Origin of the sequence: Odoribacter sp. N54.MGS-14 (genome assembly GCF_000980295.1) — a bacterium.
In the GTDB taxonomy this organism is placed as follows: Bacteria; Bacteroidota; Bacteroidia; order Bacteroidales; family Marinifilaceae; genus Odoribacter; species Odoribacter splanchnicus.
Window position 1 is genome coordinate 57,672 of sequence record NZ_LARL01000001.1, and the last position, 88,846, is coordinate 146,517.

The 88,846-nt window shown below is 44.3% G+C and carries 68 protein-coding genes (1 of these 68 running past the window's edge); 33 read left to right on the plus strand and 35 right to left on the minus strand.

Features of this window, described 5'->3' with window-relative positions; all coding sequences use genetic code 11:
• The 6 genes in view from bioC to WS42_RS00295 are tightly spaced (at most 54 nt apart) and all read right to left on the minus strand, a layout consistent with a single transcriptional unit that may run on beyond the window.
• Window positions 1–564 carry the 5' portion of a malonyl-ACP O-methyltransferase BioC gene (bioC, locus tag WS42_RS00270; protein WP_013611058.1) on the minus strand. It extends 189 nt beyond the left edge of the window, so 564 of the gene's 753 nt are visible here — the first part of the coding sequence; its start codon is at window positions 562–564; its stop codon lies beyond the left edge, outside the window.
• Between the two features lie 6 nt (window positions 565–570).
• Window positions 571–1,224, minus strand: coding sequence for a DUF452 family protein (locus tag WS42_RS00275; RefSeq protein WP_022160911.1), 654 nt, complete (start codon window positions 1,222–1,224; stop codon window positions 571–573).
• On the minus strand, window positions 1,215–2,378 hold the full coding sequence (locus tag WS42_RS00280) for an aminotransferase class I/II-fold pyridoxal phosphate-dependent enzyme (protein ID WP_022160912.1): 1,164 nt from the start codon (window positions 2,376–2,378) through the stop codon (window positions 1,215–1,217). The genes WS42_RS00275 and WS42_RS00280 overlap by 10 nt, the downstream gene beginning before the upstream one ends.
• A gap of 19 nt (window positions 2,379–2,397) precedes the next feature.
• Window positions 2,398–3,675 (minus strand): adenosylmethionine--8-amino-7-oxononanoate transaminase, encoded by a 1,278-nt coding sequence (gene bioA, locus WS42_RS00285; RefSeq protein ID WP_022160913.1) that lies wholly within the window; start codon window positions 3,673–3,675, stop codon window positions 2,398–2,400.
• Window positions 3,672–4,652, minus strand: coding sequence for a biotin synthase BioB (gene bioB / locus WS42_RS00290; protein ID WP_013611062.1), 981 nt, complete (start codon window positions 4,650–4,652; stop codon window positions 3,672–3,674). Before bioB ends, bioA begins: the two co-directional genes overlap by 4 nt.
• A gap of 54 nt (window positions 4,653–4,706) precedes the next feature.
• Window positions 4,707–4,997 (minus strand): hypothetical protein, encoded by a 291-nt coding sequence (locus tag WS42_RS00295; protein ID WP_140403402.1) that lies wholly within the window; start codon window positions 4,995–4,997, stop codon window positions 4,707–4,709.
• A 92-nt stretch (window positions 4,998–5,089) separates the two neighbouring features.
• Between WS42_RS00295 and queC the strand changes: the two genes are divergently transcribed.
• The 3 genes from queC to WS42_RS00310 are packed head-to-tail and all read left to right on the plus strand — an operon-like array spanning window position 5,090 to window position 7,103.
• Window positions 5,090–5,761 carry a 7-cyano-7-deazaguanine synthase QueC gene (gene queC, locus WS42_RS00300; protein WP_022160914.1) on the plus strand — a complete coding sequence of 224 codons (672 nt, stop codon included), beginning with the start codon at window positions 5,090–5,092 and terminating at the stop codon, window positions 5,759–5,761.
• Window positions 5,755–6,297 (plus strand): 6-pyruvoyl trahydropterin synthase family protein, encoded by a 543-nt coding sequence (locus tag WS42_RS00305; RefSeq protein WP_046450615.1) that lies wholly within the window; start codon window positions 5,755–5,757, stop codon window positions 6,295–6,297. Before queC ends, WS42_RS00305 begins: the two co-directional genes overlap by 7 nt.
• 2 nt (window positions 6,298–6,299) lie before the next feature.
• Complete coding sequence (locus WS42_RS00310; RefSeq protein WP_046450616.1) at window positions 6,300–7,103, plus strand: 7-carboxy-7-deazaguanine synthase QueE; 804 nt, start codon at window positions 6,300–6,302, stop codon at window positions 7,101–7,103.
• Here the strand turns inward: WS42_RS00310 and WS42_RS00315 are convergent, their stop codons facing one another.
• Window positions 7,104–9,005 carry a RecQ family ATP-dependent DNA helicase gene (locus WS42_RS00315; RefSeq protein ID WP_046450617.1) on the minus strand — a complete coding sequence of 634 codons (1,902 nt, stop codon included), beginning with the start codon at window positions 9,003–9,005 and terminating at the stop codon, window positions 7,104–7,106.
• 80 nt (window positions 9,006–9,085) lie between these two features.
• Here WS42_RS00315 and WS42_RS00320 point away from each other — a divergent pair, with 80 nt between their 5' ends.
• The 4 genes from WS42_RS00320 to WS42_RS00335 all read left to right on the plus strand — a co-directional run bounded on the left by WS42_RS00320 (window position 9,086) and on the right by WS42_RS00335 (window position 13,854).
• Entirely contained in the window at window positions 9,086–9,922 is an 837-nt protein-coding gene (locus tag WS42_RS00320) for a peptidylprolyl isomerase (protein WP_046450618.1), read from the plus strand.
• Window positions 9,923–10,007: 85 nt separating this feature from the next.
• Complete coding sequence (locus WS42_RS00325) at window positions 10,008–11,345, plus strand: peptidylprolyl isomerase (protein ID WP_046450619.1); 1,338 nt, start codon at window positions 10,008–10,010, stop codon at window positions 11,343–11,345.
• A gap of 41 nt (window positions 11,346–11,386) precedes the next feature.
• Entirely contained in the window at window positions 11,387–12,346 is a 960-nt protein-coding gene (locus WS42_RS00330) for an AAA family ATPase (protein WP_046450632.1), read from the plus strand.
• A gap of 14 nt (window positions 12,347–12,360) precedes the next feature.
• Entirely contained in the window at window positions 12,361–13,854 is a 1,494-nt protein-coding gene (locus WS42_RS00335; protein WP_046450620.1) for an OstA-like protein, read from the plus strand.
• 184 nt (window positions 13,855–14,038) lie between these two features.
• Here the strand turns inward: WS42_RS00335 and WS42_RS15175 are convergent, their stop codons facing one another.
• The gene (locus WS42_RS15175) at window positions 14,039–14,164 is read right to left on the minus strand and encodes a hypothetical protein (protein ID WP_286727970.1); all 126 of its coding nucleotides are present in this window, start codon (window positions 14,162–14,164) and stop codon (window positions 14,039–14,041) included.
• A 46-nt stretch (window positions 14,165–14,210) separates the two neighbouring features.
• Entirely contained in the window at window positions 14,211–15,386 is a 1,176-nt protein-coding gene (locus WS42_RS00340) for a carboxypeptidase-like regulatory domain-containing protein (RefSeq protein WP_046450633.1), read from the minus strand.
• 133 nt (window positions 15,387–15,519) lie between these two features.
• Between WS42_RS00340 and WS42_RS00345 the strand changes: the two genes are divergently transcribed.
• Window positions 15,520–16,170, plus strand: coding sequence for a hypothetical protein (locus WS42_RS00345; RefSeq protein WP_013611073.1), 651 nt, complete (start codon window positions 15,520–15,522; stop codon window positions 16,168–16,170).
• A gap of 12 nt (window positions 16,171–16,182) precedes the next feature.
• The gene (locus WS42_RS00350; protein WP_087382659.1) at window positions 16,183–16,557 is read left to right on the plus strand and encodes a hypothetical protein; all 375 of its coding nucleotides are present in this window, start codon (window positions 16,183–16,185) and stop codon (window positions 16,555–16,557) included.
• Window positions 16,558–16,569: 12 nt separating this feature from the next.
• Here the strand turns inward: WS42_RS00350 and WS42_RS00355 are convergent, their stop codons facing one another.
• On the minus strand, window positions 16,570–17,838 hold the full coding sequence (locus WS42_RS00355) for a DUF2851 family protein (RefSeq protein WP_046450621.1): 1,269 nt from the start codon (window positions 17,836–17,838) through the stop codon (window positions 16,570–16,572).
• Window positions 17,839–18,010: 172 nt separating this feature from the next.
• On the opposite strand from WS42_RS00355, the gene WS42_RS00360 reads away from it, so the two are divergent.
• The 4 genes from WS42_RS00360 (at window position 18,011) to WS42_RS00375 (ending at window position 23,834) form a co-directional block, all read left to right on the plus strand.
• Window positions 18,011–18,898, plus strand: a complete 888-nt coding sequence (locus WS42_RS00360; RefSeq protein WP_046450622.1) for a coiled-coil domain-containing protein — start codon at window positions 18,011–18,013, stop codon at window positions 18,896–18,898.
• Between the two features lie 37 nt (window positions 18,899–18,935).
• Window positions 18,936–20,603, plus strand: a complete 1,668-nt coding sequence (locus tag WS42_RS00365) for a formate--tetrahydrofolate ligase (protein WP_046450623.1) — start codon at window positions 18,936–18,938, stop codon at window positions 20,601–20,603.
• A 115-nt stretch (window positions 20,604–20,718) separates the two neighbouring features.
• Window positions 20,719–21,909, plus strand: coding sequence for a metallophosphoesterase (locus WS42_RS00370; RefSeq protein ID WP_013611078.1), 1,191 nt, complete (start codon window positions 20,719–20,721; stop codon window positions 21,907–21,909).
• Window positions 21,910–21,941: 32 nt separating this feature from the next.
• Window positions 21,942–23,834 (plus strand): SpoIIE family protein phosphatase, encoded by a 1,893-nt coding sequence (locus WS42_RS00375; protein WP_046450624.1) that lies wholly within the window; start codon window positions 21,942–21,944, stop codon window positions 23,832–23,834.
• 1 nt (window position 23,835) lies between these two features.
• Here WS42_RS00375 and WS42_RS00380 read toward each other — a convergent pair whose 3' ends face one another.
• The 7 genes from WS42_RS00380 to porD all read right to left on the minus strand — a co-directional run bounded on the left by WS42_RS00380 (window position 23,836) and on the right by porD (window position 32,737).
• On the minus strand, window positions 23,836–25,668 hold the full coding sequence (locus WS42_RS00380) for an LTA synthase family protein (RefSeq protein ID WP_013611081.1): 1,833 nt from the start codon (window positions 25,666–25,668) through the stop codon (window positions 23,836–23,838).
• 29 nt (window positions 25,669–25,697) lie between these two features.
• The gene (locus WS42_RS00385) at window positions 25,698–26,954 is read right to left on the minus strand and encodes a hypothetical protein (protein ID WP_013611082.1); all 1,257 of its coding nucleotides are present in this window, start codon (window positions 26,952–26,954) and stop codon (window positions 25,698–25,700) included.
• A gap of 8 nt (window positions 26,955–26,962) precedes the next feature.
• Window positions 26,963–28,492, minus strand: a complete 1,530-nt coding sequence (gene dnaB / locus WS42_RS00390) for a replicative DNA helicase (protein ID WP_013611083.1) — start codon at window positions 28,490–28,492, stop codon at window positions 26,963–26,965.
• A 58-nt stretch (window positions 28,493–28,550) separates the two neighbouring features.
• Window positions 28,551–29,123, minus strand: coding sequence for a 3'-5' exonuclease (locus WS42_RS00395; RefSeq protein ID WP_013611084.1), 573 nt, complete (start codon window positions 29,121–29,123; stop codon window positions 28,551–28,553).
• A 65-nt stretch (window positions 29,124–29,188) separates the two neighbouring features.
• Window positions 29,189–30,025 carry an enoyl-ACP reductase FabI gene (locus tag WS42_RS00400; RefSeq protein WP_013611085.1) on the minus strand — a complete coding sequence of 279 codons (837 nt, stop codon included), beginning with the start codon at window positions 30,023–30,025 and terminating at the stop codon, window positions 29,189–29,191.
• A 116-nt stretch (window positions 30,026–30,141) separates the two neighbouring features.
• Window positions 30,142–31,809, minus strand: a complete 1,668-nt coding sequence (gene recN / locus WS42_RS00405) for a DNA repair protein RecN (RefSeq protein WP_046402387.1) — start codon at window positions 31,807–31,809, stop codon at window positions 30,142–30,144.
• A gap of 16 nt (window positions 31,810–31,825) precedes the next feature.
• Window positions 31,826–32,737 carry a type IX secretion system protein PorD gene (porD, locus tag WS42_RS00410; protein WP_046402385.1) on the minus strand — a complete coding sequence of 304 codons (912 nt, stop codon included), beginning with the start codon at window positions 32,735–32,737 and terminating at the stop codon, window positions 31,826–31,828.
• 139 nt (window positions 32,738–32,876) lie between these two features.
• Between porD and WS42_RS00415 the strand changes: the two genes are divergently transcribed.
• Window positions 32,877–33,839 (plus strand): transcription antitermination protein NusB, encoded by a 963-nt coding sequence (locus tag WS42_RS00415; protein WP_013611088.1) that lies wholly within the window; start codon window positions 32,877–32,879, stop codon window positions 33,837–33,839.
• A 168-nt stretch (window positions 33,840–34,007) separates the two neighbouring features.
• Here the strand turns inward: WS42_RS00415 and WS42_RS00420 are convergent, their stop codons facing one another.
• From WS42_RS00420 to WS42_RS00445, 7 genes are all read right to left on the minus strand, one after another.
• Window positions 34,008–34,571 carry an LOG family protein gene (locus WS42_RS00420; protein WP_046450625.1) on the minus strand — a complete coding sequence of 188 codons (564 nt, stop codon included), beginning with the start codon at window positions 34,569–34,571 and terminating at the stop codon, window positions 34,008–34,010.
• Between the two features lie 134 nt (window positions 34,572–34,705).
• On the minus strand, window positions 34,706–36,670 hold the full coding sequence (gene gyrB, locus WS42_RS00425) for a DNA topoisomerase (ATP-hydrolyzing) subunit B (RefSeq protein ID WP_013611090.1): 1,965 nt from the start codon (window positions 36,668–36,670) through the stop codon (window positions 34,706–34,708).
• A 155-nt stretch (window positions 36,671–36,825) separates the two neighbouring features.
• Window positions 36,826–36,957 carry a hypothetical protein gene (locus WS42_RS15180; protein ID WP_013611091.1) on the minus strand — a complete coding sequence of 44 codons (132 nt, stop codon included), beginning with the start codon at window positions 36,955–36,957 and terminating at the stop codon, window positions 36,826–36,828.
• A 25-nt stretch (window positions 36,958–36,982) separates the two neighbouring features.
• A complete protein-coding gene (locus WS42_RS00430) occupies window positions 36,983–39,166 on the minus strand; it encodes a sodium-translocating pyrophosphatase (RefSeq protein WP_013611092.1) in 2,184 nt (727 codons plus the stop codon).
• Between the two features lie 97 nt (window positions 39,167–39,263).
• Entirely contained in the window at window positions 39,264–39,767 is a 504-nt protein-coding gene (locus WS42_RS00435) for a ferritin-like domain-containing protein (protein ID WP_022160927.1), read from the minus strand.
• 619 nt (window positions 39,768–40,386) lie between these two features.
• Window positions 40,387–41,028, minus strand: coding sequence for a hypothetical protein (locus WS42_RS00440; protein WP_046404078.1), 642 nt, complete (start codon window positions 41,026–41,028; stop codon window positions 40,387–40,389).
• A gap of 13 nt (window positions 41,029–41,041) precedes the next feature.
• Window positions 41,042–41,677: a hypothetical protein gene (locus WS42_RS00445; RefSeq protein WP_022159521.1), complete on the minus strand. Its 636-nt coding sequence runs from the start codon at window positions 41,675–41,677 to the stop codon at window positions 41,042–41,044.
• 428 nt (window positions 41,678–42,105) lie between these two features.
• Here WS42_RS00445 and WS42_RS00450 point away from each other — a divergent pair, with 428 nt between their 5' ends.
• From WS42_RS00450 to WS42_RS00460, 3 genes are read left to right on the plus strand one after another with little or no spacing between them, the layout of a single operon-like run.
• The gene (locus WS42_RS00450) at window positions 42,106–42,603 is read left to right on the plus strand and encodes a GFO_1088 family ECF-type sigma factor (RefSeq protein ID WP_228026157.1); all 498 of its coding nucleotides are present in this window, start codon (window positions 42,106–42,108) and stop codon (window positions 42,601–42,603) included.
• A gap of 12 nt (window positions 42,604–42,615) precedes the next feature.
• The gene (locus tag WS42_RS00455; protein ID WP_046403634.1) at window positions 42,616–43,038 is read left to right on the plus strand and encodes a PG0215 family putative anti-sigma factor; all 423 of its coding nucleotides are present in this window, start codon (window positions 42,616–42,618) and stop codon (window positions 43,036–43,038) included.
• A gap of 27 nt (window positions 43,039–43,065) precedes the next feature.
• The gene (locus tag WS42_RS00460) at window positions 43,066–44,346 is read left to right on the plus strand and encodes a DUF4252 domain-containing protein (protein WP_046404080.1); all 1,281 of its coding nucleotides are present in this window, start codon (window positions 43,066–43,068) and stop codon (window positions 44,344–44,346) included.
• Between the two features lie 140 nt (window positions 44,347–44,486).
• On the opposite strand, the gene WS42_RS00465 is transcribed toward WS42_RS00460, so the two are convergent.
• The 4 genes from WS42_RS00465 to WS42_RS00480 form a co-directional block, all read right to left on the minus strand.
• Window positions 44,487–46,064 (minus strand): M56 family metallopeptidase, encoded by a 1,578-nt coding sequence (locus tag WS42_RS00465; protein ID WP_022159517.1) that lies wholly within the window; start codon window positions 46,062–46,064, stop codon window positions 44,487–44,489.
• Between the two features lie 5 nt (window positions 46,065–46,069).
• Window positions 46,070–46,426: a BlaI/MecI/CopY family transcriptional regulator gene (locus WS42_RS00470; protein ID WP_041557342.1), complete on the minus strand. Its 357-nt coding sequence runs from the start codon at window positions 46,424–46,426 to the stop codon at window positions 46,070–46,072.
• A gap of 267 nt (window positions 46,427–46,693) precedes the next feature.
• The gene (locus WS42_RS00475) at window positions 46,694–47,716 is read right to left on the minus strand and encodes a branched-chain amino acid aminotransferase (protein WP_013612437.1); all 1,023 of its coding nucleotides are present in this window, start codon (window positions 47,714–47,716) and stop codon (window positions 46,694–46,696) included.
• 16 nt (window positions 47,717–47,732) lie between these two features.
• Window positions 47,733–49,895 carry a S46 family peptidase gene (locus WS42_RS00480; protein ID WP_046450626.1) on the minus strand — a complete coding sequence of 721 codons (2,163 nt, stop codon included), beginning with the start codon at window positions 49,893–49,895 and terminating at the stop codon, window positions 47,733–47,735.
• A gap of 304 nt (window positions 49,896–50,199) precedes the next feature.
• Between WS42_RS00480 and rlmN the strand changes: the two genes are divergently transcribed.
• Window positions 50,200–51,255, plus strand: a complete 1,056-nt coding sequence (gene rlmN, locus WS42_RS00485; protein WP_013612439.1) for a dual-specificity RNA methyltransferase RlmN — start codon at window positions 50,200–50,202, stop codon at window positions 51,253–51,255.
• 474 nt (window positions 51,256–51,729) lie between these two features.
• Window positions 51,730–52,575, plus strand: coding sequence for a hypothetical protein (locus tag WS42_RS00490; protein WP_140398589.1), 846 nt, complete (start codon window positions 51,730–51,732; stop codon window positions 52,573–52,575).
• Window positions 52,576–52,811: 236 nt separating this feature from the next.
• Here the strand turns inward: WS42_RS00490 and WS42_RS00495 are convergent, their stop codons facing one another.
• From WS42_RS00495 to WS42_RS00505, 3 genes are read right to left on the minus strand one after another with little or no spacing between them, the layout of a single operon-like run.
• Window positions 52,812–55,997, minus strand: a complete 3,186-nt coding sequence (locus tag WS42_RS00495) for an efflux RND transporter permease subunit (protein WP_046450628.1) — start codon at window positions 55,995–55,997, stop codon at window positions 52,812–52,814.
• A gap of 9 nt (window positions 55,998–56,006) precedes the next feature.
• Entirely contained in the window at window positions 56,007–57,137 is a 1,131-nt protein-coding gene (locus tag WS42_RS00500) for an efflux RND transporter periplasmic adaptor subunit (protein ID WP_013612426.1), read from the minus strand.
• A 37-nt stretch (window positions 57,138–57,174) separates the two neighbouring features.
• Window positions 57,175–58,524 (minus strand): efflux transporter outer membrane subunit, encoded by a 1,350-nt coding sequence (locus WS42_RS00505; protein WP_013612425.1) that lies wholly within the window; start codon window positions 58,522–58,524, stop codon window positions 57,175–57,177.
• Between the two features lie 236 nt (window positions 58,525–58,760).
• Between WS42_RS00505 and WS42_RS00510 the strand changes: the two genes are divergently transcribed.
• Genes WS42_RS00510 through WS42_RS00520 form a run of 3 tightly spaced genes read left to right on the plus strand, consistent with a single transcriptional unit; the run spans window position 58,761 to window position 64,383 of the window.
• A complete protein-coding gene (locus tag WS42_RS00510; protein ID WP_013612424.1) occupies window positions 58,761–59,918 on the plus strand; it encodes an efflux RND transporter periplasmic adaptor subunit in 1,158 nt (385 codons plus the stop codon).
• Window positions 59,915–63,031, plus strand: coding sequence for an efflux RND transporter permease subunit (locus WS42_RS00515; RefSeq protein ID WP_046403649.1), 3,117 nt, complete (start codon window positions 59,915–59,917; stop codon window positions 63,029–63,031). The genes WS42_RS00510 and WS42_RS00515 overlap by 4 nt, the downstream gene beginning before the upstream one ends.
• Entirely contained in the window at window positions 63,031–64,383 is a 1,353-nt protein-coding gene (locus tag WS42_RS00520; RefSeq protein ID WP_046404114.1) for an efflux transporter outer membrane subunit, read from the plus strand. Before WS42_RS00515 ends, WS42_RS00520 begins: the two co-directional genes overlap by 1 nt.
• A gap of 36 nt (window positions 64,384–64,419) precedes the next feature.
• Here WS42_RS00520 and WS42_RS00525 read toward each other — a convergent pair whose 3' ends face one another.
• The 3 genes from WS42_RS00525 to WS42_RS00535 all read right to left on the minus strand — a co-directional run bounded on the left by WS42_RS00525 (window position 64,420) and on the right by WS42_RS00535 (window position 68,800).
• Window positions 64,420–66,063: an ABC-F family ATP-binding cassette domain-containing protein gene (locus WS42_RS00525; protein WP_022159951.1), complete on the minus strand. Its 1,644-nt coding sequence runs from the start codon at window positions 66,061–66,063 to the stop codon at window positions 64,420–64,422.
• Between the two features lie 149 nt (window positions 66,064–66,212).
• Window positions 66,213–67,622, minus strand: a complete 1,410-nt coding sequence (locus WS42_RS00530) for a TIR domain-containing protein (protein ID WP_049782894.1) — start codon at window positions 67,620–67,622, stop codon at window positions 66,213–66,215.
• Complete coding sequence (locus WS42_RS00535) at window positions 67,622–68,800, minus strand: DUF4934 domain-containing protein (RefSeq protein ID WP_013612419.1); 1,179 nt, start codon at window positions 68,798–68,800, stop codon at window positions 67,622–67,624. The genes WS42_RS00530 and WS42_RS00535 overlap by 1 nt, the downstream gene beginning before the upstream one ends.
• Before the next feature lie 111 nt (window positions 68,801–68,911).
• On the opposite strand from WS42_RS00535, the gene WS42_RS00540 reads away from it, so the two are divergent.
• The 9 genes from WS42_RS00540 to WS42_RS15185 all read left to right on the plus strand — a co-directional run bounded on the left by WS42_RS00540 (window position 68,912) and on the right by WS42_RS15185 (window position 83,783).
• Entirely contained in the window at window positions 68,912–69,484 is a 573-nt protein-coding gene (locus WS42_RS00540) for an RNA polymerase sigma factor (RefSeq protein ID WP_013612418.1), read from the plus strand.
• A gap of 113 nt (window positions 69,485–69,597) precedes the next feature.
• Entirely contained in the window at window positions 69,598–70,308 is a 711-nt protein-coding gene (locus tag WS42_RS00545; RefSeq protein WP_013612417.1) for a tetratricopeptide repeat protein, read from the plus strand.
• A 134-nt stretch (window positions 70,309–70,442) separates the two neighbouring features.
• Window positions 70,443–72,629 (plus strand): TonB-dependent receptor, encoded by a 2,187-nt coding sequence (locus tag WS42_RS00550; protein WP_046450629.1) that lies wholly within the window; start codon window positions 70,443–70,445, stop codon window positions 72,627–72,629.
• A 401-nt stretch (window positions 72,630–73,030) separates the two neighbouring features.
• Entirely contained in the window at window positions 73,031–74,197 is a 1,167-nt protein-coding gene (locus tag WS42_RS00555) for a FecR family protein (RefSeq protein ID WP_022159381.1), read from the plus strand.
• A gap of 42 nt (window positions 74,198–74,239) precedes the next feature.
• Complete coding sequence (locus WS42_RS00560; protein ID WP_022159380.1) at window positions 74,240–77,578, plus strand: SusC/RagA family TonB-linked outer membrane protein; 3,339 nt, start codon at window positions 74,240–74,242, stop codon at window positions 77,576–77,578.
• A gap of 18 nt (window positions 77,579–77,596) precedes the next feature.
• Entirely contained in the window at window positions 77,597–79,117 is a 1,521-nt protein-coding gene (locus tag WS42_RS00565; RefSeq protein ID WP_013612413.1) for a RagB/SusD family nutrient uptake outer membrane protein, read from the plus strand.
• 3 nt (window positions 79,118–79,120) lie between these two features.
• Complete coding sequence (locus tag WS42_RS00570) at window positions 79,121–79,999, plus strand: DUF4843 domain-containing protein (protein ID WP_022159379.1); 879 nt, start codon at window positions 79,121–79,123, stop codon at window positions 79,997–79,999.
• A 31-nt stretch (window positions 80,000–80,030) separates the two neighbouring features.
• Window positions 80,031–81,605 carry a PKD-like family lipoprotein gene (locus tag WS42_RS00575; protein ID WP_022159378.1) on the plus strand — a complete coding sequence of 525 codons (1,575 nt, stop codon included), beginning with the start codon at window positions 80,031–80,033 and terminating at the stop codon, window positions 81,603–81,605.
• Window positions 81,606–81,620: 15 nt separating this feature from the next.
• Window positions 81,621–83,783, plus strand: coding sequence for a thioredoxin fold domain-containing protein (locus tag WS42_RS15185; protein WP_087394817.1), 2,163 nt, complete (start codon window positions 81,621–81,623; stop codon window positions 83,781–83,783).
• Between the two features lie 198 nt (window positions 83,784–83,981).
• On the opposite strand, the gene WS42_RS00585 is transcribed toward WS42_RS15185, so the two are convergent.
• The gene (locus tag WS42_RS00585; protein ID WP_022159376.1) at window positions 83,982–85,787 is read right to left on the minus strand and encodes a glycoside hydrolase family 2 protein; all 1,806 of its coding nucleotides are present in this window, start codon (window positions 85,785–85,787) and stop codon (window positions 83,982–83,984) included.
• 609 nt (window positions 85,788–86,396) lie between these two features.
• On the opposite strand from WS42_RS00585, the gene istA reads away from it, so the two are divergent.
• Window positions 86,397–87,929: an IS21 family transposase gene (istA, locus tag WS42_RS00595; RefSeq protein ID WP_046450635.1), complete on the plus strand. Its 1,533-nt coding sequence runs from the start codon at window positions 86,397–86,399 to the stop codon at window positions 87,927–87,929.
• On the plus strand, window positions 87,926–88,702 hold the full coding sequence (istB, locus tag WS42_RS00600; RefSeq protein ID WP_046450630.1) for an IS21-like element helper ATPase IstB: 777 nt from the start codon (window positions 87,926–87,928) through the stop codon (window positions 88,700–88,702). Before istA ends, istB begins: the two co-directional genes overlap by 4 nt.
• Window positions 88,703–88,846: the final 144 nt, after the last annotated feature.

Here is an 88,846-nt window from a genome sequence, read left to right on the forward strand (position 1 = left end):
TAGCGTATGTATCTGCTCTTCGGTATACAATATATCGTATTCTGAAGACAACCAGGCACTTAATTCCCCTATAGAACGATATTCCAGTCCTTGTCCGGTTACAGCTTTCAATTCTTTAAAATTATTCTTCCCGAAAGTACTGAAAATCAACCATCCGTTTGTATTAAGATGAGCTGCTAATTTAGCAAAAGTAGCCCGGGGATGAGCCAGCCATTGAAAAGTCGAAGCAGAAACGATCAAATCGAATTTCCCGGTCAAAGGTATTTGTTCGATATCCCCGTTCAGCCCGTGTGAGACAGGCAACTGGCATCTGTCTATCGTTTTCCGGCACATCTGCTCGACCAAATCATTCACCCAAAATTGCTGATCCTCCCAAAGCCGGTTGATTTTTTCGGATAAGAGTCCGGTGCCACACCCGATTTCCAAGGTCCGGGAAGAATAAGGTACATATTCCTGTAATAATTCTACCAGGCGCTGTACAATCCATTTTTGAACGGTTGCATTATCTTCATAGCTATCGACGCTCCGTCGGAAACGGCATTCTATTTCAGTCTTATCGATCATACTTTGCTATTTTCCCAAAATTTCTCTCCAACTCCGAAACCGATAAAACGGATAATGTCCGCCGGGTAAAGAAACGGCAGGAATCCCTTCTTTCCTACACCAGTTCAATTGATTCTGTGCAGGAAATACCGAGTCTTTTTCCGAAATGTAACTTTTATCCCAATTCAGGTTTCCTTTTACACCAGAGCATAACTCCCGTATACGACACAACTCTTCGCATACTTCTTCGATTCCACGATTCGGTTTTTGTCCGCTGAATTTCCGGCATTCGTCAGCCCCATCGAGCATCCTCAGAAAGAACTTTTCCCGTCCTCTCTCATTCATCCCTTTTTCTGTAAGCTCATAAATTTTGACCGGAATTCCATATTCATCGTCGACCGGACGTGTAGTTCCATTCAATGCGACACATCGCTCCGGTTTCATTTCAAGCCTGGAGATTACCCGATCTGCGGCCCATACTCCCATCGACCAGGCGACCACATAAATGCAGCGGTAATGCCCCAAATCCGGAAAATCAAAATCTAACGAACGGTAATCATAACACATCAGGACGTCATCTTCCATTTGCAGATGAGATACACCGGCAGCATCCATTCCCCAACCATGGAAGAAAACGATCACCCGACCGGAACCTTTTTTGTTCAACCACTCTATTCGCATACCAGACACTCTAAAAATTCAAATAAACAGCCATAGTCTTCAATTGGAATAGAAGCATTCAGGGAGAAACGGATACGGGCTTCATTTTTGGGTACGGTCGGATACCGCACCGGCAAAACAAAAAATCCGTTATCCCGAAGTAATTCCGACATTTCGACACTACTCTCATTAGAACCACATACCATAGGTACGATATGAGAGTCACCCCGGGTTTCGAATCCTTTTTCGACCAATACCTGCCGTAACTTCGAAGCAATTTCGGCCAATTTGATCCGAAGATCGTAAAAATCGGGCATCCGGTTGAGAATAAACCGCGTCCACGCCACATTTACAGGAGGCAAAGCCGTTGTAAAAATCAGGCTTCTTTGCGTATTGATCAAATAATCGCGAAATACTTGTTCACACACGACAAAAGCTCCCATCGAAGCAAAAGCTTTTCCAAAAGTACCGACGATAAAATCGATATCTTCCATACAAGCTTGCTCTTCACAACAACCTAACCCATTCGTTCCTCTTACTCCTACGGCATGTGCCTCGTCTACATACAAAAAGGCGTCGAATTCCTTCTTTATTTCACACAATTGTTGTAAATCCGCCGTATCTCCATCCATACTAAAAATAGACTCCGTAACGATGAATACATTGTCATATTCCTCCCGGTGATGGGTCAGTATACTTCGCAAATGTTCGTAATCCAAATGTTTGTATCTGATCATCTGAGCTTCACTCAACCGCAATCCGTCGATAATACTAGCATGCACTAATTTATCTGCAACGATCAGATCCCGCTTATTGGTTAAAGCAGGCAAAATTCCGATATTGGCATGATAACCCGAATTGAATACCAAGGCTGCCTCTTTATCGTAAAGATCGGCTAAATCGTCCTCGAGCATCTTGTAATAAGGATGATTCCCGGATAATAATCTGGAAGATACGGCACTGTATGGTAAAGCCATAACATCTGTCTCTTCACGGAATTCTTCAATCAGGCGTGGATTAGACGATAAGCCCAGATAATCGTTCGAAGACAGATTCAGCATCTCACGTCCATCGTCATGGATCAGAAAACCGTTGTGTTCGATTTCCCTCAGGATCCGGTAATTACCGGATTCTTTTATGGTTTCTAATTTGTGATAATAACGCTCTTTATTCATTTTGTATGCTTTTAACCGATTATTGAGCGATCACTTTCAATAAACCTTGAGTCAAACGGCTCAGTTCTTCGGGCCGGATGATGAATGGCGGCATAATGTATACCAGTTTACCGAACGGTCTCACCCATATACCTTCTTCAACGAACTTGGCTTGAAGGACAGCCATATTCACCGGTTCTTTCATTTCGATTACCCCGATGGCCCCCAATACCCGGACATCCGCCACATTCGGAAATAATGCAGCAGGCTGCAATTCCTGTTTCAATTGGCGTTCGATAGCCCCTACCGTCTTTTCCAGATCATACTCCTGAATCAATCCGACCGAAGCATTGGCGACAGCACAAGCCAGGGGATTTCCCATAAAGGTGGGCCCGTGCATAAATACAAAAGGATCCCGGGAGCAGATCCGAGTCGCTACCCGTTCGGTAGCCATCGTTGCGGCAAAGCTCATGTAACCTCCGGTAATCGCTTTTCCGATACACATAATATCCGGAGAAATCCCCGCATGTTCAACCGCCCATAACTTCCCGGTACGTCCGAATCCTGTTGCTATTTCATCACAGATCAACAACACTTCGTACCGATCACACAATTCCCTGACCTGTTTCAGGTAATCTGCTGAATAAAACCACATTCCACCTGCTCCCTGAACAATAGGTTCAAGAATAACAGCAGCTATACCGGCATGATGTTCTTCCAGGCAGTCTTTCAGTTCCCGGATATCTTCCTCCCGGCAAGGAGCTCCGAAACGACATTCCGGACGATGAATAAAATACTGTATAGGGAGGGTACCATGAAAAATACCGTGCATACCCGTTACCGGATCACATACAGACATGGCATTCCAGGTATCGCCGTGATATCCTTTGGTGATAGTCAGAAAATGTCTTTTTTCTGTGCGTTCAGCTGCATACCAGTATTGTAAAGCCATCTTCATAGCCACCTCTACAGATACCGATCCCGAATCACAAAAGAAAATTTTATCCAATCCCCCGGGAGCAATAGAAAGAAGCCGTTCTGCCAGTTCAACGGCAGGCCGATGGGTAAATCCCCCGAACATCACATGGGACATTTCTTTCATTTGTTTTTCAAGGGCGGCATTCAATACCGGATGATTATAACCGTGTACTTCACACCACCAGGAAGACATACCGTCGATCAATCTGCGTCCGTCTTCGAGTTCGATATATACCCCTTCCGCCCTCTTTACAGGATATACCGGCAGCGGATCTATCGTCGAAGTATAGGGATGCCAGATGTGCTCCCTGTCGTATTGAAGTAATTCTGCTGTATTCATATTTTTAGATTTTTAGATTTTCCTTCTGTTTCGAAACCCAGCGCCTTCACCTTTTCCATATCTTCTTTTACTTTCGATCCCAAAGTGGTCAATAAATCACCTACTATCGCAGCATTTATCCCGGCCTGGATCGCCTCTGTCTCTAAATGGGATATCAGCATTCTCCCTCCGGCAAAACGCAGGTAGGCATCGGGCTGAATAAAACGAAAGAGCGCAATGGTAGTCAGGATCTCTTCATCTTCCAACCGAGCTGTACCTTCGAGAGGAGTACCGGGGATCGGATTCAGAATATTTATCGGAATAGATTTTATTCCCAATTCCCTTAACATCAAGGCCAGATCGATCCGATCCTCCATGCTCTCTCCCATTCCGATAATTCCTCCGGAGCACACTTCCATACCGATTTCCTGAGCTGCACGGATAGTCTCTATTTTATCGGCAGGGGTATGCGAGGTACATAAGGTACCGAAGTAATCGGCCGAAGATTCCAGATTACAATGATAACGTGTAATACCGGCATCCATCAATTTTTGTAACTGCGCCTTTTTCAGTAATCCCATGGAAGCACACAATTGAAGGTCCGACTGGGATTTGATTTTAACGGCAAAAGTACAGATCCGGTCTATATTTTTATCGGACAAGGCCCTACCGCTGGTCACAAACGAAAATTTATCCACTCCATAATCGGCATTCGAACGGGCTAAATCGAGACAAGTCTTCTCATCTACCAGTTCGTACTCTTCTATATTCGTTTTAAACAAAGCCGATTGGGCACACCATTTACAATTCTCCGAACATCTTCCGGAACGGGCATTTATAATCGAGCAAGTATCGAACCGACGGCCCACCCGTTTATCTCTGATTTCGCCTGCGGCCCGGTATAAAGCTTGCTTATCCACCGCATTACTCAATAAAATCGCCTCTTCGCGGGTGATCTGTCCACCGTTCAACACTTTTTCTTTTAATTGTGTAATCATACTTCTCTTTATTCAAAATAAAAAGGGCATGCTTACAGCACACCCTTTCCTTATTTACTTTAACATCACTTTCAGACCGGGGCATACTTCTCCCTCATGTAAACAGACCCCTTCCATTTCCCGTTTCAATTGTTCCGCTATTTCTCCCTCATTTTCTTCCCAAGCTAAAACCCCACTTACAATTAAGCCTTTCCGGGCAGATTTGAGCATAGCACACAAACAAATATGCAAAGCTAATCCTGCAATCTGTACTTGCCGGCCCAAAGCAGCAAAAACAGCATATCCTTTCCCGCTCCACTGGGAAAAGTAAAGTACGGCTTCCGGTATACAGGTATTTATTTTCATATTCGGCCGCAAGGTAATCAAAATTCGGGATACCACACCCAATTTATGGGTAATAATTGTAACTTCGCACCCGAAAATAAGAATAAATAGTTATGAAAAAGGCCATTGTTTTATTATCCGGCGGGCTGGATTCTTCAACAGCTCTTTATCTGGCCAAAAGCCAGGGATTCGATGAGATTTATGCCATCACTTTCGAATACGGTCAGAAACACGACAAAGAATTAAAAAGTGCTATAGCCATTGCAAAAGCAGCCGGCGTAAAAGAACATAAAATAGTTAATTTACTTTTGAACCAATGGAGCGGATGCGCACTTACCGATCCGGAAATGGAGGTAGAAGACGGCCATATCGAACGCCAGGATATTCCTTCCACTTACGTACCTGCCCGGAATATGGTATTTCTGTCGGTAGCCGCTTCGTGGGCCGATGCATTAGATATCACGGACATCTTTATCGGAGTAAGTGAAGTCGACTATTCCGGTTATGTCGATTGCCGGGAAGAATTTATAAAAGCGATGGAAAACGCGATCAACCTGGGAACCGTATTGGGAGCCGAAAAGAAACAGAGAATTACCATCCACGCTCCTTTCATGCATCTGACCAAAGCCGAAGAGGTCAAATTAGGCGTCAGTCTGGGGGTCGATTTCGGACTGACCTGGACCTGTTACCGGGGAGGTGAACATCCGTGTGGCGTTTGTGACAGTTGTTTATTGAGAGCCAAGGCTTTTGCCGAAGCAAACGAAATAGATCCTTTAGTATGCTGATTAGAAAACAATTCAAATTCGAAGGGGCGCATATTGTCCGTAATTGTTCCTCTCAACGGTGCCGGGAAAATATCCACGGCCATTCCTATATCGTCGAAGTTTTTATCACCTCGGACAAACTCGACGACGGTTATATGGTTATGGATTTCTGCCGTTTGGATAAAGTGAAAGAATTTATCGAAAGTTTCGATCACTCTTACTCCCTGTGGCAAAAGGAACCGCCCGATTTAAAAACATTCGTATACCGTTATAACCGGAGAGTTGCAGAAATCCCGGTCTCTCCTTCTGCCGAAGGTTATGCCTTACTGTTTACCTATGTCATCGACAAAATCCTCCGGCATACGGAACGTGTCAACGGGGAAGGAAATATTCAGCTTCATGCTGTCCGGGTACATGAAACGGCTACAGGTTATGCCGAAGCTTTTCAGGAAGATTTAAAACTGGCCAGATTCCGACTGAAAGACATCCATTTCTCCGAAGGGATCGTTGCAGAGTGGAAATCTACCGACTGGTGGGATAAACTGTTAGAGGTGTAAATATGCGATTAGCCAAAGACGGAATCTTTCCGATCGTTAAAGATAAAGACGGACATTTGCTCCCGGATTTGCCGGCATCCGGCTTTCAGTTTGCAGGTACCGTTCAGGGCGAAGGAAAATTGTGCGGTATCCCTTCTCTATTTGTCAGATTGGCCGGATGTAATCTGCAATGTCACTGGCAGACCTCCGACGGTCTGTCGTCACCTTGTGATTCTGCTTATGCTGCATATCAATTAAAAGATACCCGGCAAGTATCTGTGGAAGCCATTTATACAACCCTCTTGCAAAATGCCGGTCCCATCCGGCATATCGTCCTTACCGGTGGTGAACCTTTACTTCAGGTAAAGGAATTAAAAGCCTTATGTCAAAAGTTAAAGTCCGACAATCGATTCCATTTGACTTTAGAAACCAATGCCACCTTATTCGATCCCGAATTGGTCCGATATATCGATTTATTCAGTTTATCTCCCAAGCTAAGCAGTTCCTATACCGGAGCGAGTCCGCTTTCCATTCAACGGTTGAATCCGGAATGCATACAGCAATATATATCCTCTGCCCGGCAATACCAGAAAGATTTCCAATTGAAATTCGTATATGCTTGTGATGAAGATATAGACGAAATCCAGCAACTTTTATCTGTTCTTCAAGCCTGGAAAAATGACGACATCCTGTTAATGCCTTTAGGAGGAGCGCCGGAAATCATGCGAAGAAATATGCGAAAGACTTTAGAGCATTGTATTCGGAATAATTGGCGATATTGTGACAGATTACATATCTCGTTATTCGGGGACAAAGCAGGAGTATGATTAATGACGTAAAGCCAGTAATGTCGGAGTTTTATAATAAATTTCACCTGCATCCAAAAGTTTGCGGATACAAGCCGTCGCTTGCTGTCGGGAATCCGCCGATTCATAGATCAGTTCCCTGATCTCATAATCTTTTTGTTTCAGCAGCTCAAGGATCTTCTCCTCGGTTTTCCGGTTGGTATTTCCCGGTCGTTTCTTCTGTTCGAGACAAAGGTCACAAATGCCGCAAGCCTCTTTTTCCCGTTGTCCGAAATAAGCCATCAAATACAATTGACGACAGGAATCGGTTAATTCGATGTATCCGGCCATATGCCCGACTTTTACAGCATAAGCTTGTTTCCTGTCCTCATAGGCCTCGGGACCGATATGCAGGTAATGAGCCGGAACCCGGGGCTGGTGATAAACGATATAAGGCCGGTCGTTACCGGGAATATAACCGATGATCCTGCGACGGGCTAATAACAACAGACTTTCATAGACCTGTTGTCTTTTCACCCCTAATTTCCCGGCCAGTATTTCTTCATCGATATAAGCATATTGCACAAAAATCCCCGGATAATTCCGAAGTATATATTCCACCAATCGTTCCAATAAAAGGTCCCCCAACTCTATTTTATACAATTGATCTCTCAAAACCAGGAAACTGATACGCGAACGGGCATGTACTTCGGTGGTACATTCCAAATAACCGGCTACCTGCAATACTTTTATCGCCGACAAAGTAGTGGTCAGCTCCAGCTTATAAGTCTTCACAAAATGTTCAGGATCGAACTCAAAAGCCAGTCCATGCCCTAACCCTTCCTCCAATCCGAAAAAATCCCCCAACAGGCGATACACCTGACGGATGTAATTTTTATCGGGAAATCCCTGGATGACTCTTTTTTTCAGGGCTGTCAAAGCAGCTTCGTTGTATAACAATACCGCATAAGCCTTCTTACCGTCCCGTCCTGCTCTCCCGGCTTCCTGGAAATAGGCCTCGGGACTATCCGGAATATCGAAATGAACGACAATCCGAACATCCGGTTTGTCGATTCCCATACCGAAAGCATTCGTTGCGACAATCACCGGGACTTCACCTTTTTTCCACGCCTCCTGTTTTTGTTCTCTTTGAAAAGAAGTCAGTCCGGCATGATAAAAATCAGCTTCTATTCCCTTCGCTTTCAAAAAACGGGCCAACTCTTCCGCTCCCGCTCTTTTGCGTACATACACGATTGCGCTGGCTTTCAGACTGGATAAAATATGCAATAATTCTCCCAACTTATCGTTCGCTTTCCGGACTACATAAGCGATATTATCCCTTCGGAAACTTTTCGATAAAACATGGGGGACCTCAAATTTTAACTGTTGCTGGATATCTTCGGCTACCCGGGGAGTAGCGGTAGCTGTCAATGCCAATACCGGAATCTGCCGGAAATTCTCCCGGATTTCAGCGATCCGCAGATATGAAGGCCGGAAATCATAACCCCATTGCGAAATACAATGGGCTTCGTCGACTGCCAGCATGGACAAATGCATTTGTTTCAGACGTGCGCGAAACCGTTCCGAAGCTAATCGTTCGGGAGAAACATACAGGAATTTGATTTTTCCGGCAATCGCTTTATTCAGGGTCGATTCTACCTGTTCTTTCCCCATACCGGTATAAATCGCCTCCGCCACAATTCCCCGCTTCTGCAATTCTTCGACCTGATCTTTCATTAAAGCGATCAAGGGCGTCACCACCAGGCATATCCCCTCCAACACCAAAGCAGGTACCTGGTAGGTAATCGACTTTCCTCCACCGGTCGGCATCAAAGCCAGCGTATCCTTCCCCTCCAATACCGAGAGAATAATCTCCTCCTGCAGACTACGGAATTCATCGTACCCCCAGTATTGTTTCAATATTTCGCGAATCCTGTTATGCATCTCTCTTCTTTCGGACAAAGATAGGGAAAATTGAAAATTATTTACTACTTTCGCCCGTGTCTTAAAACAAGAAGCTAAAAATGAGATTCACCCTATTGTTTATGCTGGTCCTGATCATTTGTTCCTGTGAGCCCCAAAGAACGCAGGAGCCGCCTGTGGCACAAGTGTTCGAGAGTACCTTATCCCGCTCCGAGATCATCGATTTTATTCCGAACGGTACCTCCAGTGAAGATAGTCTGCTCATGGCTCAGAACTATATCCGCAATTGGGTGACGCAAAAATTACTTTTACATAAAGCGATCGAGAACCTATCCAACGAAGAAATGAATATACAAAAACAAGTTGAAGATTACCGTACTTCTTTGTTGATTTACCAATACAAACAAAAACTGATCGCCCAACGCCTTATGGACGAGATCAGCGAAGAAGACATCGAAACCTATTATAATAAAAACGAAAAAAACTTTATTCTGCCCACTCCGATCATTAAAGCGGTATTCTTTATTCTTCCTAAAAATGCACCTAATTTAAAAGAAGTGAAGAAATGGTTCAAATCGGATAAAGCAAACGATCAGGAAAGTCTGGAAGATTATTGCCTGACCCATGCTAAAAAATACGATAAATTCAACAACAAATGGATTGAAGTGAAATATATATTAAATCTGATTCCCGGAGATTTCAACACATTAGAAAAAGAAATTCTGGTAGTTAAAAATATCGAAAAAAAAGATGACGACAACTACTATTTTCTAAAAATCAATGAGATGCGTCATGAACAAACGTTAGCTCCCTTAGATTATGTCAGAGATGAAATTACCCTTATTCTGAAAAATAAGAAGAAACTTCAATTCGAAAACGACCTGGAAAAACAGATCAATGAAGAAGGAGTTCGTAAAAAGTATGTAAAAATTTACTAAACTTTCTACTGTTCTTCGCTGTTTTGAATAAAAATAGTAGTTTAGAGGTCTCAAATTTTGACTATATAATAACAAATTGATACACATGAAAAAGGTTTTATTATTACTTGTTTTATCTTTCTCTTTCAGCTTTATTTTTGCACAAAAAAATGTTATAGATAAAATAGTTGCTATTGTAGGAGATGAAATAATTCTGCAATCCGATATTGAAAATGCCTTTTTACAACAACAGGGCCAGGGGATCATCTCCTCGTCACCTGATTATAAAGCAGAAATTCTGGAACAACAATTGGTACAGAAACTACTTATGGCCCAAGCTCAAATAGATAGTATCATCGTATCGGACGAAGAAGTTGAAAATGCCGTTTCCAGTCAGATCGAATTTTTTATCAGTAATATCGGTTCTCAGGAACGTCTGGAGAAATATTTCGGTAAATCCATCCAGGAAATCAAAGACGACATGAGAAATCCGATTAAGGAGCAATTGATTACGGAGCAAATGCAGCAAAAGATTGTTGAAAAAATACGTATTACTCCTTCGGAAGTAAGAAGTTATTTCAAAAAGATCCCCAAAGACAGCCTTCCGGATATGCCCGACCGTTACGAATTACAACAGATCGTTTTAAAACCGGATGTCAGTGAAGCCGAGAAAGAACGGATACGGGAACAATTGCGCTCTTTCCGGGATCAGATCCTGAAAGGGGAAAAGACGTTCAATACTTTAGCCGTATTGTATTCAGAAGATGCTTCTGCTCCCCGTGGCGGAGAACTGGGTTATAAATCCAAGAAAGAATTGGACCCGGCTTTTGCAGAAGCAGCTTTCAGCTTAAAACCCGGAAAAATTTCTAAAATCATAGAATCGGAATACGGTTTCCATATTATTCAGCTGATCGACCGTCAGGGGGAAAAAATCAATGTTCGTCACATTATCCTTCAACCGAAGGTTTCCGATACGGAAAAACAGGAAGCTTTAAATCGTCTGGATACCATCCGTCAATACATCACCGATGGGAAAATGACTTTCGAAGAAGCTGCCTATTATTTCTCTACCGATAAGAAAACCCGGAATAACGGTGGGTTGTTCGCCGATCCCCAAACTTCGGAAGCCCGCATTGCCCGTCCCGATATTCCCGGTGATATGGCACGGGAAGTAAATAAAATGAAACCCGGCGAAATCTCTCAGCCGTTCATCAGTCATACCAACGGCCAAGAAGAATACAAGATCGTGAAGATTAAAGAATTTTATCCCCGTCATAAAGCGAATTTGGATGATGACTGGCAAAATTTCGAATTGATGCTGAAACGGGAAAAACAAATGGAGAAATTGGAAAAATGGATCAAAGAAAAACAAGTGGATACCTATATTCATATCGATGAAAGTTTTAAAGATACCAAATTCCGGTACGACGGATGGATTAAATAAACAGAAACAGGGATTGAAAGTCGTGCTAAAAGCAAATGATCATGGAAGATTTGGTAAAAAGGATCGATCAGTTGAAGATTAAATATGAAACACTAAAAAAAGAGATCGCCCGCAAAATTGTCGGTCAGGAAGAAATCATCGATAAAATACTGGTAGCTATTTTCAGTAACGGACATTGCCTGCTCATCGGTGTCCCCGGTTTGGCCAAGACCTTGATGGTAACCGCTATATCCGAAACCTTAGACTTAAAATATAAGCGGATACAGTTTACGCCGGATTTGATGCCTTCCGATATTATCGGTACTGAAATCTTAAACAATCAGAAGGAATTCAGATTTATCGAGGGGCCCCTATTTGCCAATATTATCCTGGCTGACGAAATCAACCGTACTCCTCCCAAGACACAAAGTGCTTTACTGGAGGCGATGCAAGAGCAAGAAATCACTGCGGCCGGTACAACCCGGAAATTGGAACAGCCTTTTTTTGTTCTGGCTACTCAAAACCCGATAGAACAGGAAGGAACCTATCCGCTGCCGGAAGCTCAATTAGACCGGTTCATGTTCAGTTTGATACTCGATTATCCGACTCTGGAAGAAGAAATCGCTATCGTAGAAAGCACTACCGGACAGAAAACGGAAAAATTGAACCGTATCGTTACAGGGGAAGAAATTCTGAATTTCCAATCTGCAATCCGCCTGATGCCGGTATCGAAACATATCACAGAATATGCCGTAAAACTAGTTGCCCGGACTCGTCCCGGACGTTCTGAGGCACATCCGCTGGCAGAGCAATACCTCAACTGGGGCGCCGGGCCGCGAGCTTCTCAATTTTTAATTTCAGGAGCTAAAACACATGCAGCTTTACAAGGGAAATATGCTCCGGATATAGAAGACGTAAAATATGTAGCAGAAGCTATTTTGCGGCATCGGATCTTTAAAAACTATAAAGCAGAGGCTGAACATATCCGGGTCGAAGATCTGATCCGGGAATTTATAAAATAAACGGTCGATATAAAATGTACTTGAAAATCCTCCTATTGTCTATATGTTTTGCCGGCACAATATGTTCCTCATTTGCCCAGCAAAAAGATGTTATCGATATTCTTCATGCCGACACTTATGCCGTGAATATGAAGAGTAATATCGATAGCTTACTTGGAAATGTCAGGCTGAAGCATAAAAATATGCTGATGTTTTGCGATAAATTATACAACCATCGAGATAGTAATTATGTGGAAGCTTTCGGTAATGTCCACGTGATTCAGAACGATACTTTGAATCTGTGGGGAGATTTTATGCTATACAATGGCAATACGGAATTTGCCAAAGTCAGGGATAACGTGATCATGAAAGACCCGAAAATTACCCTGACCACCGATTTTCTGGATTACGATGCGGCCAACCGGGTCGGTTATTACTTCAATAAAGGGACGATAAAAGACAGTATCAACACCCTGATCAGCGACATCGGCTACTATTACCTCCCGATTAATGAAATGTTCTTTAAGGATAGTGTCAAGGTATACACTCCCGAATATACGATGTATTCGGATACTTTGAAATATCAAACGGAAACAAAAGTCATTACGATATTGGGACCGACCAATATCTATGGCGACAACCGAACCCTCTATTCGGAGAACGGCTGGTATAACTCACTGACTTCACATGCCGAATTATATAAAAACAATCACCTTACCTACAACGAATATTTAGGAAGGGCCGATACTTTAATTGTAGACAGCCTGTCCGGTAAGGCTATCATGCATCAAAACATCCATTTGTACGATACAGTAAATAATGTGATTGTAGAGGGAAACTATGGCGAGGTCACGAAAAACAACGATTATGCTTATGTAACCGAGCGTGCTCAATTGATTCTGGTCGGTAAAACCGATTCCCTCTTTGTCCATGGAGATACCCTTTCAAGTAGTAAAGATTCGTTAGGTAACAACGTCCTGAAGGCCTATTACAACACGAAATTTTTCAATCCCGATCTGCAAGGAATATGCGATTCAATGATTTTCCCGGTAGCGGATTCTACCGTATATCTTTTCGGTACTCCTATTGTCTGGGCCAGTGGTAATCAGCTAACGGGAACAACGATCGATATGCACCTCAAGAACAATGAAGTCGACCTGTTCCATTTAAATAACAAAGCATTTATCGTCAACCAGCTGGATACGGCCAAGTTCAATCAAATCAAAGGACGGAATATGACCGGTTATATCCGGCACAATGAACTTTATCTGGTGGAGGTCGATGGGAACGGCGAATCGGTATACTACCCGGATGACAAAGGAGTAATTATCGGTTTGAATAAGACCATCAGTTCCGCTATTAAAATTCATTTAAAAGAAAAAAGGGTAAACCGGATTGTTTTTATTACCAAACCTGAAGGAACTTTGAATCCGCTGATCATTGTCGATCCGAAAGATCGCTTTCTCAAAGATTTTGAATGGCATCAAGACAAACAACCCCGCAGCAAAGAAGATATCTTTAACAAATAAAGTTGTGGATCTGAATAAAAAATTCCGATTAAAAAGATCAGTCTGGTTTTAACGTAGGTTTTATTTTTTCTTTCTATTTCTATTCCGATTCCGGGTTTTGTGCCGTCAGACCGGTCCGGTAAGTTTTTCTTTCACTGACCGGCGGAACTCCTCGCAGCGTAAAAAACTTTACGTTACGTTTCCGTCAGACACCACCGGTCGGTCGTTCAGAAAAAGCCAGACGACCGACAGAAGTGACCGGATCCCCGAGCACGAATACCGGAGACGAACAAGTAAAAGTAACATGAACTTTAATACTCCATCTCTCCAAATTTATGGACCTGAATCAATCAGGCTCGTTTTATTTTCTCCCCATCTTATTCTTCAAAATAGACCGAATAGCGATTCCAAAATTCTTCGTTAGCCTCGATATCTTCGTAATAAATCCGGCCTTCAATAACTGTAGGAGAAGTTCTGTTTACACGGGTAGTGATATACTCCATCGTCCCTTTTACCTCTTTCCCCTCTTCTTTATAGGAATATTCCACCTGGACACCACTTAGAAAGTAAACCGATTTCAATTTCTTATAGGTTGTGGTGATTGTCATTTTCACATCACTTTTCGGTTTTTCATTGATCGTAACCAGATTCCGGCCTAATCCATTAAAATCGCGGGAAGTCAGGTTGACGACATTCTTTAAGACCGCCAGATCTTTCAGATTGATATAAATCTCTCCGCTATAGGTCTGCACCGCCGGATCACCGGTTGTTGAAATAGAAGGATGAGTAGCCTGATAGCTGATCACCTGAACCGAATCACCCTCATAGACCAGCTTACCTTTACTTTTCAGTTTATAATCACGGGAATTGACGATATCCAATACATTACGGGTATTCCTAACGATATCTGCTGTCAGAATATCATCGAAATAGGTCAGGCCGTCCCACACCGAAGTCACTTCGGAATTTCTACGGACCTGATTGAATTTATAATTCAATTCTTTAAAAGCCGAGGCAACATCTTCCCGATGGTATCCCTGAGCATCATAGATCGTTACCGTCGCCTCTTTCACTTTTTCCTGTCCGTCGACCTGCCGGCTATATTTAAAGTAACCTTCGTAATTATAAGGTTTAGAAATATAATTCTTGTTAATGTTGGAAACGACATTTTGCAGCATTTTCTTATAAATCAGCAATTGTCCGTATACATCTACCTCCCCGATCCCATAAGTTTTCGGCTGCAACAGGATTTTGAGGTCGGGTTTATTTTGTATTTCATATACTTTGATATCCTTTGAAGTATAACCGATAGCCGAGAGACGCAGGACATGGGTTGCATACCGATCCGGAATGACCAATTCGAATCGTCCGTCTACATCCGAAGCGACCCCTGCTACCGTTCCCAACAAACCGATGTTGACAAAAGGTATAGGTTCGTTAGTCCGGGCATCCTGTACCACTCCCTTCAATACAATTTTTCCATCTTCCTGAGCCTGCCCCATACACAAGCCTCCACATATCAATAGCAATAATAAAAGAAATTTCCTGGCCATAATCATCAGTACATTTAGTAATTCAAGCTTATTTTACGTTACGTTTCTATTTTATTTTATATATTTGCCCCAAAGTAAGCAATTATAATGCTTAAAACCAAAATGTGTCAATAAATAATTAGAGTCACTTCATATGAGAAAAACGATTTTATACCTGAGTGGATTTATGATTATTTCATCTTTATCCGTGTCTTGCGTTTCTAAGAAGAAATTCGAAGAATTAGCCAGAGCAAAAAGAGAAGTCGATCGGAATCTGCTCGATCTGAAGCGCGATAAAAAACAGTTGGAAGATCAATTGCAACTAGCAAAGGACGATTTCAATACCATCCGGTACAAACTGACTGAAAATAATGCTGTAAAAGATAAAACGATCGACCAACTATATACCAAATTACGCTCTTTGGAAAGTAAACAAGTGGAGTTGAAATCCGAATTGAGTAATGTTGCCGATCAGATCAAAACTACTACTCAATCTACCAGCGAGCAAATATCGTCATTGGAAAGCAGTCTGCAAAAAGTGAGCAATGAACGGGATCAGTTGCGTCGTCAGCTGACCGAAGTACAAACCAATCTGGAATTTGAGAATCAGAAAATCAAAGCACAGCTGGAAAGTGCTACCAATAACCTGCAAGCTCAAAACGGAGAAGTTGAAAAGCTGAAAGCAGACAACGAGGAAATGACAAAAAAACTGAATTGGATCAGAAAAACAAAAGCCGACGCCGACGCAGAAATCAAAAAACTGACCAATCAGGTGAACTTATTAAAAAAAGAACTATTAAAATAACAGATCTACACAATGATCTATATTCTATCGGGATTAACAGGGCTGCTGATTTTAGTCGCCCTGTTTACTTTTATTCATAAACACCGCCATAGTGAAGACCCGGAGACCATTGTCGCTCCTCCGGCAGATTGCTGCGGAGCTCATGCGATATGTGAAAAAGGATTGAAAAAAGCCAGTCCCCAAATAGATTACTTCGATGATGAAGAACTGGATGTTTACCGGCAAATTGCTCCGGAGGCCTATACCGACGAACAGATCGAAGTATTCAGGGATATTCTTTACACCCTTCGTCCGGAAGAAGTAGAAGAATGGCTGATCAGCCTGGAAAAAAGAGAAATCAATCTTCCTTTAATCCTGCGTCAGGAAGCGATCGAGTTAATCCCCTGACAGGATTTCAGATCAGCATATCTTTAAAATTTCCCGCCCTAATTTACATTGCAGACAACGATGGTACTCGCAATATTCCCGGGTTAGTTCTATAATGGCCTGTGTTTGTAAGGCTGAATCGAATCGAAATCCCAGTTCTTGCCAAGCCCTTACGATATAATTGTTTTCAGGAGAACATTCTTCCAGCCATCTCAGCGCTTTTTCGGTATATTTTCTTTCCTCTCTTTGTTTTCCATACCAAAAAACAAAAGGGATCACTGCATTAATAACCAGTGTTTTCCGCACCTGTTCTCCCAATTTTTTAGGTCGTTCGGGAGCGATAATACCCGGACGATAATGCCGGTTCCAGTAAGCAGAAACATTTACTTCGAATAGCCCCATCAGTTCCTTCAATGAAGCCGCATCTAAAATACGGGAGGCCAAAGTCCTGTAATCACGGACCAACGAAGCCAGCAAAGCTAAACGGACAGTCGGAAAAACATCCGGCCGGATCCGCATAAACCTCCATTGTCCGGGAAGCATGGATTGTAAATCGTGTTTATTCCGGTAATACCGGAATTCCTTTTTCAATACAACCACATATTCATCCTCGGCACCATCTTCCAACAGCCCGGCACATCCCAACAATAAAGCCTCTAAAACGGTTTGCTTATCCGCATACCTGAGTAATATCCGATAAGGCAAGCGAAGCGACAATTGATAAAAGGGCTCTGCATTGACATTACCGGTCCAATACTTACAGATCAGGCGAAAGAGGCATTCTTCCCAATCATTCCGGGTCAATTCAAGTATTCCCTCGATTTCCCGGCATTTTCTCATCAACCGCTCGATAGCCAGAGCCGGCAACATCAGATAAAAACTACTCTTGTCGATTTTTTCTATTTTCCGCCGGCAACCGGGTTTCAGTTGTCCGCCCAGCATATACAGATACTCCTCATACAATCGATTGGCATAATTCAGAACTATCGTATCGATTTCGCGTCCCTTGCTGTTATAAATACGGACATCGGCCTCCAGGACAACAGATAGAATCACGTTGTCGTAAGCTGCGTCCACTTGATGACCATGCCTGTTCCAATCGCTATTACGCAAATGTACCTCGACATTACCGCCCCACTCTACTCCATCCAACCGGATTCTGGCATTGAAAAAATCCGGCCCTGCATTCCGGTTCAACAGCCCGACTTTCAATACCTCCACAGCATGACCGGAAATCGTTACAAACTCATTACTTCTGAACAAAGCATTCGCCCAGAGATATTGTAAAAATTCTTCTCGCATATGCTGATGATTTAGGACTATACAATAATACGTTAAAAAATTGTAAAATCCAAATTTATGCTCCCCTTATCGTCATGCTTTTAGTTTTAACATTTCTCCTTTTACTTTTATTTTTCCTACCTTTGCGGAAGTCAGAAGATAAAAACGAATAAAAACAATAATGTATTAAATTATGGAAGAAAATTCTATCATCAAGGACAAGAAAGACAAAATGTTAATGATCGTTATCGGTTGTTTGTCGGTAGTTCTTATTTTATTATTCATTTTCTTTTTAGTTGAAAGATCCGAAAATAAAAAACATATCGCCGCCATTCATGAGGAAAAGCAATTATTGGAACAGGAGCTTACCGATCTGAGCCATAATTACGATGATCTGAAAACCAGTAACGATACCCTGAATGAAAAACTGCAATTAGAACAGGAAAAGATCCTTACCTTAATGGATCAGATGAAGAAATTCCGCGATAACTCTTATGCAGAAATCAATCGTTATAAAAAAGAAATCGGTACATTAAAAAATGTATTGAGGAGTTATGTGGTACAGATAGATTCTCTCAATCAGCTGAATCAAAAACTGGCAAAAGAAAATACGGAAGTACGCAAACAAATGAATTGGGTCAGGGAACGGAATCAGAAACTTGAAAATCAGCAAAAGGACATGAAAGAAGTGATTGCCCAGGCCAGTGCCCTCCGGACAGAAAACTTCGTCGTATATCCCGTAAATAAAAAAGATAAGGAAACGAACTGGAAAAAATGTTACAACCTGAAAGCGGAATTTGTGATCACGAAAAATGTAACGGCTAAACGGGGCGACCGGGTGATTTATCTGCGTCTGAAACGTCCGGATGACAAAGTGATCGCCTTTAGCGAAAAATCATTCTTTAAATATCAGAATGTTTCTCTGACCTACTCCGCCAAACGGGAAATCAATTATGAAGGTGACCGGCTCGAAATGGCGATATACTGGCCTAACGACGGAAGTCTGATCAAAGGAAAATACATTGCAGAATTATTCAGCGACAACGAACTGATAGGGAGTACAGAATTTACGCTCAACTAATATAAAACCAACCAATAACCAACAAACAATTAAAAACATGACAGACATAGAGATTGCAAGTACCGTAAAACTGAAACCGATCACGGAAATTGCCAAAAAATTAGGCATAGATCCGGAAGTGATAGAACTATATGGTAAATATAAAGCCAAACTCCCCCTCGACCTGATTCAGCCCGCCCGGATGCAAGGCAAGCATCTGATTTTGGTATCGGCCATCTCCCCGACTCCGGCCGGCGAGGGGAAAACGACCATATCGATCGGATTGACCGAAGGGCTGAACCGGATCGGTAAAAAGACAACGGTTGTTTTGCGTGAACCTTCTCTAGGACCTGTATTCGGTATCAAAGGTGGTGCAACAGGAGGCGGTTACTCACAGGTGTTACCGATGGAAGATATCAACCTCCATTTTACAGGTGACTTCAATGCCATCGAGAAAGCCCATAACTTGTTGGCAGCCCTGATCGATAATAACATCCAAAGTAAAACTTCTTCCCTGGGGTTAGATCCCCGGACTGTGACCTGGAAACGGGTAATGGATATGAACGATCGTTCTCTGCGGCACATTATCGTCGGTTTGGGAGGTACATCATCCGGTATTCCCCGGGAGACCGGTTTCGATATTACGGCAGCATCAGAGATTATGGCGATCCTTTGCCTATCGGAAAGTTTCATGGATCTGAAAGAACGGTTGGGAAATATTTTCATCGGTTATACCTATGATAAACATCCTTTATATGCCCGTGACCTGAAAGCTCATGGAGCGATGGCCGCTTTATTGAAAGACGCGATCAAACCCAATCTGGTGCAAACCATCGAAGGGAATCCCGCCATCATTCATGGAGGTCCGTTTGCCAATATTGCTCAGGGAACGAATTCCGTACTGGCAACGAAGATGGGACTTTCGCTTTCAGATTTTGTCGTCACGGAGGCTGGTTTCGGTTTTGACCTGGGTGCAGAAAAATTCTTCGATATCAAGTGTGTCAAAGCCGGTCTGAATCCGAGCGCCGTCGTTCTGGTCGCCACAATCCGGGCGCTGAAATACCATGGAGGCGTGAAAGTTGAAAATCTGAAAGAAGAGAATACGGCAGCATTGAGAAAAGGAATCGAAAATTTGGAAAAGCATGTTGAAAATATGAAGAAATTCAATATTTGCCCCATCGTTGCTTTGAACAAATTTGTCACCGATACAGATGCTGAGATACAAATTGTTGCAGACAAATGCAAAGAACTGGGCGTGCCCATGGAAGTAGCGGAAGTTTGGGCCAAGGGAGGTGAAGGAGCTGAGAAACTGGCAATCCTGGCAGCCAAAGTAGCCGAACAATGCGTATGCAAACTAAAACCGCTCTACGAATGGAGCTGGAATATCGAAAAGAAAATAGAAACCATCGCCAAAGAAATCTATGGAGCTGCAGCTATCGATTATACAGCACAAGCCAAAAGCGATTTGAAAAAAATCATCGCTCTGGGATTGGATAAACTCCCGGTTTGTATAGCCAAAACACAAAAATCACTGTCCGATAATCCTAAATTACTAGGTCGGCCGAAAGATTTTGTCGTTACCGTCCGCCAAATAGAAATTGCCGCCGGAGCAGGTTTTGTCATACCGATTACAGGGGAAATCATGCGAATGCCGGGACTTCCCGAGAAACCGGCTGCCGAGAATATCGATATCGACGAACAAGGTCATATCACCGGTTTATTTTAAAAACTTCTAAGGTTTACTATTTTGTCAGGAATGCGTATAATCATTCCTGACATAAATGTATGTCTTATCTATTAAACATTATATCATATTTATGATATTATAATTTAAAAATTATATGCGGAGTAGTAATTTAATATTTATAGCAGGCCTCATTTTTATTTTATTGACAGATACTATATTCTGGATTCAATTGAAACAATATTTGAATAAAAAATGGCAAATTCTATTATATGGATTACATACTCTCTTTTTCATCTGTACCTTAATTCTTTTTCAGTACAGCGTATCCCGCTTAAAAGGTCCCGACAGTTATTTTTGGATAGAAAAACTGATCGGTCTGTTATTTTTATTCTATACACCGAAACTCATTTATACCGTTTTCAACGGAATCGGTCTGTTATTACGGAGATGTTGTCAGAGAATATCCAAACTGATCCGTTTATTTTCGGGTATCCTGGCAGGAGCACTTTTCCTGATTCTACTATATAGTCTTACTCTAGGGCGTTATAATTATAAAATTGAAACCGTAAATCTGACTTTGGAAAATTTGCCGGCCGAATTCGATCATTTCAAGATTGTACAACTTTCGGATATCCACTTGGGAAGTTTTGGAGAAAGTTACCCCGGTATGCGGAAATTAGTCGGGGAAGTCAATCGTTTACAACCGGACATCATTGTATTTACAGGAGATATGGTCAATAATTTCGCAGCAGAAATGTCTCCCTGGATCACTCTATTTCAAGAAATGAAAGCTTCTTACGGTAAATATGCCATTACCGGGAATCATGATTACGGCGATTATACCCGTTGGCCCACTGAAACGGACAAACGGAACAACCTGAACCAATTTTTTGAAAATATGAAGTCGATGGGATTTCATATGTTGAACAATGACCGTATTCCCATCGTCGAAGGCAGGGACACGCTTTGGCTTGTGGGGGTCGAGAATTGGGGTAATCCCCCTTTTCCCCGTTACGGGAAATTGGATGTCGCTATAGATTCTCTCCCCGGGCAAGCTTGCATCATCCTTTTATCCCATGACCCGTCACACTGGAGAGGTGAAGTATTACAAGTACCCCGGATAGCCCTGACCCTTTCCGGTCATACCCATGCTATGCAATTCGGAATCAAGATCGGAAAAAACGAATGGAGTCCGGCACAATATATTTATCCGGAATACGACGGATTATACCGGCATCAAAATCAATATTTATATGTCAGTCGCGGACAAGGTTATCTTGGGTTTCCCGGTAGAATCGGTTTGAGACCTGTGATCACCGAATTCATCCTGCACCCAAACCGCTAGCTAACTTCTCCCTAAGTGCCTCTTTATCATCTATGAAAATAAGTCAGAACATCAGTTTTTCAAAACAATTGATTATTTACTTAATCCTTGTTTTATTCGTCGTATTTTTCTTAATCTCTCTGGCTCTGGTCAATTCACTGGAACAATTTATCAACAACAATGCTTACAGCCAGGCAAAAGCGATCGCCAATAATGCCTTGATCATCTTCGAACGTGAAATTGCAAGAATCGAAAGTATTCCGCAAAATGTAACCGATATGCAGGGAGAACTGAATTATAAAAATATCCCTGATTTACCCATCCGAATTCTGAGAAGTTATAAGACACTCATCGGAAGTTCGGTCCATTACGATCTGAAAAATCCGGAAGTAGCCGATTTCATTCATATCAATGCTTACCGTACTGCAGATGAGAAAATCCATTTCACTCAACCCGATCCTTCTTGCAACTATTGTCATCCGGACTCAGCTAAAATCATCAAGTCGGCACCCAATAACGGATATTGGATTTATTCCGAAGTAAACCACTGCAAGACCATCGCTTTATGCCATCTGATCCACAACAGCCAGCATCAGCCCTGTGGTATTTTGAAAGTAGACTTTCCCTTGAAGAATCTGAATGCTCTGATCGGCAGCTATAAGTTGTTCAGATCCGGAAATTTATTTGTCGTCGATCGGGAAGGAAATTACATTGCTCATCCGGCTCCATCGCCGAGTGGGAAACAAAATCTGATCAGCCACCTCACAGGTCCCAAAGCCAGCTTTATCCACCGGAGTATATCGAGAGGGGAAACCTGTGCGACCACCGTGGAATTGGACAAACAAAAACACTACCTCTATTACACCCCTTTTTCTCCTATGGATTGGCAAATAGGTATCATCTGTCCCTATAACGAGATCTTATATTCATCCGGTAAACTTTATTTCATGTTATTCCTTTCTATGGGGTTGGGATTACTCTGCCTGTTTATCGGTATCGTTAACATTGTCAAGCGTTTATCCTCTCCTTTACTCGAGTTGGCTTATTCCACCCGTCGTGTTGCGGAAGGACAGTTCGATATCGTACTTCCTACCCCGAAATCTTGTAAAGAAATTTATGACTTATACGATTCTTTTCATTATCTGCAACAAAACCTGGTGAACTATATAGAACGGCTGAAAATCACTACGGCCGAGAAAGAACAGTACAATTCTGAGATGCGTCTGGCCCGCCGTATTCAACAACGTTTTCTTCCCCGCCCTATCCTTCTTCCTCCTAATATCGAATTGGCAGCAGACTTACGGCAATGCCGTGAAGTAGGCGGAGACTTTTACGAATATTTTCAGCTGGGCAACCAACTTTACTTTGCCATCGGAGATGTAGCGGGCAAAGGCACTCCGGCCGCCTTATACATGGCCTCCATCAGTAAACTATTCCGCTATATCGCCAGCAATAATACTTCTACAGCACAAATCTGCAATCTGATCAACAAACATATGTGTGACGATGCCGACGACGATATATACACCACGATCTTTATCGGGATTATAGATATCAATACCGGAATCATGACATTTACCAATGCCGGTCATCCTTATCCATTGATCATACATCACAATGGACAGACCAGTTTTCTGAATAAATACCCCGATGTTCCGATCGGTGTACTCGAGGAACATGAATTTTCAGAACATATCTATACTTTCAATAAAAATACAACCTTGTTATTTTATACCGATGGCATCACCGATACGGAAAATCAGTCGGGACAGTTCTACGGTCAGGATAAAATGATCAGATGTGTGGAAGCACAAACAGTGAAAACACCTGCTTTTATCATTCAGGCACTTCTCGAAGATATCCATAGCCACATCGGTCAGGGCAATCAATCGGACGACCTCACCTTACTGGCGATCAAATACAAAGGGATTCCGGGAAGCAAATGATCTACTGGCGGTTAAAATCCTCATTGATCGCTTGCAGATAGGCTTTCAGCAAGCGGCCATCTTCTTTTACACTGTCTTTCTCGACAAAAGTCTGGCTCTGTAAACTGAAATAAGTAGACCCTTTTTCGGTCACTACACCGGCTCCATTGGGATAAGAAAAGAAAGCAAAAGGAATCACCTGATCGGCCAATAAATTACGGCTGAACTTGTATCCGGAATGATCCATACCCAATTGGGCCAAAACCGTAGCCACCATATCCGTTTGTGACCCGATGGTCGTCACCACGGTATCCTGCACATTCAATGCCCCTCCTGACAATATCAGGGGGATGTGATAAGCTGCCGGAGTAGAAGGATCCACATGCCGGATATGACGTGTCCCATGGTCTGCCATCAGGATGAAAAGCGTATTGTCCCATAACCCCGAAGCTTTACATTTCCGGATAAATTCTCCGATGCAAGCATCGCTATAATGAATGGCATTGAGGAATTTATGCTCTGTGTCGTCGCCGGGTATCGCAACTTCGCCGGGGACATTGAAAGGTTCGTGGCTGCTCATATTAAAAGCCATGTACATGAAAGGTTGCCGGGCCTTGGCAATATCCTCATAAAGTCGTTCGAACATATATTGATCGTGTACACCCCATTTGAAACGATTGGCCATAGCTTCACCGGAAAAGTCATCTTCGGTCACCATCCCCTGAAAGCTCATGGTGACTAAAGAACGGAAACTACCGAAATCGATATCCCCGGCATAATAATAACGGGTCGAATACCCGGCTTCTTCGAGATCTTTCGGAAACCTCGGACGTTCCATGATTTTATTGGGATACTTGATCATAGCAACGGCAGGATGTGAAGGAACGGCACTGATTGCAGCGACCATTCCGCGGTCGGAACGCGACCCCGTAGCATAAATATTCGTAAACAGTACTCCCTCTTTGGCCAGCTGATTCAAATTCGGCGTCACTCCGGGAATCCCCCCTAAAACTTCGACTGCATTCGCCGTAAAACTCTCCAAAAGTAAAAATACGATATTCGGACGTTCTGTTTTCAGCAAACGAGGATAATCGGTTCCTGTATGCATCAGGCTATCTACCACTTGTGCCACCTCCTGTTCCGGCAAATAATTATATTTTTTATCCAGATTTTTCATGTGCATCAGCTCGTAAATAAAATTCCAAACCGCATTTACAGCAGCCTGATTGGCATACATATTCTCAGCATGATAAAACACAGCACTACTATTCAACGGAGCCAGGTTCACTCCCCCTCTTACCGGTAAAATCATAGCACCACCGATCAGCAGAAATACGGGAATCCCCCAATAATTTCCCCTTTTATATCGCAACCCTTTCAAAACATAACGACGGAATACCCAAAAGGATAAAACGACACATCCCAGCATAAGCAAGGTAAGACATAAGTTCAGCCACAAAGGCGTAGAAGCCATCGCTTCTTTCGGGGTTTTCAGATACATCAGCGGAGTCGTATCGATGTGGAATCCCCAGTTCTTAAATAATTCCAGATCGACCACAACAACTCCCCAAAAAAAGAGAAGTAACGACAGCGTCAAACCGGCAAATACGGCCCGGATAATCTTTTCCCCGACGAAGACCGAACAAATCAGGATTACTGAAGAAAGCATCAGGATATAACCGCTCAAAGATAAATCCAAACGGATTCCTCCGGCTAAAATATGCCAAAAGTCAGCAGCGGACAAATGAGTCGTATCGGACCATTGATAGAATAAAAACATGATTTTTGCCACAATGGATATAACGACCCAAAACAAGTAATACTTCAGTAAAAAAATCAATTTTGCTTTCATCATCTCGTTATTTCTTAAACGGTTACCCGCTCTTATGTCTTATGTTGTTTTTTACGGGCAGCGGGAAACAATATATTATTCAAAATCAACCGATATCCGGCAGACTGTCGATGTAAATCCAATTCGGTTACAGGATCACCTACAAAGTGTTGATAATCTTCGGGATCATGTCCGCCCAAAAATGACCAGGTACCTTTCCCGTATTCCCCATGGATATACCTGACTTCTCCGGCAGCCTTATTTTCTCCCATAATCAGGACATTCGATTTGATCAGTTTCCGGTTATATGCGGTAGTCTGTCCCATAAACCCTTTAATCATGTTCATATGATTTTGGCACAACATCGTCGGCACAGGATCCCACTTGGCAGAAAATTCAAACAACAGGAAATAATCATCCCGTTCGGTTACTTTTCGGGTGTCTGTGACATCGATATCCGAGTATTCATAAATATTCGGATTCAACTGCAATTTAAAATCTTTGAAGGCAAATGTCTTCGAATAATCGAGCTTTTCCTGTGCGCCGGGCTCTACCGGATCACCGTCGAACATGACATCACAAATATCTACCTCCATCGCAGCCAAAGCAATATCGAAAGTATCGGTAGCCGAACACATCGCAAACATAAACCCTCCGGCAGACACATAATCGCGGATCGTCCGGACAACCGCTTTCTTCAATTCGGAAATTTTTGAAAAACCATATTTACGGGCCGTTTGTTTATTAGTTGTTTCTTCGGCTTTATACCAATCCATATGCCGATAATTCCGGTAGAATTTTCCCATCTGCCCTGTAAAATCTTCATGATGCAGGTGCAACCAATCGTACTCTTTCAGACATCCGTCCAGTATTTCCGAATCATAAACGACATCATAAGGAATTTCTGCATAGGTTAAAGCCAAAGTCACCGCATCATCCCAGGGTTTCTTTTCCTTCGGGGAGTAAACGGCAATCTTCGGCGCTTTCTCCAGTTTAACCGCATCTGCATTTACCTCCGGTGAAGCTATCTCAGCCAGGATCGCATTCAGCCTTGCCGGAGGAATCACTTCGAAGCCCACTCCTTTCAACAGACATTCCGTTCGTCCGTCCGCATCAAAAGGCAGTATAAAACTTCCTCCCCGGTAATTGAGCAACCACTGCACTTCCAATCCTTTTTTCAGCGTATGATAAACAACTCCATAAGCTTTCAAATGATTGCTCTGTGTATTATCCATCGGAATCAGAATATGATTCGCCAGACTGATCCATCCCATCAGGCAAAAACAACCGATAAGCAGCAGCCTCTTCATGATCCGATTTAAAAAGGAGCATTATTATCGAAACTATCCCTCATACCTTCGAATCCCTGATCCAATGCAGGCACAGGTTCATCGTTCATCTTCGAACTGAACGTTTGGGTAACGATCTCTCCGGTCGAAGTACTTGAAGCAAAAGGCGAAGTCGTATCGAGGTCACAGAATTGTGTCAATTCGGCCCGGAAACGCAAATTCACCTCGCCGACAGCACCACTACGGTGCTTGGCAATAATAATCGTCGCAATCCCCAACAGAGAGTTTCCTTCATTATCGACGGTTATCCCATATTTTTCAGGACGATGGATAAACATAACCATATCCGCATCCTGCTCGATAGATCCGGATTCACGCAGATCGGACAACATCGGTTTTTTATCCGGCCGGGATTCTACCCCACGGTTCAACTGGGACAAAGCCATAACAGGAATACTCAATTCCTTGGCAATAATTTTCAGCTGCCTTGAAATCAAACTCACTTCCTGTTCCCGGTTTCCCCGCATATCGGCACCGGCGGTCATCAACTGCAGATAGTCGATAATCAATACTTTTATTCCATATTTCTGTTTCAATCGCCGGCACTTGGCCCGCAATTCGAAGATAGACAAAGCCGGGGTATCGTCCACCAGGATGGGAGCCTCCACCAAAGCCTTGATCCGGCTGTGCAATTGCTGCCATTCTTCGTCGGTGAGACGCCCTGTTTTCAATTTCTCGGCACTCAATTCGGTCTCACTGGCGATCAAACGATTCACCAACTGCACGGCCGACATTTCCAAAGAGAAAATAGCGACAGCCTGGTGGTGTTTCACCGCCATATTCCGGGCCATAGAAAGCACAAAAGCCGTCTTACCCATAGCAGGACGGGCGGCAATGATCACTAAATCCGAAGGCTGCCAACCGGAAGTCACCGCATCCAAAGCATTAAAGCCCGAAGGAAGTCCACTGATCCCGTCCGGCTTTTCGGCAGCAGCCTGAATACCTTTTATCGCTTCGTCGATGATCGGAGCTATCTCGGCCGTATCTTTTTTAATATTACCGTCGGCAATATCGAATACAGCTTTCTGAGCCTTATCCATCAAATCAGAAACATCGGTCGCTTCATCATAGGCCATCTCCTGCAATTCTGTACAGACCCCGATCAGTTTACGCTGCAAATATTTCTGAACAATGATCTTTGCATGGAATTCGATGTGGGCGGCCGAAGCTACCCGGGTCGTCAGCTGGGACAAATAATAATACCCCCCGACCTGTTCCAGTTCCCCACTTTGCTTCAATGCCTCGCTCACCGTGAGCAAATCCACCGGGTCATCGTTCAGGAACAACTTATGAATGGCCCGGAATATCTTTTGATGCGCATCCTTATAAAAAGCATCCGGTTCCAATAAATCCCCGACGATAGAAAAAGCATCCCGTTCCAACATCAGGGCTCCCAATACTGCTTCTTCCAAATCGACGGCCTGTGGGGGCATTTTCCCATATTCCGCCTGCAAATCTTTTACGCTTCTACTCGTATTAAAATCCGATTTTTTTGCCATAATCAATAATTCAACCTCTATCTCCCTTTTACTGACCGCTTCATTTTTCCGGTTCTGTCTACTTGATGACTTTTCTATTTTTCAGTTCCCAAAAGCAACGGGCTGTAGCCTCCACATCTGCCAATGCATTATGCGCATTGTCAAAACCACTGCCGAACAATACTTGGTGTAATTCCGCCAACCGGGGAGATTTGAATCCTTTTTTCCCGGGAAGCTTACAATAATCTGTAGAAAGTTTCATCGTACAATATTTCGGCTTCAGGAACAGGGTCGTCATCATTCGCAAACGCTCGAATTCAGCCCCGACAATACATTCGTCGAAGCTGATATTATGCCCAACCAAAGCTGTCGCTTCATCGATCTTTCGGGCAAATTGCTCCATCACTTCTTGTAAAGGTTCCCCCTTTTCACGTGCCACCAAAGTCGTGATCCCATGCACCCGCGAAGCTTCCGGAGGAATAGTAAATCCTTCGGGCTTTACTATGACATCCCGGCTCTCGAGCATGTTTCCCCGGTCATCGTACATGATCCAGGCCAATTGTACTAATCTGGGCCAATTTTCCAAGTCTGTTACAGGTGCATTCCACCGTTTAGGTAATCCTGTCGTCTCTGTGTCAAAGAATAAATACATATTCCGGATTTTTAAATTGAAGACGGAAAATTACCCTTTTTTAAGACAAACTGCAAAAAGTTCCCCTATTTTTTATCTTCGTTATCAAAACTCTTATTATACTGGTGCATAGCCCTATAACTCATACCCATACTCGAAAATCCTCCATCGTGGTAAAGATTCTGCATCGTAATCTTCCGGGTAAGGTCGGAAAACAGGCAAACGCAATAATTGGCACATTCTTCTGCAGTAGCATTTCCAAGGGGCGACATCCGGTCGGCAAAGTCTACCAGCGAATCGAAACCTTTGATTCCGCTCCCCGCTGTAGTCATTGTCGGTGACTGGGAAATCGTATTCACCCGGATGCGTTTTTCCCGTCCATAAATATATCCGAAGCTACGGGCTATCGATTCCAGCATAGCTTTTGCATCGGCCATGTCGTTGTATTCGAACATCGTACGCTGAGCTGCCACATAAGACAAAGCGACCACCGATCCCCACTCATTGATGGCGTCCAGTTTTTTGGCCGTTTGCAGCACTTTATGGAAAGAAATTGCGGATATATCCAACGTCTTTTGCAAAAAATCGTAATCCAGATCGTCATAAGGACGTTTTTTTCTGACATTCAAAGACATACCGATCGAATGTAAGATAAAATCCACCTTCCCACCGAAATGTGTCATCGATTCCTGAAAAAGATGGGTCAAATCCTCCACGCTCGTAGCATCCGCCGGAATGAGCGGGATCTGATGTTTCGCCGCAAAATCCTGTATATCTCCCATCCGAATCGATAGCGGAGTATTCGTCAATACGATTTCAGCCCCTTCTTCTATACATTTCTCCGCCACTTGCCAGGCAATAGACATCTCATTCAGGGCACCGAAAATAATTCCCTTCTTTCCTTTTAATAAATTGTAAGCCATTCTTTTTATTTTAATGAATAATCTTCCTATTTACGATATTCTTCATAAATAGTAAACTCCGAACATATAAAATACGTTCAGAACCGACCTGCAAAAATACAAAAAATTTCCGAAGCTCAATTGCCTGCTTTTGCCGAGAGCAGAATTTTAGCTGTTTCTATGGCTGCCGGTGTAATTTCCTGCCCGCTGATCATGCCGGCAATCTCCTGTACCCGTTCCTCTGGTGTCAATTTCCTGATTCCAGAGATCGTCGTTTCACCGCGATCTTCTTTATATACTTTAAAATGACAATTGCCGGCAGCCGCGATCTGAGGCAGATGGGAAATACTGATCACCTGCATCCGCCCGGCCATCTCGCGCATAATCAACGACATCCGGTGGGCTACTTCCCCGGACAATCCGGTATCTATTTCATCCAGAATAATCACCGGTAATTGTTTTGCTCCGGAAAGCACATATTTCAATGCCAGCATTACCCTGGAAATTTCTCCTCCGGAAGCGACCCGGGCAATTTCTCCCGGCTGTTGGTTCTTATTGGCCGAGAACAAAAACTTTACTTCATCCCGGCCTGTCCGGGTAAACTCATCTACCGCCGTGATCCCGACCTGAAACTCGGCATGTTTGATTCCCAGTCCGACCAGTAGTTTTTTCATAGTCGCACACAACTTCCCCTCCATACTCACCCGCATTTCGTGGATTTTACCGGCCAGCTGCAACATTCGTTTTTCAGTCTCCTGTAGTTTCTTTTCCTGTCGCTCTATTTCTTCCGACCCTCCTTCTACCTTTTTCAATTTTTCCCGGATTTGTTCCCTCAATGTTACGAGCTCTTCTACCGACTCGGCTTTATATTTGAACAACAAATCGTAAATGGTATTCAAACGCTGGTTGATTTTCTCGATACGCCCGGCATTATATTCCACACTTTCTGCTCTGCGTTCGGCCTCGTCGGCCAGATCGTTCAACTCGATAATCACAGAATCCAGCCGCTCCCGGTATTCGCCGGCTTCCTTAAAAGCATTCTCTAGTGCGGAGATGGCATTGCGGCTTCCTTTCAATACTTGAATGACAGACTGCTCGGTATCCCGCAGATTCCAGGATAACCCACTTAAGGCCGATTTGATATTTTCTGCATGAGTCAGTAATTCCAACTCTTCTTCAAGTGCCTCCTTCTCCCCTAGCTGTAAGCGTGCACTCTCCAACTGATTAAACTGAAATTGCAGATAATCACTTTCCTTTTCGGCATCGGCAGCCCTGTCTTTCAACTGCTTCAAAGCAGATTTCAATTGTTGACGCTCCCTGAAGTCTGCCTGGTAAAGTTCCGACAGTTCACGATTACCACAAAATGCATCCAATATATCGGTCTGATATTCAGGATGTCCCAACAACAAAGACTGATGTTGGGAATGGATATCTACCATATAAGTACCGAAATCTTTCAACAACTTATTATTTACCGGGGTATCGTTGATAAAACAACGTGATTTTCCTTCTGCAGTCAACTCCCTCCTGACCATAACCTGTTCTGAATAGTCGAGGTCGTTCTCGTCGAACCATTCTTTTAAAGCATATCCGGCGATATTGTATTCTATCTCTACAATACACTTTTTGGTTTTATCCATGATAGCCGACGAATCGGCCCTCTGCCCCAAGGTCAGACCGATTGCTCCCAATAGAATAGACTTTCCGGCACCAGTCTCACCGGTGATCACCGAAAATCCTTTTTCCAATTCGATATGCGTGTGATCGATCAGGGCATAATTATTTATACTGATATTTTCAATCATCGTTTTTTATTTACTATCAATTCGTTTTTTCCTGAATCAAAGCATTATACTTCGAACTATTTGCAGGATTTACTTCTGAGACAATATTAAAAATTCTTTTCCTCTCATCGGTAAAAGCAGGCTTGAAAATATGCACGATTTCATCGGCTTTGGCATCGAAAAACACCTGCATCAAGTAGGAATTGGGTTTTATCCGATGGGCCTTCTGTAACAAACCCAGAGCTTCCAGAATAGCCAAACGTCCGTCGGTCAGGTTATCCGACATCACATCCAGCCCCAACCGATGATACTTATAAATACATTCCCGGACAGAGGCATAACTGCGGTCCTGCAAATTATTGATCAACCAATAGCGATTGCGACGGTTTTCAAAAGACTTCCAGCCGGATTCCTTGGCATTCTGACAGCGGGCGACAATGGTCTCTGCCCGGTTAAAAAAGTCGTTTCCTCCCATCAGCGAAAAACTATCATAGTCAATCCCCAAAATGATATTGGCATAAAAAGCCAGCAGGTTCACCAGATTGGAATTTTGTCCGGTCTCACTATACTCCAGTGGCTCGAATTCCCGGTATATGTAATCGATGTCGTTATCCCTGAAATTCAATAACACCGTACTATAGGAAGAGTTGTACACCGGCCGGCTCACCCGTACTTGCATCGATCCCCGGAACTGGTCGCTCCCTATCTGTTCATCCAGGGTGATCTGTATACTGCATTCGATTCGTTCATCGTATTGAAAAATATTTTCCGACCAACGTTTATTATTCAGGAATTCGTACATATCCCGCTGCATATTGGTAAAAAGCTCCCGGTTCGTCCCTTGTATTTTTTGCGAAGAAACGGAAATATTACATCTTAACTCTTGAGCCGTAACAAAATAGCTCATAAGAATAAATAAACATAAATAGAAGAGACGTTGTTTTAACATAAATAGAATGATATCATAGTACAAATATAAAGTTTTCTCCCGATACTAATAATTTTTCATTCCCGATTTTTCATTCTTCATTTTATTTCATACTTTTGCGCCGTCAAAATCGACATAATATTTATAGTTCTTCATAAAAATGACAAGCAGAAGATTGATCCGAATAAAAGTATTGCAACTGCTCTACGCTTACAGCAAAAAAGAAAGTGCTACTCTCGCCGAGATTGAACGCGATCTACTGAAAAGTATGTCTAAAAGTACAGATTTGTACTACGAAACTTTGTTACTAATCACTGAAGTCCGCCGAAAAGCTTTTCAAAAAATAGATACAGCACGTAACCGCCGGTTCGCTTCTAATGTCGATCTGAATCCGAATACCCGCTTCATCGATAATCCGGTTTTCAATATCTTGGAAAATAACAAAAAATTCCAGTACTATATTACAAACAACCTGATTAGTTGGAACGATAATCAGGAAACGGTATTGTATTTCTACAATAAACTGATCGAGTGGTCCAAATATCAGAAATACATGCACCAGAAATCGCCCTCTTTCGAGCAGCACAAACAGATCGTACTCGATTTATTTTCAGAATTGATCATACAGGACGAGATGTTTTATCAAACGATGGAAGAAAAGAGTATCTTCTGGAACGATGATTTTGAACTGGTACTCAGCATTGTATATAAAACACTCTGGCATCTTCAGGAAAAAATGAGAGAAGAAGACGATATTTTATACCCGATTTATAAAAAAGACGAAGATTTCGAATATGCAAGGACATTGATGCGTAAAGCATTTTATGAATATAACGCCAATATGGAGATCATCGATAAGTTTACCTATAATTGGGAGTTGGACCGTATCTCGGAAATGGACAAACTGATCATGTCATGTGCGATTTCCGAATTAAAACATTTTCCTTCCATTCCGGTGAAAGTGACTTTGGATGAATATATCGAAATCTCTAAAACCTATAGCTCGCCGAAGAGCGGAGCATTTATCAACGGAGTATTGGACAAAGCAGTGGCTTTACTCAAAGACACGAATGAAATTGTAAAAGCCGGACGGGGATTACTGGACGAAACAGAAGCCCGATAAAAAAGGGGGTATATCCCCCTTTTAGCTAAACTAAACTAAACTAAACTAAACGAATTAAAATACCGTTGTAATCCCTACAATGGTTTATTTTGAAAACTTTTTATTCCCACGCAACTATAATGCACTAAAATTATATAAAATATCAGTTCTTTCCAAATTATTAAACATCTAATATTTTTTTACCTGTGGGATAGGCTGGTATTTTTGAATATAATCTAAGGCCGGCTCTACAGCATCGGCTATATAATAAAGGTGATCGTAAGCAGAGGAAATAAATTTTGCTTTACGGCTGTGCTCGATAAATTCGAAAAACAGCTTATAATATCCGGCGGTATTTAAAAAAACGATCGGTTTATTGTGCTGACCCAATTGTTTCAGGGTAATGACTTCGGTTATTTCTTCTAAAGTCCCCCAACCACCGGGCAGAGCGATAAAAGCATCCGCATGTTCCCGCAGCAGGTATTTACGTTCCTTCATATCGGGAGCGACGATCAATTGTTTCAATCCGCCGGCAGCGACACCACGGTCACGGATACACTCCGGTATAATCCCGGTTACTTCGCCTCCTTGCCGAATCGTAGCATCGGCAACTTCCCGCATCAACCCGATGTTCGTGCCTCCATAAATCAATTGCCACCCTAATTCTCCGATCCTTTTTCCTAATCGGCCGGCTTCTCTAAAATAACATGGCTCCACCTCATTGGCAGAAGCACAAAATACAGCTACTCTCATTTTAATTTATTGGGAACTATTTTATCTTACACTAAACTTAGCGGACCTTCGGTGCTGACTGCATTTTCCATCAGTACCGAAGGTCCGCTCATCTCTATCGAAGTAATAACAATTCGTTCTGACTTCTTTCTGCTTTAAGCATCGATAGTTGCATAGGTTGCATTTTGTTCGATAAATTGCCGTCTGGGCGGCACATCGTCTCCCATCAACATCGAGAAGATCCGGTCGGCATCGGCAGCATTTTCGATAGATACCTGACGCAATATCCGGTTCTCCGGTGACATGGTCGTTTCCCACAACTGCTCTTTACTCATCTCACCCAAACCTTTGTAACGCTGGATATGCAACCCGGCATCCCCTTTACCGTTACTCATTTCATTTACCAACTGTTCCAGTTCTTTATCTGTCCAGCAATACCGTTGTTCTTTATTTCCTTTCTTCACAGAATATAAAGGAGGCGTTGCGATATACAGATATCCGTTCTCGATCACCGGACGCATAAAACGGAAGAACAAAGTCATAATCAAAGTAGCGATATGTGCACCATCGACATCGGCATCGGCCATGATCACAATCTTATGGTAACGCAATTTTTCCAGGTTAACGGCTTTGGAGTCTTCCTGAGTACCGATCGTAATCCCCAGAGCCTGGAAAATTATTTTTATTTCATCGCTTTCATATACCCGGTGCATCATAGCCTTCTCTACATTCAGGATTTTTCCCCGCAAGGGTAAAATAGCCTGGTAACGACGGTCACGTCCCTGTTTTGCCGTACCCCCTGCTGAATCTCCCTCGACCAGGAAGATTTCACATTTTGCCGGATCATTATCCGAACAGTCGGCCAGTTTACCGGGCAAACCGGAGCCACTCAATACAGTTTTACGCTGCACAAGATCACGGGCTTTACGGGCTGCATGACGCGCAGTGGCTGCCAGAATGACCTTATCCACAATTGCCTTAGCTTCTCTCGGGTTTTCTTCGAGATAGTTTTCCAGAACAGTAGATACAGCTTGTGAAACAGCCGTACCGACTTCTGTATTCCCCAATTTCGTTTTAGTCTGACCTTCAAACTGCGGTTCTGCCACTTTCACCGAAATCACAGCCGTCAATCCTTCGCGGAAATCATCGCTATTGATATCGAATTTCAGTTTTGAAAGCATTCCGTGACTCTCGGCATAAGCTTTCAGGGTCGTCGTCAAGCCCCGTTTGAAACCGGTCAGGTGAGTACCTCCTTCTATCGTATTGATATTATTGACATAAGAAAATACATTCTCTGAAAAACCCGTATTATAATGCAAAGCGACCTCCACAGGGATTCCATTCTTTTCTGTCGCTATATCGATCGTATCTTCGATCAGTTTTTCCCGGGTATTATCGAGGTATTCGACAAATTCACTCAAACCGTGTTGAGAAAAGAACACTTCATGCCGGGGAGCATTGGTCTCCGGATCGATCTCCCGTTTATCGGTCAACGACAAACGAATCCCTTTGTTCAAATAAGCCAACTCCCGCAACCGGGCCGATAAGATATCGTATTTATACTCGGTAACATAAAAAATCGTATCATCCGGCAAGAAAGTAATCGTAGTCCCGGTGCGATCGGTATCTCCTACCACCTGTACATCTCCGGCAGGAATCCCTTTGTGATATTCCTGTCTCCAGATTTTTCCTTCCCGGTGAATCTCTGCAATTAAAGTAGTAGAAAGCGCATTGACGCAGGAAACACCTACCCCGTGCAAACCACCGGACACTTTATAAGAATCTTTATCGAATTTACCTCCGGCATGCAATACGGTCATAACCACTTCCAGAGCCGATTTATTCTCTTTGGAATGGCGTGCTGTCGGAATACCCCGACCGTTATCTCTCACAGAGATCGAGTTATCTTCGTTTATAGTTACCTGAATATGATCACAAAATCCAGCCAAAGCCTCGTCTATAGAGTTGTCTACGACCTCGTAAACCAAATGGTGCAACCCTTTGACATTAACGTCTCCGATATACATGGAGGGACGCATCCTCACTGCCTCCAAACCTTCCAGTACCTGAATACTATCGGCGGAATACTCTCTTTCGTTTTTCTCAATCTCTTCGCTCATATTATAGTTTAATTGATTTTTTCACAAAACATGCAAATATAATCATTTTCCGGCGAATAACCTTCGTTTTTAACTATTAAAACACCTCTTTTCAAGGCAAAAAACAAGAAAAAGAAGAGTGGTACAAAAGGTTTCAAAAAGAGACCTGCAGCTTTTCAAACCTGCCGGATGAGTACGTCCCAAACTTCGATCGGCAAACCTTCGGTCCTGATAAATAAATAGAAATCAGGAATTTCAGGTTCGCCGATCCATCCTTCAGCAGAATGCCGGATCACATCGGGCCGCATGTCCGGCTTACTCCGTATTCAACCTTTACAGCAAGCTGAACATACAAGTCACACCAGCCATCACGATAGCTACCATGCTCATAAGTTTTATCAATATATTCAGGCTCGGCCCAGAAGTATCTTTGAACGGATCTCCGACCGTATCCCCGATTACCGTTGCCTTATGACATTCGGAACCTTTACCTCCCAGATGACCTTCTTCGACATATTTCTTGGCATTGTCCCAAGCTCCCCCGGAATTAGCCATGAAAACCGCCAAAACGAATCCGGAACCCAATCCTCCGGCTAAAAGTCCCATTACACCGGCTACACCAAAAATCAATCCGACAATAATCGGAATAATAATAGCCAGCAAAGACGGAAAGATCATTTCACGCTGTGCTCCACGGGTAGAGATCTCTACACAACGGGCATAATCGGGCTCGGCTTTTCCTTCCATAATCCCTTTAATTTCGCGGAATTGCCGTCTTACTTCGTTGACCATTTTCTGTGCCGCACGCCCTACCGCATTCATCGTCAGCCCACAAAATAAAAAGGCCATCATCGAACCGATAAATACGCCGGCCAACACTTTCGGGTTCATCAGATTCACATCGTAATAAGTCATCATATCTTTCAAACCTGCCGAAGCTGTATCGACCACTTTCCCTCCGACCTCGAGTGTCGTATGCCCTAAACGGATCAAACCGATTTTGATTTCTTCAATATACGAAGCCAGTAAAGCCAAACCCGTCAATGCAGCCGAACCGATAGCAAACCCTTTTCCGGTCGCTGCGGTCGTATTTCCCAAGGCATCCAATGCATCTGTCCGCTGCCGGACTTCGGCTCCCAGTTCGCTCATTTCAGCATTTCCACCGGCATTATCGGCTATAGGACCGTAAGCATCCGTCGCTAAAGTGATGCCCAAAGTCGAAAGCATCCCCACAGCAGCAATTCCTACCCCATACAATCCCATCGACATATCGGTCATATCGAATTGTGCAGCAAATAAATAAGCCAATATGATACCGACCACAATCGTAATTACGGGTATTGCCGTCGAAATCATTCCGGTTCCGATCCCTTTGATAATCACGGTAGCAGGACCCGTCTCCGAACTTTTAGCTATATCCTGAGTCGGTTTGTAAGCATGTGAAGTGTAATATTCCGTCGCCTTTCCGATTACGATACCGGTCAGCAAGCCTGTAATCACCGAGCCGCAAATCCAATAACTCAGGCCCAGCAGATGAATCACCAGAAAACTGGCAGCCACAATCAGCACGGAACTGGTATTGATTCCCCGGTCCAATGCCCTCAGCAATTGCAACTGAGATGCCCCTTCCTTGGTTTTTACCATAAATATACCCAACAACGAAAGGATCACGCCGAAAGCGGCAATCAACATCGGAGCCAGGATTGCATTGAATTGTAATTCCGGCACAGTGATAAAAGCAGCAGCCCCCAGCGCAGCAGTAGCCAACACCGAACCACAATAGGACTCATACAAATCGGCTCCCATACCGGCGACATCTCCCACATTATCTCCGACGTTGTCTGCAATAGTTGCAGGATTACGGGGATCGTCTTCGGGGATTCCGGCTTCTACTTTCCCGACCAGATCGGCTCCGACATCAGCCGCTTTAGTAAAAATACCGCCCCCGACACGGGCAAATAAGGCTTGGGTAGAAGCCCCCATACCGAAAGTCAGCATGGTAGTCGTAATCATCACTGCTTTGTGGGTAGCACTGGCTTCTTCGACAAAGCAATCCAGTACCAGCCACCACAAAGAAATATCCAGCAAAGCCAGTCCGACTACCACCAAACCCATTACAGCTCCCGAACGGAAAGCCACTTTCAAACCGTCGTTCATGCTCCGGCTGGCCGCATTCGCCGTTCGGGCCGAAGCATAAGTGGCTGTTTTCATTCCGATAAAACCAGCCAATCCGGAAAAAAAACCACCGGTCAAAAAGGCAAACCATACCCAACCGTTCTGCAATCCCGGACCATAAGCCATCCAGGCAAAAAACAGACACAAGACCAGGAATACGAGCCCAACAATCTTATACTGCTGTCTCAGATAAGCCATCGCCCCTTTGCGGACATGGCCGGCAATCCGTTTCATGGTCTCATTGCCTTCCGATTCCTTCATCATCCCTTTGAAGAAAAACCAGGCAAATAACAAGGCGATTACCGAACAAATCGGTACAATCCAAAATAATTGATTTAACATAAGTAAAATAGATTATAGTGAATAAAAAAACGATAAATAACAAATACTTACAATCCCGATTTGTTATTTATCGTTCGTTATCAAACGTCTGGGGACGTTATTCTGCCGGAGTACCGGTAGCTACGCTCTTACTACGTTCTATAGATTGTAAGGCCAAATAATGATCTCCGAATTTCTCCAGATTATCCAGCTCGGTTTCAAACTGATCCTGATGAACTTCTTCTTCGGCAGTCAGTGTCTCGAATAATTTTTTAGATACAGAATCTGCATTGGCGGCACATTCGTTGGCCCATTTGTTGTAATCGTCTACACTATTCATTTCCATCTTCACCGCCTGTTCCAACATATCTTTTACCTCGGTCAGCTTTCTCACTTCTCCGGCCACTTTCATTTCTACTTCTCCCTTGAGGAATAAAATACGTTCGGCCAATTGTTCAACGTGCATCATCTCCTGGATAGCGATCCGTTTGAATAAATTGGAAACCAGATCGAATCCCATATCATCACACCGGAAATGAAAATACATATATTGGTGTACAGCCAATAACTCATCGTTTACTGCTTTATTCAACAGTTCAATACTTTTCTCTTTCTTACTCATATGACTTATTTTTTATAATTGAAAATATGACTGATACAAAAATAGCATTTCCACAAAATTTAGCAAACTATTTTTAAATTATCTGTTATTTATTTTTAAGCCATTTTTTCAATAAGTTTTGATTCCCTTTGTAAAAACCGATCCGAATCGCAGTAAATGAATAAGCTCCTGTCAATACCGTCGTCAGTGTAATTACTCACTACTCCAATGGTCTTCCGGCATAAAACCCTGCATCTCACGGCAGAGCTAACCGGCAAAGAAAATACAACCGGAAATTTGCAGCAGCAGGAAGACGGACCATCCGGATTATTTCCAGTGAGAATAATCTTTCTTAAATTAAGACTGGGCTGCAATTCAGTGATAACGTTAGTCGGAGGTGATCGGGATTGGAGACCATTGGAACTCTGGCGAGTGTCGTCTTGCTTTTTCTGAACGCCCGACCGGTGGTGTCTGACGGAAACGTAACGTAAAGTTTTTTGCGCAGCGAGGAGTTCCGCCGGTCAGTGAAAGAAAAAGGTAGATGACCGACAGAAGCGACCGCGTCCCCCAACACGAATACCGAAGACGAACAAGGACCGGAATAATTCTACGTTTGTAAGTGTAAACATGTATATAAATATCATTCTTTATTCTCGTGAAAGTTTCCCAGCCAAAGTGTTTCCGACGCCTTCGTGGCACGTGCATTTACGGCGAAAGCGTATATATGAAAAGAAGTATTCTTCCATTCTTCCGGAAGTGTAAAGCATACTTCCGCCGTTTCTTTTCTTTGGTGTAAAGGTAGCAGGTTTGTCCGCAGCACTTCCGGATTCCAGAGAAAAACATAAAGCCGGTCGTCATCGTACATCAGAGGTTTCAGCGGTTGCCGTTTTTGTTTGAAAATCAAAATTCCGCCCGAATCTGCCCATTGGGCAGTGACTTCCGGAGCCCGTAGCTCGCCGGCCGAAACTTTCAGTTTACTATAATCGACGGAGACGTTCAACCCCTCGTCACAAGCCATACAAGGTAGATTCCGGCTCATAAAACCGTTTACCCTTCCTCTGGCTTCCCTACCGGGAAAACCCAATTCAAGCACTTTTTTCATTCTCATAGCCAGGAGACCCAAGACTTTCCATTTAGCCCGGTGTATCAATTGCGACGGAGTACGGGCATCCCGTGCCCATCTTTTTCCTTTTACCACATTAGAATCTCCAAGCCGGTACATCGTAACATTTCCGAAGGACCCGCTCAGCCTGCTGAATAAACCCGATTCAAAAACTGCCATAATTTCATTGTATTTACCGGTTCAATCTGAAATAGCAATCCGGCGAAAAAGTTTCTCCGGATGCAGAGCAAAACAGACAATATAAATGCAATTCCTTCCCGCTTGCCGGCCATTCACCTTCTGCCCGTCCATCTTTTCTGAGCGCGCAGATATTTTCCAACACAATTAACCGATAAGGTTCGTCCGGGCAGATAGCGGCAACTATCAAACGGTCGTCCGGCGCTGCCGTCGCCATGGGTATCCCCGCCTGCCAGACCAACTCCCAATGCCCCGTTTCGTTCTGCACACAAGCAAACCGATCAGGCAATTGTAAACAAGCACCTCCAAAACTCAATTTGGCATAGTCGACCCGGTCACCCTCTCCGAAAGCATTGATATTCCGGCTTAAAAAAAGATGATATCCCGATCGTTTTCCCAACTGGACAGCAGCCTCGCCGGCAGCACGCTGAAATAAAGTCCCCTTGACCGACCGGAACAGCGTTTGCACACACACCTGCCGCCACCGCTGTAAACATTGGGCCGGCGAACGGGGATTACTGACTTTAATAGGAGCGCGGCGTACGTATCTTTTATCTCCCACAGCATAAAAGATATGGTCGCCTATGCGTCCGGAAATATGCCCGAGTCCTGAAGAAATTACTCTTGCCATGATGTTTATATTTAGTTTCGAGGTTTATAATATAATAAAAAAAATTTAAATTTCCAATCTATTTTCAATTTAACACCGATTAAAATTGGTATTAAATTGGAGTTGAATTGGAGTTGAATTGGAGTTAATACATATTTACTATATGGTAAAGAACTACCTTCCTCAGCCTTTTACCTGAAGCTGAAGGTAAAATGAATATTATTATTCAATCGTGGGCGACAAGATATTTAATTTTGTATCATTATTGTATTTGAAGTGAACCCAAAAAGTGAATACCTTACTCACTCCCGGCGAAGATGTGATTATTAAAGGACGTAACCTGCGCATCGAAGGCGATAAAGAAACGGCAAGAAAAACGTTCTCTAACATACTTTAACGAAGAAAAAACCGTTCCTTTGTAATAAAATCAGCCTGCATCCGTCTTACTAATGATGACAGAAAAAGAATTTAACCATATGATCCTGCCTCTGACCAAGAATATCTATGCCTATGCACAGCATATTCTCAGCAATCCGACAGATGCTGCAGACATCACTCAGGAGGTTATGATTAAACTCTGGAATACACGTAGAGAGCTGAAAGGAGTGCAAAATCCCCGGGCCTGGGCATTGAAGGTGACCCGCAACTTGTGCCTCGACTGGATAAAAAAACAAAAACCGGTGTACGGCGGGGAAGAGCTGGCACAAAACGAAGATTATACAAGCAATCCCTTGCAGGAAATCGAAACCAAGGACACCGTGAGCCTTCTCCGGCAAATCATCGACACTCTGCCGGAAAATCAACGGGAGGTGCTCATCCTGCGGGAAATAGAAGAACTGGAATTTGAAGAAATCGAACAGATCACAGGACTAACCGCCAACCACATCCGGGTGTTGCTCTCACGCGGACGGTCGAAGGTAAAAGAAATGATGCGAAATGAAAGATGACAGATAGAATATATGGAAGAAGTACTGAAACGATATTACAAAGGGGAGACAACTTTGGCAGAAGAGCGGGAGTTGAGGTCTGCCTGGCAACGGGGAGAACTCCCGGGAGAACCGATTTTGGGGCTTCGCGATCCGATGGAAATACCGGAAGGCCTGAATGAAAAATTACAGCGGTATATCCGGCAAAAACGGCAACGCAAAATCAGACAGCTCTGGATTACGGCCGGGAGTATCGCAGCGATGGCCGTGCTGATCCTTTCATTCAGGGGGACCTTCACAACGACACCCCGTCCGGGTATACAACTGTCGGATAACCTGAAGAAAGAACGCTTCGAAAATGCACTGCGCGTCCTGGGAAATGCCTTGGAAGATGAAAAAACACCGGTACAAAGAGTGCTTTACGAAGATCATAACCTGATTATAGCGATAGAATAAAAAGTATAATTATAAAACAAGATAGCCATGAGAAGAATATTTATTATTTTGTCGATTGTATCTGTTTTGCCTTTCGCGGCAAATGCACAATTATCTAAGCTCATGTCCAAATACCATGAGAAAAACGGCGTGACGGTCACCCAGCTGGACAAAAGCCTTTACGGACTTTATCAACGGAATAATCTTCCGCCCGAGGCAAACGAACTCCTACAAAAACTGGAAGAGGTGAATATTCTCAATCTGGATTTGAATCAGACCGATCCCTCCCTGAGCGAAAAAGCGATCGGCCAGTTCCGGGAAATACTGGATAAACCGGAAAAATACAAACTGATCAAAAGCCGGAACGACGAGTTCGGAAAGCAACTGATCTACACGCACAACAAAAACGGACAAGTGACCGACCTGGTGGTCTGGAACCAAAACCCACAACAAGTGGATATCATCGAACTCCGGGGAGACATTCAACTGGATAAAATCGCCCTGCTGTCGAGAGCGCTGAATCTGAAAGGCCTGAACTCCCTGGCTGCCTTGAGTTCCAATGCCGACACCTATGAGTCGTATAAACACTTTAACGATTTCCCGGATATGAATCCCGGAGCTATTTCACAGCATATCCGGCAGATGATGGAAAATCTGCACAATCACATGGGAAGCGGATCGTTATTCGGCGATTTTTTCGGCATGCCCGGCGATTCGACCACCACGAACAATATACCCGGCGGTTTTCCATTCGGTCATTTCCTACCGGACGAATTTTTTAATCCGGGGGAGGGCATGACGGATGAAGATTTCGAAGAATTTTTCAAAAACGGCAATCACCGGCAAAAGGTTGAAAAATTCTTCCAATCGTTCGGCAACGGTACAGGTATGAGCAGTAACTCGGTACAAATCACGGAAGAAAACGGAAAAACAAAAATTAAAATCGACTCCCAGAATTCGGATATGACTTACATCATCGATGGGCAACAAGCCCCTAAAGACAACGTACAAATGCCGGATAAGATTTTGAATGTCAACATCATCCCATCGAAAGAAGATGTCAAAAAATCCTATTTATTCATCACGTCGAGAGATCGGTTAGGAGAATTTGTGAGCTTTCAGAATGGCGTACTCACTTTTAAATACAATAGCCAGGAATACAAATACAATCTCGAAAAAATGAAAGAACCTCTTCTGGTTATCGACGGACGCCTGGCCGACCGTTTCGATATCGATCCCAGTGAGATCCTGCAAATCCGTCCGATTAGCCCGATTGAAAAAGAGGTGGGGTATTACCCGAATGCAGAAGTGATTATCAATACGAAATAATCCCCCCTAAGGGAAGGATCGGTGAACCTTCGGTTCTGATTTATATTCATTTATCAGGACCGAAGGTTTTACTAATCAGCGATGGGGAAGACTGCACAACTCCGATTTATCGGCCGTTGTTTTTACTGTTAAAAGGCCGGTCACACCTGTTCATCCGCTTTTCCCGAAACGGCAGGAGTTTCTGCATCGCTCTGCAAGCGGAATTCGATCGGAAGCGTATAGAACACATCTACAGCCACGCCTCTCTGTTTGCCGGGAATCCAATCGGGTAATGCCTTGACAACTCTCAGGGCTTCCCGGTCCAGATCCTGATCTACACTTCTTACAACCTGAGGATCGGTCACTCTACCCGCTTTATCGATTACGAAAGAAACAATCACTTTACCCTGAATTCCTTTCTCCTGAGCCCGGACAGGATATTTGACCATCCGTGCCATATAAGCCAGCACATTTCCTTCTTTGAATACCGGCATTTCCTCGACAGCCGTGAAAATTTCTCTCTCCTTAGATGTTGCATTCTGGCCAGCTTTCGCATATCCGACAACTACCATTCCCTCGAGCTCTACCGGTTGCTTAGGTAAAACCACCTCTTTCAGATTAGCTTTATCCCCACAAATCACCTCTGCAGTCCGTTTGCCTACATATGAAAAATAAAGCGTATCTCCCTTCCCGGCCTGGATAGAGAATTCTCCATCCTGATCAGTGGAAGCCCCCAGTGAGGTCCCTTTGATAATGACCGTGGCCCCTTGCAGGGGATTACCTTGTTCGTCTACTACCCGGCCTTTGTATAAGGAAGTTTCCTCGCCGGCCTGTATCAGCGTATGGGAGGCCAGATCGGTTACGGCTCGTGCATTTCCAGCCAGAATCAATAAGCCGGTTACCGGAAGTAAAAAGGCATATTTCAACAAGCCGATTCTGGATGTTTTTTTCTTATTCATCATAATAATTCGTTTTTTTAATTGAGAAACATTGAAATTATTAACTATAGGTACTGCAGTCGATTGATGGGACAGGCGAAGCAAGTGATATTGATAATTTTTGCGGTTGTAACCGGAATTTACCACTTGCTCATCTGCTAAAAATTCCAGATTCTGCCTGATTTCTTTACGTAAAAGCCAGACAACCGGATTGAACCAGAAAAAGATACAAAGTATCTCCCCGAGTAACATATCCAATGAATGCCATTGGCGGACATGAGCAGACTCGTGTACGATAATCTCATGAAGTTCCCGCTCTTCGTAATGGGCCGGATTGACAAAAATCCAACCGAAGAAAGAGAAAGGAGCTGTAATCTTCGGCAAAGCAATGACCGGAACATGATGACAGCTCTGTTTTTTACCCTGATAAGCGAGTCGACAGATACCAGCCAACTGGACCGCCATACGGAGTGTCAGCACAAGACTTCCCCCACTCCAAATCCAGATCAGGAACCGCTGCCAGGTGAAAAGCGATTGTTCTGCGGCAGGTTGCGGAGCCACAGGAGTAACCACCGCCAGCATTTCGGCATACCCGACAACCATCCCGGGCAAGGCATTACCTTGCTCCAACCAGGATGCCAACGAAATCAGGGGATATACAAAAGCCAGTATAACGATGGAAAAAAGAAATAAACGCCGGATTCTTAAAAAAGTATCCCTGGAAAACAACATCCGATATAAAAGATAGAATACCACTAAACCCGCATTTACCTGTAATATATAAATTTGAAAATCTTCCATAGCTCCTATTCTTTTTCAATTAAACGGATAATTTCTTCTAACTCTTTGGCCGAGATCTTCTGTTTCCGGGCAAAAAAAGTTACCATCTCTTTATATGAATTCTCGAAATAATTCTGTACGACGCCGGAAAGAAATTTCGTTTTGTATTCCCCTTCATCGATCGAAGGCGAATAAACATAGGTGTTCCCATAACGTTTGGCCTGTACATATCCTTTTTTCTCCAGATTTTTCACGATAGAAGCCACCGTCGTATAAGGCGGACGAGGCTCTTCCATGCAATTCAAAAAATCTTTAATCACTCCTTCTTTTACCTGCCAGATAATAAGCATGATTTCTTCTTCCTGAAAAGTCAATTTTTCCATAAGGCACATCAAACTACGATTTATTCGCAAATCTACGAAAATTTCGTAGATCGGCCAATGTTTGATAAAGAAAGTTTCAAAAAAATATATATCCGCAGGCTCCAGCAACCCGATATACTACTTTAAACGCCGAAGGAGTAGTTATGAACTCCCGTCCTCCCCCATTGGGGACGAAAGGTCCGTCCCGGAGTTCAAAAAAGAAAGAAAGTGCCTGAACTGATCAGGCACTTTCTCCGAGTTGATTCAATTATCCCTAAAAATCTGTTTTTAGAAATTCAATACTTTTACCCAACCGAATTTGTCCGGTTCGTCTCCGTATTGAATAGCTCTCAAACGGTTGTACAATTTGGTACACCATTCACCAGGAACATCGGGCTTACCGAAAACGATGCTCTTGTTGTTTTCGAGATCATCGATCTGTCCGATAGGACTGATGACAGCAGCCGTACCGCAAGCTCCGGCTTCTTCGAAAGTCTCGAGTTCTTCTACGGGAATAAGCCGGCGTTCTACTTTCAATCCCATATCTTCGGCCAATACCATCAGGCTGGCGTTGGTGATAGAAGGCAGGATGGTGTGAGAGAACGGAGTGATATATGAACCGTTTTTAATACCGAAGAAATTGGCCGGGCCACATTCGTCGATGTATTTCTTCTCTTTGGAATCGAGGAAGATGGCGGTCGAATAGCCTTTCTGATGGGCTACTTCGCCGGATCTCATTCCTGCAGCGTAATTACCTCCTACTTTGATGTGTCCGGTGCCATTGGGAGCAGCACGGTCGTAACGGCGTTCGAGCATGACTTTGGTCGGTTTGAAACCGGCTTTGAAATAAGGTCCTACAGGAGCTACAAATACAACGAAAATATATTCTTTAGCCGGAGCAACTCCCATCTGCGGTCCGACACCGATCAACAAGGGACGGATATATAAGCTGGCCCCCGATTCGTAAGGCGGAACGTATTCTTTGTTCAACTCGATGGCTTTGACGACAGCTTCTTCGAACAGTTCGATCGAAGGAGCCTGCATCATTACGTATTCGGCAGAACTAAGCATACGTTTTGCATTTTCTTCACAACGGAAGAGACGGATTTTTCCATCTTTACCCCGGAAGGCTTTCATACCTTCGAATGCTTCCTGTCCGTAATGCAAACAGGTAGAAGCCATATGAATATTCAGCATTTCAGAGTCGCTGACTTCAGGAGCACTCCATTTGCCGTCCTTATAATAACAACGTACGTTGTAATCCGTCTTGGAATATCCAAAGGACAATTTACCCCAATCTAAATTTTTCATAGTAGTTAGTTTTTGATTATTTTATAATAGTCATCTCGTTGATCAGGTTCTTAGCTCCGGCATATTTATCTACAATCCAGAGGAAATAACGAGTGTCGAGATTGATACACCGTTGCAGATTTTCTTCAAAATCGATGTCTCCGGACATGGCTTCGGAGTTACCGTCGAAGGCAGTACCGATCAGATGTCCTTCGGCGTTGATGACACCGGAACCGCTGTTACCTCCGGTGATGTCGTTATCTGTGATGAAGTTGACACTCAACTTATCGGTCCCGTAAGGAGCGAAATCCTGCTGAGCATACAGTTCTTTCAGCCGGTCGGGTACTTCGAACTCCCCACCTTTGGGCCCTTCTTTTTCGATCACACCGGTAAGGGTGGTGTAGTAATCATAGAAAACAGCATCCCGCGGTTTGTAGCTACCTACTTTACCATAGGTCAAGCGAATCGTAGAATTGGCATTGGGAGCCCAGGCTTTATCGGGCTGCATTTCCATCAATCCCCTCACGAAAAGACGGTCTCCTTTGGAAATTTTTTCCTGCATTTCACCACTGTAGGCGGTCAGTTTGATCCAAATCTCATAGAAAGATTTACCGGCAATATATACCGGGTCTTTGGCCAATTGTTTACAATCGGGTTTGTCGAGAAATGCGTTGAAAGCAGCTTCGTCCATGAAGATGGATTTCTGCTGCAATCCGGCAGCGAACTTATCGTAATTGCCTTTGTATTTTTTGTTGACCAGATCGATAACTTCGGGGTAAAGATCGGGATCGACATTGTCGTTGTATATTTTAAACAATGCAGCGAATAATTTTGTATCGAGATCGGCATTATAGTCTTTGAAAAAAGCTTTAGCCATATCTTTCAAAGCTTCTTTAATCTCTGTTTTTTCTCTGGCGGGGATTTCTTTATCACAAAGATCTTCGATCATTCTTCCGCTACGGTAAGCGAATAAATGAGCTTCGGGTCCGGCCAGGGCTTCCTGCGCATAAGCCGTAGCTACGGAATATTCTTTAATATCTTCGTATCCCTGGCGAATCATCGGCAGCACTTCGCCGTAAGTGGCTTTGCGGGCCGGATCGGCATTTACCCAAGCGGTAAACTCTCTTTCGATGGCTTCTTTGTTGCCTTTGGTGTTCAGGTTTTTGAGCGCTTTATTCTGCTCGAAGGAATATTTCCAGTAGTTGGCACAACTGGCATATTTAGAAGCATATTGAATCCGGGTTTTCGGACTCTTAGCCATTTCTTCGCGCATAACCTCCAATTTTACCGTACGTACTTTGTAACGGATATCGTTGGTTACATCCATCGTATTCTGTAATCCGAAACTGGTGGTATAGCGGTCGGTAGTTCCGGGGAATCCCATAATCATGGCAAAATCACCGTCTTTCACGCCTTTTGCAGATACGGGCAGGTAATGTTTGGGTTTTAAGGGTACATTATCTTTGGAGTATTCGGCAGGGCTACCGTCAGGAGCGGTGTAAATACGGAACATAGAAAAGTCGGCAGTATGACGGGGCCACATCCAGTTATCGGTATCTCCACCGAATTTTCCCATGCTCTGAGGAGGGGCACCTACCAAACGTACGTCTTTGTAGATGGTGTAAAGGAACAGGAAGAATTGGTTTCCTTCGAACATCGGCTGAACCTGTCCGCTTAATTTCGTTCCAGCCACAGCTTCCTTCACAATCACTGCAGATATACTGTCGATGATAGCGCTGCGGTCCATTTCGCTCATATCGTCTTTTAAGAAAGGAGCGATACGGTCGGTTACGTCTTCCATCCGTTCCAGAATAGAAGCGGTCACGCCGGGATTGGTGAGCTCATCTTCCATTTTGTAAGCCCAGAAACCATCGGCCAGATAGTCGTGCTCGACAGAAGAATGAGATTGGATAGCACTGAAACCACAGTGATGATTGGTCAGCATCAACCCATTGGGAGAAATAATCTCTCCCGAACAAAAATGACGGAAAGGACGGCCGGCATTGCCTAAACCGACGATAGCATCTTTGATACCGGGTTTATTGACATCGTAGATATCTTCTGCAGTCAGTTTAAATCCCATCTGTTGCATTTTCTCAATGTTCAGTGGTTTTAATTTCGACAACAACCACATTCCTTCATCAGCCCTGACAATAGACACCGAAAGCAGAGCAAGAGCAATAATCAATAGTTTCTTCATGTGTTTTATTCTATAGTATTTGTTTTAAATTATAACTACCACACTATCCCAACTTAAATTTCTTAACGAAAAACAACCTTTTTCCTAAGTTATTATAACTTTCAAGCTAAGATAAGTGCAAATATATAATTAAATCCGTTCTTTATCTGATTTTCACTTTATTTTAACAGGAGAGAGGAAAAGAAAAAACCGGGACAGAAAAAAGAACAGGAAGAAAAGATTTGGAAGGCTGAAGGAGAAGAATATAGCAAAATACGATACCTTTGTGAGGTGAGAGATTTTGATTTTATATAATAACGAGATTATGGCCGATACAAGTAACAAAAAAAATATCAGAGAAGAATCTTTACGGGATTTAAGCGACTTTTTAACCGCACAAGGCGAGAAGGCTTTCCGTGCAAAACAGATCTGGCAATGGATCTGGCAAAGAGGGGTGACGGATTTCGCAGAGATGAGCAACTTATCGAAGGCTACCCGGGAATTATTAAGCCGGCATTATTTCTTCGATTCCCTCTTTCCGCAGCAGGTGCAGACAGCCAGCGACGGCACCGAAAAAACAGCCTGGCGGCTGACCGACGGCGAAATCGTCGAGAGCGTACTGATTCCCGGAAATCAAAAATTCACGGTCTGTGTATCTTCACAAGTGGGTTGTCAGCTGGGGTGCAAATTCTGTGCAACCGGTACCCTGGGTTTTAAACGTAATTTAACGGCCGGCGAAATTTTCGAACAGGTGGTCCGTGCACAGCAGGCAGCGGAAGCCCAGGGGCAACCATTGAGCAATATCGTTTTCATGGGAATGGGCGAACCTTTACTGAATTACGAGCAGGTCCTCAGAGCGATAGAACGGATTACGGCCCAGGACGGATTAGCCATGTCACCCTACCGGATTACGGTATCTACAGCCGGTATCCCGGAAAAAATCAGGCAATTGGCAGACGATGGAGTGCGTTTTAATCTGGCGCTTTCGCTACATGCAGCGAAAGAAACCACCCGCACTTTCCTTATGCCGGTGAATAAAGCCTATCCTTTGAGTGAGATTGCAGGAAGCCTGAAATATTTCGTCGAAAAAACAGGAACCCGTCCGACTTTCGAGTATTTGCTTCTGAAAGATATCAACGACAGCCTCGAAGATGCAAAAGCTTTGGCCCTCTATTGCCGCCAATTCCCGATCAAGATCAATATCATCGAATACAACAATGTGGAAGGTTCTGGTTTTCACCACAGTCCGGACAAAAACCGGGATGCCTTCATCCGGTTTCTGGAAGGATGTAACATGGTGGTCAACGTACGCCGCAGCAAAGGGAAAGACATCGACGCCGCCTGCGGACAGTTGGCGGGGAAACAAGAAAGCAATTTGTAAAATCCATAAAGTCTTCCGGACCCTGCGAATCCTTTTTTAAGGCCACCGGTCAGGAGCGGAACATGGTATCATAAACCGAATTAAAACCTACGTTTATTAGTGTAAATATGTATATAACTGCCTTATAAATAAAAGATTGTGAAACATTAATACAATCAGCAATATATTTCTGACTCCAATTTCTTTCTTGTCGTCGACGTTTAACTTGCTCAATAATATAAGACATAAAATAAGATACAATTTCTAACAAATATTTTTTAATGACTCAATTTGAATAAGATCAGAAAACTTGTTTTTATCAGTTGTTAATAAAATTTTTCATTTAGTTGAAAATAATAAAACCCTATAGGGATTCTATTTATATAATGAAAAATAGTTATTTTGATTTTAATTGTCTTTTTCATGCGATCAAAGATTGAGATTTATTGAACCGTAATTAATCTAAATCCTGTTAAAATCTAAAACTATACCATTATGAAAACAATTCCCTTTGTTCCAGCCTGCCAGAATATGGAGGAGATTCAGAAACTCGCCGTTTTGATAACCGATTTCATTCATCCCGAAATGATTGTTTTGTTCGGTCGGTATGCAGGTATGCCTTCGTACGATATCCGGGGAGGTTATGAACTGCTGATCCTGACCGCAAATCAACCGGCGGTGGGTGTTAAAGAAGTGATGGGGTATCTTGCCATGAATTTCCCTGAGAAAGACCGGAAAGAGCCTTATCTTTCACTTCATTTGTTGACCGTTGTTTTCGTTCACCACCATTCTTCCCAAAGCCATTTTTTGTATACTATTCGCAAGGAGGGAGTTTTACTGTATAAAAACGAGTCTTGTAAGCTGAAAGACAAAGTCTGTTACAAGCCGGTCCGCAGTTATCGTCAGGCGGAGGGCTATTCGGACCAATGCCTGGCCTTAGGACGGGCCTTTTTGCAAGATGCCCGTCGTCAGCAACAGAGCGGTATTCCACGCATGTCTGCTTTTTATCTCAGCCAGGCCGCTACCCAGTTTTTTCGGGCAGCCGCGTTCGTCCATTACGGTTTTATCCCGGAACAGAAGGAAGATTTGCTCATGACTTATCTCCGCATACGGCATTGTTCGGCTGGAATGGCGGGTTTGTGGAAAGGGGAGAGAGAGCTTTCGGAATGGAGGCTGTTCGGTCGGTTGCAGTCGTTCAGCTATAAAGCCCGTTACAGCTATCCTTTCACAGTGGATTCGGATTTGCTTGCCTGTTGTATGGACTGTGTGGTGAAAACCGAAAAAGTTGTCGGGGATTTTTGTGCGGAGCGGCTCCGCTTTCTGGCACATCTTCGGTCTTGACCAGTGTAACCGGAGGTTACCGATTAGCGCTTTATCGGTCGGCATCTCTTCGATGCTGATCGGTGCAATTCCCGCTTGCTGATGAATGCCTGGCTGACCGGCGGCACAGTCTTTCCGGTCGGCTTTGCAGTCAGAACCAGAGGTTCGCTGGCCAGAAACCGGAGAGGTTTTGCCGGTCCGGAGCCTGAATGACGCCCCTGATCAGGAACGAAGCGACGCTAATCCCTCTCCCTGTCTCACTCCCGCTTCATCGGGAGTTGTTCCTCGTATACGGCGGGAAGGTTCTCTTCCGTGTCTTTGTCTTTTTTCTTTTTGCGGGTAAACCGTTCGTGCAAGCTCTCCATCATCAGGTAGAAATTGGGAATAAACAAGGTGCCTACGAGGGAGGTCATCAACATACCGGCAAAAACGGCGATACCGAGCGAGATCCGGCTCGAAGCTCCGGCTCCGGTCGAAATCACCAGTGGGAAAGTGCCGAGGATGAAAGCAAAAGAGGTCATCAGGATCGGGCGGAGACGTACGCGTCCGCCTTCGATCGCCGATTCTTCGGTCGACTTGCCTGCAGCCCGGTAATCCCGGGCGAATTCTACGATCAGGATGGCATTTTTCGCCGCCAGGGCAATCAGAAGCACTACTCCGATTTGGGTGTAAACGCTGATCGGAAGATTCATGACCATCACTCCGATCACTACTCCCAGCAGGGCGATAGGCAAACCCATGATCACTGCAAAAGGATCCGTCCAGCTCTCGTATTGGGCTGCCAGGATCAGGAAAGCCACCACGATGGCCAGTATAAAGATGATGGAGGTGGACGAACTCGCATTTTCTTCCTGATATGCCATAGAAGTCCATTCATAACCGAAGGAGCGTCCCACTTTCTCCCGGATCAGTTTGGCCATAATATTCAGCGCCTCTCCCGAGCTATAACCGTCTGCTGCGGCACCCGAGATCAGGGCGGATACGTAAGTGTTGTATTTCGTCAGGCTCTCTGCTCCGATCCGCGTCTCGATAGTAGTAAAGGCCGAAAGGGGAATCATGTCGCCCTTGGAGTTGCGGACATTCAATAGGCGTAGGTCGGTTACCAGAGCCCGGCTGTCGGGGGCACCCTCGACCTTCACCTGGTAAGTGCGGCCGAATTTCACAAAATTGTTGACATAGGTGGAACCGAGGTATGTGCCGATCGTATTGAACACCTCGCTTAGCGGAATCTGCATCAGCTCTACTTTGTTCCGGTCGATATTCAGGTAATACTGGGGTACACTGGCGCTGAACATCGACTGGACGGTAGAGAGACCCGGGGTCTCGTTGCCGGCGAGCATCAGTTCGTCTGTCATGCGTTGCAGTTCTTGCGGGCCGTAGTTGTTGATATCCTCCAGCATGACTTCAAACCCGCTGCTTTCGCCCAATCCCGGGATGGCCGGCGGTAAGACGGCGAAGGTTCTGGCTTCCGGTATCGCTTCATAGGCCATACCGTTGAATTGGTTCACCAGGCTTTGGGCGCTTAACTGCGGAGATTTCCGTTGGTCCCAGTTTTTGAGCATCACGAACAGCGTGGCGGCATTCGAAGCGTTTGCATTACTCATCATTGAAAAGCCGTTGATCGTGATATAGGTTTCGATGCCTTCCATTTGGTTCAGTACGGCCGACGCTTTTTGCAGGGCCGTAGCCGTCTGGCTCGACGAAGCACCGTCGGTCAGTTGCATGAAAGCGATGAAATACCCCTGGTCTTCTTCCGGGATAAAAGTACGCGGCCATTTGATAAATCCCCAGAAAGCCAGCGCCGAAAGGATCAAAAAGACGATAAAAGTCATCAGCGATTTACGCATGAAGTGAGTGATCACCCAGGTATAACCATGGTTTGTCTTTTCAAAAAACCGGTTGAAAGCTTTGAAGAGAAAGAATTTGGCCGGCTGTTTGGGTTTCAGAAACAGGGCACAAAGTGCGGGGCTCAGGGTGAGGGCGTTGAACCCGCTGATTACCGTCGAGATGGCGATCGTCAGGGCGAATTGTTTGTACAACTGGCCGGTGATGCCGCCGATAAAGGCCGTGGGAATAAATACGGCCAACAGTACGAGCACAATACCCACAACAGCTCCCGACACTTCCTTCATGGCCTGGATCACCGCCTCTTTTACGGTGGGATACCGGCCGGTTTCGATCAGCCGGTAACTGTTTTCTACGATGATAATGGCGTCGTCTACTACCAGCCCGATAGCCAGTACCAGCCCGAAGAGAGTCAGCGTATTGATGGAAAATCCCAGCATCGCCATGAAGGTGAAAGTCCCGACCAGCGAGACGGGAATCGTGATCAGCGGAATCAGCATCGCCCGCCAGTTTTGGAGGAAGATCAGAATAACCAGTAAAACCAGGATAAAGGCGGTGATCAGGGTTTCGTATATTCCTGAAATCGAGGCATTGATAAATTCCGTCGTATCGAGGGTCACGCTGTATTGCACCCCTTCGGGGAAATAGGAGGCCAGTTTGTCCATCTCTTTTTTCACCCGTTGTGCCACGTCCAGGGCGTTGGCTCCCGGAAGCTGATAGACGGCGATTGCTGCGACGGCTCCGCCTTTCAGGGTGGCGGTGGAGCTGTAGCTTTCACGTCCGAGCTCTATAGTGGCCAGGTCACGGATGCGAAGGTATTTGCCGTCGGGAAGGGCCTTGACGATGATATTGCCGAATTCTTCTTCATCGATCAGTAATCCTTGGGTTTCGAGGGTGTATTGGTAGGCTTCTTTGCGGACTAAGGGTTCCGATCCCACGCTGCCCGCTGTAACCTGGATATTCTGGCCCTGAATGGCCGATACGATATCCGCCGGAGTGATGCCCCGGATAGTCAGCTGATCCGGATCCAGCCAGATACGCATACTGTATTTGCCCATGCCGAACAAGCCCACATTACCTACTCCTTTTACCCGGCCCAATTCGTTGGTGATATTCAGGGCCGCATAATTAGAGAGAAAAAGAGCGTCGTATTGCGGACTATCCGAGGTCAGTGACAGAAACATCACGACGTTGGTCGATTCCTTGGTCGTAGTGACCCCGATCTGGGTCACCTCCTGCGGTAAAGTGCTCAGGGCCATGTTCACCCGGTTTTCTACGAGCACGGTGGCCATATCCAGGTCGGTTCCCACTTCGAAAGTGATGGTCAGCTGGTAGCTGCCTGTGCTCGACGAAGTCGACGACATATAAAGCATACCCTCTACGCCGTTCACTTGTTGCTCGATCGGGGTGCCTACCATGTCGGCGATTGTACTGGCATTGGCTCCGGGGTAGGAGGCCCGGACAACGACTGTCGGAGGAGTGATCGTCGGATATTGTTCTACCGGCAGACCACGTAAAGATACCAGTCCTGCGATCACGATAAGGATAGACAGGACCGTAGCGAATATAGGGCGGTTAATGAAAAATGTACTGAACATAGGAATAGATTAACGTTTTGTTTTTTCTCTCACTGGTTTCACGGTCATGCCCGGACGCACATTCATCAGGGCTTCCACGACATAACGGTCGTCCGGAGTGACACCACTGACGATCTCCCGCATGCCGTCGTTACTCAATACCCCGACTTTGACGGTTTGCTGCACCACCCGGTTGTTCTCATCCACCAGATAGACATAGCGGCCTGCCTGTCCCGTGCCGATCGAAGCCTCCGGTATCAGTAAAGCATCTTTTACCACTTTATAGGGAAGCCGGATTTTAACATACATCCCGCTTAATAATTCTTCTTTCGGATTTTCGAGAATGGCCCGTACGGTCACCGTCCCGGTTTGCAGATCGACGTTCGGCGAAGTATAGTCGAGCTCGCCTTTCCAATAACGGCTGGTGTCCGCAGCATTGATGACCGTCAGCGCCAGGGCCGAATCTTTCGATACCAGCGGATTGGTCACCGGAGGAATTTGTTCGAACTCGGCATAAGCCATATTGAAATAAGCATACATATACTTATCTTTATACATCGTAGCCAGGGTGACCGGTTGTACCGCTCCTCCGACAAAGTTCTGAAGGTCCACCAGGTTCCGGGATACCCGTCCGTCGAAAGGAGCTTTGATGTAACAATAATTCAGATTAGTCTGAGCAGTATTCAATTGTGCCCGGGCATTCTGAAGATTCGCTATCGCCGAATGGTAATCCGATTCGGCCTGGATGAAGTCGATCTCACTGATAGCCCGGCTAGGCATCGCTTCTTTCATCTTCTCGTATTGTGCCCTGGCGTAAGCCAGACGTGCCTCTGTACTCTTCATTTCGGCCTGTGCCGCTTTCAACTGATCCTGATAGGGTTGAGGTTCGATGACAAACAACAACTGGCCTGCTTTTACCGGCACTCCCGGGATATAATTCATCTTTTCCAGGAATCCCGATACCCGGGCCACCAGATTCACCGTTTGCACGGCTTCCAGATAAGCCGGATACTGATACGTATACACGACATCGTGTTGGGCAGGTCTGTTCACTAAAATCTCCGGGGCCGCTTGTCCGCTTGCGGCTTCCTGTTTCTCTTTCTTCCTGCAACCTCCCAATATCACTCCCAAACCAATCATCAGAACGATCATCTTTTTCATAACAATGATTTTTTTAATTCGCTTTTAGCCTTTAACTTTATTTTTCCACTCCTCCCCCCAGTGCCTTATACACCTGTATCATATAGAGCAGGGTTGCACTCTGCGAATTCACATACACATTTTCGTAGTTCAATACATTGCGTTGTGAGTCCAGTACATTCTGGTAATTGGTCAGTCCTTTCTTATACAGGTCCATTGCATATTCCAGCGTCAGTTTAATTTCCTGCAGAGCAAGCCGGTCTGCATCCAGTTGTTGGAGTGATTTATTATATGACGATAAGGCATCGTCTACCTCTTGCAAAGCTGTGAGCAGAGTTTGGTTATACGTATTGATCCCTTCGTCCAGTTGGATTTGGGCCTGCCGGTTAGCCTGGGCGATCTGGCGCCCGCTGAAAATCGTCCATTTGATGCTCGGGCTGATTTGCCACGTCATGTTCTCCTTCTTGAAAAACTGTTTGTAATATTCGTTGCCATACCCGAAAGCGCCCGTTAGGTAGAATTTCGGCCACCAGTCTGCCCGTGTTGCTCCTGCTGCGGCTGCCAGTGCATCCATCGTCCGTTCGGCCGAGCGGACATCCGGGCGCCGCCGGATCAGTTCGGCCGGGATTCCTTGCATAAGGATCGGGTTGCCTTGGGGGAGAGGGTGCACTTGCAGTAAAGCTTGCCGTAAAGAATCCGAATACTCTCCGGTCAGGACAGCCAGTGTATTCACTTCCGAGTAGACCGAGGCTTCCAGTCCGGGAAGGGTTGCCTTCGTTTGTAGCCACAGGCCTTTCGATTGCGCCACCGTTAGGTTGGAAGTCAGTCCGGCCGCCAGTTTGGCTTCATTGATCCGGAGAATCTCCTCCTGGGATTCCAGGTTATTACGGGCAACTTCCAGTTGTTGCTGGTAAGTGCGCAGACGGATATAAGCCATCGCCACTTCTGAGGCGAGCGAGACCATTGTACCCCGGTAATCCTCCTGTGAAGCCAGGTAATATTCTTTTTGGGCTTTGGCTCCTTTCCGGATATTGCCGAACACATCGATTTCCCAATTCATTTCTATACCGGCCTGCCCGATGTGGTAGTAATTATCGGCATGGTCGATGCCCAGACTGCTTTTTTCCGGTGTATATTGGGCCGAAGCGCTGAAACTCGGGAAAAAATGGCCCTGTTGTGACCGCCAGCGCGATTTCGCCAATTGGATATTTTTTACTGCATTCTGCAGATTATAATTATTGGCTACAGATTTGTCGATCAGACGGATAAGTGTCGAATCTCCGAAAAATTGCCACCAACTGTCTTCTGAAGGCATCGTTTGTTGCAGATCGAGTACCGGGTCTTGCTGGGCTTTTGACCGGCCCCCTAAGATCAGGCTTAAAAATAACAGAAATAAGATTCGTCTCATATCGGATCGGTTAAAATATCGTTTAAATTACAAATCCCTATACGAAAACGAAATAGCGAATGTTGTGGAATAATTCAGCTCGTTTGTGGAATTATTCCACAAAAACAAGTTCCCCGGGGAAAAGATTTGAATATATAGTATGCTGACAGCCAATGCATAACTTTTATACTTGAAAAATGGTATATATTTTTCATAAGCGAGGAAATAGCAAGTATAAATAAATTAAACAGATAAATATGAGGGTTAATAATTGGCTGAGTGGTTTTGCCTGTGTGCTCCTGTTGGGAGTGGTGGGTTGTAAAAAAGATAAGATACGTGAAGGAATTCCCGTAGTAGTTGAGAAAGTGGGGGTCGATGATGTAGAGATATTCGGTGATTATGTAGGGCGGATCAGGGCCCGGCAATTTGTGGAAGTACATGCCCGGGTAGAAGGCTATCTGGAAAAGATGCTTTTTGAGGAAGGGAAACGGGTAGAGCGTAATCAGCCCTTGTTTATTATCAATCCCGATTTATATAAAGCGCGGGCCGATAAAGCTGCGGCTCAGCTGAAAAAAGACGAAGCCCAGGAGTTGAAAACCGGACGCGATGTAGAGCGTTTGCGTCCTTTATACGAACAGAATGCAGCCAGCCAGTTGGACCTGGATAATGCCATTGCCGCTTACGAAAGTGCTAAAGCGAATGTAGCCATGAGTAAAGCCGATCTGGCACAGGCAGAGATGGAGCTGGGATATACGACGGTACGTTCGCCCATTTCGGGATACATCAGCGAACGGCATGCCGATATCGGTACCTTGGTGGGCCCCGGCTCCAAGTCGCTATTGGCGACTGTCGTGGCCAGCGATACCGTGTTGGTCGATTTTAGCCTCACCGCCCTCGATTATCTCCGCAGCCAGCAGCGTAATGTGAGATTAGGCGAGCAGGACGCTACCCGTTCCTGGCAGCCCTCGATTACGGTCACCCTGGCCGATAATTCTGTTTATCCGGAGAAGGGCCTGGTCGACTTTGCCGAACCTCAGGTCGATCCCAAGACAGGTACTTTCGGGGTGAGAGCCGAACTGGCCAATCCCGGGCGGAAACTGCTGCCCGGACAGTTTACTAAAGTCAAACTGCTGCTCGATGTGCGCGAAAATGCCGTAGTGGTACCTGCCCGCGCAATTATTATCGAGAAGGGAGGTGCTCATGTTTATGTTATGCGCAGGGATAGTACTGCCGAGAAACGGTTTATCGAAACCGGACCCGAAGTCGGTAATTTTGTGGTGGTAGAGAGGGGATTGGGACCTGATGAAATGGTCGTGACCGAGGGACAACACAAACTTTCTCCCGGTGATCTTTTGGCTCCCCGCACGGTGGCTAAAAAAGAAGAAAATACAGACGAAATAAACGAAGTAAGATGAAAGTTGAATTCTTTATAGACCGCCCTATCTTTTCGGCGGTATTATCCATATTGATTGTCGTGGTAGGATGTATCGGCCTTTATTTGTTGCCGGTGGATCAATACCCGCAGATTACACCTCCTATGGTGAAAATTTCGGCCTCCTATCCCGGGGCTAGTGCACAGACTGTCTCGCAGGCAGTGGCGACCCCCATCGAGCAGGAACTCAACGGGACGCCGGGAATGCTCTACATGGAATCCAGCAGTTCCAATTCCGGCGGTTTGTCAATCAATGTCACCTTCGACATTTCGGCCAATCCCGAATTATCTGCCGTAGAAATCCAGAACCGGGTGAAACTGGCCGAGTCGCGCTTGCCCGCCGAGGTGGTGCAGAACGGTATTTCCGTCGAAAAGCAATCTTCGAATCAGCTCATGACCCTGACCCTGACTTCCGACGATCCCCGTTTCGACGAAATCTATCTCAGTAATTTTGCGACGATCAATGTCCTGGATATCCTGAGGCGTATCCCCGGGGTAGGACGGGTTTCCAATATCGGAAGCCGTTATTATGGTATGTGTATCTGGGTGATGCCCGACCGGATGGCTAATTTCGGACTGACGGTAAAAGATTTGCAGGATGCCCTCAAAGACCAGAACCGTGAGTCGGCGGCCGGCGAATTGGGCAAGCAGCCTATTTCCGGACAGGATATTACCATTCCGATCACTACCCAGGGGCGTTTGTCTACAGTCAATGAATTCGAAGAGATTGTGGTCAGAGCGAATCCCGACGGTTCTATCGTACGTTTGAGGGACGTTGCCCGGGTCTCTCTCGAGGCTTCTTCCTATTCCACCGAGAGTGGTATGAACGGTAAAAATGCCGCAGTACTCGGGATTTATACCCTTCCCGGTGCGAATGCCGTCGAAGTGGCCGGGCAGGTGCGCGAAACGATGAAAGAGATCAGTAAGAATTTTCCCGAAGGGCTCGATTACGAAATCCCTTTCGATATCACCAGCTACATTTCCGAGTCTATCCACGAGGTGTATAAAACCTTGTTCGAAGCGCTGTTGCTGGTGGTGTTGGTGGTGTTTCTTTCGCTCCAGAACTGGCGCGCTTCTCTGGTGCCCCTGATTGCTGTGCCAATATCGTTGATCGGAACTTTCGGGGTGATGTTGGTTTTGGGCTTTTCGCTCAATTTACTTACTCTGTTGGGATTGATTTTGTCGATAGGTATCGTGGTCGACGATGCCATTGTAGTTGTCGAAGCGGTCGAGAGTTATATGGAAAAAGAAGGTTTGAGCCCCTACGAGGCTACGAAGAAAGCTATGCGGGGATTGACCGGGGCGTTGATCGCCACCTCTCTCGTGCTGGCTGCGGTATTTATTCCGGTTAGTTTCCTGGGGGGGATTACCGGTTTGCTTTACCGGCAGTTTGCCATTACCATTGTCGTTTCGGTGTTGATATCGACTGTGGTCGCTTTGACGCTGAGTCCGGCGATGTGTGCGCTCTTGCTGCGTCCTTCCGCACCCTCTAAAAACCGTATTTTCGGAATGATCAACCGTTGGCTGGCTACCGGAAACCGGAAATATGTAGGGATAATCGGTAAAGCGATCGCCAATCCCCGCCGTATCCTGGCCGGTTTCGGGATGGTACTTGTTTTCATCTTTGTATTGAACCGGGTGGTTCCGGGTAGTTTTATGCCTGAAGAAGATCAGGGCTATTTCAAGGTTGAACTGGAATTACCCGAAGGGGCTACACTCGAGCGTACACGCCTGGTGACGGATCGGGCGGTAGAATTTCTGAAAGCTCATCCTGCAGTCGGTTATGTACAGAATGTGACCGGTTCCAGTCCCCGGGTAGGAACCAACCAGGCCCGCTCCGAACTGACGGTGATTCTGAAATCGTGGGAAAAGCGTAAAGGAAACGGTATGGAGATCGATCAGGTGATGGAAGATACCCGTAAAGAGTTGAAGCAATATCCTGAGGCCCGGGTTTATTTGTCGAAACCGCCTGTTATTCCAGGCTTAGGTACTGCCGGTGGATTCGAGATGCAGGTCGAAGCCCGGAATGGAGCTACTTTCGAAAATCTGGTCGAAGCGGTCGATACCCTGATGAAGTATGCTGCCGAGAGTAAAGCTTTCACCGGTCTGTCGTCTTCGTTACAGGCCGAAATTCCTCAGCTGTATTTTGATGTCGACCGGGACAAAGCCAAATTCCTGGGTATCCCGATGTCCGATATTTTTTCGACGATGAAAGCCTACACCGGATCGGTTTATGTGAACGATTTCAATATGTTTAACCGGGTTTATAAGGTATATATTCAGGCCGAAGCTCCTTACCGGGCACATAAAGACAATATCAATATGTTCTTTGTAAAGACGGCGGGAGGGGATATGGTGCCTCTGACTGCTTTGGGAGATGCCGAATATACGACAGGTCCGGGAAATATCCGGCGCTTCAATATGTTCACGACGGCAGTTGTCCGGGGGGCGGCAGCTCCGGGATATAGTTCGGGTGAGGTGATGCGTAAGATGGAAAACATTGCCAAGACTCATTTACCCGAGAATATCGGTGTCGAATGGAGCGGTTTGTCTTATCAGGAGAAAAAAGCCGAGGGACAGCTGGGGCTGGTATTGACTCTGGTATTCCTGTTCGTCTTCCTCTTTCTGGCTGCTTTATACGAAAGTTGGCTGGTGCCGGTGGCCGTGTTGCTGTCGTTGCCCGTTGCAGCTTTGGGGGCTTATCTGGGCATTCTGGGATTTGGGCTCGAGAACGATATCTATTTCCAGATCGGTTTGGTGACTTTGATCGGTCTGGCTGCTAAAAATGCGATTTTGATTGTGGAGTTTGCCAAGATGGAAGTCGACAAAGGGGTCGATGTGGTTGTCGCTGCCAAAAATGCGGCCATGTTGCGTTTCCGCCCGATCCTGATGACTTCGCTGGCCTTTGTGTTGGGTATGTTGCCTCTGGTCATGGCATCCGGACCGGGATCGGCCAGCCGCCATTCGATCGGGACCGGTGTGTTCTTCGGTATGATTGCAGCCATTACCATCGGAATAGTATTGGTACCTTTTTTCTTTGTAATGGTTTATAAATTCAAAGAAAAGATTAGAGTAAAAACGAAAAGCGTAAAATGATGAAGAAAATTTATACCCTCGCTATTGTATTGCTGGTATTGGGAGTGAGTTCCTGTAAACTGGGAAAGCATTACTCCCGGCCCGAACTCCGCTTGCCGGAACAGATCGAAGGAACGGTGCCCGATTCGGTTTCGGCCGGTGATATCCGATGGGCCGATTTATATACCGATCCGGTACTCCGGCAGTTGATCCGGAAAACATTGGAAGGAAACAAAGACCTGATGATCGCTGCGGCCAAAGTGAAAGAATCGATGGAACTCCGTCGTATCGCTAAAGCCGACCTTTTCCCCAAGGCAGAGGCTACCGTGTCTGCCGAGCGCGAATACGATGAAACGCCTGGGAATACTTTTGAGGGAAAAGTGTTGGCATCCTGGGAAGTCGATTTGTGGGGAAAACTACGTTGGGCCGGTCAGGCCGCTCTGGCCGAATATTTGCAGAGCGTCGAAGGCAGGCAGGCTTTGCAGTCGGCTCTGGTTGCCCAGGTGGCGCAGGCTTATTTCGAGTTGATCGCTTTAGATCAGGAACTGGCCATCGTACGGCAGACACTGGCGGCCCGGCAGGAAGGAGTACGTCTGGCAAAGCTCAGGTTCGAGGGAGGATTGACTTCCGAAAATCCCTTGCGTCAGGCACAGGTCGAATTGGCCAGAACCCAAACCCTGGTACCGGGATTAGAAAGGGAGATTCGCCTCAAAGAGAATCAGATTACTTTACTGGCCGGAGAATATCCCGGAGAAGTGGCGAGAGGGAAAAGTATCGGTCAGCAGCAGTTGATGACCGCTCTGCCGGTGGGATTATCTTCCCAAATTCTGGAAAGACGGCCCGACATCCGCCAGGCCGAATATCGGTTGAAAGCGGCTCATGCCAAAGTCGGTGTGGCTTATACCAGCATGTTCCCGAAATTTACTTTAACCGGACATTATGGCCTCGAGAGCAGCGATCTGACCGATTTTCTGAAAGCACCTTACTTTTTTGTCGGTGGTGAATTATTGGCACCGGTGTTTAATCTGGGAAAAAACAGAGCGCGTTTAAAAGCTTCCAGAGCTGTGCAGGAACAGGAAACCTACAATTATCAGAAAGTGGTGCTCCAGGCTTTCACCGAAGTGAGCAATGCCTTGGTCAACTCCCGCAAAAGTCGTGAAATCCGTGAATCCCGCGAACATCTCGAACAGTCGGCCCGTTCTAATCTCGATCTGGCTACTTTGCAATACATCAACGGAGTGATCAGTTATCTCGATGTATTGGATGCCCAGCGTGGATATTTCGATGCCCAGATCGGCCTCAATACGGCTATCCGCGACGAATTACTGGCTACGGTACAATTGTATCAGGTATTGGGAGGCGGTTGTTCATAGGGATGTCAAAAAATGTACATCGGGAGTGTCCCCTGATCAGGATTTCCGGGATTCGATCTCCCGGAGATTCTCCATTTTTTTCTTTCGCAGGAATCCGTTGATATCTTCCAGGTGTTCGGTGACTTTACCGTTTCCGAATTCGTAGACCTTTTGGGCCAGTCCGTTGAGGAAATCCCGGTCATGGGATACGACGATCAGTGTGCCGTCGAAATCGATCAAAGCATTTTTCAGTATATCTTTCGTTTTCAGGTCCAGGTGGTTGGTCGGTTCGTCGAGGATCAACAGGTTGACCGGTTGAAGAAGCAGTTTGATCATAGCCAGACGGGTGCGCTCTCCGCCCGAAAGTACCTTCACTTTTTTGTCGATATCGTCTCCGCTGAACATAAAAGCGCCCAGCAGGTTTTTGGTATTACTTTTCAGCTCCGAAGGGGTAACGTCATCCACCGTCTGGAAAACAGTCAGTTCTTCGTCCAGAAGAGAGGCCTGGTTTTGGGCGAAATAACCGATTTGTACATTGTGGCCGAGTGTGAGTTTACCGGTATAATCCGTAATCTCCCCCATAATACATTTTACGAGCGTAGATTTTCCTTCCCCGTTGCGTCCTACGAAAGCCACCTTTTCTCCTCTTTGAATGGTGAACCCTGCCTCTTTGAACACCAGATGATCCCCGTAATATTTCGACAATTCCTGGGCGATTACCGGATAGCTGCCCGAACGGGGAGAAGGAGGAAATTTCAGGCGCAGGGCAGAGGTATCTTCTTCGTCCACTTCGATCAGCTCTAGCTTTTCGAGCATCTTTACCCGCGATTGCACTTGCAGGGTTTTAGAGTAAGTGCCTTTAAACCGCTCGATAAAATCTTTGGTTTCGGCGATCATTTTTTGTTGTTCGTCATAGGCTTTTTGTTGTTGGGCCCGGCGGTCTTTACGTAGCTCCAGGTACTTGGAGTAATTCACCTTATAATCGTAGATCCGTCCCATCGTGACTTCGATGGTCCGGGTGGTGATGTTATCGACGAATGTACGGTCGTGAGAAATAACGACGACAGCTTTTCCGTTGCTGATCAGAAATTCTTCCAGCCATTGGATCGAGTCGATATCCAGATGATTGGTGGGTTCGTCTAAAAGCAGGACATCCGGATTTTTGAGTAACATTTTGGCCAGTTCGATCCGCATCCGCCAGCCTCCGCTGAAATCGCTGGTCTGACGTTGCAGGTCTTCCCGTTTGAACCCCAGCCCTAGCAGTGTTTTTTCGACATCTGCTTCGAAATGGGTGAGATCGATACTATAATATTTCTCGCTCAGAGCAGAAACCTCTTCGATCAATTTATAATATTCGGGTGAGTCGTAATCGGTACGCTCGGTCAGCTGACGGTTCAGGTCGTCGATCCTTTTCTCCATTGCGAAAAGAGGGGCAAAAGCCTGCGAAGCTTCTTCGTATACGGTACGTCCGTCTTCGGTCATCAGATGCTGCGGGAGATAGGCGATCACGGTATCTTTCGGCGCCGATACACTGCCCCGGCTCGGTTTGCGCTGGCCTGCCAGGATTTTCAGAAGGGTGGATTTCCCTGCACCGTTTTTTCCCATCAGGGCTATCCGGTCTTTCTCATTGATCTGAAAGGAAATATCTTTAAAGAGGGCTCTGTCACCGAATTCTACCGTAAGTCCGTCTACTGAAATCATTTTTTATCTGTCGAAAATTTTTAAATCCATCTTTCCCCCTTCTTTTTCCTGCCCCTCTGTTCTTTTTATCCTGCCGCAAAGATAGAAAGAAGTCGAATAAAAATGCCGGAATAAGGATAAATAAAGTAAATATAGTTATCTTCCCCGGATTATCCGATAAATTTACCTTCCTTCCAGATGCCCGAATTCCGGGTACCGTCGGCCCAGGTATAGGTCCCCTGTCCGTGTCGTCTGTCATTCATCCATTGGCCTGTATATTTATCTCCGTTATTCCAGGTGAACGTCCCTTGTCCTTGTTTCATATCGTTTACCCATTGCCCTTCATATTTATTTCCGTCGGCATGATAATAAATACCCTGACCGTGCATACGATCATTCATCCATTGTCCTACGTATTTATCCCCATTGACCCACGTGAACGTCCCTTGTCCCTGTTTCTTATCGTCAAACCATTGTCCTTCATACCGACAACCATTGGCATAATAATAAATCCCCTCTCCTTGTTGTTTGTCATTCACCCATTGTCCCTTATATTTGCTACCATCGGGATGATAAAGTGTTCCCTGACCGTGCATACAATCATTTTTCCATTGCCCTTCATACCTGCTTCCACTTTTCCACTGGTAAGTTCCCTGTCCTTGTTTTTTGCCGTTCTCCCATTGTCCGTCGTATTTACTGCCATCGGCAAAATAATAAATGCCTGGTCCTTGTTTGTGATCATTCTCCCATTGTCCGTCGTATTTATCCCCGTTGGCATAATAAAAAACGCCTTGACCATGCATATAGTCACCATTCCATTGCCCTTCGTACCTGCTTCCGTCTTGCCAGTCGTAAGTTCCCCAGCCTTGTTTCTTATCGTTTACCCAATCTCCTTTATATTTGCTTCCGTTGGCATAATAAAAAATACCCCGTCCGTGCATATTCCCGTTTTTCCATTGTCCTTCATATCTACCCCCGTCGGTCCAGCAATAAGTCCCCTGTCCGTTGAATTTTCCATCTGCCATTTCTCCGGTATAGCTCCCATTGTCGAACTTATGGGTTTCCATCTTTGAAGTATTGGAAGCCGTAGAGGAGGAGGTAAAAGTATTCGAAATAGGAGTGCTTCCCGAAGTGCCGGATGTTGTCGAAGACGGAGTTAAACCACGTCCGAGGCATTGGGCGATCGAGGCGACAAGCTCTTGAATATGATGGCTTTCGAATGGACAAGCATCTATCCGGTCCAATTTCAATAAGTGATAGGTCATATCGCTGGGTCCCAGCTTCTTGGAGATCTTAAACGGGACGATATTTTTCTCGAATTCCAGTGCCAGGCTAATCTCGTTCGCCGTATTCTCGGAATTATTCGAATGCTCCGACCATATAAAAAGTAAAATCTTACTATTATACACAGCCTGTGAGATCGCTTTGGCATAAGAAGTCCCTCTTTTTATCTCCTCTTTATCTATCCAATAAGATATATTCGCTTGCGTCAATGCAGCTCTGATCTTTTTCACCAATTCTTCGTCTTTTCTCGAATAACTGATAAATACATCATGTTCCATATCGGTTTGATTTTTCATTATTTTAAACTACAAAGAAATAAAAACATATCCATTTCCGGGTCGGCATTTTCCAATATTTCCGGATTTTGTATCAACTGCCTGTCTTTTGCTGTCAAACGTTCCAGCTCGTAACCCGATAAAAAGATCATCAACTTACCGTCTTGTGTGAAGCCTTTGAGTTTTTTGGCATACCATTCCGGACGATTGCTTACCTTGGGGGCGGGTTGATTGTCGGCGATCAGTTTATTTTCTTCTGCACGTTGGCGGATCCAGTTCCATTTACCGTTATGCCGTTCCTTGATGCCCAATAGGTAATAACACTCCGAATCCTCCATCCCGGTTTGCTGATTGAGTTCCGTGACGATATAATCGTCGTTCATCATAAAACCGGCGATACTTATAAATCCTTTCTGACTTAAATCTGTAAATGCCTGCATGGCATTTTCCGTTTCCCAATAACTTTCCGGGACGTTATATTTCCCAAAATCGAATTTCAGGAAAGGAACGGCACTGCCGGGGATAATCCGGTAAATCACCGGTTCGAGGGCGGTGAAAAGATAAGCTTCGTTTCGATGCTGGGTGAGCAAAGGGCCGATACTGGCTTCCAGTGTCCTGGTTTCCATCGGAAGGTATTTCCCCATCACTTGCAAAGCCGAATCGGTCTGTGTCAGTCGTTCAGGATATTTTCCATTGTTATACCCCTCGTAAAACCAGAATTGCGGACCTAGTTTGATAAAACTCTGTGTTCTGTCCGGGACCTCTCTTTGGTCTATGAACCGACCGTTTTTATGATAGCGGTAGAGTTGCACATCTTGTCCCGACAAAATATAGAGCTCGTCTGTTTCGGGATCACTGTAAAAGTCGCTCAATCCCAGGTATTCGCCCGGTGCTCTTCCGATTTTTCCGATAGAATCTAAAAATTCTCCCTTCCTGTCGAACCGGTAAACAAGATTACTCCCGTTCAGCATGTCACCGACATAAAAACTATTACTGTCCGAACGAATCGCATTATATGCCCCCACCGTGATCGATTCCCGGTGGTCCAGTTTGATCACTTCTATCGATTCGATAAAAGTCCTTAGCGAAGAAGCATTGGGCCCGCTATATTCTACCATTTCAGGTAATTCGGGTCGGGAAGTCCCGGCATGACAACCGGTCAGAAGTGCACAAAGCAAAAAGAAAAGGATATTCTGCATAACAAGGATACAATTATAATTTGTTTGCCAAGTTATGATTATTTTGTCAAAAATTTAGATAAATGTGGTATATTTGTTCGCACTAAATCGTTTCGTTGACCATTGTAAAATATGACAAACCGGCAAATTTCACCTCATACAGCCTCTTTTGAAAAGATCTTCCGGGAATATTATCCGGTATTGCTGCCTTTTGTGGAACGGCATGTCGGAGAACGGGAACTGGCTAAAGATTTGGTGCAGGATGTCTTTTTGAAATTATATAAGAGTTATCCTTATTTTTCCTCAGAGGTAAATATTAAATCCTGGTTATATACCTCTTCACGAAATGCTGCATTGGATTATCTGCGGCATTTGAAAGTTCGGGATAACAATAAGCTACTGATGGCAGAAGCGATGATGTATGCTGCCGATGTGGATGAGGTGATCAGTGAAGAACTGACCCGCAAGATCCATGAAGCTATCGATTCTTTACCTTTGCAGTGCTGCCAGATCGTACGTATGCATATCATCGATGGAAAGAAATATACCGAAATCTCCGCTGAATTGGGAATATCTATAAATACCATAAAAACACAGATTTTCCGTGGATATAAAAAATTGCGTGAACTACTTGCCGATGATTTGAATGCCTTGGTGTTATTTTATTTCCATATCGTCAGAAAAGAAAATCCTGATTTTTGTTGAAAATCAGAAGAAATATCAAATTTTTGTCACTCAAAATAAAAATAAGCTCGTCTTATCTGTAATTGAAACAAACTGTCGGATGAAAATCCGATGTTTATTATAAACAATAAGTCATGAAAGTTATTTTTATTTTATTTCTGTGTTTCCTTGTAAATCTGGTTTCGGCTCAAGATTTCCAGTATCGTATCGACTCAAATGTAAATACAGTAAAAATCGACTCCATAGGAAAGATTGTACGGGAATTGAGAAATTACAATACTAAGGGTAATAATCGTTATTTATCCTATTGGGAAGCTTATGCTTATTATAAATGTGCTATACTTTCCAGGGTATTGAAAAAAGAGGAAGACGCTGAAAAATTTACGGAAAAGGCGATTGAGATACTGGAATCTACAAAAGGCAAGACAACTGAAGATTATGCCCTGCTAGGTATGTTAAAAAATTATCAAATAAATTTTTCAGGATGGTTGGCGACTATTAAATTGAGTAATCAAGCTAAAACGATGGCGCAGAAGGCTATTGAATTGGATGGTGATAATTTACGGGCCTATCTGGTTTTGGGTATAAATAATTATTATACACCGGAGCTTTATGGTGGAAAAAGTAAATGTGAAGCATATTTCAAAAAAGCAATAGCTCTTCCTGACCGTACTTCAGAAAATGAATTCGACCCTACCTGGGGAAAAGGAGATGCTTTTTATTTCTTGTTATCCTATTACAAGAACCGGAAGGATGATGGGGATCAGGAACTTTTTGAAAAATTGAAACAGGATGCCCGGAATAAATTTCCGGATGATAAAAGATTCAAGCGTATCGGTTATTAATTATAAGAATATTATCCTGTATCATGGAGCCGTTCATGACAGTTATAGAATTTGCCGGTATATCCGATTTTATAGGGTGTGATCAAAAATATGAAAATAGCTATTCTGAGGTGCTCAGGTTTATAAGAGAAAGGATGACATTCCGGGTTTACACTTCTGTTAGGGATAAATTTTATTTGATATTGGTGTTCGTATTCATTATCCCTGTTGGTTTGTCTGCACAAAATGCTTATATACAGGGAGTTGTTCAAGATATTGACGGAACACCTTTGGCCGGGGCTGTTGTGATGCTTATGCGTGACGGTACACGGGTTGCGGCGACTACTTGTAAGATAAACGGTACTTTTAAAATCTCAGCTCACATTCTGCAAACCGATGTTTTACAGGTGTCGTTTGTCGGATTCCGTAATCGGCAAATTCCTGTTTCTGTGTTAACTGACCGGAATGAAATTCATATTGTTTTGCAGGAATCCAATATTCAGCTTGATGATGTTATCGTCATGGGGCCGAGTATATCGGAGGATTTTGCAGTAGAACGTTTGGAGAGTATCGATATTTATCTTTCTCCTGCTTCAGGGGCCGATCCTTTGAAAGCAGTATCTGTGATGGCGGCGTCTACCAACGTATCGGAAAGTGCGAATACAGAATTACGGGGATCTTCGGGCAACCATTCCGTTGTGGTGCTGAATGGGGTGCCTGTCTGGAAGCCGGTACGCAATACCCAATTGAACGGTATCGGGAATTTTTCTGTTTTCAATACTGAACTTATCGGCCAGATGAAAGTTTATGCAGGTAATCCTCCGTTGACAATAGGGAATTCGATTGCAGGTGCGATAGAGATTGAAACGCCTGAACACATCACTCGTAATGATTTGAAATTGTCTTTATCGCTTGCGAATGCCGGTATCCTGATCAGTAAAAAGATATCGGATAAAAATTTCTTGCAATTATATGCTAATCACCAATTTTCAGCTCCATACCTCTGGCTGAATCATACTAATACAGATTTTTTGAAGCGTTTCAATACGACGGATGGAGGGGTGAACCTCCATTTACAGTTAACCCCTCGGTTGAAATTCAATCTTTATGAATATGCTATCGACGAGTACTACCGGGCAGATACAGAGCAATATAATTATAAGGACGAAAGTAAGGCAACAAGCCGGCGTTGGTTTCAGGTTGCAGGCCTTACTTTTGCGGCCTTGCAAAGTGGTGTAGTGGTTGAATTGAATAATGGCATAGATCTCTGTAAAAGCGGTTATCAATTTGGTGTCATGGACGGTTCGACACGGGAGAACCGCTTGTATACCTCGTTGGCCGCAAAGTATTTTGTTAGAAATCTGGGGTTTCAGGCTGGACTCACACATCAATATACACGGGTTAATTTTTATGGTACTTTTCCCAAATATTTTTATGATTATTCGGATGAAGCAGAGGATGTAACGGCCGATGATAAACTCTATAACCGTGTCTGGGAAGGTTATTTTTATTGTAAGTATACACCTGTACGTCATTTACTTTTCAGCGGTGCGGTCAGAAAAAATATTCCTGAAGCCAGTCAACCAAATTATACATCCTGGCAAGTTTCGGGGCGATGGAATATGAATGAAAAATTTTCATTGTTATTGTCAGCCGGAAAATATCATACTTATAATGTTCCGGCATACAACAGCCAAAATTTTGCTTTACATTCTTCCCGTCAATATTCTGTTGACCTGACAAGTCATATTTATGACTTTGATCTAAAACTCTCTTCTTATCTAAAAAATGAAAATACCCGGGACTATTTTGCTGAGAATGGGAAAGAGGCTGTTGTGGAGCGAAGACTGAAAGGTTTGGAATTTTCTGTTGCCCGTACGATAGGGCGATTTTCATTTGCAGGTTCCTATACTTTTATCGATTCCCGTGTCCGGTTGGGGAAAAAGAGTTATCGTTCTGCCAATGATATGGATTATATCATCCGGACCTCCATTGTCTGGCGTACAGCAAATCAATGGAATATAGGGATAAATTTTTCTGCACGCCCGGGTTTATATTACACCCCTGTTGAGTATGCTTTAAATATTAGTGATAATGTATGGTTTCCTCTTTATGGAGACTATAATTCGGAACAAGTAACGGCTTATCATTCATTGGATTTGACCGTCAATAAGATATTTCCGTTAAACAAAGGTCACTTACTTGCATTTTTCACAATTACAAATATGTTGGATAAATCAAATAGAAATTATCCTGTGTATAGTACTGACTATAAATCTGTCCTTGGGTGGGAAGAATATCAGAGGAGATTGGTGTATGTAGGGTTACAGTTTAATTTTTAAATGATTTTTTATAAAAATGTCAAATTCTTGTCATACAAAGTATAGGTGAGTCCGTTTTAGAGGTGATAATTGAAATAGACTGTTATTATAATTTGATACGACAATTTAAAGGGTCGATTCTTTTTGCGGGTTTTCGCAAAAAGAATAATGAACAATTCTTGGAAGCTTCGCTTCCATTAAAAAATAAAAGAGGGGAAAAAAATGAGAAAAGAAAAAGAGAATAGAGTCATTGATAATCAATTCGATAGGATCCATCCCTTGGGTATACTGTTTCATTGTCAATCAACCAGGTGCCCGCAGGGTCCAATGACTTTATAAACATTATGAACTTTATAAACTTTCAACTAAATTAAACGACCCTTTTTCATTTGAGATAGTGGGATTAAGTTCAATGAAATACCATGGAAAAAGAAGAAATAACGATAGAATTACTTTATAGAAAACTGGAAAACCGTTTGACAGAAGAGGAAGTCAAACATTTTGAGATGTGGATGCAGGATATCGATCATCAGAGGTATTATTGGAATCTACAATCTTTTTATGAATTACGAGAGGATGGAAGGCCGGATAGTGCAGAAGTGAACCGTGCGTGGATTGATTTACAGAGCCGGATAAATAAACAGGGGTTAAAGCCCGGACGTAACCGTCTGTTATGGCGTGGTGTGGTAGCAGCTTCAATAATTATTTTGTTGGGAGTAATACCTTTAATTGTGCCGCAAGATGTAAAAAACGTTTCTTCGGAAGCGGAGATACAGATCCGTCCCGGTCATCGGAATGCTATTCTGGAACTGGCTGATGGTAAGGTTTATAACCTGACAAACTTGGAATATGGGGGGAATAACAGGATTTCTGAGAATATTATTGTGGATAGTTGTTGTTTGGATTATCTCCGGCCGGATACGCTGATTCCGGTAGCGCTGGCCTGGCATAAAGTAATTGTTCCCCGGGGAGGAGAGTTTCAGATTTCTCTGGAAGATGGAACGAGAGTTTGGCTGAATTCAGAATCTACCCTGAAATATCCGGAGGTATTTACCGGAACTACCCGGGAGGTATTTCTGGAAGGGGAAGCCTATTTTGAAGTAGCACGAAATACAAATTGTCCTTTTATCGTGCATACGGGAATACAAAATGTCAGGGTATTGGGGACCAGTTTCGGAATAACGAATTATGCAGATGACCAGAATCTGACTACCACTTTGGTTAACGGGAAGGTACAAGTAGAATTTCCGGGCTTTTCGGATGAGGTATTTCTTTTGGAACCGGGTTTTCAGCTGGCTTGTGACCGGCAAAACCGGAAAATTGAAAAGCGGACTGTCGATGTCTATGAATATGTTGCCTGGAAAGATGGAAAATATGTTTTTACCCGGAAACGTCTTGAGGATATATTGACTACGCTTTCCCGGTGGTATGATTTTCATGTGTTTTTCCAAAATCCGGAAGTAAAAGAGGTCGTCTTTTCCGGTGAACTGAGACGTTTCGATAGTTTCAGTGATATTCTTCGTTTGATTGAGAAAACAAGCGATGTCAAATTTACTACGACAGGCAATACCGTTTTGGTGAGGGAATGATGATAACGACTAAAATAATGTTGAACTAAAGAATGCTAACTTATGAGAAAACAAGGATGTAAAAAATGGGCATTATATGTCCCACAGTTGGTGGCCTTGCTTTTAGTATTCAATTTGAATCTGAATGCAACCGCATTTTCCCAGCATCAGCGATTAAATTTGAAGTTGAAGGATGCTACACTGGAAGAGTTTATTTCAGCCATTAAAAGACAGTGCGATGTGGGTTTTATTTATGATTATAATAAAACAAAAGATTTGAAAGGCATTACTGTCACTGCTGTGAATGAAGAGATTTCCGCAGTTTTGGAGCAGGCTTTAAGGGGGACGGGGTTTACGGCGGAAATAGATAACAATACGATTATTCTGCGGAAATCGGCTGTCCCGCAGACAGTACAAGTGGCTAAGCGGATTAGCGGTCAGGTGATGGACAAAAGTGGGAATGCATTACCGGGTGTAACCGTTATGATTAAAGGAACGACCTTGGGTACGACAACGGGGGTAAACGGAGATTTTGAAATCAGCTTACCGAATCCTGTAGGCCAGACTTTGGTATTTTCTTTTATCGGAATGACTTCGGTTGAAATGACTTTGAAGAATACAGAACCTTTGACCGTTGTGTTAAAAGAAGAAGCGACGGAGATGGAAGAGGTGGTGATCACCGGTATTTATTCCAGGAAAAAAGAGAGTTTTACCGGTTCTTCCCAGACCTATACCCATAAGGAGTTGAAGATGATCGGGAATACCAATGTCTTGCAAAGTCTGAAAACCATCGATCCTTCTTTTGCGATCATTGAGAATAATCAGTTCGGCTCTGACCCCAATACTTTGCCGGATATTAATGTGCGTGGTAAAACGAGTGTTGTCGGATTAACCCAGGAATATGATACTGACCCGAACCAGCCCCTGTTTATTCTGGATGGATTCGAATCGACCTTGAAAGCAATCAGTAATCTGAGTATGGACCGGGTGGCCAGTATCACTGTATTGAAAGATGCTGCTGCAACCGCTATTTATGGTTCCAAGGCAGCGAACGGTGTTATTGTCGTTGAAACAAAAGCTCCTGAAGCCGGAAAACTGCAAGTGAATTACAATGGGAACCTGAATTTTTCATTTGCCGATCTTTCGGATTATAATTTGATGAATGCCCGTGAAAAATTGGCATTTGAAAAATTAGCCGGCCGTTATGGTCCTTTAGATGCAAATGGGGAAATTATAGACGAAGGTTATCAGTCTACTTACTACCAACGTTTGGCTGAAGTGGAGAAAGGGGTGGATTCGTATTGGCTGAACGAACCTTTACGTTTTGCCACTTCCCACAGTCATGATCTTTTTATTGAAGGGGGAGATTCCCGTATGCGTTATGGTTTAGGGGTAAATTATAACCGGACAGCCGGTGTCATGAAAGGGTCTGACAATAATGTCCTGAACGGAAACGTCCGTTTGATTTACCGTTACAAAAATCTGGCATTTACCGATTACGTCAATTTTGATTATTCGGTATCCGATCGCGAAAAAGTAGCTTTTTCCAAATTCTCACAGGCCAATCCCTATTACCGGAAAGTGAACGATTATGGAGAGCCGGAGGCAGTGCTCGAGAAATATAAACTTATGTCAGGTGATGAATATGTCTTCAATCCGTTGTACGATATGTCTTTGAATTCTTCCAACCGAACCCGGAATTTCGGCTTCCGGAACAATTTTGAGGTGGATTGGCGGGTTATTGAACCTCTCCGGTTGAGAGCCAGAATCAGCGTATCGAAGTCGGTGTCTAAACAAGAAGTTTTTCAATCTCCTAAAGCTTCGGTATTTTACGGGAAGAGTGAAAAAGAAAAAGGATCTTATTCTGAAACCAATGGGGATGTGTTGAGCTATGACGGGGATTTGAATGCGACTTTCGGTAAGTTGTTTGACAATAAACACATGGTGAATGCCGTTGTGGGTATGCAGGTGTCCGATAATAAAAACAAGACTTCCGGTTTTAGAGCGATAGGTTATGTCGACGACCGGAATATCAATCCTACTTTTTCCAATGGTTATCCGTCCGGAGAGAAGCCTTCTTATTCAAACAGCCAGAAACGTTCGGCCAGTTATTATATGAACGGGGGATATGCCTATGATAACCGTTATCTGTTGGATGCTAATTTCAGGGCGGACGGTTCATCTGTTTTCGGAGTTTCGAATAAGTTTACGACAACCTGGGCGGTAGGTGTCGGCTGGAATATACACAATGAATCTTTTGTAAAAAACTGTGCGTTTATTGATTTTCTGAAATTGCGTTATTCGATCGGTAATCCGGGTAACCAGAATTTTAGCCTGTACATGTCGTCCAATATGTATAGCTATACGACAAGCTTTAATAATCCTTTCGGTTTAGGAGTCGGAATATCTTCTTACGGGAATCCGAATCTGGAATGGCAGAAAACAATCGATCAGAATTTCGGATTCGATGTAGAAATATTTCATCGTCGTTTACGTCTGAATTTCGACTATTTTATGAAGAATACCGATCCTTTATTGGTATCAGTGACCTTACCGACTTCGACAGGTACAGCTTCCGTACCGACCAATCTGGGAAAACAGACGACCAAAGGGTATACACTTTCGGCTAATGTCGTCGTGTTACAGAAGGAGGAGCTGAACTGGAGTATCAATGGAAATTTACGGCATTTAAAATATGAGTATAAGAATATCGGGAATGCACTGGAAAAATACAATGCACAAAACCGGGAAGATGAAACTGATCAAAAGATCGGAAGTTCAAATTTGAAACGTTATTATGACGGAGGAAGCCCTTCTGATATCTGGGCTGTACGTTCGGCCGGAATCGATCCGGTGACCGGACGGGAAATTTTCATCAAGAAAGATGGAACTCAGACTTTTGAATTCGATTATAATGATGAGGTCATCGTCGGTAACTCAGATCCTAAGCTGGAAGGTGTGATCGGCAGTTCATTCTATTGGAAAGGATTGTCGGCTTCGATAAATTTCCGTTACCGGGTAGGTGGACAGATTTTTCTGAGTGCTCTGTACAATAAAGTAGAGAATATTTCTGATCAGGACGTGTATTATAATCAGGACAAACGAGCCCTGTACGACCGTTGGCAGAAACCCGGGGATGTCGCTAAATTTAAAGCCATATCTCTGAATGAAACCACTCCGATGTCTTCCCGTTTTGTTGCCGATGAGAATACATTATCCTGTGAATCGGTTTCCATCGGGTATGAAACCCAGGCTCGCTGGCTGAGGCATTTCGGTGCTTCTTCCATGACTATACGCGGATATATGAACGATATTTTCCGGATATCTACTGTAAAAAATGAACGGGGATTGGATTATCCTTTTGCCCGTAGTGTGGCTTTTTCTTTAGGTATAAGGTTTTAATGCTAAAAAGATTAGATTATGAATAGAATAAAAAGAATATGGATACTGGGGCTTTTACTGATAGGCGCTTCATGTAATTCCTGGTTGGATGTGGCTCCGGAGGATCAGATTATGGAAAAAGACCTGTTTGAAGAAAGAGAGGGGTTTCTGATGGCTTTAAACGGGGTGTACCTGAATATGAATAGTTCGTCGAATTATGGAGGTAATTTGTCGGCCGGTATAATTGATGTGATGGCTCAGTATTATAATTGTACCACCAGTGAGCACAATTATAGTGGTTACCAGTCCTATGCTTATGATAGTAAGACGTCAAAAGACCGGTTCGAAACGGTATGGAAGACCACTTATTCCCAGATTTCGAATTTGAATGCTATACTGGAACATTGCGGAGACGGGAATCCGGTGCTGCCGGAACTGTATTATAAATTGATCAAAGGCGAGGCGTTGGGATTACGTGCTATGTTACATTTCGATATGCTCCGGCTGTTCGGGCCACTTTGGACGGAAAAGGAGCAGGCAAGTATACCTTACCAGACTTCTTCGGAACGGATTGTCGAACCTTTGTTAAGCGCAGACAGCGTATTAAACTGTGTGCTTACCGATTTGACAAGAGCTGCTGATTTATTGAAGGATGTCGATCCTGTTATTACCGATGGAGCCAGAAATTACAGTGGAGGAGAAAATGGTAATGATCTTTTTTACCGGCAATACCGGATGAATTACTATGCAGTGAAAGCTTTGATGGCAAGGGCGTATATGTGGAAGGAAGATTACAGCAAGGCAAAAGAATGTGCCATTGAGGTGATTGAGGAAGTCGCTGACGAAAAGAATCCTTTGTTCCCTTTGTGTACAGCAACTTATGCAGATACAGCCTCCAATGATAATATGTTTGCGACAGAGGTATTGTTCTCTTTGTACAATAGTATTCGTACAGATAATATTTATAAGACCTATTTTACCTCTGATCTGAATGTGGTGAATTTACTGACTTTGGCCGGAGGCTATCAGAATGGCCGTATCCGTACCATTTTCGAATCTCCCGATGATTTGCGTTTTAAAATGTGGGAATCTGTAACAAAGGAAGGAAAAGAGTTTTGTTGTTTCAAGAAGTATGCAGAGGTACAGACGACTACCGATGAAGCAAAGGCCAAGGCAGAGCGTTTTGCTTATATGGTTCCCCTGATCCGGGTCAGCGAACTTTATTTGATTGCGGCCGAATGTGTCGGAGTCCGGGAAAGGCAGGTCGGTATTGCTTTGGAAAAATACCTGAATCCTTTACGTAAAGCCAGAAAGTGTATCAGCCTGAATACAGAGTCGCCGACTGATCTGAATACGGCTATCCGGAATGAGTATATCCGGGAATTTATCGGAGAGGGGCAAACCTTCTATTATTTCAAACGCAATCGGTTGGAAAGTATACCCGATGGTTCCCAGCCGGCAGAGACGTTGACGATGCAACTCCGGAATTATGTGGTTCCATTACCTGACAGTGAAACCAGTCAACGGGAAAATCAAAGTAGTTCAACTGAAAAAGAGTAAATTATGAAAAATATTGTTTATATAGCGACCTTATTCCTCATCATTGCCGGTCTGTCCGGATGTGAAAAAGAAATCAAGGATTTCGACGGAGAGGAAGGAGTTTATTTCTATGTACAATGGGGAGTGGATTGGTATGACACGACTTATTGGGCCGCCCAGCCTTATACTAAAGTTGAATTTATTAAAAAGGGTGTAGATGAACAGTTGCTGAAAATAAGGGTACAGGCGACAGGAAGGATAAAGGATTATGACCGGAAATTCCGTATTGTAGTCGATCAGGATAGTACGACAGCCGTAAAAGGTGAAAATTATCTGGAATTTGATGAATGGCAAACCATAAAGGGAGGCTGGAGTTATGCAGATGTGCCGGTGACTGTGAAAAATAGTGAAGCATTGGATGAAGTGGAACGTAATCTTGTACTTCGTTTATTGCCATCCGAAGATTTCACCCTGGCTATTCCGCAATGGTTCGATTTGAGCGGTATGTTGGGGAATGATAGCGGCAAGGAGGAATTTGACGGGACACGGCATAAGATTATCCTGAACAACTTTATTACTTGTCCGGAAGTTTGGATGGGAAGGGAGTCCGGTGAAATCGGAGATTTGGAGGGAGGATTGTGGGGATTCTTTTCAAAGGAAAAATTTGAAGAAATCCTAAAGCGTTTTCCAGAGTTGACTTATGAAGATTTTATGTCCAATGAAACGATGCCGTCCGGTTTGAAATATGCTATCCAAAACAAGATGGCTATGGATTTGCAGGCATTATATGACAAGAGCCCCGATCATCGTGATGCAATCAGGGAGAAAGATGGACGACTGATGTGGTTTCAGGGGGTGAGTTGGAAATCTTATTATGGGGTTCCGTTTCAACCGGGAGAATGATAGAATTGAAATATACTAAAATCTGACTACGATGAGAAAATTAATATTGATATTATGGGCGGGAATCCTATCTGTTTTTAGTATTTCCTGTTATGATGACGAGGGATCGAATGATTATCATTCAATTAATGAAGTAAAAATTTCCGATTGGAAAAAAGGAGGTTATACGGCTATTTTTAAGAGTGATACTTTAAAAATCACTCCGCTTTCCTATCTGGACACCGTACGGAAAGAACCTGTGATACAGTTTACAGAAGACAGTGATCCTTCGCGTTATGAATACGAATGGAAAGTGGTGGCCAGCAGTTCGACCGATGACCGGGATAAAGGAATCATTTTGGGTACGGAACGGAATCTGAGGTATTTTGTCGATTTGAAACCTGATTCTTATCGTTTATTTCTGAAAGTCAAAGATACAAAGACCGATTTGATCTGGAAATCCTATACCTCACTGACTGTTTTGAGTGTGACGGATAAAGGTTTTTTTGTTCTTGGGGAAAAAGAAGATGGCACGGTGGGTATGGATATGATTTCTATGGCAAAAGATACGATTGTGTTGAAGAATCTGTTGGAAGGGAATGGATTGCCTGAATTACGGGGACCGATGCGGGTCATGTATACCGGTTCTCATTATTCTGAGACTCCGGCAATGAAACTGTGGATATCCACAGAATCAGGATCCTATTATCTGGATTTGACCTCATTCGCTTCCGGCCCCATGAATACCTTGCGTTCTATGACTTATTCAGGTTTTCCGATGCCTGATATGTTGAATGTGGTGGATATGGCTGCCAAACGGTACTATACCAGTATGACAATGAGTCGGGTAATGATGACAGAAGATTATGTATTCGGGGCGAGTTTGTACTCGGATGAAAATTATGGAAATCCTTCCAACCGTATGGATGTGATGAGTGAAAAATGCTTCCGGCCTTTCCCATATATTTTTACCAGTATCATCAATCCGAGTGGGTGGATTATTTATAATACCGACGATCATTGTTTTACCCTTTTGAAAAGTGCTGACGGATTGAGTGTAACTCAGTTACAGGACAATATCGGAGAAGCGTTTCCATGGATACAACCGGCAGGCCGGATCTGTATTTATGGTGAGAATACATTTAATACAGTGGGAGGTAGTTCAAATGGAAATTCATTTGCACTGATGGAAGATCAGCAAAATTTCTATGTCTATCAGTTTTATTGCAGTATCCGGAATTATGTGCCGAGCGATATGCCTCAGAAGAGAGCCGGCTATACGATAGACAAATCGAAAGCGACCGGTTTGAGAAGCGGATTACTTTACGCTTTTGCTTCTAGGCGTTCTTTGTTATTGTATGCTGACGGACAAATATTACATGCATATGATTATGTGAATCATATTCATTATGAGAAAGACCTGGGCGATCAGATTACCTTTATCAAATTTGATCCCTATGGAAATAATTACGATGAGTTGATGGTTGGTACCTACAACGCGGCAGAGAAGGGAATTGTAACGCGTTATCTTTTGGGTACTGATCTGGACTCTTTTGAATTGGAACCTTTGAAAGATTGTCGTTGGAACGGTTTGGTGAAAGTGAAAGATATTGATTACCGGCAATAGTTTGAGATCATATCTATGAATAAAAAAGTGATCATATGGATGGCCGGAATCCTGCTGTTGCCTTTGTGGGTGTGTGCCCAGGGGGTAAATTTCCGGCCGCTTTCTTATACGGAAGCGATAGAACTTGCTGCGAAAGAGAACAAGATGGTTTTCATTGACTTTTATACAACATGGTGCGGACCTTGTAAACGAATGTCAAAAGAGGTTTTTCCCCAGCAGGAAGTAGGAGAATATTTCAACCGTACTTTTATTTCCCTCAAATTAGATGCAGAGAAAGAAAATGGGTTGGAACTGGCAAAGAAATATGCCGTAAAGGCTTTTCCTACGTTTGTGGTATTGAGTCCGGATGGTACGGAGGTATTCAGGACCTCCGGCTATCGCCCGGCCGATGAGTTTGTGGAGAAAATCCGCAAAGGGATCGATCCCCGATGGTCACCTGCCGGATTGACTAAACGCTACGAAAAAGGCGAACGTACTCCTCAGTTGGTTGATGATTATGCCACGTTATTATTGGAACAAGGGAAGACAAATGAGGGATTCGGGGTGATCAATGATTATTTTAATCGCTTATCTGCCCGGAAAAAGGTAAAACCGGAGAACTTCTTTCTATATGAACGCTACACCCTGAATTTTGATGACCCCAAAGCACAGTATGTGTTTGATAACAGGGAACAATTTGTCAGGGCAAACGGAAAGGAGATTGTAGATAAACTGTTGTATTCATGGTTGCGCATCCGGTTGATTCCCTATTTCTCATTGAGAAGCCCGGAACCTGTTACTGCTGAGGGGTTGCAGAAATTGAAAACGGATATCGAACAGGTAAAGCTTACCCATACCCGTGCGATGCCGGATTTATTGGCCATAGCTGATGTCCGGATGGGAGGGAATGTCCGGGAATATCTGGAAATATGTAAGGAAAAATTCCCTGTTCTGGAAGATCAGGACCGTTTTCTGATTCTATTGGATCTGGAGGTGGTAATGACCGAATCTCAGGAGGTTAAACAACTGGCAGTCGATTTATTGCGCAGCAATATGCAGGTTGCCGACGAATTCCATCAGCGTATTCTGCGGATGAAGATGCTGGAATTGGAAGGGAAGAAAGATTTTACTTTGCAGGCAGAAATCGATGCTGTAGAGAAGGGAAAAGTGATCGTCATGGGATGGACACCCCAGGGTATGCTACAGGATACTTTCGATTTTACTGATCACCGGATCAGGTTGAATATGGCTGCCCGGGATACTTCCCGGTTGACGCTGAAGCTTTTGTGTGAAGAACTGGCTTGTCCGGCACCCCGCTTGGGTACCTATTATCCGAATGTCAGTCTGATGGTGGTCCCTGGTGAATATGCTGTTATGAAAATCAGAGCTGAAAAAGGGAAAGTACCGGAAGTTGACTGGATTAGAGGAGGTACTGTGGCGTACGATTACTGGCGTCTTTATTACGAGCAGGTTGATCCTGCTGAAGCGGCTTACCGACAGTTGACAATGACAAATATGCTTGAAGGAGGAGATATCCGCGATTATAAAGAGGAGTTTGACGCTTATATGCAGGCCAACAAACAAACCATAATGGCGTTTGTACGGGCAAATCCCCGAAGTTATATCTCCCTGATGAATTTGCTGGAACATTATAATTGGTTTGACGAAAACGAGGCCGAACGGATATATGATCAGCTTCCTCAGGAATTGCAAGGTACAGCTTATGGGAAAATACTCAAACGGAAATTGGATGCCGGCCGCCCTTATCGTCCGGGTACAATAGCACCTGATTTTGTGAAGAAGGATATGAATGGTAAAGACGTTTCTTTGAAAAAGCTGAAAGGGAAATATGTATTGCTCGATTTCTGGGGAAGTTGGTGCGGACCTTGCCGGGCCTCCCATCCCCATTTGAAAGAGTTACATAAAAAATATAGCGGGAAGGTAGTCTTTGTCAATGTGGCCGATGAAAATGTGAAGGATCTGGAGCAGGCTAAAAAATTATGGAAACAGGCGGTAAAAGAAGATGGTATGACCTGGACTCAAATCCTCAACAATGAAGGTAAGGAGGAACAGGATCTATTGAAACTTTATAATATCACTTCTTTTCCTACTAAGATACTGATAGATCCCGAAGGGAAGGTGGTTGCCCGGCTTGTCGGAGCAACAGCTGATCCTGAAGAATTTCTGAAAGCACTTTAAAGTAAGAAAACGGGATTCTGAAATGATAAAAGCTAATTGAGTAGGAGAAACGGGATTATTTCCCGTTTCGACCTCTCAATCAAGTAGGTAAAAGGAGTTTCACCAAATCCCTAAGTAATGCGTCTGCCTGCCCTCTCCCGATGTCCGACAGAAACAAACCGCTTTCGCGCTGTTTTGTCTAAAATCTTGTATGTATTCTTATTTTAAGGAATTACATATCTTTTGGTTCATTTCCCGGATTTTTTTCTCGTTTACCTTGATTTCTTTTCTGTCATAGGTCATCAGTCCATTGACTTCTCCTTCGACGTCAGTAATCTGGGTATATACGCCGGCAGAGAATCCCCGGGGGATCAACTGAAGTAAATGTTCGGCATATTTGATATACTCCGTCGTCACTTCTTCCGGATTGTTGAATTTCACATATCCCCAGTTTCTGTCGGGCATCCAGAGGTGGTCTTTCATCACCAGTCCGATGCCGCCGTATTCTCCTAATACGGTTGCCCGCATCGGATCGTAGAGATATAAATCGGGCCCCGGATAATTGTGCAGGTCGAGAATATCTCCGCAGGTGTAGTGATTTCCACCGCTGGCAGGATTGACCAGACGACTCGGATCATAAGCTTTTGTCCAGGCTGCGATATCGGGAGTTTTGAATTGTCCCCAGCATTCGTTGAAGGGTACCCATACCCCTACACAAGGATTGGAATACAGCAGGTCGATGATTTCTTTCCATTCCCGGCGGTAATTGGCTTCCGATTCGGCGGAATGGACCATTTCTACTCCTTTGAAATATTGTCTGCTTTGCCATTCCGGTCCTCTGTCGCCATTCGGCATATCCTGCCATACGATTACGCCTAATTTGTCGCAATGGGTGTACCAGCGTGCCGGTTCTACCTTTACATGCTTACGGATCATATTATATCCGAAATCTTTTACTTTCTTGATGTCGTATACCAGGGCTTCGTCGGTCGGAGCGGTATATAATCCGTCGGGCCACCATCCCTGATCCAGCGGACCGAAGTGGAAAACATTCCGATTGTTCAGCTGTAAACGGGTAATACCGTCTGCGCCTTGGCGGATAGAATATTTCCGCATGGCAGCGTAGCTGTTCACTTCGTCGATCACTTTTCCATTGTCGGTCAGAGTCACTTTCATATCATAAAGGAAAGGATTTTCAGGACTCCATAATCTGGCATTCTCGATCGCCAGCTGAACGGGCTGGCCCTGCATGGCTTTTCCTGTAGCTACGACCTTTCCTCCCTCCGATACTACTACCGAAACAACGGCGGAAGGATTGCCGGTTGCCGTATGAGCTTCTACGGTCAGGATCTTTTTATCGATATCCGGTGTCGTTTTCAGCCGGGTGATGTGGTTGGCGGATACAGGTTCCATCCATACCGTTTGCCAGATTCCGCTGACCGGAGTGTACCAGATACCGTCCGGGTGTTTCACCTGTTTTCCTCTCGGTTGATAACCTTCGTCGCTCGGATCCCATACTTTTACCGTGATCTGGTTTTTTCCTTTAGCTAAAACCGGAGTAATATCGAAAGAGAAGGGGGTGTATCCTCCCCGGTGTTGTCCCATTTTAACGCCGTTTACCCAAACATCGGCTTGCCAGTCGACAGCCCCGAAGTGCAGCAGTATGTTTTTGCCTTTCCAGGAGGAGGGAACGGTGAATTCCCGGCTATACCACAATTCGTTTTCTTTGCCTAAAGTCTTCATCACACCCGAGAGGCTCGATTCTACGGCAAATGGTACCAATATCTGACCGTCCATGTCTGCCGGTTGCTGAGTACCCGTCGGACGGATGGCATATTCCCACAAGCCGTTCAGGTTTTTCCATTCCTTCCGTTCCATGATCGGTCGGGGATATTCCGGAAGTACATTATTCGGATCGATTTGCTCTGCCCACGTGGTTTTTATTTTATCGCCCGCAGGTTTCCATTGTGCATACCCTGCCAAACTAACAGCCAGAGCAATTGCAGAAAATAAGATTTTTTTCATAGATATCTGATTGATTAATTTATTTCGACGGATCAAAAATACGTGCTAACGTTTGAAATCAAAGGTGATTATTATTCAAATAAAGGTAAATTTTAACCAAAATTCCTCCTTTGACCAGAAATTACTCTTTTTTGAATAGTTTGTTTTCAGACACCTTCTTTTGCACTTCGCTCTTCTTGCTGATCCTCTCCCATTTTTTAGTTACAACGGTGAAAGCTTCACTTCTCTAACCTCTGTAACTGTTAAAACGTACGTTTTATGATGAACTTTATAAGCTCCGATTCTCTTTTTTTTCAACCCTTTTTCTTTTCTTTGTATACTTTTTTCCCGGTAAATATGAAAACTGCTTTAGCTATAACACGAACTCTGTCCAGACGTTATTATCCTCTGCATCCGGAGGAACAGGAAGCACTTGCTTCTATAATGGAGTGTCGCCGGGTCGATAAAGGAGAACTTCTCTGTAATCGGTAACTTTGCAGTGTCGAAAAATGGCAAAGTAAATTAATCACTTTCGGAAGAACAGAAAAAAGGCATCCATACCTTTGTGATAAGAAAAGCTCAATGAATATGGATGCCGAAGAACTCACAGGTTCCCTAAAGAAACTTGTAATGTGGTACAAAGTTAAAGAATTAAAATCAAAAGGCCTAAACAAAACGCAGATAGCTCGTTGTTTGGGAATTAACCGTAACACCGTTCGTAAATATCAGTCGATGAGTGAGAGCGAGTTTATGAACAGCCAGAGCTATCGTCGTAATTATAACCATAAACTGGACCCGTATGAGGATTTTGTACATAAGAGTCTGGACTCTCATCCTTATCTGTCGAGTAGCCAGATACGAGACTGGCTACGTGAACAGTATGAAGACTTCCCCGATGTAGGGCAAAAGACAGTTTACACCTACGTGCAGTACATCCGTCGCAAATATCATATCTCCAAGCGTGTCGGGCATGGTAACCGTCAATACGAGAAGCAACCAGACACAGCCTATGGAGAATACGCTCAAGTTGATTTTGGCGAACGATGGATGTATGATAAGGAGCATCATCCGGTCAAAGTCTACTTCTATGCCATTGTCTTATGCCGGAGCCGATACAAGTATATTTACTTCAGCCGGAGTCCTTTTACAACAGCCTTGACGGTTTATGCCCATGAGTTGTCGTTTGCCTATCTCGGAGGCAAACCCAAGAAGATCATCTATGACCAGGACAAGGTACTGATCGTCAATGAAAACCTTGGAGATGTCCTGCTGACCCGTGAGTTCCATGCCTTCGTGAACGAGCAGCACTTCCAGCCGGTTTTCTGCCGTAAGTCAGATCCGGAATCGAAGGGAAAGATAGAGAACGTGGTGAAATACGTGAAGTACAACTTCCTTCGTGGGCGCACGTTCCACTCGATAGATCAACTGAACAAGGAGGCGTTGGAATGGCTTGAACGTACCGGAAACGGAAACGAGCATAGCCTGACACATCTTATCCCTTCGGAGGAGTTCCAGATCGAGAGGAACTGTCTGCAACCTTACCATGGGATACCGACCGAACCACGGCAAAAGATGAAGGAGTATTATGTACGCAAGGATAATACCATCTGTTATCACAGCAACTTCTATACGCTCCCCTGCGGGACCTACAAGGGGCAGAGCACTACAGTATGGGTTCAGGAATCGGAAGAGGAACGTTTGGAGATCTTCGACAAGGAGACGGGCAAGCAGATAACCAGCCATCCGTTATGCAAGGAAAAGGGCAAGACCGTGTCCAACATGGCCCATCACCGTGTCAGAAACGTTCCCCGTGAGGATATGGAGAAACGTATCGTGGACTATGCCGGTGGTGACAGCATAGCCAGTGAGTGGATGAACGGTCTGCGTGCCGGCAAACCCCGTTACTACTGGGACAATCTTAACCACATCCTCCGTTTTATGCGAACCTTCTCCCGGGAGACATTCCATGAGGCTATGGAGATATGTCTGGACAGAGGAGCCTATAACGCCCTGATGCTGACAGATACCGCCAGAAGTATCCAGAAAAGGAAGAAAGAAAAGCCGGCAGACCTGCCACCCATGTCAACCGCCACAATCCCGACGGTAGCACAGGAGATGCCTGAAAAAACGAATATAAACCAATATAGCAGCATATTTAAATGAAAGGAAACGAACAACTGAAAGAATACGGCAAACGCCTACGGTTGTACCATCTGTGCAACCATATGGACGAACTGCTGCACGTCGCTCAGCAGGACAAGCCCACTTACCATGAGTTCCTGATGGGCCTCTTAGAAAGAGAAATCACGTGTCGTGAAAAAAAGGATTACGAGAGAAGACTCTCCGCCGCACGTCTGCCGCAAAGACATGATCTTGATCTGTACGACTTCAACTTCGCGGAAGGAATCACACAGTACCAACTGAAGGAGCTACGCCAGCTGCACTGGATGGAGCAGGCCTACAATGTCGTACTTATGGGACCTTCCGGTACAGGGAAGACCTTCATTGCGGCAGGACTGGTCTATGAGGCCGTAAAGGCCGGTCACAAGGCTTACATGATGACGATGGAGGACATAGTGACATGCTTGAAAATGAAGGAACTGTCCACCTCCGCAATGATGACCTACAACCGGATTGTACATGCCGGTCTGCTGGCTATCGATGACATTATGCTCTTCCCCGTGAAAAAAGAGGAAGCCACCGCCTTCTTCAACCTGATAAACACCCTGCATGAGAAGACATCCATCATCATCACAACAAACAAGGCTCCCACGGAATGGACACAGATGCTGGATGACGAAGTCCTGACCTCGGCCCTGCTCGACAGGCTTCTCTATCGGTGTGAAGTAGTCAAACTGACCGGTACAAGCTACAGGTTGGAAAACAGAAAGACAATCTTTAAAAAGGATAAGAATAAAACTGAACCTGTTGAGTGATTAACCCTGCTTACCGATAAACGATTAATCTCACTTTACTAAAATATGCTACTTCCTAGCTTACTGAAAAGTGGTGATCAAGTTTACCAAAAAGTGATTAAGCAACTTTACCAAAAAATGCTGCTTTTAAATTTGCTTATTACA

What these genes read in the sequence shown, in the direction of transcription:
- WS42_RS00275 (WP_022160911.1), bottom strand. Translation starts at nt 1,224, where the DNA reads ATGCGAATAGAGTGGTTGAACAAAAAAGGTTCCGGTCGGGTGATCGTT.
- WS42_RS00280 (WP_022160912.1), bottom strand. Translation starts at nt 2,378, where the DNA reads ATGAATAAAGAGCGTTATTATCACAAATTAGAAACCATAAAAGAATCC.
- bioA (WP_022160913.1), bottom strand. Translation starts at nt 3,675, where the DNA reads ATGAATACAGCAGAATTACTTCAATACGACAGGGAGCACATCTGGCAT.
- bioB (WP_013611062.1), bottom strand. Translation starts at nt 4,652, where the DNA reads ATGATTACACAATTAAAAGAAAAAGTGTTGAACGGTGGACAGATCACC.
- WS42_RS00295 (WP_140403402.1), bottom strand. Translation starts at nt 4,997, where the DNA reads ATGAAAATAAATACCTGTATACCGGAAGCCGTACTTTACTTTTCCCAG.
- queC (WP_022160914.1), top strand. Translation starts at nt 5,090, where the DNA reads ATGAAAAAGGCCATTGTTTTATTATCCGGCGGGCTGGATTCTTCAACA.
- WS42_RS00305 (WP_046450615.1), top strand. Translation starts at nt 5,755, where the DNA reads ATGCTGATTAGAAAACAATTCAAATTCGAAGGGGCGCATATTGTCCGT.
- WS42_RS00310 (WP_046450616.1), top strand. Translation starts at nt 6,300, where the DNA reads ATGCGATTAGCCAAAGACGGAATCTTTCCGATCGTTAAAGATAAAGAC.
- WS42_RS00315 (WP_046450617.1), bottom strand. Translation starts at nt 9,005, where the DNA reads ATGCATAACAGGATTCGCGAAATATTGAAACAATACTGGGGGTACGAT.
- WS42_RS00320 (WP_046450618.1), top strand. Translation starts at nt 9,086, where the DNA reads ATGAGATTCACCCTATTGTTTATGCTGGTCCTGATCATTTGTTCCTGT.
- WS42_RS00325 (WP_046450619.1), top strand. Translation starts at nt 10,008, where the DNA reads ATGAAAAAGGTTTTATTATTACTTGTTTTATCTTTCTCTTTCAGCTTT.
- WS42_RS00330 (WP_046450632.1), top strand. Translation starts at nt 11,387, where the DNA reads ATGGAAGATTTGGTAAAAAGGATCGATCAGTTGAAGATTAAATATGAA.
- WS42_RS00335 (WP_046450620.1), top strand. Translation starts at nt 12,361, where the DNA reads ATGTACTTGAAAATCCTCCTATTGTCTATATGTTTTGCCGGCACAATA.
- WS42_RS00340 (WP_046450633.1), bottom strand. Translation starts at nt 15,386, where the DNA reads ATGGCCAGGAAATTTCTTTTATTATTGCTATTGATATGTGGAGGCTTG.
- WS42_RS00345 (WP_013611073.1), top strand. Translation starts at nt 15,520, where the DNA reads ATGAGAAAAACGATTTTATACCTGAGTGGATTTATGATTATTTCATCT.
- WS42_RS00350 (WP_087382659.1), top strand. Translation starts at nt 16,183, where the DNA reads ATGATCTATATTCTATCGGGATTAACAGGGCTGCTGATTTTAGTCGCC.
- WS42_RS00355 (WP_046450621.1), bottom strand. Translation starts at nt 17,838, where the DNA reads ATGCGAGAAGAATTTTTACAATATCTCTGGGCGAATGCTTTGTTCAGA.
- WS42_RS00360 (WP_046450622.1), top strand. Translation starts at nt 18,011, where the DNA reads ATGGAAGAAAATTCTATCATCAAGGACAAGAAAGACAAAATGTTAATG.
- WS42_RS00365 (WP_046450623.1), top strand. Translation starts at nt 18,936, where the DNA reads ATGACAGACATAGAGATTGCAAGTACCGTAAAACTGAAACCGATCACG.
- WS42_RS00370 (WP_013611078.1), top strand. Translation starts at nt 20,719, where the DNA reads ATGCGGAGTAGTAATTTAATATTTATAGCAGGCCTCATTTTTATTTTA.
- WS42_RS00375 (WP_046450624.1), top strand. Translation starts at nt 21,942, where the DNA reads ATGAAAATAAGTCAGAACATCAGTTTTTCAAAACAATTGATTATTTAC.
- WS42_RS00380 (WP_013611081.1), bottom strand. Translation starts at nt 25,668, where the DNA reads ATGATGAAAGCAAAATTGATTTTTTTACTGAAGTATTACTTGTTTTGG.
- WS42_RS00385 (WP_013611082.1), bottom strand. Translation starts at nt 26,954, where the DNA reads ATGAAGAGGCTGCTGCTTATCGGTTGTTTTTGCCTGATGGGATGGATC.
- dnaB (WP_013611083.1), bottom strand. Translation starts at nt 28,492, where the DNA reads ATGGCAAAAAAATCGGATTTTAATACGAGTAGAAGCGTAAAAGATTTG.
- WS42_RS00395 (WP_013611084.1), bottom strand. Translation starts at nt 29,123, where the DNA reads ATGTATTTATTCTTTGACACAGAGACGACAGGATTACCTAAACGGTGG.
- WS42_RS00400 (WP_013611085.1), bottom strand. Translation starts at nt 30,025, where the DNA reads ATGGCTTACAATTTATTAAAAGGAAAGAAGGGAATTATTTTCGGTGCC.
- recN (WP_046402387.1), bottom strand. Translation starts at nt 31,809, where the DNA reads ATGATTGAAAATATCAGTATAAATAATTATGCCCTGATCGATCACACG.
- porD (WP_046402385.1), bottom strand. Translation starts at nt 32,737, where the DNA reads ATGTTAAAACAACGTCTCTTCTATTTATGTTTATTTATTCTTATGAGC.
- WS42_RS00415 (WP_013611088.1), top strand. Translation starts at nt 32,877, where the DNA reads ATGACAAGCAGAAGATTGATCCGAATAAAAGTATTGCAACTGCTCTAC.
- WS42_RS00420 (WP_046450625.1), bottom strand. Translation starts at nt 34,571, where the DNA reads ATGAGAGTAGCTGTATTTTGTGCTTCTGCCAATGAGGTGGAGCCATGT.
- gyrB (WP_013611090.1), bottom strand. Translation starts at nt 36,670, where the DNA reads ATGAGCGAAGAGATTGAGAAAAACGAAAGAGAGTATTCCGCCGATAGT.
- WS42_RS15180 (WP_013611091.1), bottom strand. Translation starts at nt 36,957, where the DNA reads ATGCGGCCCGATGTGATCCGGCATTCTGCTGAAGGATGGATCGGCGAA.
- WS42_RS00430 (WP_013611092.1), bottom strand. Translation starts at nt 39,166, where the DNA reads ATGTTAAATCAATTATTTTGGATTGTACCGATTTGTTCGGTAATCGCC.
- WS42_RS00435 (WP_022160927.1), bottom strand. Translation starts at nt 39,767, where the DNA reads ATGAGTAAGAAAGAGAAAAGTATTGAACTGTTGAATAAAGCAGTAAAC.
- WS42_RS00440 (WP_046404078.1), bottom strand. Translation starts at nt 41,028, where the DNA reads ATGGCAGTTTTTGAATCGGGTTTATTCAGCAGGCTGAGCGGGTCCTTC.
- WS42_RS00445 (WP_022159521.1), bottom strand. Translation starts at nt 41,677, where the DNA reads ATGGCAAGAGTAATTTCTTCAGGACTCGGGCATATTTCCGGACGCATA.
- WS42_RS00450 (WP_228026157.1), top strand. Translation starts at nt 42,106, where the DNA reads ATGATGACAGAAAAAGAATTTAACCATATGATCCTGCCTCTGACCAAG.
- WS42_RS00455 (WP_046403634.1), top strand. Translation starts at nt 42,616, where the DNA reads ATGGAAGAAGTACTGAAACGATATTACAAAGGGGAGACAACTTTGGCA.
- WS42_RS00460 (WP_046404080.1), top strand. Translation starts at nt 43,066, where the DNA reads ATGAGAAGAATATTTATTATTTTGTCGATTGTATCTGTTTTGCCTTTC.
- WS42_RS00465 (WP_022159517.1), bottom strand. Translation starts at nt 46,064, where the DNA reads ATGGAAGATTTTCAAATTTATATATTACAGGTAAATGCGGGTTTAGTG.
- WS42_RS00470 (WP_041557342.1), bottom strand. Translation starts at nt 46,426, where the DNA reads ATGGAAAAATTGACTTTTCAGGAAGAAGAAATCATGCTTATTATCTGG.
- WS42_RS00475 (WP_013612437.1), bottom strand. Translation starts at nt 47,716, where the DNA reads ATGAAAAATTTAGATTGGGGTAAATTGTCCTTTGGATATTCCAAGACG.
- WS42_RS00480 (WP_046450626.1), bottom strand. Translation starts at nt 49,895, where the DNA reads ATGAAGAAACTATTGATTATTGCTCTTGCTCTGCTTTCGGTGTCTATT.
- rlmN (WP_013612439.1), top strand. Translation starts at nt 50,200, where the DNA reads ATGGCCGATACAAGTAACAAAAAAAATATCAGAGAAGAATCTTTACGG.
- WS42_RS00490 (WP_140398589.1), top strand. Translation starts at nt 51,730, where the DNA reads ATGAAAACAATTCCCTTTGTTCCAGCCTGCCAGAATATGGAGGAGATT.
- WS42_RS00495 (WP_046450628.1), bottom strand. Translation starts at nt 55,997, where the DNA reads ATGTTCAGTACATTTTTCATTAACCGCCCTATATTCGCTACGGTCCTG.
- WS42_RS00500 (WP_013612426.1), bottom strand. Translation starts at nt 57,137, where the DNA reads ATGAAAAAGATGATCGTTCTGATGATTGGTTTGGGAGTGATATTGGGA.
- WS42_RS00505 (WP_013612425.1), bottom strand. Translation starts at nt 58,524, where the DNA reads ATGAGACGAATCTTATTTCTGTTATTTTTAAGCCTGATCTTAGGGGGC.
- WS42_RS00510 (WP_013612424.1), top strand. Translation starts at nt 58,761, where the DNA reads ATGAGGGTTAATAATTGGCTGAGTGGTTTTGCCTGTGTGCTCCTGTTG.
- WS42_RS00515 (WP_046403649.1), top strand. Translation starts at nt 59,915, where the DNA reads ATGAAAGTTGAATTCTTTATAGACCGCCCTATCTTTTCGGCGGTATTA.
- WS42_RS00520 (WP_046404114.1), top strand. Translation starts at nt 63,031, where the DNA reads ATGAAGAAAATTTATACCCTCGCTATTGTATTGCTGGTATTGGGAGTG.
- WS42_RS00525 (WP_022159951.1), bottom strand. Translation starts at nt 66,063, where the DNA reads ATGATTTCAGTAGACGGACTTACGGTAGAATTCGGTGACAGAGCCCTC.
- WS42_RS00530 (WP_049782894.1), bottom strand. Translation starts at nt 67,622, where the DNA reads ATGAAAAATCAAACCGATATGGAACATGATGTATTTATCAGTTATTCG.
- WS42_RS00535 (WP_013612419.1), bottom strand. Translation starts at nt 68,800, where the DNA reads ATGCAGAATATCCTTTTCTTTTTGCTTTGTGCACTTCTGACCGGTTGT.
- WS42_RS00540 (WP_013612418.1), top strand. Translation starts at nt 68,912, where the DNA reads ATGACAAACCGGCAAATTTCACCTCATACAGCCTCTTTTGAAAAGATC.
- WS42_RS00545 (WP_013612417.1), top strand. Translation starts at nt 69,598, where the DNA reads ATGAAAGTTATTTTTATTTTATTTCTGTGTTTCCTTGTAAATCTGGTT.
- WS42_RS00550 (WP_046450629.1), top strand. Translation starts at nt 70,443, where the DNA reads ATGACATTCCGGGTTTACACTTCTGTTAGGGATAAATTTTATTTGATA.
- WS42_RS00555 (WP_022159381.1), top strand. Translation starts at nt 73,031, where the DNA reads ATGGAAAAAGAAGAAATAACGATAGAATTACTTTATAGAAAACTGGAA.
- WS42_RS00560 (WP_022159380.1), top strand. Translation starts at nt 74,240, where the DNA reads ATGAGAAAACAAGGATGTAAAAAATGGGCATTATATGTCCCACAGTTG.
- WS42_RS00565 (WP_013612413.1), top strand. Translation starts at nt 77,597, where the DNA reads ATGAATAGAATAAAAAGAATATGGATACTGGGGCTTTTACTGATAGGC.
- WS42_RS00570 (WP_022159379.1), top strand. Translation starts at nt 79,121, where the DNA reads ATGAAAAATATTGTTTATATAGCGACCTTATTCCTCATCATTGCCGGT.
- WS42_RS00575 (WP_022159378.1), top strand. Translation starts at nt 80,031, where the DNA reads ATGAGAAAATTAATATTGATATTATGGGCGGGAATCCTATCTGTTTTT.
- WS42_RS15185 (WP_087394817.1), top strand. Translation starts at nt 81,621, where the DNA reads ATGAATAAAAAAGTGATCATATGGATGGCCGGAATCCTGCTGTTGCCT.
- WS42_RS00585 (WP_022159376.1), bottom strand. Translation starts at nt 85,787, where the DNA reads ATGAAAAAAATCTTATTTTCTGCAATTGCTCTGGCTGTTAGTTTGGCA.
- istA (WP_046450635.1), top strand. Translation starts at nt 86,397, where the DNA reads ATGTGGTACAAAGTTAAAGAATTAAAATCAAAAGGCCTAAACAAAACG.
- istB (WP_046450630.1), top strand. Translation starts at nt 87,926, where the DNA reads ATGAAAGGAAACGAACAACTGAAAGAATACGGCAAACGCCTACGGTTG.